The organism is Rhodohalobacter sulfatireducens (assembly GCF_022012475.1).
In the GTDB taxonomy this organism is placed as follows: domain Bacteria; phylum Bacteroidota; class Rhodothermia; order Balneolales; family Balneolaceae; genus Rhodohalobacter; species Rhodohalobacter sulfatireducens.
Genome location: NZ_JAKLWS010000001.1, coordinates 57,672 through 173,014, shown reverse-complemented (window position 1 = coordinate 173,014; position 115,343 = coordinate 57,672). Strand labels below are relative to the sequence as shown.

Here is a 115,343-nt window from a genome sequence, read left to right as displayed (position 1 = left end):
TATAAAAAAGGAAGTAAAGACACCTGCCTTTTTTCTGTATCCACTCCCTGGATTAAAGAAAAAATATTCAGTCACTTTTTAGAATCTCACGATATTTCTAAGGATCAATACTTCAATTTGATACATCCCTCCTCCAATGTTGCAAGTACAGTTTCTTTGAGTACGGGAATTTACGTAGAACCCGGGTGTGTGATCTCTCCATATGCAGATTTAGGGTTTGGTTTATCCATGAATAGAAGTGTTTCGATTGGTCATCATACGCAAATTGGTGACTTTACGACCCTTTACCCGGGAACACATATTGCCGGGCACTGCACCATTGGTAGTAAAACAAAGATAGGAATGGGCAGTGTGGTATTCGATCGAGTTGAGATCGGCTCAAACACAATCATAGGGGGCGGTAGCGTAGTGACGAAAGACGTTCCTTCAGGAGTGGTAGCTTATGGAAATCCGTGTAAAATTATTCGGGATCATTAAAGCTATTTCCTGAATAATTCTTATCATCACGGCATATTTCGAATGTTTCAACGAATAGAAGAACACTCAAAATGCTTCATTGGTCTGAATTAGATTACGAAAGGTTTAATCTAAAAACCGCAAAAATTTACGTAGATGAGGATATTGATATACAAACCCTGCTAACAGATTTCCGAAAAAAACAGGGACAACTTCTCATTGCCAAATGTGATACATCTTACAAACAGTCTCTCAACAAATTATTTGATGAGGGTTTTTTTGTTACAGACACGATCCTGAAATTTTCAATGGATGTTGATTCTTCTCTTTATGATAAGTACGATGATTCATCAATAGAAGTTCAAGTTGCTGACAAAAGCATAAGCCATAAGCTCGGTGAAATAACAAAAGAGGCGTTTCAGGATTATCAAAGTCACTATCACAATAATCCGTATTTGGATAGCACCCGCTGTGATGAAGTTTACGAGGATTGGGCTAAGAATCTTGTAATCAGAGATGGCATGGCAGATGTCGTTTATGCCTGTCGTTACAATGGAAATATTGCCGGGTTTGCATCCCTAAAAGTTCAGAAAGAGGTAGCCGTTGCAGGTTTGTTATGTGTAGACCCAGAATTTGAAGGGGAAGGTGTTGCTAAGATTTTACATCAAAAAAGATTTGAATGGTGCCGGGATCATGAGATCAGGAAATTTCAGATAAATACCAGTATTAACAATCAGAGCTATATTAACTTACTGATGAATATGGGATATAGATTTCATTCAGCAGTGTATGTCTTACATTTAAATAACTTCTGAGTTAACCGGGTAGACTCCTATTATATTTCCTTCTGATATTTATGAAATTCAAGATTTCAGATTATCTGTATCCGATTGAGATTGCTCAGCTTTTCAGGTTTTTGAAAAGGTCGAAGGCTTTTACGTACCAACAGCTGGTTGAGCATCAAAATGAAAAGCTGAGGTCCATCATCCGTCATGCTTACCAGCATGTTCCCTATTACCGCGAGTTGTTCGACGAGCACGGAATAAAACCGAGCGATATTCAAACGGTTGAGGATCTTCCCGCCATCCCTGTTTTGACCAAAAAGATCATCAGGGACAGATATAATGATTTGATCGCTGAAAATGCCGGACAATTCAAGCCCTATCAAAATCAAACAAGTGGTTCAACCAGTGTGCCTACGAAATTTCTGCAAGGCAAAAATATCAGCATCGCCCGTTTTGCCTTTTTTTGGCGCATATGGAACATGGCCGGTTATAGGCCTTATATGAGATGGGCACAGGTTGATGGAATGCATATGGGGTCGAAAGAAAATCTTTGGAATCATAACCGAATGTTAAATTCACTTCAAATATCCGCTTACAATCTTGACCATCAGAATTGCGGACGAATACTGGATAAACTTTTGGAGTTTAAACCGAAAATTTTAAGAGGATATCCAACAGCTCTCTATACACTGGCCCGGCATATTGATCATAATTCCTATAAAATCAGTTTACCGTTAAAAAGTATTATTACGTATTCAGAAAATTTACCGCCTGAGTACAGGTCAAAAATTACGCATGTTTTTAGCTGCCCGGTATTTGATCTCTTTTCGCAGTGGGAGGGCGTTTGCCTGATATCAGAATGTGAGCAGAATCAACTACATCACCACATGGAGTATTCTGCAATGGAACTATTGGATGAAAACAGTCAACCGGTCGGGGATAAAGTGGAGGGAGAAATTACGGCAACGTCTTTCTATAACTATTCTATGCCGTTTATTCGATATAAAACCGGCGACCTGGCAACGTGGGGCAATAGTTCTTGTGAATGTGGTATGGATCATAAAGTCGTTGAAAATATATCAGGAAGAATGGTATATGTGCTATTCGATACGGAGGGGAATTTGGTGCCTTTCCAAAGGTTCCAGATCTACTCATTTGTTTCTGAAGAGTATGCTGAGGGGTTGTTTCAGGCACAAATTGTACAAGACAGTCTGGATAAAGTGCAAGTATACCTGGTGGTTAAAAATCGATCCAATTCTGAAAGAATTGAGAAAGAATTTGCAAAAAGTATAAAAAGCAGGCTTGGAGATAAGATGAATATTGAATTCGTTTACACCGACAGAATTCCCAAAAAAAAGAGTGGAAAAATTCCCTTTGTAAGAAATAATCTCATTGATTAAATATAATCAGTATTTGATTTCAATTAATGATCAAAAGAATAACACCAAAATATTGACTGAATCATCAATTAAAAAGGAGTAACTTAATTTTGCAATCAAAAAAAGTAAAGCATTTGTGTATTTGGTACAAAAAATAGAAGCATATCAACTATTTATTCTGGCTTAAATATTCTTTTTAAAGTTTTTAAGTGTCTTTGATTTCCACCCTTCTATGAAGTTCAAGATTTCAGATTATCTGTATCCGTTTGAGATTTTCAAACTTTTCCGGTTTCTGAATAGGTCGAAAGGATTTTCGTACCAACAGCTCGTTGAGTATCAAAATGAAAAGCTTCGATCTATTGTACACCATGCCTACAATCACGTTCCCTATTATCACGAATTGTTCAATGAATGCGGAATAAAACCCGGTGACATTCAGACAATAGAGGATCTTCCAGCTATTCCGGTGTTAACGAAAGAGATCATCAGGAATCGATATAATGATTTAATTGCTGATAATGCTGATCAGTTTAACCCCTATGAAAATATGACCAGCGGTTCGACCGGGTCGCCTTTGAAATTCCTTCAAGATAAAAACGTGAGTATAGCTCGATTTACTTTTTTTTGGCGCATATGGAAAATGGCCGGCTATAAGCCCTATATGAGGTGGGCGCAAATAGATGGGATGCATATCGGATCTAAAGAGAACCTCTGGAGTTTTAACAGAACCTTAAATTCACTGCAAATTTCATCGTACTATCTACATGAAAGAAACTGCAAACAAATTTTAGATAAGCTATCGGACTTTAAGCCGAAAATTATCAGAGGATATCCGATGGCCATTTTTATGGTGTCGCAATTCGTAAATAACTCATCTTACACAGTTGACTATCCTGTAAAGAGTATTATAACATATTCAGAAAATTTGTTGCCTGAATATCGGTTTGCGATCGAAAAAGCATTCAATTGTAAAGTATTCGATGTTTTTTCGCAGTGGGAGGGAGTTTGCTTGATTTCAGAATGTGAGAAGGGAGAATTACATCAGCATATGGAATTTTCGGTTATGGAGGTACTAAACGCCGATAATAAACCTGCTGAAATGGATGAAAAAGGAGAGATTACGGCCACGTCATTTTATAACTATTCCATGCCGTTTATTCGATACAAAACAGGTGACCTTGCAATAAGAGAGAATACTAGCTGTAGCTGCGATTTGAACCATATGGTGGTAAAAAAAATATCGGGCAGAAAAAAAGATGCTTTATTTGATACAGGAGGAAACTTAATATCTTTTAAAGGTTTGCAGATATCGAACAAAGATATTTATGACACAGTGGAGGGGTTACTTCAGTCACAAATTGTACAAGCCAGCCTGGATAAAGTGAAAGTATACCTGGTGGTTAAAAATCGATCCAGTTCTGAAAGAATTGAGAAAGAATTTACAAAAAGTATAAAAAGCAGGCTTGGAGATGAGATGAATATTGAATTCATATACGCCGACAGCATTCCCAAAAGAAAGAATGGAAAAACTCCCTTTGTAAGAAATAATCTTTTAAACAAAGTTTGATACCTGGAGGTAAAGGAGATTGGGTAGAGTTTCTTATGCAGTTTAATAATAATTAACTGTAAAAATGAGGTGATTAATTGCCCAAAGTTTAATTACTTCTTTTATGAAATTTAAAATTTCAGATTACCTGTACCCTGTTGAGATCGTCAAACTTTTCCGGTTTCTGAAGAGATCGAGGGATTTTTCGTATGAGAGGATTGTTGAGCATCAAAATGAAAAGCTCAAATCCCTCATTCAACATGCCTATAAACATGTTCCATATTACCGTGACTTGTTTAATAAACATGGAATAAAACCTGGAGATATTCGGACGAAGGAAGATCTTCCTGCGATTCCGGTGTTGACCAAAGAAATCATCAGAGAGAGATATGACGATCTGATTGCTGATAATTCTGAGCAGTTTAGCCCCTATCAAAATCAAACCAGCGGTTCTACCGGGTCGCCTTTGAAATTCCTTCAAGATAAAAACGTGAGTATAGCTCGATTTACTTTTTTTTGGCGCATATGGAAAATGGCCGGTTATCAACCCTATATGAGATGGGCTCAGGTAGACGGGATGTTTTTGGGTTCTGAGGAAAATCTCTGGAAGTACAACCGGATGTTAAACTCTCTTCAAATTTCTGCTTTTTTTCTTGATCATCAGAATTGTAAGCGAATCCTTGATAAACTATCCGAATTAAAGCCTAAAATAATAAGAGGATATCCAACGGCTATCTATACACTGGCTCAATTTATTGATCATACATCTTATGAAATCAATTTCTCATTAAAGAGTATCATTACATATTCAGAAAATTTACTGCCTGAGTACAGGTCAATAATAGAGAAATCATTTGATTGTGCTGTGTTCAATGTTTTTACGCAGTGGGAGGGAGTATGCCTGATTTCAGAATGTGAGCTGCATCAACTGCACCAACATATGGAGTTTTCTATAATGGAACTATTGGATGATAATAACCAAGCTGTTGGTGATAAAGAGGAGGGAGAGATCACGGCAACATCGTTCTATAACTATTCAATGCCATTTATACGGTACAAAACCGGTGACCTTGCAACATGGAGCAACAGTTCTTGCAGGTGTGGCATGAAACATAAAGTCGTTGGAAATATATCAGGCAGAAAAAGAGATGTTCTTTTCGATACGAATGGTTATTTGGTACCATTTCCAAATTTCCAATTAAACTCAATAATCTCTTATGAAAAAGTAGATGGACTTCTTCAGACACAGATTGTACAAAATAGCCCGGACAAACTTGAAGTTTATATTATTCTGAAGGACTCCACGATAAGAAATCGGGTTGAACAAGAGTTAGCAAAATTAGTGAAAGCCAGGCTTGGTGATGATATGAAAATTGAGTTTACCCTTACAGATAGAATTCCAAAAGAAAGGAATGGGAAAACTCAGCTCGTAAAAAATAAATTAATTGAATAAAAGGATTCTTAATAGATCGATATTTCATCAAAAAACATAAAATTATCGGGGATTTTAAAAACAGCAAGAAGGATAATTTACCTGGTACTGCCAATTATTCTGTTGTGGCTGATCTTTCGAAAAATTGATATCCCTTTACTATTCCAAAACATGAAAAGTGCCAATCCATATATCATCGGGTTGGCAATATTGGTTCGGCCTGTTCAGATTTTGATCGGTTCCCTGCGATGGTATTTTTTAACTCGTTTTTACTCCAATACAGACATTTCCCTGTTCTATATTATTCAGCAATTTTGGGGTAGCATGGTAATTGGATTTTTTACACCGGGTAGTATTGGATGGGATGCGTACAGGGTAGCTGTAGTAGGAAAAAAGTTACAGAAATATACTGTGGCATTTATCACAATTCTCGCAGAAAAGTTTGCAGCATTGATTGCGGTATTGCTGCTTGCTTTGGGAATATTTCCATTTATATCGGACTCCCTGGTACAAAACAGGGAGCTTCTTTGGGAAATCTATTACTGGAGCATAGCGGCTCTACTGATAATTACAACAGGACTACTTGTTACTTATCAATTAAAGCTGCCGGTTCGGAGGGTTAGTAGTTATTACTACAAAAGAGTTCAGAGAAGGATTGTGAATTCAATCTCAAATCAGAGCATTCAAAAGAAAATCAGAGCAGATCTTGATTCCTCAGACAGTATACTTTCGGTATTTAAAAAACCAAAACTGGTGATCATAACGATGGTACTCTCTTTTAGTAATCTCGTGGTTTCCGCTTTCAGCAGTTACCTGGTTTTTGTTGCCTTAAACTATGAGATCAGTTTTATAATAAATTTATTTGCATCACCGGTCTTTTTTTTGCTGTTCATCATACCGATTTCCATTGGCAGTCTTGGGGTTCGAGAGGGGGCATTCATCATACTGTTCGGGCAGTTTGGTGTTCCCATGGAGATTGCATTACTGGTAAGCTTCTTTAATCTTCTTGGAATATTTATGAATAATATTATTGGTGCCGGATTTTTATTTAGTGAAGGTTTGCAAAAAAATATACCGGATTTAAAAAAACTATAGTGCAGCATGGATAAAATTCCATTCAATAAACCACATTTAACGGGAAATGAAACGGCTTATATCAAGGAGGCTGTATCATCGGGGAAAATCTCTGGAAACGGTGCCTTCACAAAAAAGTGTCAGGCATTTTTCAGAGAACGATATGGCTTCAAGAAGGCATTACTTACAACATCTTGCACCGATGCACTTGAAATGTGTGCACTTCTGGCAGATATCCAGCCCGGAGATGAGGTCATCATTCCTTCCTATACATTTGTATCCACCGCGCTGGCATTTGTAAGACAAGGTGCAGTCATAAAATTTGCAGACAGTCGAAGCGATCATCCCGGGATTAATGAAGAGTCGATAGAATCACTCATTTCTGATAAAACAAAAGCCATCGTTCCTGTTCATTACGCCGGTATCGCCTGCGATATGGATCTCATCATGAACCTGGCCAATCAACACGACCTGTTAGTGATTGAAGATGCAGCCCAGGCCATCGAATCGAATTACAAAGGTCATCCACTTGGAAGTATAGGTAACCTTGCGGCCTTCTCCTTTCACGAAACAAAAAATATCAATGCCGGAGAGGGTGGCCTCCTGGCTATTAATGATGAGCGTTTTATTGACCGATCGGAAATCATATGGGAAAAAGGAACCAACAGAGCGGCCTTTTTTCGGGGAGAAATTGATAAATATGGTTGGGTGGATACGGGGTCATCATTTTTGCCATCGGAACTGACCGCGGCTTTCCTGTGGGCACAGATCGAAAACCTGGAAAAGATACAGCAAAGGCGCAAAGAGATTTGGAATTTGTACTACGATCGTCTTTCACTCGCGGCAGATGATTTTGGCATTCAAATTCCAGTGATTCCTGAATATGCCACAAACAATGGCCACATGTTTTACCTGGTTTGTAAATCTGAAGAGCAAAGAACTGGATTGATCGACTATTTGAATAAGAGCAATATATTGGCTGTATTTCATTATCAAAGTTTGCATAAGAGTCATTTTTACAAAGATCGATATGAAGGTCCCGAACTGCCGTATGCAGATAAGTATACCGACCGGTTGGTAAGACTTCCTTTCTACTACCGGCTCTCTGATGAGGAGATCTTGAAAATCACCTCACATGTGAACGAATATTTCAGTCAATCTCCTTGATGTAATCGTCCAAATCCCATTTTTGCTGCTCTCTTAAAATTCGGATGAGATATTCCCCGATAATACCGACGGCCAACAGGTTCAAACCTCCAAAAAAGCTGATAAGGATAACCGTTGAAGCGTAACCGGGAAATGAGATTCCCCAGAACAGTTTTTGGAATAAAGTATAGAGTATAAAGATCATCGAAAAAGAAAACCCAAAAACGCCTAACGCCCCCAGTGCCTTCAGGGGCCATGCCGAATAATAGATAATATTATTCAGGCTCAAGCTGATAAGTTTCCGCAGTGTGTATTGGCTTTTACCATAGAGCCGTTCATTGTGTTCAACTTCAACATTTGCAACCTGAGAAGTAGCATTCACCAACAAGCTTGAAACGGCAGGCATGGCGTTGTAATTTTTTAAGATGATCTCCTTCACATCCCTTGTCATAATTCGAAAAGCGGACTTCCGAATGCCTTCAGGAGCATTCTTGATGAAAGAATCCGCTTTATTGTTAATAAAATAACTACCCAAATTTCGCCAGAAACTGTGCTTTTTTTTACCGAGAGCGGGCACTCCAAAAACCACTTCTAAATTTTTATTCTCTTTTATAGCTGATAGCAGTTTAGGAATCTCTTCCACAGGATGTTGCAAATCGTCATCCATTGTGATGACATACTGTCCAGTAGAATTTTTTAGGCCCACAAGAAGGGCAACATGCTGTCCCTGGTTTTTTCGGAGGGTGATGGTAATTATTGAAGGATACTTCTCAGATAAACGCTTTAGAGATTGAACGGTATCAAGAAAAAAAGGACTGTCGTTTACCAGGATAATCTCAAAATTTTGCTCAAGTTTATTTCCCAGTTCAACGATCTGTTCAACAAGAATTTCTATGCTCTTTGAACTTTTGTAAACGGGAATAACGATCGAGCAGGATTCCATCATTTTTAAATCACTTCACAGTTTATTTGAATCGATATTTTGAGCCGGTGATAACGTAAAATGAATTAGGTATCAAAGAAATCAAATTCAGCCTTACCGGTTTTTATCCTCATGCAGACATCTTTTAGGGAATTACAGTTCTCATAAAATACAGTTTTAAAACTCTTATCTCAGTGAAAAAAATCAGCTTATTTATCTTATTTTCGCGTTTACCAGGGAAGCCACTGCATGTGGCGAGGATAGAGCTCTAGCAGGTAAACGCGTTCTTATTTGTTTATAACGGTATGATTTGAAATAGTGAGGGACCCGATGCGGATGGAGGCTTAAAGTTCAAACTTAATAGAGGTATGTTCATTTAATCTACTACGACATGAGTCTTGAACTCTTCCCGGTATTCTTCCCATTTTTCATCATCAAACTCGCCTTCATCATCAATACAATCCACAGCCGAATAAGCCATATAGAGTGCATGGTGCGTATTGTCGTGAGCAAACAATCCCTGCCTGCCAAATACAAGTAAATTATTAATCCCACTCAGGTAATCATCGAGTAGCTGATACTTTTTTTCGTAACCGGTATTGTATATGGGATAAGCGTGTTTTAACCGTTTTACCACTACATTTTTTACGGTGCTTTGAACAGGGATACCTGCTTTTTTTAATGAATCAGCGACCAATTTTCCAAGATCCTCTTCTCCCATATTCCAAACATCATCTTCAAACTGGCACGGCAGCTCGGCGCATATCGCCGTCAGGTTCTCCGGATAATCTGTATCACTGTAATTTTTTGTTTCAGACAACCTGGTAATGGGAATTTCCTCTCCCGGGAAATAGTGAGCATCAAACTCTGTAAACCTGTCCTGCTGAATAAACAGGTAGATCAAAACCATCGAACGAAATTTTATATCATTGGCTGCTTTTTGAAGGTTCTCATCAGCGGGCGGATCGATTCCTTTTACCATCCCGGTTACCGGAAGTGTTGACCATATATAATCTGCTTCAAATTCATGTTTTTTTCCGTTGGAATTCGCCTGAACGGAGTGTGCGGTACCATTTTTGGTTTCCACTTTTTTTACCCGGGCATTAAAAATAAAATTAGCCCCGTATTTTTCAGCCTCAGAAGCCAGTGCTTGAGTAATCTGGCCGAATCCCTTTTTGGGATAATAAAAAGAGGGAAGTCCGTTGATGCCGGTGTTCTGGGGTTTTGAGAAAACTTTTTTTAATAATTTTGCAAATGAGTTCGCTGATACTCTTTTTTCCGCCTGTACAACGGAGATCTTTTCAGGAGATAAACCCCATATTTTTTTGGCATATGGAAAGTAGAACTCCCTGCAAATAGTCTTTCCCAATTTCGATTCCAGCAGGGTTGCAAAATTTTCTTGATTCAGATCTTTGCTTTTCGCTTTAGGTAAAATGCTTCGAACCATGTCTAAACCAACACCCATTGAAAAGGAGATGGGCAACTTTGTGGCCAATTCAGATGCTTTCAACGGGAAATGGATCCACCTTTTTTCTAACCGAATCCGCCCATGCCGTGGCCGAAGAACTAAATCGTCTCCCAAGAGAGCTTTTATATCATTGAGAATTGCCTCATCACATGCCGGATGCAGACGGTGGCTCCCATAATCTAAATACAGACCCTCTTCATAGAAACTTCCCGAATTCCCGCCGGGAGTATCCTTCATCTCAAGAACAGTAACATTTGCCTTATTGAGTTTCGTAAGTTGATAAGCAGCGCCAACGCCGGCAGGTCCTGCACCCAGAATTAGTATGTTTGGTTTACTCATCTATTAAACTCGTTAAGATTGTTATTTTCAAATTTCTTTTTCGAAAAATCAAAAATCGAGGTTTCTTTATCACCTGTAATTATTTTGTGAATCAGGTAGTATAATCCGCCGAAAATACCGCCGGTAATTAAAATACTCTCCCAAAGTAATCCTAAAGCAACTGCGTCCGTAGCGGGGATAGACAATCGGCCTAAAAGAACAACAAGCGCAGCTTCGCGAACACCAATCCCACCAAGACTTATTGGCAGGAGTGCAGATAACTTTGCGAGCGGCCATACCAAAAACCACAAGACTAAAGGTAAATGAACAGAAATATCAGATGCCAGGTAAACGGTTAGCAGTATAAAAATGGACTGTATTAATAAGGATAGTAAAAAAGCAATGGCGGGCTTCAAGGGTTTATCCATGATGGATGAGAGAACACCCTTAATATTTCGCAGCAAGTTTCGGATGCGGTTGTTCGAAATTCGATGGACAGGCAGCATCAGAAATACAATAATGGCAAGAGAAATTGCTGTTAATAGTATGAACATCACGAAGACTATTCTCTGATCCGCCTCCGATAAGAAATTTGGAGACAGCAGTGCTGCTAATGCTATAATAAAAACAACAGATGCGGTATCAATCAGCCTGTCTGTTAAAGTTCCAAAAATTGGAATTCCTTTTTCTTTTTTAAACTGAATGGCTAAACCGGTTTTAACAATATCTCCACCGGCAAGAGACGGAAGAAATAGATTTGCAAACAATCCTGTGAAGTGAAAGCGCAGTGCCGCAGGTAGGGGTAATTTTCGTCCTGTTATATTTATGAGCAGCCTCCATTTAAAAGCTCCGAGGCAGTGGCCAAAAAGAAACCCTGCAAGTACAAAAAGCCATGTAGTAAATGATACTTTTCGAATACTTTCCCACAGCTCAGATACAGGCAGCCAAAAAAGAAGAATAATAATGACCGCGAGACTGAATATAATTTTTACAGCCGGATGCTTTACATATGATAATAGATGTTTGTCTGCCATCTGGATGTTATCTTCGAGCCAGCCCCACCCTTGCAATTTGATCTGATAATAGACCAATGGCCCAAATAATGAACGCTGCCAAAAAGCCGAGAACAGCTGTTTCAGAAACATTTCTTAAAGGGAAGTCGACAAAAACCAGTTTTGCAAATCCAAGCAGAAAAAATAGAGTTCCGAATGGCAAAAATATTTTTAAGGGATTGAACAGTATGATGGTTCTCAATATCAAAAGAAAAAAGTGATAGGTATCAATCGGGCGGATCTTAGATTTTCCGATCCTTTTTGCATAACTGATTGGATGGTAATGCACCAGGTAATCATTGCAGAGCATACAAAGTGTAATGGTTGTGGTAAATGAAAAACCGGATGGAAGAATATGAAAAAAACGTTCGATTACAGGTTTTTTCATGACTCTCAGTCCTGAGTTTAAATCAGGAATTTTATAGCCTGCCAAATAACTGGCCAGCTTTCTTAATATCCACTTTGCCGGCCGCCGCTCCCATGGTAATTTTGCGTCGTTTGTAGTACGGGCACCGACAATCATGTCATACCCATTACTCTTAGCGAGTAATTCAGGTATTGCATCTGCAGGATAAGTACCGTCGGCATCCGTTATAACAATGAGGTCGTTTTCAGCTTTAGAGATTCCCTCTTTTAAGGCAGCTCCATATCCTCGGTTTTCCGGCAGGCGAATGATCTTTACATCATGTTTTTTAATTTCTTCAATTGTGGAGTCCGTTGACCCGTCATCAACCAGAATTAACTCATAATTCCAGTTTGAATTTGCCATAACTTCATGAATAGCTGAAATTTGTTTGCTCACCCCCTGCTCTTCATTGTAAGCAGGAATAACAATAGATACTTGATTCTTCATTTTTGATGTAGCCCGCATTATTCAGGAAAAAATTCTAAGTCTTAATGATGTAAGATTATTTAAAACAAAGAAAGAAAAAACTAATTAGGTATGTAGGCGAGCAATGTAATCAAGTTGAATTCGAGTTACAACAAATCGGAAATTACCGTTTTTGAGGGTAGAAATATTTCCGGGAGTTCACAGCCGGGATTACAAATATCATCCACCGTTGCTTTCTTAAAGGGAAGACAAGAATTGTAATTTTGACTTTGAAATTTCAATGAACTATTCAGTTGGTTCTGTAAATTTTCAGATGATAATTATCCAGGTATTCTTGATTGAAAACCGGTTCTGTGGGAATACTTTCCAAAAAACGGTTTTCACTGCCGGCAGTTTCTCTCCAATAGGTACTCTCGGATCGTTGTACAAAAATTATATAGGCGTCTCCAATTTGTTCTGCTTCTTCAGGAGTAAGCTCGAAAAAATTCACTCGTGCGGGATAGCCCTGCAGCTCAGATACATATTTAAGAGTTGCCTGAAAATTGGTAATCACTGCTGAATTCTCAGGGACATGCTCTTCAATTTTTTCCTGGATATTTTCATGGACTTCCGCCCATTCATGTAAAAGAACATTTGTGAGAATGATACCGCTTGTGATGAGTAAAAGTCCCCCTCGGAGGATAAATTGCCGTCTTTTAAATTTCAGAAAAATTGGATTGAATAGTCTTGGAACTGATTCGGCCATGGCCAAAGCCATTACGGGTAAAAGAGGAATAAAAAATCGCGGCCCCAGTGCCAGGCTTTTTAGAAATCCGCTTGTTTCGTAGCCTGAATTATAGACCAGGTAAAAAATAAAAAAGATATATACGGTAGAGATAACCTCATATCTGCGTTTCCCTTTATACAAAGCGGCAAAAAGCAGTCCGCCGGGTGCAAAAATAGTAAGTGCCACAAGATAGAGGAGGATGTTATTCGAAATTGCATAGAAAGAAAATCCGGCGTTTTCTTTCGCAAACATGGGATCTCCAAATACCAGGTAGCTTGCAAATAGCCGAATGGATAAACCCAGTAAACCGCCAACAAGAATCCAATTCCATCCCCGGTCTTTCCGAATTAAGGCCCCTAAAAAAAGTGGCACAAAGAGCAACGCATTCGTTTCCCGAATCAGCATGGAGATCCCTGCCACAAAACCGGATAAAAATAATAGAGATGTACCAGGGGTTGATTTTTTTGAAATACCTTTCCAAAAAAGGAGCCATCCGAGAGCAACAAATGTAGCACTAATCACATCACTCGACACAACTCTTGCCATAACCAGGGCCGGTGGAAAAATGAAGAGTAAAAGTGAATATGCCGGATGATAGCCGGCTATTTTTAACAGAAATGCTGTAAACAGAATAGCTAAAACTAAAGCAATGGCCGGCATCCAGTGAGCGGCATGCCATCCCCCGATTGAAATAAAAGGAGCGGTTATCAGTGATGTGCCCGGCGGATACTCACTTGGCCTCACTTCGGTACGTTCTTGTGTAACCGGGTTTACATATGTAACGTGAATATCTCCCTTGGCAAAAGCGCTGGCCTGCCTTATATAGTTTGCCTCGTCTTTAAGTATTATGCTGCCTGGATAAGTAGCTGCAAAACTTATGAAAAAAGCCAGGACGGGTATCCACAGTTTTAAATCACGCATTTTTTGGTTCCGGCAATTTTGAAATACAATCTATGAACAAATGTCGGTTCACTAAATACTCAATAATAATATTCAACTTAAACGAATGCAGAAATAAAAAGATGATTTTTTTAAGCAAGAACGTTTATTCCGGCCTCTGTTGATTTAAAATGCAAACTCCATGAGATATAATTGCAGTAAGGTAAGACTGTCCACTCCCCATTTGCACTCGTTTAGCTGCCTTTTACGATTCTTGAGAAGATGTTACTTATCTATTCTTTTGAGAACGTTTGCCGGAATTGAACCAGTCATTCGTTTTAATTTCACAGACAATACGCAACCCGGCGGATAGATCAAAAAATGTAGGATCCAAAAAAAAGAAAAGCCATGAATCCACATGACTTTTCAATCGGGTTTGTTGTTTAGTCGAGCAACAGGGTTAGGTTTTTGTGATATGTACTCCTGCCGATATAACCATACCCGTTTGTGGTTCGGGCGGTTGCGGTTAGCACAAAGCTGTAAGCACAGGTGATGGGCGGTCGCCATGTATCCGGCAAGAGTTTGTCTTCAAAACCATTCCAGTTTCCTTTTGAGGTTGAATACCCCTCGCTATAGATGCCGGTGGTTTGATTTTCACCATACGTTGCTCTGAAACTTACACCTCTTAAATTACCTTCCGGGTCGTGTGCGGTAATCCTGAAGCGTAATCCATCGGGGTCCGGCCCGATTTTTTCGATTGCGCAGGCGTCCACTTCGGCACCGTTATGAAGCACTTTTTCAATGACCGCAGCGGGGAGATGATTGTCGATGTAAATATCCAGTTGTTCACTGTCGCCGGGGGAGCTGCCGGTTCCGGCCGTATCGTAAAATTGAATTCTGAGAGTTGCTTTGCCGGCAGGTAAAAATCCGGTTGGGAATTGAATCAACAGGTCATCAATCGAGTAATCTTTGCTTGGGTCTGCAAGATGATAAAACCCCGAAGAGCTGGCTGAGAATGTTTCAAGAACATGATCGGTACCATTCCAGCGGTAATTATTCCAGGAAGAGACCAGGTCCTCAAATGTGGAAGATCCCGGTGCTTTGATCTGTACTTTATACTTTTTCCTGTCCTTCGACCACATATCAAGAATTTTATTCCGGTTACCGATTACATTCAGAGTGCCGCCAAAGGCCGCATTTTCTACATGAACATAATAGCCGGGATCCGTGCTGGCCCGACCGTCGCTGCCAATTTTCTTAGACGGAATCAGGCCGATGCTTCCAAAAATATTGTGCATATCTTTGGTTGGAATTCTTGGTTTCCTGGAGAAAATAATCTGCTTGAGAGCTGAAAAATCCTTGTAAAAATTATCAGGAAAATCCTCACGGAATGATGGACTGTCGGACTTCACACGCAGGCCAAAAAAGGAGTGTGGTGTACCCAGCGGCCAGGCAAGGTTTACGTTGATTTCGCTCAATTCAATCTTGAATTTCCAAATACGGTGTGGAGTATCGGAGTTTTCGGAAATGCCGAATTCCTGCCTGACTTCTGAGTCTGTGCTGTGCAACCCTGTCCATCTTGCGGGGCCCAGGTAAAACTGTTTTCCCAATTTTTCAGGGTGGCCCGGGTAGTTCCCATAATTAATATCTTTATTGGAACTGATGCTTCTGTTTCGGTTCACATCAAACGTCAACCAGAAGTAGTCATCTGTGTTCGGATCGTTTCCGGTATCGGCCGTTATGTCAATAGCGAGGTAAAGGAAATTGGCATCATTTTTAGCAAGGATCCAACCTTTGTCGAATTTCATTTTACCGGCGTCGTCCCAGCCTCCATCATTGAGAGGTTCATTGAGAAGAATCGGTTCAATCGCCCATTGGCTTTTGAGCAAAAACCTGAATAATCCGGGATTAATTCTAATTGGATTGATTACGGAGATTGGAGTAGGATCTGGCATGGTCTTGATTTTTTTATGTTATGGAACGGAATTCTAAAGAGGTATTTCTCTCGTATTCACCACCAGCCCGTCGATTTAAACGGGTGTTTATGGAGTGTTTATTCCGTCTCTTGTTCTAGTGTCCTGTGTATTAATTATGATGCAGGTAAGAACGAATTGTTACAGAATCGGAATTAAAATATGAGAATTTTTTAATTAATTACCGATAACGTTCCATGCATGAATTCCAATCTTCGGGAAGCGGGCCAACCCGTTGCAATGGATTCTCCATAAAATCAAGATTATGAATCATTTCAAGGTCATCCCCGCCCGGTGTAAACTCCAATCTGACATTGTTAAAAGAATCTTCCATCGTAAAAACATTCTCACTTTCAGAGCGCAGCCACCAGGGAGCCGCATCTCCCCACATTGCCCCGGAAACCAGGTAGCCGTCGCAGGAAACATTTACCCATAATTGTCGTGCAGATTCAGGTTCATCGGGATTGCCATATACTCCTTTAAACCGTTCAAGGTCGTCCCGCGGCTGACCCTGGCGCTCCATAATAGCTTGCTGACGTTCAAGGGTTCTTTCTTCTTGGCGCTGTTGTGCATCCTGCTCTCTCTCGGCCTCTTGTTCTTTAGCCATCTCTTCCATTGCCTCCATTTCAGGCGCATATTGCTCCATCGACCGGGAAACCATATCCTGCATGAAGGGTCCGGAAATTTCAGAAATTGCCATGAGGGCCTCCATGTTGCCCTCCTCCAGGTAGGTGTTTGTCAGCTCCGAGATTCCCTCCATGTCTACGGTGTACTGTTCCCTTTCCGAGGAGTTCATCGAAGAAAAATGTTGATTTGCAGCTTCCACGCCCTTGTTATCAATCATCTCGCGGAGTGCATCAGAGAGGTTGGGTTTATCCTGGGATGTTGCGGGATTAGAAAGAATTAACAGAGCAAAGATGCAGATAAAGAGAGGGAGTATTGTTACTGTATATTTATGCATATAGATTTCGTGTTTTTAAAAATTGAATTGAGAAAAGCACCGGCAACTCTATTTATTTCTTCTTTTTAAAGATAGAAGCTTCGGTCATGCAAGCAAGTATTGATAGTAAAAATTGTCTACTTGTTGATAGCTAATTTTGAAAAGAAAGGATGATATTCGTCTCTTTTAGCTCAATCAAGAGATCTGTACCCGTTCAACCTGGCATGAATAAATCCAAACCACAGGTATAATTTTGAATAGTAAACCGGAAAATGTTCTCTCCACGAATCATCATGTTTAAAAACAAAGGTTCCTTTTTGGGAATGACGCATATTATTTCCCCCAATATTATGCCCGATTTCTAATTCATTACCACTGATGATCCTATCTGTAATCTTTGAGAAATCTTTTTCCAAAAATCTGCCTATTCGTTCAAATTCTGATTCAGTATTCTCTGACAGATCTTCAAACTTTACTGTAATGATATTGCCGGGGTGAAAAAATTTCAGAATACCGGCATGTACCTGGCTCACTGTCAACGAGAAAATAATGTGGAGAACGAGGAGTATCTCAGATCGTATCTTTCTGCGCTTTCCGAATAGTTTAATACGGCCCGACCATCTGAACCTCCTGAGAAAAGACCAGATCATTGCTCTTCCATCTCGAACCAGGTAAACTATTTTGGTGTTTTCGGGAAATTTCGATACAAAAAAGGTTCCTCTGCTCAGTTCTTTAGATGAATCAACGATGCAGGAAGCATTGCTTGCAATAGCAATTTCTTTAAATAGTAATCGAGTGGATGGCAAATAATCATTTTCAACCCATTTTGGCAGGAAATGCCTGGTAATTACTTGGGGCAGGCGATGAAATTTATCCAAATATTTCAGCATACTTGAATAGTTATCTGCTCCAATCCAGTTGGGGTTGCCATCAAGATTAGAAAAGACCCGGCTCCAAAGTTTACACTCCTGGAGTTTTGAGCCACAAGAGCAAGTTTCAGTCTGGAATCTTTGGAAGCCGCTGCTGAATTCACCAAGAGATTCAATGTCCGGATGATTGCCAAGTAAGAGGTTGAACACGGTGGAGCCGTTATGCCCTCTTCCCAGGATGTAAATATAGTCTGTTGTTAGATGCTCATTAGCCAAGCTGATAATATTAAACGGTGAAAACGTTTAGGCTATAAAGCGAGAAATTACTTCTTTCCTTTCTCTTCAATTAATTGAACCGCATCTGCCATGCGGAATTTCTCGGGTTCGGTTCCTTTCGGGAGCGAAATATTTTTCCGGCCATATTTGATGTATGGGCCATATCGGCCATCTAAGACCTTAATGGGTTTGTCGGTTTCCGGGTGTTTGCCAAGATCTGCAATTTCTGAACTGCTTCTTCTCCCTTTTCCTTTCTTCTCTTTAATGAGTTCTACAGCGCGATCTAACCCAACTTCCAGAACATTATCTGTCTTTTTGAGAGATTTGAAGTTACCGTCGTGAAGCACAAACGGGCCGTATCGTCCGATTCCGGCTTTCACCACTTTGCCGGTTTCCGGATGCTCCCCGAGAGTTCGAGGCAGTTCAAGAAGTTTTACGGCAGTTTCAAAATCTACATCCGCCGGTTTCATGCCTTTGAGGAGTGAAACGCGTTTCGGTTTCTTGTTGTCTTCAGTTACATCTCCCTTTTGCACATAGGGCCCGTACCGGCCGGTGAGAACATAGACCGGTTCACCCGTTTCGGGATGATTACCGAGCGACTTCGGTCCCTCTTTCTCGGCAACCAGGAGCTCTTTGATTTTATCGGCTGACAATTCACCGGGATCCAAACCTTCCGGCAATGAGGTGGTGATATCTTCTCCATTGGAGTTCACCTTCACATAGGGGCCAAATCGGCCTACGTGAACTCGCATACCGTTCAATCCCTCAATGGGCAGGTTGAGTTTCTTGGCTTTCTGTGGATCAATTTTATCTTCTTGTTGTTCGACCTGGTTCTTGAGGCCATTTTCGCCTTTATAATAATCGTCGAGGTATTTTACGGGGTCGTAATTACCCTTGGCAATTTTATCCAGTTTGTCTTCCAGTTGAGACGTGAATTTACTGTCTACAACGTGAGGAAAATGCTCTTCCAAAAGTTCCGTAACGGCAAACGCAGTATACGTTGGAACGAGAGCTTTTCCTTCACTCTTGGCATACCCGCGTTCCTGTATGGTACCGATAATGGTTGCGTATGTACTGGGACGACCAACACCGCTTTTCTCAAGTTCCTTCACCAGGGTTGCTTCAGTATATCGTGCAGGCGGCTTGGTTTCGTGTGAGATCGATTCGAGTTCGTGAAGTTCTGTTGCGTCGCCTTCTTTCATTTCAGGGAGGTAAATCTCCTGGTTTTCGATGGCGGCTTCGGGATCATCACTTCCCTCTACATACGCTCTGAAAAATCCGGGAAACAGAATCTTTTTACCGCTTGATTTAAAATCAGCTTTGGTTCCGTCGTGCTCAGCGGAAATAGTTACATTGGTAAATTCAAGTCGTGCCTCGGCCATCTGTGTGGCGATAGTTCGTTTCCAGATCAAATCATAAAGCTTAAACTGGCGACCGCTCAATCCCGCTTTTTCCGGATGCGTAAAGCTTGAACCGGCCGGACGAATCGCCTCATGTGCTTCCTGCGCACCTTTGGCCTTTCCGTAAGTTCGAACACGCTTGAACAGGTACTCTTCTCCATACTGCTTTTCAACCTCATTTCGTGCGGCACTGATCGCCTGGCCTGAAAGATTGGTCGAATCCGTTCTCATATAGGTGATATACCCGTTCTCATACAATTTCTGAGCAACACTCATCGTATCACGGGCGGAAAATCCAAATTTTCGGTTGGCTTCCTGCTGCAGGGTCGATGTAATAAATGGTGCAGATGGATTTCGTTTCTGAACATTTACATCCACATTGGTAACCGACCAATCCGCTTTATTTAACAAATCTCGGAGATTACCCGCCTTCTCTTCGTCAAGAAGAACTACACTGTCGGGCTTTTTAAGTTTACCTGTATTTTCATCAAAGTCCTTTCCACTGGCGAGTCGTTTGTCATCGACGTGTGAAAGTACACCTTCAAATTTCTCCTTTTCACCCTCTTTTGAGAGAATGGCCTTCAAATCATAGTACGTACCGCTCTTAAATTTCATGCGCTCGCGTTCACGGGCTACAAGAAACTCAACGGCTACAGATTGAACACGGCCCGCAGAAAGTCCCGGTGCAATCTTTTTCCAAAGCAGGGGAGAGATTGTATAACCTGCAAGTCGATCCAAAATTCGGCGCGTTTCCTGTGCATGAACAAGATTCATGTTGATGTCGCGAAAATTTTCGAGGGCTTCTTCAATCGCTTCCTTGGTGATTTCACGAAACGCCATCCGTTTCACGGGTACTTTGGGATTCAGTAATTCTGTTAAATGCCAGGAAATGGCCTCTCCTTCACGATCCTCATCCGTAGCTAAAATCAGTTCATCGGAATCTTTAAGCTGTTCTTTTAATTTCTTTACAATTTTCTTTTTCCCCTTCGGTACAACATAGATAGGATCATATCGCTCATCTACATTTATACCGAGGTTCGACCAGGACTCTTTCTTGTATTTAGCTGGAATTTCTTTAGCGGATGAGGGAAGATCACGAATGTGCCCCATCGACGAATCAACCACATAACCCTTCGGCAAAAACTTCTTGATGGTTTTGATTTTCGTGGGTGATTCTACAATTACTAAGGACTTCATAAATAAGATTTAATTGGATTCAACAAGCTCTTTCAACTCTTCTGCGTGAGCTTTTGTATTTACTTTCTCGATAATTTCAAGAACGGTTCCGTCAATGTCTATGAGATAGGCAGACCGGCTGGGACTTTCATAGGTGTTGCCATACATACTTTTTTCCACAATGGAATCGGTTGCCCGGGCAAATTTATAATCAGGATCTGATGCCAAGATGTAGTCTATGCCTTGCTTCTTTGCATAGTTTTTATGAGAACGGCACCCATCCTTGCTGATGGCTATCAGGTTGTACCCTTTCTCATCAAACCACTTAGAATGTTCGGCCAGGCTTTCGGTCTGTCGGTCGCAACTGCTTGTGTTGTTTTTCATGTAAACTGATACAATTGTGGGACGATCCAGTAATTCAGAGAATTCTACCTCTTTCTCTTCACCGTTATCAACGACCTTAATTGAAAAATTTGTGTCTATTTTTGTTCCTTTAGAAATCATCTGTTTTCAACTGTTTATTTCGATTTTGGGACACTATAACCCGAATTGTTTCTATTTTCGTTCTAACTGATTCGAAATAAAGATCAAGACATTTAGTATACACATTCTAAAACACATTGAGCAACTGATTTTATATCACCCTCTTTTTTGATGCTTTAAATGTGAAGATTTTCTATTAAAAATCAGGAAACAATCGAAAATGTAGTCGTCATTCTATAAGTCGGGCAGAAAGTCCAAGTAAATGTTGGAAAAGTACAAGACTGAAAGTGATGCCGGAATTAGCTTTATGAACACTTTAAAAAAAGAATGGTTAATTATGAAGACATATATAAATACACTGGTAGTTGCATTAATTATGATGGGTGCAGCGGACGCAGTTGCACAAGAAACAGAAGAAAATGTTCGGATGGAATATATTCTTTGTCAGTTAAAAGACGGTTTCACTTTTGATGATGTAATTGCAGATGCAAAAGAGTATGGCGAAAAAGTAGCTGCAGACGGCAGTCAATATAATCAATACCTGATGCGGCCTCTCATCGTTGGCGAGCGTTTAGAGGGTGTCACTCATATCCTGGTGGGGGAGTGGCCGAATGGCGAGGAGATGTACAAGGAGTACGGTAACTATGTAAACAGGCATATGGACGAGGGTGATGAGGAAAATCCTGACATCTGCCGGGTAACGTTTGCCACAATGGATCATATAGTTGTTAATGCAGCACGAGAAAACGAACCGATGGATACGCGATTCCCGGTTCAACTTGCCGATTGTAATTTGAAAGATGGTGTCACGATTGAGCATGCGGTTGCAGTTCAAAAAGAGATAGCTGAAGCAACGATTGCTGAAGGGATGGACGGATATGGAGTTCATTTCCAGATGCCATACCTGGGTTGGGAAGACAGTGAGTATGATTTTATGAGTGTAGCCTGGTGGCAGAGTTTCCAGCACAGGGGGAATATGGCTCAGAATTATTACAAGATTGCCAACGAACATGGCCAGAAAATGAATGCTGTAGCCTCCTGTGAAAATCCACGTGCCTATTTTGCGGAGTTGATTTTCAGAACCTGGGAGTAGATTTTACATTTCTTACATCTTAAGACCTCAAGAGGTGCGCAGCTAATTACTGCGTGCCTTTTATTTTTTTTGTCCCCGGATAATCATTCGATGAGTGTTTTTTGCTATCAAAAATCACCTGTCTATATTCACTCATCTGGTGAATCACTCAGAATAGTTGCTTCCCGCTCGGCGAACCGGACTACGTTTTATCATGCAAAAGCAAATGAGCAACCGCTGCCACAACAATCGAGTGATGAATCGTACTCTCCTTGACCAATTCCAGGAAATGATCTAACTCAAGAATATGAACGGCGATATCTTCATTACCCTCGAGATTTTGTTCATCCACTTTCACGCACTCTTCGGCCAAATAAATATGTGTGTAATTGTTCATGATGGCTGCGTTTGCACTTGTCTGACCGAGTTTGGTCCACTTCTTTGATTGATACCCGGTCTCCTCCAAGAGTTCTCTTTTGGCCGATACCATCGGGGATTCACCCTCATCCACCATTCCACCCGGAATCTCCAGGGAGGATTCATCAATACCCGCTCGGTATTGCTCAACCAAAACTATCTCCCGGTTTTTGGTTAATGCAAGAATATTAATCCAATCCGGTGCATCCAGCACGTAAAAAGATGCAGGGGTCGTTTCTTTGTCAGGAATAAGTTCTCGTTGATAAAGAGAAAAAATGGGAGTTTCTAAGAGTTTCTTATCTTTAATGATGTCCCATTTGGGTTTTGTAAATGAAAATGAATCAGACATACTACAGCATTAATGGATGAACGTATAGAGATACAAGGTGAGTCAATATCTGCAGATAAAGAACGAAATCAAATTGTAGATAAGGCATGTGATTTGATGGAGAAGATATACCGGGAGGGTGATTACCCAAAGTTGATGGTGAAGCGTTCCTGGTCGGAACATAATCCTATCATCACAGGGGAGATGGCATTGCCAAGTGCTTATCGCTGGTATTTGAAACGGGAGCTGAGAAAACTTTTGGAAAAAGGAGCGAGCATGAAAGTGTTTCCCTCTCGTCCCCGGGTGGCGATTAATGATCCGGCCTTATTCGATAATGCTGATGAAGACGACTGGGATATCACGCAGAAAAAGCTGTTTCTTTTCAGCCCGGAGCGAATAGATATTTCTTTAAATCGGCTTGAGCATTACACCGGAACCAAGCCTGATGACTTTCAGCGATACATTCTATTCACCAATTATGATATGCATGTTGAGGTTTTTCAGAATCTCTTTCCGGATTGCATAAAACCGGATCGATCAGTGCAGATGCCGGCATATCATCACAAACTACCGGAGAATAAAGGGTTTTCACTGGTAAATATTGGAGTAGGGCCAGCGAACGCCAAAACCATTTCCGACCATGTGGCTGTTTTACGTCCCGATGCAATGGTGATGGTAGGGCATTGCGGGGGGCTCAGAAATCACCAGGATATAGGAGATTTTGTGTTGGCAACCGGTTTTCTCCGGGCAGATGGTGTATTGGATGACGTATTGCCGCTCAATATTCCCATCACACCGAATCACTTGTTAAATGTATACCTGAAAGAGGTACTCGACTCAAACAGGAGAAATTATCGGCTTGGAACGGTTTACACTACGGCAAACCGAAACTGGGAGTTCATCAAGAAAAGAACCGTGCAGGAAATTCATGTGAGCCGGAGTGTAGCCATTGATATGGAATCGGCAACCGTTGCTACAAATGGGTATCGCTACCGGGTTCCGTTTGCAACTCTTCTTTGTGTAAGTGATAAACCTCTGCACGGGAAACCAAAACTTAGCGGGGATGCACAAACATTTTATGATAACTCCAAAGAGATGCACCTTGAAATTGTGATTGATGCATTGAATATGAGTAAGGAAAACTACCCTGACGGCTTACCCAACTCCAGTATTCGTGCAATCAACGAGCCGCTGATGGGAGGGCCGGAGTGAGGAATATCGAATATTTAATATCGAACACCGAATGATGAAGTGATTTGATAACCCTTCGAAATTCATGATTGAATATTCGATGTTCAATATTCAAAAGTTTTTCTGTAAGGAATTGTTCATTTCCAGTTCATACAGATAAAAAGGTTTATGGAACTGGAAGAATTTGATGCAGATAAGTACAAAGGAAGGGCTGTCCGTGAGATGCACCCGGAGGAGCAACCTCGCGAAAAGCTGTTGAAGTATGGGCCGGAAAGCTTATCAACGCCGGAGCTGCTGGCCATCTTGTTGAGGACCGGTTCCAAAGGGATGAATGTAGTGGATATGTCTCGTGCACTGCTGGACAAGTTCCAGGGCCTTCGCAATCTTTCCAAGCAAGACTGGCAGGCGCTTAAGGTGATTCCAGGTATAGCCAAAGTCAAAGCGCTTACACTGGAGGCTGTTTTTGAACTGACCCGACGAATCCAGATGGAATCACTGGGTGATGAAATAAAAATTACCACGCCCGAGATGGCAGCAGCCTATTTTATGCCCCGCCTGCGAGATCTGAAGCACGAGGAGTTCTATGTGGCATTTCTGAATAATTCCAAAATTCTTACAGGTTATAAAAAGATCAGTTCCGGCGGCAGTACTGCAACGGTTGTGGAACCGGCTGAAGTTATTCGTCAAGCCGTTTTAAACCAGGCTAACAGCATCCTCCTTGTCCATAATCATCCATCAGGTTACCTGGAAGCCTCGCAGGCAGATATTCAGCTTACCAAACGCCTTCGCGATGCAGGCAATTTACTTGGAATTCCCGTAGTGGATCATATCATTATTGCCGGTGATGGGTACATCAGCCTCAGGAATAAAAACATCCTCAAGTGATTTTTGAAGCTAAAATTCTGAAAATTTCGCTAAAAAAATTCAATATTAGTTTGCGTAAAAAAGTCCATCTGTTATATTCAGGAGCGTATAATTAAATCGTTGGTACTTTATGGACTATTCAGAGTTGGTGTATGCAGTGAGGCGAGGGGACATGCAAACGGCAAATCAGATGTGTGCTGAGGCAATTCCAATTTTAGAGAAATATCTGATCTCAAACGTAAATGCTACCCCTGAAGATGCAGAAGATGCTGTTCAGAAAATGTTTGAATATGTAATCCCCAAGATCCAGAACGATGAGATTGAAAGTCCATCAGGGTTACTGTCGTATATGCTGTCGGGTGCAAGGCATAGTTATTACAAAATAGTGCGTGATTTTGATCTCGATAAATATGCAGAAATAGAAGAAGAACTCGTTGCCGAACCCGAACAGGTTTGGAATTTGGTTAGTGAAGATCAGGAGTCAATTCTTTTAACCTGCATTGAAAAATTAAAAGGGCACTACCAGGATCTGATTACTTTCCTGTTTGACCATCCCGAGGCCAATACAAAGGAGATTGCTGAATATTTCGAAATTACGAAAAACAATGCCTGGACGCGTAAACACCGTGTTATAAAGCAGTTACAGGATTGTGTGCAGCAGTATTTCTAAAAAAAATGAAAAAATTTTGTAAGGAAATTGGAAAATACGGTTCATACGTACGAGAGGTACTATCAAATAGTACAAAGAGGAGTGAGTAACATTAACCCCGGACTATGAAAGAACAAGAAAAAATTCAGTTACTTGAGAGGATAGATCAGTATATCAGGGGAGAGCTATCGCAAGATGAGATCGATGAACTTTGGAAACAGTTTCTGCAACATCCTGAATGGTATGATTGGTTTGAAACTGAACTGCACCTGCGCAGCCTTATTAAAAAAGGGAAGAAACCAAATTTTGGTAAAGGAGAAGAACCTGAAGGCTCAAAACCATCAGCCATAAAAGGGTACAAGGTATGGATCTATGCGGCAGCGGCCGCCGTGATATTGGCAATTGGTTTGCAGTTCTTTTCCTTCGAGCAGGACGAGCCAATTCAGAGTTTTGCTCTGACAGAAATTGAGGAATCGAATTTAATCGGGGCGGATGTACTCCGGTCGGATGAGCGCCCTGCAGAAGGCCTGGATGTGGCTATCAATGAGGCCCTGGCAACTGCTTACGAGGGAGATACTGAAGAAGCTATCGAAAAATTTCAGGAGTTGTTAACCCAATCACCAAATAACCAGCAGCGAGTCCGAATTGAGATGAACCTGGGAATTTTATTTTACAACAGCGGGGAGTATGAGTCTGCAAAAACTCATTTTCAATCTATCACCGAGATTGAAAATATTGAGGATCACCAAAAGGAAAAATCGTGGTGGTTTCTTGGTAATGCACTGTTAAACCTGGATCAGCCAAGAGCAGCAAGAGAAGCTGTTTTCAATGCCTACAGTATGAATGGACGGTATCAATCGGCGGCACTTTCTCTGTTGAAAAAGTTGGACGTTCGATTGGGTAACATTCCATCAGGTGAATCACCAGAGAGATTGGGCGAGTAAAGTTAAACTCTTCGTTTAAAATTGTTCATCAATGAGCTTCGCTTCAAGCAGGTAAGATCTGAGTAGATCCCTGTTTATCTGTTCTACTGAAGTTAACGTTTTTGAGCGAATTTCTTTCCGAACCTGCTCATCAGCTAAACTTTTCCTTCGATCGGGTTGATAGAATGAATCATTTTGAGGACAACTACTTCTGATCTTTTTTAGTTGCTCTCGGAATCGGTTCAGCATGGGATTTAGTGTGAGCCATAAGATAGCTGTGAGTTCCAATTTTTTGCTCTCCCTTTTTACGCTTCACTTTTCGATAATTTCCGTTGGATTTCATGACCCACCGCTGCTGATTGTCGCGAAGATAAATACCCAACATAAATTCGAGGTATTGTTTTAGCCGTGGATGCTCAATGGGTGCGAGAACTTCAACCCTGGCATCAAGGTTGCGATGCATCCAATCTGCCGAACCGATATAGTAAAGATCCTCGCCCGCATTGTGAAAATAGTAAACCCGGGAGTGTTCAAGGAATCGGCCAATAATGGAGTGGACGCGGATGTTATCACTTAATCCCTCTTTTTGGGGAATCAACCGGCACACACCCCGCACAATCATGTCGATACTCACACCTGCTTGTGATGCTTCATACAGTTTTTGGATAATCAATGGATCTTCGAGGCTGTTCATTTTGGCAATGATTTTTGCCGGTCGGCCTTCTCTTGCTTCATCAATCTCTTTTTGGATCAATTCCATAATGTTATTTCGCAGGTGCTTTGGCGCAACAAAAGCTTTTCGAAATGTTTGACTGGGTGCATATCCAGTGAGCAGATTAAACACATCCGAAACATCGGAAGCGATCTCATCCCGGCAGGTGAAATATCCCAGGTCTTCGTACAATTGTGCGGTATCGGGATGGTAGTTTCCGGTTCCAATATGTACATATCTTCGAAGGCCATCCTCTTCTTCACGCACCACAATCGTGAGTTTGGTATGAATTTTTAATCCGGCAATACCATAGGATACGTGAACACCGGCCTTCTCAAGACGTTGCGCCCAGCTGATATTTCGTTCTTCATCAAATCGCGCTTTCAGTTCAATGAGGATAGCTACTTGCTTGTCGGTTTCAGCAGCACGAATGAGAGCATGCATGAGGGGCGAGTCGCTGGATGTTCGGTAAAGCGTCTGTTTGATCGCAAGCACCTTGGGGTCTCTCGCTGCTTGCTCCACAAATCGTTGAGTGGACGATTCAAAACTGTGATAGGGATGATGTACGATAAAGTCCCCTTTCTTAATTACCTGGAAAACACTTGGGGTTTCTTCATCGATGGGATGCCGAAATACAGGGTGCAGCGAAGGTACCCAGGGCTCAAGTTTAAGATGCTGAAAACCATCCAGGTTATAAAGCTGTGTGGCATCTGCCAGCCCGATAGGCCCCTCCATCTCGAAAACTTCATTTTGGTGTACATGCAGGTGAGAATACAGGTACTTTTTAACATCAAGCGGCATATTCTTGTCGATCTCAAGGCGTACTACTTCTGCAAATCTTCGCTCCCGCAGCTCCTCTTCAATCATCTCCAAGAGGTCATCCGCTTCCTCTTCATTTCGTTCGATGTCCGCATTGCGGGTTACGCGAAATACATTCGCAGAAAGAACTTCAACACCGGGGAAAAAACGGTTAATTTTTTCTTTGATAAGATCTTTGACGGAAAGGAGCACAACATTTTTGTCCGTCTGCTCAAGTTTAATCCACCGGGGACGGTTTGCCGGTATTTTGATTCGCGCAAAGAGCAAATCGTTCGTCTCAATACTTCGAAGTTTTATGGCGAGAGAGCGGCTTTTATTTGAGATAAAGGGAAATGGATGTGCCTCGTCTACTGCAAGCGGAGTGATAATCGGGTAGATCTGTTTCTCAAAATAATCATCCGCTTTTTCTTGCAGGGTTGCATCAAGTTCTGAATAATCTTTGATAAGGATGCCGTTTTCATGGAGCTGTGGTACAATCTCATCCAGGTAGCAACTCCTGTAATGCTTGATCATTTTTTTGACTTCTTTGCGAATTTTCTGCATTTGTTCTTCCGGCGTGTGGCCGTCTACGTTCAATTCGGATACACCCGCATGGATCTGGCGTTTCAATCCGCCCACACGTTTTTGGAAGAATTCGTCGAGATTTGAACAAACTATACCAATAAATTTAATACGTTCAAGCAGCGGAAGATCGGTGTTCTTGGCAAGATTCAATACACGCCAGTTAAATTTCAGCCAACTAAACTCGTAATTGGTAAAATAATCGCTCCCGAAAATCTTTAATTCACTTGGGCTCATGTCCTGCGGCATCCCCTTTTCTGAGAGAACTTTATTCTTCAAAGGATTGGCACCATCCTTTTTATTATTCACTTCTTCCAGATCAACAGGGTTGAATTCGGATTGATCAGCTGAGGGCGAGTTCTTTTTCATTATGACAATCTTGTGTTTACAAGGTTATTTTTTAGCTGCTTGAATCATTTCTATCAAACAGATATCCCAGAATTTGAAATGAACGTATGTAGGACAATGAATTTCAGGATTAAGTTAATTATTATAAAGTTAATTTAGTTTTAACATTTGTGAAGGAATAAAAATTGCAAAATCCACTCTTGAATCCGGAAGAAAAAGATCCTGTAATTGAAGAATCACTACGTCCCTCATCTCTGCAGGAATTTGTAGGTCAAAAAAAAGTTATCCAGAATTTATCAATTTTTGTCCAGGCTGCGAAGAAACGCGGGGAGGCGCTGGATCACGTAATATTATCAGGGCCGCCGGGCCTGGGGAAGACAACTCTGGCATTTATTATCGCACGGGAGATGGGCGTTCAGATTAAACCGACAACCGGTCCGGTCCTTGAAAAACCGGGCGATCTTGCTGGTTTGCTTACGAACCTTGAAAAGGGCGATGTTCTTTTTATTGACGAGATTCACCGCCTGAATCCTGTTATAGAGGAGTATCTGTATTCTGCCATGGAGGATTATAAGCTGGATATTGTGATCGATTCAGGGCCCAACGCACGGAGTGTGCAGATTGAACTGAATCATTTTACACTTGTGGGAGCAACTACCCGAAAGGGTTTACTGACGGCACCGCTGCGCGCACGTTTTGGTATTGATATGAGACTCGATTATTACGATGCCGAACTTCTGCAGAGAATTGCTCACCGAACGGCGGGAATCCTGAACTTTGGAATTACAGACAAAGGAGCCTATGAAATTGCACGGAGAAGCCGTGGTACTCCCCGAATCGTGAACAAACTGTTACGCCGAACTCGCGATTTTGCGCAGGTGGACGGTCTCGATGCTATCGATGACGCCATTGCAGATAAAGCTCTCAATGCACTTGATGTGGATAAAAATGGACTCGACGAGATGGACATCCGAATTCTGAAAGCCATTATTGAAAATTACAAAGGAGGTCCTGTTGGATTGGGGACTCTTGCTGTTGCAGTGGGAGAAGACAAAGGGACGATTGAAGAGGTGTATGAACCGTTTCTCATCAAAGAAGGTTTTATGCAGCGAACACCCAAAGGCCGGGTAGCAACTGCTCAATCCTATAAATATCTTGGCGTTGAGGAAGATAACGAGAATGCTGATGATCCGGATCTCTTTAGTTCATCTTCTTAGAAGTTATTCATTCAGCCATTCATCCCAGATATCTGGCCCCATGGATCTGTCTACCTGTACACTGTTTCGAATTTCCTCAAGGTCGATATCGCACTTTCCATCCGTCCACGCGTAATTCATTCTTGGTGGATTATGACAATTGAATTCATCACCGCAGATCCAGTTGGCTCTATTGGGTTCTGCTCCATCCTCAACATTTGGAAACTGATGATTTCCGCAACTGGGTGAGTAGAGGGCTGAGTAGTAGGCTACATTGCTGGAATCCCACGGAACGCTATACATGGCGTTGGCTTCAACTTTAATGTTTTCACCACCGGCAACACCCATTCCAACCTGCCCCGGATTGACGCCGATATTACCAATCGCCTCCTGGTAACTGCCACCGGCATCTCCAAGCATAATAAATGAGCCGCTTCCCGAGAGACTATGGCCCCGGGCACGATTTTGATTTACCTGAATCCAGTTGGTACTGTCTCCATGAGATTTGAATAGGTTAATCCAGTCTTCCAACACGGCTATTCCATATGCATCTGTTCGTTCCATGGAATTTCGATTGATTTGAATGCCCCCTCCCCGGCACTGATCACACTGGAAAAAATTCCGTCCTGAATTTAGAGCTGAATTATTGATTACACCAAGTGGACCTGAACTGAACCGAAATCGAACACCGGAGGCTACGTTTTCAAAATGAGAATGGCTCACGGTAATATTTGAAGCGTTATCAAACTTTAGTGCGCCGTAATCCTGGCCGGAAGAGTCGGGGGCAATGTCTCGAAAAGTGGTGTGAGTGATTAGAATATCAGAAGGGTTATTTGTTGAAAAAATTCCGTGAAGATGGTAGTTGCGTAACTCGAGCCATGCAATTTGGTTTTCGTTTATTGAGCCGCTGAATGCACGGTATACGGTATCTTCTCCATCCATAATGGCCCCGTCCAATCCGATCCACTTATTGCCGGTCTTTGAACTTAAAACAGATTGACCCGGGTGAATTCCCTTTCGAATTAAAAATGTTGTACCGGCCGGGCAAACTTGGTTGGCAATATTAAATGAATCACCGGGGGATAGAAGGATAAATTCATTCTGTTGATTAAATATTTCGCCACAGGCAGAACTTTCGTAAGAAGCGAGTAACTTCAAGAGTTCGCGTATCTCTTCTGGGCTTTTTCCCGTTGTTGACTCTCCTGCATTCAGCGAGTTTTCAATTCCTCGGCTCAGGGATTGATGTTGAGATTGGGGAATGGTTTTGAAATTCAGAGCTATTTCTTGCAGCGGCTCACCAATATCTTGTAATGTTTGTTCAGAAAAATAGGGGGTATTTTCTGTCGCTTGTCTGACGGGATCACTTAAAGAAAGCAGTTCTGTTTCACTGAGGCTGTCGATTTCTGCTGGGCTCATGGAACTCACTTCTTCCCACATATCGAGAAAATCGGAGAAAAGATTTTGGGGTGTGCTCACTCCGGGTTTTTGTAATTCGGCTGTGTTAACATCTTTCGAAGATAATCCACCGGGCGGGGGTTGATTATCCAGGAAACTCAGTTGACAGGAAGCAGCGATCGTCAACATCAAAAAAATTCCGAGTGCAGATGAAAGAATGAAAGTTCTCATGATTTAAATGTTTTTGGCAGGATAATATGTTCAGAATGGATTACTACAATACAGAAAAATTGTTTCGAAATCTAAAATTCTGAGGATCACTGCGTACCTGTAAAGTAAAAGTTGGTTTTCGGGAATGAAAGATGATCAGATTTTTTGTACATTAAGCCGCTTTGAAGTGCTAACCAATATTTTTAATAACAAACTATTTTATGAAGAATTTGTTTACCTCTGAATCGGTATCAGAAGGGCATCCCGACAAAGTATCAGACCAGATTTCCGACGCCATTTTGGATGCCATGCTTGAACAGGATCCCGATTCACGAGTTGCAGTTGAAACACTTGTAACTACCGGGTTGGTTGTTCTCTCCGGCGAAGTTCGAACCGATGCATATGTAGATGTGCAGGAAACAGCACGAGAGGTAATTCGCGATATTGGCTATACAAAAGCCAGCTATCGTTTTGACGCAGACTCATGCGGCGTTATCTCAGCGATCCATAACCAAAGTGAAGATATTGCGATGGGTGTGGACGAAGGTGATGAAAAAGAGCAGGGTGCCGGCGACCAGGGAATGATGTTTGGTTATGCCACAAAGGAAACCGATTCCTATATGCCGATGTCTCTCCAGTATTCGCATGACCTGTTGAGAAAATTGGCACATATACGCAAAGTAAGCGGTGAGATCCCCTATCTTGGCCCCGACAGTAAAAGCCAGGTAACGGTTGAGTATGATAACGAGAGCAACCCCAAACGAATCCATACGATTGTTATATCCACTCAGCATGATGATGGGATTGAACAATCACACATCAAGAACGACATCAAAAAGCACCTGATCTCCTCGGTCATTCCTTCGGATTTGATTGACGATGAAACAATTTTGCATGTCAACCCAACCGGCAATTTTGTGATCGGCGGGCCGCATGGAGATACCGGACTTACAGGCCGAAAAATTATTGTGGATACCTATGGTGGACGCGGAGCTCACGGGGGCGGTGCATTTTCAGGAAAGGATTCTTCGAAAGTTGACAGAAGCGCAGCGTATGCCGCAAGACATATTGCAAAAAACATCCTAGCAGCTGATCTGGCTGATGAATGCCTCGTTCAGTTAGCCTATGCGATCGGGGTAGCTGAACCAGTTTCTGTAAATGTTAGTACATACGGAACCGGAAAGGTAAGTGATGTTGAGTTGGCTGATGCCGTATCGAAAGTATTTGATTTGACTCCCGCCGGAATTATTTCACGATTGAAACTGAAAACTCCCGGTTTCAGAAAAACAGCAGCTTATGGTCACTTTGGCCGCGATGAATTTACATGGGAGAAACTCGACTATGTAGATAAGATTGCGAATGCTGTAAAATAGCAGGAATTTAATATTGAGTTTTAAACCCGGCGTGATTCAGTTCGCACCGGGTTTTTTTATGGAGCGGCAATTCGTTCAGTCATCGGATGAGTGTAGTTTGCTATATTTGTTTTGTTGGCTAAGACACTCATCCGATGCCTTCAAATCAGCAATTTCCTACATCATTATCAAAAACCCTCTCTTTTTCTGGCTTTAACTTTTTGTAAATTGTGCCCCCCCAATCCTAAAAAAAACATAAAAATGTAGTATGAAGTTATTCAAAAGCTTTGTGCTCGCACTGATGATGGTTCTTATAGGTAGCCTGTTGGCATTCAGCCAATCAACCCCGCAGGCTTTTACTGGAGCCACAATCATCCCGATCTCCGGCGAGCCAATAAATAATGGAGTTCTTATCGTTCAAGATGGTGAAATTGTAGCTGTCGGTGATGCCGATACTGATATCCCCGGAAATGCAGACCTGCATGACGTTTCAGGCAAAGTACTGATGCCGGGACTTGTTGATACACATTCACATGTCGGTGAAGGTGATGGTGGTGATTACTCCTCATCCCTGCATCCGGATGTGCGAATCATGGACACCATCGATCCAAGGAGTAAAGAGTTTCGGAAGGTAGTTTCAGGCGGAATTACAAGTGTTAATATAATGCCGGGCTCCGGGCTGCTTATGAGTGGTCAAACCGTTTACGTGAAACCTAAACCGGCCGATACCATTGAAGAGATGCTGATAGTTGTAGATGAAGAAACCGGGGTATACGGTGGACTGAAAATGGCTAATGGTACAAATCCGCTACGGTCAAATGGGTCACCCGGTACGAGGGCAAAATCTGCGGCTATGGTTCGGGAGTTGTTTATTGATGCCCAGGAATATCAACAAAAAATTGAAGCAGCTGACGGTGATCCTTCTGAAATGCCGGAACGCGATCTCCGGATGGAAACACTCGTAGAAGTATTGGAAGGTAAACGAATTGTACACAATCACACCCATAGACATGATGATATTCTCACAGCCATTCGGCTGGCGGAAGAGTTTGGCTACAGACTTGTCCTTCAGCATGTGAGCGAAGCCCATAAAGTGGCAGACGAAATTGCCGAATCAGGTGCACATGCCTCAATTATTGCGATTGACTCGCCGGGTGGTAAGCTTGAAGCCATCAATATGATCAATATTAACGGAAGAGAGTTGGAAGATGCCGGTGTTAATGTGGCTTTCCATACAGACGACCCGATTGTAGATTCGCGGTTTTTACTTCGATCCGCAGCACTGGGTGTTCGAAACGGAATGAGCCGAAAGGCAGCGCTTGAATCCGTTACCATAGCAGGGGCCCGAATGATGGATATTGAAGATCGAGTGGGTTCTCTTGAAGAGGGTAAAGATGCAGATTTCATCATACTCTCCGGCGAACCGTTAAGTGTGTATACACATGTTGAACAAACATGGATTGAGGGCGAAAAAGTCTATGATCGCAGCAATCCCGAAGATCGTGATTACGCCACCGGCGGCTATGAGATTTTTCGATCCACAAATATGCACATTCACGGGGAGAGGCATTAATGATGAAATTGTTTGATCAGAATATTATGAAGATTAGAAACGTATTGTTTGGACTTATAACCGTGGCTCTGAGTGCTGCTTCCGGTTTCTTAACAACCACTGATGCACAGATCGCTGTACAGGGTGAGACTGTTTATACGGTCAGCGGTGAAGCCATTCAGAACGGAATTGTATTGATAAATAACGGGGTAATCGAAGAAGTAGGCAGCGAGGATGAAGTAGATATTCCAAGTGATTATGAACGTCATGAAGCTGCTGTCGTTACCCCCGGTTTGATTGATGCGAGAACTGTAGTAGGTTTGGCCGGGTATTATAACCAGGATCACGACCAGGATCAGCTCGAAACCTCGAATGCCGTACAGCCTGAGTTACGTGCAATCGATGCATTTAACGCCCGTGAGTTCCTTGTGAACTACCTGATGGAAGAGGGCATTACAACAATCCATACAGGGCACGCCCCGGGTGCGGTAATCAGCGGGCAAACGATGATTGCTAAAACGTCGGGTGAAACAGTTGAGGAATCACTGGTAGACTCCACAACGACAATAGCTGTAACGTTCGGGCCGAGTATCGACAATAATTATGATTCTCCCGGAACCCGTGCCAAAGCGGTTGCTGTTCTCCGGCAGAATTTGATTGAGGCACGGGAATATGCCGATAAGCGTGCAGCAGGTAAGGACCAATCCAGAAACCTGAAAATGGAGGCACTTGCCGACCTTTTAGATGGAAAGATCAGGGCATTGGTTTCAGCTCACAGAGCCCACGATATCATGACAGCGTTGCGCATTCAACGAGAATTCGATTTCCCAATGATATTAGAAGGAGCATCCGAAGCATATGTCGTGTTGGATGAAATTAAAGAAGCGGATATACCTGTTGTCATTCATCCACTGATGACTCGTCCCTCTGGTGAACGTAAAAATGTCGACATGGAAACCCCCGCAAAAATGAAAGAGGCAGGAATTCCATTTGCATTTCAGAGTGGGTATGAAAGTTATGTACCTAAAACAAGAGTGGCTCGGTTTGAAGCCGCGATTGCTGCCGCCAATGAACTGGGTTTTGAAAGTGCTCTTCATGCCCTCACATTAGGAGCCGCTGAAATCCTTGGAATTGATGATCGGGTAGGTTCCATCGAAGAAGGAAAAGATGCCGATATTGTTTTGTATGACGGCGATCCCTTTGAGTATGTAACTCACATTGAAGGTGTGATTATCAACGGAGAAATTGTTTACGACGGCGAGTGATCTGATTTAAAAGAGACATGGTATTTTTTCTTTTTAACATTAAACTTTGAAATTTTTCAAAGCTTTGAATTAGCACGAAAAATACCATGTCTTCATTTCTTACAACTGCATCCACTGGCCATCCAACCGGGATGAGTCCATGATGGCTTGCACAATTCGAACATCCCTGAGGCCCTCTTCACCGGGTGCGGTAGGATTAGTGCCATTTTTTATTGCAAGCGCATCATTGTCCATCTGGCGGGCTTGCTGATGACCGGGATCAGGTGCTAAAATAGTTCCGTCGCTTGTAGCACCTCTTACTCCGCTGTAGGAAAGAAAAGGTCGCAGCCGATACCAGCCATCCGAACAGTCGATATCGAGATAGTTCATTCCATTGCCAAAACTGCATTTGCCTTCCATAGTCAGTCCATTGGGAAATTCAAGGTCGAAGTCGGTGTATTCATCACAGTCGCTGTAAATATCTTCCCTAACAGACCACTGTTTTGCTCGTACTGCAACCGGCTCCATTCCGGACGAATACCGGGCTGCATTGATTGGATAAACTCCCATGTCATACAGAGCTCCTCCTCCCATCTCTTTTACGGCACGCCAGTTATCCGGCTCGTGATTCGCTCGAAATCCGCCACCGGACCGTATTGCAGTAATTCGTCCGTAAGTCTCTTCCTCACCATATTTAATTATTGTTTGCGTATTTGGTTCATGCTGCATACGATACCCAATGGTAAGCTGAACGCCATTCTTCTCGGTGGCATCGATCATCGCCCGGCACTCCTCAACATTCATGGCCATTGGTTTTTCACACCATACATGCTTTCCTGCATTAGCTCCGATGATGGAATATTCAGCATGCATGTTGTTAGGAAGTACAATGTAGACCACATCAATATCATCGTTATTGGCAATTTCATGCATCGTTTCGTAGTTGTAAACACTTGCATCAGGAATGCCATACTTCTCTTGCCAAACGGGAATTTTTTCGGGTGAACCGGTTACAATTCCACGAAGTTCACAATGTTCAGTTTGTTGCAGGCCGGGTGCCAATATGTTTGTACTGTAATATCCTAATCCAACCAGGGCCACACCCAGTTTTTCATTATTCTGAGGAAGGATAATGGATGGAAACCCAATAGCTGAAACGGCAAGTGCAGATCCGGCCCGAACGAGAAAGTCTTTACGCGAGATAGTATTACTCATGATAGTATGCATTTAGTTTTGGTCTGAGACAATATGCAAAATCGTTGGTAAATTTTTAAAACTTTTTGGGAGATGGAAGACGGAATGGAACAATTGTTTCACTCGTGACCCGGACGCGGCAGAGAGAGGGCGTTTGCACTATCAACGATTAAGATCATAATGAGAAATGATATTTACTGTTCTTCAACAGTTTCTACAGGTACTTTGCTTGGATAATCAACCCTTGTAATCGGAACTTCGTACGGTTCCCAAATACCAAATGACAGGAACGGAGCGATACTTTTCCAGAGTTTCATAATTTCACTATCCTCTTTAAATGTGGCTCGGATAATTGCTAAAAGATCCTCGTTAATTTTCCTTTCCCATTCCTCTCCATAACGTTGGTATCCTTCCTCACCACGCATCAGAAACTCTTCGGGTTTCATATATTCCAATTGCCTGTAAAAACGGTTTGTACTTCCATAATCGCGAAGCTGGTAACGATTGATATCCGATTCCAGTAAGTCCATGCGATAGGGAGTTTCACTTTCATTAGGTGTGCTTTCAAGTGTTTCTTCCTCTTGAAGCTCCTGCCGTTCTGTTTCTGTTGAATCTTCAGTTTGTGCAAAGGTAAGCGTTGCCGAACACAGGGATATCACAAAAATCAGCAAGAGCGATCTTAGAAACCATCCTTCAGAAATCGTCAGCTTTGTATTCATATCAGGATGTCTTCCAATCTGTAGAAAAAAATTAATTCTTGTATTAATGAAATGTTGCTCTTTGCATTTGGGACTACTGGTTAAACTGATTGTAAGCTGTTTTATTTTAAGCCGGTATTTGGGGAATTACAACCATGTATTAATTTAACGGGTTTGAATGAAATCGGAATTGATTGATGGAACAATAATTCGTGAAAATCTTCGATGGATATTATTGAACAGTTCGATAAGGAATCGATGAAGGATTGATAGTTGGACTATCAAATATAGATAAATACAAAAAAAGATTAATTGTAAATGGGCGCCAGTCGTGCAGAATAAAAAAATGAAATGAGTGAATTGTTAGTTTCACTTTTTCATAAAGCTGTGAGAGTATCTGTAGAAGGATGTTCTCTCTTTTTTTTGTGAGATGTTTAAGATCAAATACAGAAGGAACATGCCAGAGTCTGAATAGAATGAAGTACTAGTAGATTATGAAGCGACGGTTAGCTTATGCCGAATCTAGTTTGATCTTCGAATTTTAGAAAAATTTTGATATTGTAATTTAGTCATAATCCTGAATGCTTGTGTCAAAAACTTAAATACTTAGATATTGTTCACAAAAGAGTGAGCCATAGAAACATAAAAAACCCAAATTGCGTTACTAAGTGATGTAAACTATATTGAATCAAGAAAAAAAGAGCAGCCATGTGGAAGAAAATTAAAACTTATCTTCGCTTTTGGAAAAATAAACCTTCTTATCATATCGAAGGATCCGCTTATGGTGGTCTCCGCATGGATATCGACAAGTATTATTCCTTGGAAGAAAACAAAAAAGAGCTTGAAGAACTTAATAAAACCTTTGAGAAATTCTTTGAAAAGGAAATAAATCAAGAAGAAAAAGGCTCCTCTTCTGTTACTAAAATCTGATGCTTTCTGTAAATACTATTCTTATACCTGTCCTAGGTGGATTTTTATTTGTAAAGTATAGCTATTTAACTAGATTCAGATCTATTCGGGATAATGGGTATGTGATTTTATTCAATCTTCGGTTGTGGGGCTCTTTTTTTATGGTGTTTCTTTTCTTTTTTGGAGAGCTGCCATTTTGGATGAAGATGCAAATCCTGCTATACCTGAATGGATTCACTTTCTTCATGATTTTTTAGGTTATCCTGAGTTACTTCCCGCCATTATCTCTTTAATTCTTATTGGATTTGCTGTTACCATTGTAAACTATGTATTAGATAAAGATGAGATGAAAAAACGTGTTATAAAGCAGGACGATGATGCGTTTGAAATAACTATTCTAAATGCATACCTGGATGAAAAATATATTCTCATTACACTTGATAATGGAAAAGTTTATGCAGGAAGGGTCACTGACACGTATTTTCGAGTTAACGATGAAATCCGCTCTATTTTATTAACTCCATTTTTTAGCGGATACCGTAAACCGGACGAATTGACATTGCAGCTTACTACATTCTACGGTCATATCTACAGGCAAATTATTCGGTATCCTGAAGAATTTGATGTTAAAATTTCTGATTTTTCTGTTGCTATTCGTTACGATCATATAATTTCTGTAAGTCCTTTCGATCCAGCAACTTATGCCAGATTCAGAGAACTTGGATCACTCTCGGTTTGAGTTAGACATCCGAACTCTGTGAGGATTTGGTCTGCTTCCTGAAGCCTCGTGATCATGTTCTTCGCCAGCAGAACGTATCATTCCTCCATCATGTTCTTTCAGATCAACAGAGTGGAAAAAAAGCGATTTTCATTCACAATTTTTGTATTTTTAAAGTTTTGAATTGAACCTGACTGATGCCAGAAACCGACTCCTCCGCCCAGCAAAAAATCTCGCAAAACGGTTCACCAACCTCCGACCGCCCCATCGTTGTAAAAGGTGCCCGTGTTCATAATCTCAAGAATATTGATGTTGAGATCCCTCGTAATAAACTCACGGTGGTTACGGGTGTGTCTGGCTCGGGAAAATCGAGTTTAGCGTTCGATACGATCTATGCCGAGGGACAACGTCGATACGTTGAGAGCCTTTCAAGTTATGCCCGTCAATTCCTCGAGCGGATGGACAAGCCGGATGTGGATTTCATGCAGGGAATCTCTCCCGCGATGGCGATTCAGCAGAAAACCACCAGCAGCAACCCGAGATCTACAGTTGGTACGACTACAGAGATTTATGATTACGTTCGTCTGCTGTTCGCAAGGATTGGGAAAACGATCTCTCCAAAGTCCGGAAAGGAGGTGTTTAAAGATACGCCCAAAACCATCATCAATGAGTTATTTGAAGAGTTGGATGAGAAAACGAAATTCTATGTACTCTTTCCCTTTGAACTGCGAGAGGGGCGAAAACCGGAAGAGCAATTAACTGTTTTAAAGGAAAAAGGGTTGACCCGACTCCTCCATATCGAGGATGAATCGATGATTGACCTGACTCGAGATGATTATGATCCGGAAAGCATCGAACCGGAAACATACCGGGTGCTGGTAGATCGCCTGGCTATCAAAAAGGATGATGCAACCCGCAGCCGAATAGCGGAGTCGATCGAGACAGCATTTCGTGAAGGGAACGACCGCTGCTCCATCAAGGTCAGAAATGGAAAAGAGTATAAATTCAGTGAACGATTTGAGCGGGACGGCATGGAATTTTTGGAACCGTCACCGCAGATGTTTTCATTCAACAATCCGTTTGGAGCTTGCGATGAGTGTGAAGGTTTTGGAAAGGTGTCTGGTATTGATGAAGACCTGGTTATTCCCGATCCCGATAAAACGATTCGGGGCGGAGCCGTGGCGCCTTTCGATTCTCAGAAATTTGGAAAGTATTTACGTGACTTCATCAAAGTAGCCGCCCGGGATAAAATCCCAATTGATACTCCATACAAAGATCTGGATAAAGATGCCAAGCGTGTACTGTGGCACGGCAAGGACAATTATGCAGGGATCTATGGATTTTTTGAAGATGTGAAAAGTCAGTTTTATAAAGTGCACATGCGGGTTCTCTATTCCAGGTATCGCGGGTACAGCCGATGTCCGGAATGTGAAGGGTATCGCGTTCGGAAAGATGCACTCTATGTGAAGGTAAATGGTCAGCACATCGGGCAGGTAACAGAGATGACAATAGGCCATGCCCGTGAATTCTTTGAGAACATGGAGCTCACCGATTTTGAAAAAGAAGTTGCAGGACAGATTTTGTATGAGATCCGAAAACGCCTCAAATACCTCGATGAAGTTGGACTGGATTACCTGACGCTGGACCGCCTGACCAACACGCTGAGTGGGGGAGAATCACAGCGAATCAGCCTGGCAAATTCATTGGGAAGTTCGCTCATTGGCAGCTTATATGTATTGGATGAGCCGACCATCGGCCTTCACCCCAGGGATAACAATCGATTGATCAACATTTTGCAGTCGCTGCGGGATATTGGAAATACGGTACTTGTTGTTGAACACGATCCTGAAATGATCCAGTCTGCAGATAATATTATTGATATCGGTCCATTTGCTGGTACTCATGGCGGCGAGGTTGTTTTTAGCGGCTCATATGATGAACTGTTAAAATCAAAAACACTGACCGGAAAATATCTCAGTGGAAAGAAAGAGATCCCGATTCCCAAAAAACGCCGTAAAGGAAACGGCAAATCCCTGGTTGTAGAAAGTGCTTCGGAACACAACCTGAAAAGCATAGATGCAGAATTTCCACTCGGAAAATTGGTTTGTGTCACGGGTGTATCCGGTTCAGGAAAATCGACGTTGGTCCATGATACGTTATATGCAACCATTCAGAATAAACTGGGAACCTGGAAAGATAAAATTGGCCGGAATAAGGGTGTAAGTGGAATTAAAAACATTGAAGCTGTCGAGATGGTGGACCAAAGCCCGATTGGCCGGTCTACGCGCTCGAATGCTGCTACCTACACCAAAGCGTTTGACGGTATCCGCGACCTGTTTGCAAATACCAAACAGTCCAAAATTATGGGATATGAACCCGGTCACTTTTCCTTTAACGTTCCCGGCGGCCGTTGTGAAGCGTGCCAGGGCGAAGGCGTGCAAAAAATTGAGATGCAGTTTATGGCCGATATCGAATTACAATGCGAGGAGTGCGGCGGAACGCGATATCGGAAAGATATTCTGCATGTGAAATATCGCGGTAAAAATATTCACGATGTGCTGGAGATGAACATTAGTGATGCCATTGAGTTTTTTGTGGATGAATCCAGCATCGTAAACAAATTACAGCCAATGGAAGATGTAGGGCTTGGATATTTGAATCTCGGCCAGAGTGCAACAACTCTTTCAGGTGGTGAAGCTCAGCGTGTAAAACTGGCGAAATTCCTCTCGAAAACGAACACAGATGAAACGCTCTACTTCTTTGACGAACCAACCACTGGTCTCCATTTCGAGGATATTTCGAAGCTTCTGAAGTCTTTCAACAACCTGGTTGATAACGGCCACTCGGTGATTATTATCGAGCACAACCTGGATGTAATTAAATCGGCCGACTGGATTATTGATATTGGACCGGAAGGAGGGTTTGGAGGCGGTCAAATCGTTGCGAGCGGAACACCTGAAGATATTGCCGCAAACAAAGACAGCCACACGGGCAAATTTCTAAGTGAGATTTTAAATGATTCCTGAATCTGAAATAGCTGTTGAGTTTCTCAATTATTCTGCGTTCAATACAGAAAGTTATTTACCAGACATGGAACGCTATGCTCAATTTCAAACAATTTTTTTTACTGGGCTTTATTTGGGGAATTTTGGGAATTTGTTCGATCGCAGCACAATCACAGCTCGAACGAATATCTATTACAGAAAGGGGAGATGGTAACGGATATGTTCTTCGATACCATCTGACCGAGATGGTTGATTCATACGATCTCATACAGCCGGAGATCAATCGGGTTCAGATGCAGCTTTTTTCACCCGGACTTAATGCAGCGGAAGCAGAGATGCCGGAGATGAATGAGGAGATCATCGGGCTTGAGCTAATCCAACTGAATGGTGGCATTGGAGTTGAGATAACGAGTGCAGAGAATCTGTTTTTCACAGCTGAAACTTACCCGGATCAAAATATGCGTGATCTGCTTGTGAATCTCGAATACGCATCGCAGGCTGATGTAGAGGCTGTTACACTCGAATCTGAACCCTACGAATGGTCGGTGATCGAAGAAACACCCCCGGAGCCGATAGCAGAAGAACAACCGGAATCCGAAGAAACTGACCCGCCAACTGAATTGGAGGATGAAGAACCTGAACCGGTCGTGCAACGGGAACCTGTTTCGGTTAGAATTGGAATTACGGGGGGAATAGGAATCGCAAACAAATTGGGGGGAGATTATACGGCCGGGTCGAGACAGGATTTTTTGATGGGTATATCGGCCGGAATAACATTTCCTTTTGTTTTACCCTACTCGATAAAAACCGGCATAGAAACCGGAATTTTTTATACTCAGAAAGGCTTTTTGAATCCATCGGCAAATAGGTTTGATGGAGAAACCGTTTTGCTTGATTACGTGGAGGTTCCGGTTTTGGTAAGGCTTCATTACGATGTAACACCGATGATTAAACCAAAAATTGTCGGTGGAATTTATAGTGCATTTCGGGCAAATGCAGAAGTTCTCCAAAACGATGGTGACCGTATTGATCTGAACGAGAATACAAAAGCCGTTGATATAGGCTTAATGGCAGGAGTTGGTTCAGATTTTTTGATTCAAAGCACGAGCATTTCACTCCAGGTTAGATACGGCGTGAGCATATCTCCGATTTTTAAAGGGAACTTTAGTGGAAATGAAAGACTTGGGTATCTTTCGTTGATGGCAGGTTTTCGGTTTTGAGGACTGGAATTGTCATCTCAGTCTCGTAGTTTCATAAATTGGATTAGAGTATTCCTTGAAGGTTTGAAAATGAAGTCATCTGAAGTGTATATGGAATACAAGACAGGTTATACAAATCGATGTTAAAACTTTTTTCCACTCTAAATCTTAAGTTGTGGTGGCGCTCCCTGCAAGGAGTGGAAGTAGCGGCAATATTATTCTATTCTGCTTTTATTATTATTGCAACCGGACAGTTTTTCGGAGTCATCCTCGTTCTTCTTTTCACATCTGATATTGAACATTTTCAAAGCCTCTATCCGTGGCTTACAGAGGAAGTTCACCTGTTTGGTAATCTGCTTTTTGTCAACATCTTTTGGTTTACCCAGGTTTTCTTTACAAAAATCAGCCGTCTTCGAATCAACGAAAACCGTAAACTTCTATCGTTTGGTATGCCGGTTAAAAAGCTGACAAACTACCTGAACCTTGCCGGATTTTTACACCCGCTGAACCTGATTTTCCAGGTTTTTTGGTTGATCTATTTGGGGTTCATGGCACAAACAGCCATTCAATATCTTATTGTATTGCTGTTGATTTTAGTGAACTACGGGTTAATTACGTCGATTAAGTGGCGGTTCCGAATGTTTGCGGCAGACCGATTTAAATACGTCAGCGGAATAACATTGATTCTTGTAATTTTTGCTCTTTTACTTGCTTCAAGTGTTGATCATCAGCCATACTTGAGTTCTCCACAGGTGGCTGCACAAGCTTTAACGGACTGGCTCTACTTTCTGCCGGGATATATATTTTACTATATAGGGTCGTCTCTCACAGGTACCGTTGAACAAGCAATAGTAACCGGATTTTTGTTACTTCTGGCCGTACTTTTAAACAGGGATATCCATCTAAAAACAAAGACATCACTTCTCTCCCCGCCAAAGTCTACCTCTGAGGTTGAAAATAACAGGGGTTTGTCACGCTTTATGAAATTACTGGGAAAAGAAGGCGGGAAATATTTCTACTCCGTATGGAATCATCGATATAGTAAAATTCAACTTTTAATCACCTACATTTTTGTAGTTCCCTATGTCGTATTGTTAGGAAATACTACTTATATCATCGGGGTATTGCTTACACTTATTCCTATCATCTATTTGATGGTGATGCTTACCAACATGTTTGGATTTGAAAACCGGGAACTGCTGCTGTCGCTTCAAATGCCGGTCAAGAAAAAAACAATTGTAACCCAACGGATTATGGCTGCAATACTGGTGAGCCTTGCCGGATCAAGTATTGTATTTATCCTGGTTCCGATATTTATCGAATCCGTCCCCACAATGATACAGGTACACCTTGGTATTCTTACCATTTGTCTCGTGTTTCTGCACTATATCATGACGAGTTGCATCGAGAATTATAAAAAGATAGAAGAGGTGAGTGTCATGTCGGTTTCGAATCCTGTATTACCCATTTCAATGTCGTTCACTGCAATGTTCATCGTGATGATATTAGGCCTTTTTACATTTTTTGTCTTTGAAGAATATGTTTGGTTCCATATCGTAGCCTTGTTTGCCATCGACCTGATACTTGGAATTACACTCATTCGAAAAATAAACTCTATGCCTGAACCTTTTCAAACTAAAGTGATACCGAAACTATGGAACGAGCTTTAGTCATACAGAATCTTACAAAAGCGTACGATAAAGAACCCGTTCTGAAGGAACTGAACCTTGAAGTGCCAACCGGGAATATATTTGGATTAATAGGGCCGAATGGTGCCGGTAAAAGTACATTGATCGGTATTTTGACAGGATTACTCTCTTATGATCAGGGTTTTGTGGAGATTGACGGTATGCCTTACTCGGCTGAAAACGAAGTTGAAATTAAAAAAAGAGTAGCCTCTGTTCTGCAGCCTCCGCTACTATTTGAAAATTTTACCTCTTACGAGTTCATCTCTTATGTTTGCGACATGTATAAAGTGTCCAATCACGATCTGGATGAAAGAATCAGCTCCCTGATGGAATATTTTGAAATCGAAGAGTTTGCCCAGGTGAAGACGAAGCAGCTTTCATCGGGCAGCCGGAAAAAACTGGCTTTTTGTGCTGCTATTCTTACAGATCCCAAGTTGCTTTTTTTGGATGAACCGTTCGAGAGTGTGGATGTAATATCGATCGGTCGGATGAAAAATGTGATTCGAAGGCTCAAAGGGAAGGGAACCACTATTTTTATTACAAGCCACATTCTTGAGGTGGTGGAAAATCTGTGCGATGATATCGCTATCCTTCACAAGGGAAAAATTCTGGCCTACCTCGATTCGGAGAGCCGTCGCGAACTCGAAAAAGATTCAAACCTGAGTGAAATTTTCGAGCAGTACATAGAAAGCGGAGTTGATAATGAAGATCGACTCAGCTGGCTATAGTTGATTGAGCATCTGCGGAAGGAATCTCCCCGCGCAAAAAAGTAAAACTCGTGATAATGAAGAGGATACCCGTGAGAGCCGCAAAATAGAATGTGCCTTCCAGGCTTACATAAAGATAAACCAACCCCAGAACGTAAGGGCCAATAGCCTGTCCCAGTCTCATCACCATCCAGTTTGCGGAGAGAAAAGCAGCCCGAAACTCCTTGGGAGCGTAACCGGTCAAAAGGTTCATGATACTTGGAATATTCATCCCCTGTGCAACGCCAAACAGTGAAATCGGTATTGCAAAAAACCAGAGATTGTCAACAAATGGTATCATGGCAAATATCAGAGTATAAAGTACAGCGGCAGCTTTAATCAGTGTTTGTTCATTGAAACGAGCCGTAAGCCTGCCAAGCTGCGCAGATGTGATTGCTGTTACCAGAGATGAACCAGAAAGAATGGCACCGATTGCAAACGAGCTTTTTGCGAATTTTTCATCAAGCAGAATGGTAAAATAGGTGATATATCCGCCATACAGAATGATAAAGGTGAAAAACATACAGAGAAACAGTGCCATTACTGTTTTTGAAAAAAGAGCCGATTTCACCTCTTTCAGGTAAAATTTAATTTCGAGTCCGTTCTTTTCTGTTTCCTGCCGAAGGAAGAATAGTGCAAACAAACCGACCGGCAGAGCAAGCAAGCTGAGATAGAATGGGTATGACCACCCGATAATGGCAAGCGCCCCACCAATGGCTGGATAGAGAGCCGTTCCGATACTGAGTACAGAGCCGTTGTACCCCATCACCGTAGCGCGATCATTACCCAGGTACAGATCACCAATGAGGGTTAAATTCAGAACTCCGAGAGCGGCACTCCCGATACCCTGGAATACCCTGAACATCAACAGTTGTTCAAAACTGTCTGCCAGAGCACAGGCGGTACCGGCAATACCAAACAAGAACAGGGATGGAACGAGAATAACTTTGCGGTTAAAACGGTCTGCAAGGATTCCAAAAATGGGCGTAAAAATAATACCCGGAAGCGTAAAAAAGGTGATTAATAATCCAATCTGGTTAGTTGATACATTCAGTGAGCGCCCGATTGAAGGGAATGCCGGCGCTATACTCGAAACGCCCATCACAGAGGTTAGAGTTACACCAAAAATGATATAAAGATTGAGATCTTTAAGAAGCGAGTTTTTTGAGATGTTGAGCTTCAAAAATATAGTTTGAACTAAATTTTTGTGATTTGGAGTTGTAAACGCAAAACAATATAAAGCCCTTTTTCATAAATTTTATAAATTGATTTCTTTAGAATTTTTATCCCTGTTGGGTTAAAAAAATCGTATTTTGACAGTCATTTACCGACTTCATAATGATCGGTAAAATGGTTAAAATACTTTAGGTGCGTTATCAAATTAAAATAATGGATTTAAATTTTGTTAGTTAAAGATCACGTAATCTCAGATGTTGCCAGCCGTCGATATACAATTAAATTTGCCAAAACGGAAGAGGAGGTAGAAGCTGCGCAACGGCTTCGTTACAACATTTTTAAAGGTGAGCTGGATCGAAACTTCATATTTGAGAATGGAATTGACCGGGATAAATACGATGACCAGGCACATCATCTGATCGTCGTACATAATGAATCAGGTAGTATTATCGGTACCTATCGGTTACAAAGTTATGAACAGGCGCAATCAGGAAAGGGATTTACGACGGATGTGCGCTTCCGTTTAAATAATTTGCCCGAAGATGTGCTCAAAAATGCCGTTGAAGTTGGTCGAGCATGCATTAGTGAAGAGCACCGGAGCGGACGTGTTTTATTCCTGCTCTGGAAAGGGCTTGCCGGTTATCTTGAGCACTTTAAAAAAAGATACCTGTTTGGATATGCCGCCCTCGAATCAAAGAAGCCACATGTTGCCCTTCAAACACTGGAGCACCTGGAAAAGGAAAATATTCTTCATCCCGAGTATCATATAGAACCGCGTGAAGGCTATGAGCTTGAATGGAATGATGATATGCCAAGAACAGATGAGATCGACATTCCGCCGCTTTTTCAAAACTATATTGATGTGGGATGCACGGTTTGTGGAGGGCCTTCATATGATCGGGACCTGAATCTGTTACACTTCGTTATTTTACTTGACGTAGAAGCGATATCCGATGAAACCCGGAAATTGTTTTTTGGATAAAGCTGTTTTTCCCTTTCTTAAAGAACTAGATTAGCCATATCTATTTTTAGAAAGTCGATTAATGAATCTGCAATGAGAAATCTTCGCGCAAGTGTAAAAGTATCTCTTCTGATTTTCTTTACACTGCTATCATATACCGGGTATTTTGCCATCTATCTGCCGCTACGTTTGTTTGGCTTATCTTATGAAGCGTGGAGAAACCTTTACATGCGTTTTTGGTCGAAGACGGTTGCAAGGATTCTAAGTATTAGGTTTCACGTAAAAGGCACACCTCCTGAAGCTCCATTCATTCTCGTCTCTAATCACCTTAGTTATATTGATATTGTGCCAATGTTCATCAACATGAACTGCACGTTTGTAGCAAAAAAAGCCGTGGAATCCTGGCCCCTGTTAGGCCCAATGGTGAAATATACGGGGGTAATTTTTGTAGATCGTTCTATCAAAAGAGATGTAACCCGTGTGAATGAATTGCTGTCAAAAAGTTTGAATAAATACCAGGGTATTGTGCTTTTCCCCGAGGGCACAACAACGGGTGGAGATCGCGTACTCCCTTTTCGGTCTTCTCTTTTAAATTATCCGGCTTCGGCCTCAATCCCGGTTCACTTTTCTGTCATTCAATACAAGACTTCAGAAGGTGATCCATCTGCAGATGAAACAGTTTGTTTCTACGGCGCCCGCGATCCGTTTCATAAGCACGTCTTTAAGCTTGCTGGAAATAAAGAGATCAATTGCCATGTGGTATACAGCAGGGAAACTGTCCGTTCATCAGACCGAAAGGATTTAGCACAAAAATTACAGGAGAAGGTGGAAAGTGCTGCAAGCTCACTACGGAAGGAGATAGAGTTATAGGATTCTATTAAATCCATCGAGCATGCAGGAGATTCATTCCATGGCTCTGGCTTTTGAGTGAAAATGAAAAGTACCTTCCACAATTTAAGTTTAGAATATAACCCAGTGCTTACAGGTGTTTTATACCGAAAGCGGCCCTTCGGTACGAGTAAGTTAGTTTAATCAGCTTTGAGAATCTTTCAGCTTAAACGCCTCTTTTACACTCTTTCTGCGCTTCTTGGAGATCGATACAACTACCGCAGGTACTACAAAAAGAGTCAGGACGGTTGCAAATGCGAGTCCCCCGATGACTGACCTGGCAAGCGGACTCCACGTTTCGGAACCGGCACCGAATTCAAGTGCAAGTGGAATCATGGAGAAGATCGTAGTGAGGGCTGTCAACAGAATAGGTCGCATTCGTCGCTGGCAGGCCTCGAGGAACAGTTCCAGATAATCCGTCTCATCATCTTTACCACGTGTATTCTGGTGGATGAAGTCGACCAGTACAATTCCATTGTTAACCACAATCCCAATCAGCAGTACAATTCCGATATATGCGGGTACACTCAGAGATGTGGATGTCATAAACAGGAATACGAGAGATCCAAAAAAGGCCAATGGAACTGAGAACATCACAATAAAAGGATCACGTAAATTCTCAAAAATGGAGGCCATTACCATATATGTTAAAAGCAGAGCCAGAATTGCAGCAATAAGAATTTCTCTGCTGCTTTCCTGCTGATCAAAAAGAGATCCTGTAAATGCATATCGATAACCATCGGGCATAGCGATTTCATTATCCAGGACATTGATAATTTTTTGCCGATACTCCTCCATATCACCCCGAACCATCACACTGACGTCCAGGAGTGTTTCCCGATCACGCCGGCTTATTCGGCTGAGTCCCTCTTCAACGGAGAAATCACCAAGAGCCAAAACAGGTATTCGCTGATCTTCAAATTGAGCCAGCTCAAGTGAAAAGAGATCTTCCCTGCTTTGAAATTGGTCGCGCTGGAGTTGTACCATAATCGGAATTTCACGTCCCTGGTCGCGATAATATCCGGCTCGGTTTCCGCGGGTTTGGATGCCAAGTTGTGTAGCAACATTTGTGGGAGAAAAACCGGCACGATTGATTCTCTCTTTATTAATATCATAAACCAGCTTAGGCTCCGGTCTTGATCGTGGATTACTTACAGACATTACATTCGGATCGTCGATTAATGCCTGTTCAAGGCGAAGTGTGAGCTGTTGCAGCACATCCATATCAGGTCCAATCAAGCTAACCCGGATCCCACTATTTCCCCAACCTCGTCCCGGAGCTCCGCCACCCAGATTATCAAGCTCAACTTTTATGTCAGGTTCTTCAAGCTCGCCTTGTAATCTCGTAGCAATTTCGGTTGTCGTTTGATCACGCTGAAATTTATCAACCAGTGTAATGCTCAAACTGCCAATATTGGGTTCTGTACTCCACCCTTCACGGCCAATATTGTTGATAACTGTTCGAACATTCGGATCATCAAGAAGATGATCGGAAAAATCTCTGAGGACGGTGGCTGTCCGCGCAAGTTTGGTTCCGGCGGGAAGTTCTACATCCAGTTCAAAAGTTCCCTGGTCACTTGCAGGGAAAAACTCTTTTTGGATGTCAGTAAACAGGTAATACGACCCACCGATAATCAATAACACGGTAATCCCAATCACATATTTTCTCTTTAAAATCCACTCGAGTATGGAGATGTAGCGGTTTTCGAGAGTTTTCATCCAGTTCAGGGTAAAACTATGCTTAACAAACTCTTCCCGTTTTAAAATAAGGGAAGCCAGAACCGGTATTAAAATGATAGACGCCAGGAATGAAAATGCAATGGAGATAGAGATGGTTAATGCAAGGTCTTTAGCTACAGTGCCTGCAAAACCGGAGACGCCCAGGATCGGTACGAATACAGCAATGGTTGTCAATGTAGAACCCAACAGTGCGCCTCCCACTTCCTTGGTTCCGCTCAGTGCTGCATCAAACCGGTCTTTACCTGCTTCAAGGTGAGCGGCAATACTCTCTGAAACAACTATAGAGTTATCAACCAAAAGACCGATCGCGAGAGCAAGCCCCGTAATGGAGATGATGTTCAGAGTAATATCCAGAGCATACATTGCAGCAAACGTACCCGTCAATGAAACGGGGATGCTCATGGCAACCACAAAGGCAATTCTCCACCCTCCCATGAAAATCAATAATATCACGACCACCACCACCAATGCAATCAGAGCCGATTGGGCAAGGTTTGATACAGAGTCTTCAATAAACTGACCCTCGTTATTCAACACCTGCATGGTGACACTGGAAGGCAGATCGGGCATAAATTCACCAGTAGTCTCCACAACCGCCTGTGTAACATCCAGTGTGTTGGCGTCAGATTGTTTCTGAACCTCAACAGTTACACTATTACGACCGTTGATCTCTACAATATTTTCAATCTTTTCATATCCGTCTTCTACACTTGCTACATCACGAACACGGACGGGAATACCATTCTCAATTGTTACAATGGTTTGGGCAATCTGTTGGATGTTCGTGTACATCGATTCGGCCCGTATGCTGTAGCTGGTTCGATCGGCTACAAGGTTTCCAATAGGGGTTTGTGTATTATTTTGTGAGATAGCCTGAAATACATCCTGGGGTAAGAGGTTGTGCCGTGCGAGAGATTCCTGGTTCAGATCTACATAAACGTTTCGTGTAAGACCCCCTCTGGTATCTGCCGAGGCTACTCCGGGGATCCGTTCAAAGCGCGGTTCAATGAATTCAACTGCAAGGGTTCGGAGTTCATCCAGCCCCAATACATCGGATTCCACGCTTAGGCGTATTACCGGTGAACGGTCGGGATCAAACTGAAAAATGATTGGCTCGCTGGCTTCATTCGGCAATTCTGAACGAATTCGTTCAACAGCTTCGCGAACTTTTTGTTCGGTAACCATAATATCTGTACCCGACTGGAGTCGGAGAATCATGAAGGTACTTCCCTGGCTCACATTAGATTCTAACGTCTCCACTCCTTCAACACCGGATATCGCTGCTTCCACCGGTTTTACGACGAGCTGAAGCATATCCTCCGGGGCCACATTTGCATAGTTTACAGACACGCCCATCACCGGAATATTGAAAGTGGGATAAAGTGTAACCTTCAGGTTTGAAAGAGAAAATACACCGAACCCGATAAGCAACAAAGACATCATGATGGCGGTTACGGGCCGCTTCAGAATTGTTTCTGTAATGGTAATATTTTTCATTTTTCTAAACCTTAAATCTTAATCTTTAAACGACTCATGGAGTGGATCTTCTTTGTGTATTGAATCGAAGCCCGCTTTCTCTACCAAACTATTGATGATGTAATACATGCAGGGTACAGCAAATAGCATCAATACCGTAGACATGGCAAGACCGCCAATAACGGATCGTGCCATCGGGCTCCAGGTTTCGGCACCTGAACCAAGTTGCAGTGCAAGCGGAACCATCGCCAGAATCGTAGTAAAGGCTGTCATCAAGATAGGCCTCAACCTTCGACTGGCACCGTTTACGATGGCCTGATAACGAGACTGTCCGCGTGATTGTAATATTTTGATATAGTCGATCATTACAATTCCATTGTTCACCACAATTCCTGTCAGTAGTACAAGACCCACCATGGCGGTAACGCTGACCGGGGTGGACGTAATCCATAATATGAGCAGAACACCGGTTACAGCCAGTGGAATGGTAACAAGAATAATGAACGGTTCAACCAAGCTTTCGAACATAGAGGCCATCACCATGTATGTAAGAATACCGGCGATAATAAACGCATAAAGCAAAAACTGAAATGACTCCCGTTGTTCCTGGGCTGAACCGCCAAGCTCATAGCGATAACCCGTAGGCCACTCCATTGACTCCAGTTGCTGCCTGGCAAGTTCTGTGGCTGTTTGCAGGTCTAGATTTCCTAAATTAGCCTGAACCTCAACCATCCGTTCCTGGTTAATTCTCAGTATGTTAGATGGACCTGTATATCTCTGAATATTCGCGAGATTTTTCAAAGGCATCCATCCGCCGTTGGGGGTTTGGATTTGGAGTTCCTGCAAATCGGTGGATTTCGATTTATCGATTGCGGCCGTTTCCACCAGTACTTCAAATTCAAGTCCCTGGTCAACAAATGTGGTAGCAATGTCTCCCTGAACGGCGTTGCTGAGAGCACTTGCTACCTGCGAAGTAGTCATACCCACACGTGAGATTCGCTCCCGGTCCATCTCCACTCGTAACTCGGGCCGGCCCTGATCGGCAGAACTGAATACACTTACAATTCCTTCAATATTGGTCAGCTCATTCATAACGCCTTCAGCCAGTTCTTTCTTCACAGTCTGTTCGTACCCAAAAACCTGAACAATAAGTCCGGTTTCTCCATCGGGGCTGAGTGGATCTTCACGCAGTTCGCGGATATTAGCTCCCGGCACAATTCGTAGTTCATCCAGCACATCATCTGTAATCTCCATCTGAGTACGATCGCGTTCAGAAATCGGCACCAGCTCTACACGTATTCGTCCCTGGTTACCGCCCGGATTATCGGCGCCTTCGATTCCGGTCTTATCACCATAATCTGAAACTATCAATCGTGCTTCCGGGACCTCATCTTCAATAATAATTTCAGCCTGCTTGATGGTACGCTCAAGTTCAAGAAGGCTAACGCCCGGTTCTCGCTGAACCTCAAGGATGATAAAGTTCTCATCTACCTGGGGAAAAAATTCTCCTCCAAGCATGTAGTAAATCGGCAATGACAGAAATAGCAGGCCAAAGGCTCCGGCAACCACCCATCCGCTTCTTGATAGCGCTATTTCTAAGTGGTTTTTATAAGTATTTTCGAGTCGATCAAGTGCTCTGCTTAAAGTTGGGGCAACTCGCTGGCTAAAGAAGTTTTTTGATGTTTTTGCAATCCATCCCCAAATCTTTAAAAAAGGCCACGCTATGGCGTAAAGCAGGAAGAGAGGAATAGATGCAATTCGGGTAAACAGATTTTTTCTTCTCCAAACCAGAATCTTTTTCAGCAGATTGCTTGAAGGGTCTTTCTTGTCAGCGTTGATAATAGTAGTATCGAAAATTCTTGAGCTGAGTACCGGAATCAGCGTAATTGCCACTAATACAGATACGATCAGGGCAAAGGATATCGTGAGCGCCATATCACGGAAAAGAAGACCCGCAATTCCGGGAACAAACAAGATCGGCAAAAACACTACAAGTGTGGTAAGTGTTGATACTATTACGGGTGAAGCAACTTCCTGTGCTCCCGAAACAGCTGATTTTTTACCGTCAGTCCCTTCCTCCCGGAAACGGAAGATATTTTCCAAAACAACCACGGCATTATCCACTACGAGGCCCACAGCCAAAGTTAAACCCGAGAGTGAAATGATATTGAGGCTCACATCAGAGAGATCCATGATGCTGAATGTGGCGATGATTGATATTGGGATTGAGATCGCTACGATAAGTGCAGAGCGACCGTTACGCAGGAAAATCAGAAGTATAATTATGACCAAGGCGATGGCCTGTAAACCTGTATAAAGCAGGTTTTGGATGGACATATTGATAAAGTCAGCCCTGTTAGTAAGCACTTCAAGATTTACATCGGAAGGGATTACGCTTCGAATCTCACCAAGTGATTCTAAAACACCACTTGCTGCTGTAACAATATTACTGTCGCTCTGTTTGTAGATATTAAGAATTATGCCTTCGTTTCCCTGGACACGAACATTTCCAATCGGTTGTGCAATGCCATCTTCCACATTGGAAACATCGTCGAGGTACACCGGGTTACCACCATCCGTAACAGCGACAATGCTATTTTTAATTTGATCTATATTCCTGAAATCCCCGATGGTTCGAAGTGAGAAGACCGTTTCACCTTCCACTAACTCGCCGGCCGGCACCTGCACATTTTCTTGCTGAAGGCGGCTGGAGATGGTGGCAATGTCAATATTGTAACGCCTCATCTGGTCATTACTCAGCCGCACGTTGATCTGCCTGTCGTATCCGCCGGCTGTCTCAGCGGAAGCGATCCCGTTAATACGCTCAATTCGCTGCTCGATCTGGCGCGTGGCAAGCGTGCGAAGTTCGCGCGGACTTCGCGTATTGGAAGTCAGGGCCAATACAATGACCGGTTCATCATTTGGATCATAAGAAAACACAATGGGCTGATCGACTTCATCGGGCAAAGTACGCCGAATCATATCGAGCCGTTTTCGGACTTCAGTTTCGGCAATAAAAAGATCCGTACCCCAATTGAAATTCAGTTTTACAACTGATGATCCCTGGCTTGAAAGAGATCGTACACGCCTCACACCCGAAATACTTCCAACCTGTTCTTCGATGGGGCGGGTGATGAGGGCTTCAATATCTTCGGGGGCAACACCTTCATAAGTTGTATAAACGGTAATTGTCGGGAAGGAAACGTCCGGGTAGAGGTTCAGCCGCAAATTGTTCAACCCATACAGGCCAAACCCGACCAGGATAATACTGATCATCAAAAAAGTTACCGGCCTGTCTACTGCTAATTTTGGAAGATTATTCATATCAAACCAATGCTTTAATTCTGTTCGGCTTGTTGTGTATCAGACTGCTCAGAATCCGCACCGCCACCGGGTCGCCTGGATTCACTGCCCACTGTATTTGTTGTATCAGACTCCGCAGTGAGCGAGGGTGTGCTGCCCGCAATTTGAATCGGAGACCCATCCTCAAGACTTTGCTGTCCTGTAACCACGAGTTGGTCGCCGGGCTCAAGTCCATTGATAACCTCGATACGATCTCCCTGTTCAATACCCAATTCTAGATCTCGCCGAACGGCGGAAGTGTCTCCCTGGGTTACGAATGCAGAATAGGATCGCTGCAATTCGATGGTTCCGGTTTCTGGCTCAATGTAAGTCTCTACTTTTTCAACCAGAGCCGATCGCGGAATAACAACTACATTTTCTTTAGTTTGAAGATTGATACGAGCCTGAACCAAAGCACCTTGATACACAGATGAAGAGGTATTCGTGAGAGAGATAACCACTTCGCCAAGCCCTGTTGTGGGATCCAGCCGTGGACTTTTCATCGATACAACTCCCTCGGCGATTCCGTCTCCCGCGGTGGAAAGTGCCATCGATACCGGCTGACCGATCTCAATACGTTCCCAATCTTGTATGGGCAGAAACACTCGCGTTTCGAACCCGGTAAGGTTTGCGATTTCAAAGAGCGTGGTTCCGGTGGTTGCAAGATCGCCTTCAGAAACTGACCGGCTCAACACAACGCCATAAACCGGTGAAACGATATCTGTATTTTCCAGATCTTCCCGGCTCTGAGCCAGTGTGGCTTCAGCAGATTCAAACTGTGCCAGGCTGTTCAGGTAAGTACTTCGTGCCGTTTCATATTCAGCTCGGCTGATTACATCCCTTTCAAACAGTTGCTCCTGCCGACCCAGTTCTGTACTGTCGCGATCCAGGGTTGCACGTGCCTGGCGGACTTGAGCTTCTGCCTGTTGAACAGCTTCACGGAATGGAGCTTCATAAATTTCGGCCAACAATTGTCCCCGGCTAACATTATCGCCCAGGTCTGCATGAATTTCAATAATTCGATTAGATACCTGTGGAACAATTTCAATGAGGTCTTCTGTTTGGATATTCCCAAAAGCACTTACCTGCTCAGAGATGGTACTGTTTTGAACAGGCATAGCTTCTACACTAATAGCTTCTTGTCCCCCAAAATTCCCAAATCCCTGGAATTGAGTTTGTTCTGTCTCCCCTCCGCCACACGAGATAAGTGCGGTTAGTAAGATGATAGTTGTAATACTTTTATAGAGTGTTTTCAACGGTCTAATGTAGTTTGATTGATTTCCATGTTAGCTTGCAGCGATGAATAGTACGCACATTACATGCAACTATTAACCTTTACACGATTTATTAACAGTATCTTTGCCATTTTTAAAAACTTATTACAAATGGCAGATGGTTAGTTCCTTAGACGAACAAGAAATTTAAACGTTTGGTTCTTTTAAAATTTTTTGCAATTCGTTAGAAGAATAAGTAGCAAAACTGAAGAAAAGCTGATCATGAGAGAAAAATCTAAAAGATCACTGAAATTTTTTTGCAGATTCCTTCACACAACTCTCTTAACTCAGGAGTGATAGCATCCTTCGTGTGAGAATCAATGTCGAGTTCGCCGACAAACTTATCACCCTTCATAATCGGAACCACAATTTCAGACTGAACATGAATACTGCAAGCCAGGTAATTATCAGCTTGGTTAACATCCTGAACCACAAACGTATCGAGCGTTTCGGCCGCTTGCCCGCAGATACCTCTGCCATATGGAATCTTGGTGTGATCCGTCTCTTCGCCCACATAGGGTCCAAGAACCAGCATCCGTTCCTCCTCCTCAGAGGCCAGGTAAAACCCGGTCCAGTCGAACAGGTCAATTTCTTGGTCTAACAGTTCACAAATTGCCTTTAGTTTTTCATCACGTTCACTGTTGTTTTGAACAATTTTTTCGACATGTTGAAGTATGGATTCTTTATTCATGCATTCGATAAAGTTTTGAAGTTAGGAGGAAAAAATAAAGATTCTATCGTTCGAATAGTGTTATAATTTGTATTAGTTGATCCAATCTCAATATAAACAATGGGATTTGAAGTGATATTCCCATATGGGCTTATTTTTAGTTGACAGCATATGATTTCTGATATTCTTGATTTTAGGGAGGGAGAAAAACCGAAGGGAGAAGTGATAGTTATCGGCTCCGGGATTGCAGGAGCTGAAATTTCAACATTCCTGGCGCGGCATGGAAAAAAAGTGATCTTGTTGGAAAGTGGCAGAGAACAGTTCAACCCAAAAATACAGGCACTGAATGAGGTTCATTTTTTAGGTAAGCCACATCGTGAGATGAATCCTAACTCCTATTATCACCAATACCTGAAGCCTCATTTAAGAGGAGTGAGCCGGGTGCGGCAGTTTGGCGGAACAAGTAATGTTTGGACAGGCAAATGGAAATTTTTTCAGCCTTCTGATTTTGACGGGCGAGAGTGGATTCCTGACAGCGGCTGGCCCATTGAATTTGAAGATCTCCTTGAACATTATCGGTCGGCCACAAAGGATTATCATTTTGGGGATCTAGAGGAAGAACCATTCAGGACGGAAATTGTTGATTTACGATCGAGACTCAACAAGGCCGGATTAAAGTTGAGTAGTTTTTATTGGGAAGACAAGCCAACCCGAACAGTCCAACGATTCGGGGATGAAATGCAGAAATCGGATAACCTGCATGTGATATTAGGTGCAACGGCTGTCGAATTATTATTGGGCAATTCACTGAACAGCGTGAAAAAGGTAAAGTGTAAATCGGTTGAAGGAAAGCAATTAACGGTTCAAGGCAAGCATTTTATATTAGCAACGGGAGCATTCGAGGCCGCCCGCCTATTATTGCTGTCTGATAATCAGCTACCCAACGGAATTGGAAATGAGCACGATCTGGTAGGTCGGTATTATACGGATCATCCCAAACATCATACGGGGACTCTTAAGCCCGGACCTCTCATTCAGAAGTTCGCAAAAGAATTTCAATACAAACCAAAACCCCGGTTTGGAATCTGTTTTGCCCTCGATGATAAAACGCAGAGTGAATACCAGCTACTTGAGCACGTGCTGTATTTAAAGCCGGTCTATGAAAATTGGAAAGAGAGATTGAAGAGAAGGTTAAAGCTGAATCCATTTACGATCAAGGATCAGAATGGTGTAGTTTCAAAGTATCGTGTAAAGTTTGTTACAGAACAGGTTCCGCAAAAAGAGAGTCGCGTAACACTTGGAAATGAATTGGATAGTTTAGGCCAGCGGAAATTAGAGGTTAACTGGTGTTTTACAGACCAGGATCGGAACTCCATTTCTAAAACAGTTGAACTTTTGGAAACACGTTTAAATGAAGCCGGAATGGGGGAATTTGAATTTGGTGATAAACCACCTTCCCTGGAAAACATGACCGATGCTGCCCACCAAATGGGTACAACCCGAATGGCGGATAACCCACTTAATGGAGTTGTAGATAAAAACTGTAAAGTATTTGGAACAGATAATTTGTTTATAGCAAGTTCTTCTGTTTTTCCTACAGGCCCATCCTACTCTCCAACTTTTACCATCCTGGGACTTTCCAGGAGACTTGGTGAGCATTTATTAAAATTCACTGTTCAAAATTGATATAATCATCTCTATCTTTAGAGTATGTTAGAAGGAATCGCAGAGAATATACCAGAACATACATCTACTTTGTTGGGCATTGGAGGTTTACTTTTCGCAAGTTTTACATCACTCTTTTCCGTAGTAAATCCGGTAGCAGCTATGCCGGTATTTTTATCACTAACAGATCGGTTTAGTGATGAAGAACGGGTTCAAACGGCAAAAAAGGCGAGCTTCTATATGTTAGGGGTTCTTATCACTTTTCTTCTGATAGGGACATTTATCCTCAGCTTTTTTGGGATATCATTGGCTGGAATCCGGATTGCAGGAGGTCTCATTATTATGAGAGCGGCTTATGCTATGCTGAATCCCGAGACAAGCGGAAGAAAATTGACAAAGGAGGATGAAGTAGCAGCAATGCAAAAAGAGGATGTATCTTTCAGTCCGCTTGCCTTGCCTCTGCTTTCGGGCCCCGGTAGTATTGCGGTTGTCATAGGGTTTGCAACACAAGCCGACGGTGTTACCGATTACCTGATCAACGGGGGCTCTATCGTGTTGGTTGTGTTGATTACTTATGGCATTCTGCGATTAGCACCCATCTCGGCAAAATATATCGGGCCTACCGGCCTGAATATTATGACACGCCTGATGGGCTTCATTGCTTTGGCAATAGCCGTTCAATTTATTTTGAGCGGAATTTCACGTTATTATGGAATAGCAATATAAATTGAGAGTATAATTATGGATGAAAGACAAAAAATGCAGCACCTGTTCCAATTCGATTTGTGGTGCACAAATACATTGGTAGATCTGGTAACAGAAAACGCACCATTCAAAGAACAAGAAACATGTATCTCCCTTCTCTCGCATATTATTAATGCACAAAAAATTTGGTACCGCCGAGTCATCAAGAGTTCAACAGAAAATGAAGTTGGTATTTGGGACGATCACGATTTGGAGATCCTTAAAAGTAAAGCAAGAAAAGCCAATCAGAAATGGATGGATTTTATTGCGGACCATGAAGTTGACCTCAATACGGAGATCCATTATCAAAATTCAAACGGTGCAAGTTTCAACAATACAGTTTGGGAGATTTGCAATCATTTGATTATTCACGGACAACATCACAGGGCACAGATTTCACTTTTTCTCAGAAATTGTGATATTAAACCGCCTGCGATTGACTATATTCACTTCGCACGAATGAGTAAGTCCGCTGAATTATTAAACTAAATCTCCTGGTCTCCTGGAAACATTAGAGCAGATTGCTGTTACTTTTGCGAATTACGCGTGGGGAACCCCCATGCTGGTTTTGTTAGTTGGCGGAGGTATCTTCTTCCTGATTTTTAGCCGTTTCATGCCGTATAGAAACTTTAAACACGGCGTTGAAATCCTAACCGGTAAGTACGACGATCCCAACGCTCCGGGAGATATCAACCACTTCCAGGCTTTATCAAGTACAATGGCCGCTACCATTGGTATGGGAAATATCAGTGGGGTGGCCATTGCTCTTGGTGTGGGTGGCCCCGGGGCCATTTTTTGGATGTGGATTACTGCAATTGTTGGCATGGCAACGAAGTTTTTTACCTGTACGCTCTCTATTATGTACAGGGGGAAAGACACCAATGGTAAAGTACAGGGCGGACCGATGTATTATATTACCGAAGGTCTGGGCAAAAAGTGGAAGCCATTAGCCATGTTCTTCAGTTTGGCCGGTTTGATTGGTTGCGCTCCATTATTCCAGGCTAACCAGCTCACCCAAATTGTTCGGGATACGGTAATCGCTGAACATTCTTTGCTTGGTTATAATACAATGATATTGTCTGATTCAATGTTAACCGCTGAGGGATTTCGATTATCAGATATTATAGTTGGGATTATTTTAGTTACACTTGTATCTCTTGTGATATTTGGCGGTATTAAACGGATCGGAAGTGTTGCCTCCCGGGCGGTTCCACTTATGGTAATCATTTACGTATTTACTGTTGTATATATACTGATTGCCAATATCACTGAAGTACCCCGGTATTTGGCACTAATCGTGAGTGATGCTTTTACCGGAAACGCAGCTGCGGGGGGCGCTTTATGGGTAGTAATATCCAATGGGGTTCGGCGGGGAGCATTTTCAAATGAAGCCGGTATCGGAACTGAAGCGATGGCACACGGGGCGGCCAAGACGGTTGAGCCTGTGCGGGAGGGACTCGTAGGTATGCTCGAACCCGCCATCGATACTATTTTAATCTGTTCGATGACAGCCCTGGCTCTCCTGATGACCGGCGCCTGGACAGATAATACTGTTGACGGAATTACTATGACGGCTGTTGCTTTCGAAACAGCTCTACCAACAGTGGGTGTTTATCTGCTGATTTTATGTGTTTTTATTTTCAGTATTACAACAATGTTTACCTATTCCTACTACGGATCAAAATGCCTGAATTTTCTTGCAGGTGCTGATAAGCAGCACTACTACAATTACTTTTATGTGTTAACTATTTTTCTTGGATCCATTACCACAATCGATATCGTTGTAAACGTCATAGATGGCATGTTTGCCATGATGGCAATTCCCACCATGATCGGGACTATTTTATTAGCACCACGAGTGGTCGATGCCAGCAAAGACTATTTTTTCAGGAAAAAACGAGGAGATTTCGACCTGTAAGGTCACTCATTGCCGCCAATTATTTATAAATCCCGCCAAGATTCCTTACCTTTCAGAGCTTATAAATAAATAGAAGTTCAGACGTTAAAGTGGGGTAAATTCCCACCGATTAAATAAATGAAATAACCTAAGATTTTGACTCGTCATGGCAAAAGAATTTGATGTTTGTGTTATTGGAACCGGCCCTGGAGGCTATGTAGCGGCTATCCGGGCAGCACAGTTAGGATTTAAAACAGCAGTTGTAGAAAAAAGACATTTAGGAGGTGTTTGCCTCAACATTGGTTGTATTCCGACCAAAGCACTCCTCCGATCGGCAGAAGTTTTTGAATCGATCTCTCACGCTTCAGATTATGGCATAGATGTTAAAGATTTTTCTGTGAATTTTGAGGGGATGATCAAGCGAAGCCGGAATGTAGCCAACAAAATGAGCAAAGGAGTTCAATTCCTGATGAAAGCCAACAAGATTGAAGTGCTGGAAGGAACCGGTGTCTTCAAATCAAGTGATGAACTCTCCATTCAGGATGAAGATGGCAAAGAGCAGGAAACCGTTAAGGCCGAGCATTTTATCATTGCTACCGGAGCTCGTCCACGGCAACTCCCAGACCTGGAGATTGACGGCGAGATGATCATTGACTCTGAAAAAGCGATGCAGCTCGAGAAACAACCTGAAAAAATGGTGATTATCGGTGCCGGAGCTATCGGCGTTGAATTTGCATACTTCTACAACACTATCGGTACAGAAGTAACACTCGTAGAACTGATGGAAACCCTGGTTCCTGTTGAGGATCAAGACGTTGGAAAAGAGCTTGGAAAAATCTACAAGAAAAAAGGCATTGAAGTGCTGACTGAAAGCTCCGTCGAGAAAGTGGAGAAGAAGGGCAAAGGCGTAAAAGTGACCATCAAAACCAAAGATGGAAACAAAGAAGTAGAAGCCGATGTCGTACTTTCAGCTGTAGGTGTAACCGGAAACATCGAGAATATTGGCCTTGATAAAGCCGGCGTAGAAACAGAAAAAGGATCTGTTAAAGTGGATAAAGAAACTTATCAAACATCAGCAGATGGAATTTATGCTATCGGTGATGTGATTGGGGCACCCTGGCTGGCTCATAAAGCCTCTCATGAAGGAGTTGTTCTGGCTGAAATGTTAGCCGGTGAGAGTCCAATTCCGGTGAACTACAATAACATTCCGGGTTGTACCTATTGCGAGCCGCAAGTTGCCTCTGTTGGATATACTGAGAAGCAGGCCAAAGAGGAAGGATACGATGTGAAAGTCGGAAAATTTCCATTCTCAGCCAGCGGTAAAGCAACCGGACTGGGCCACGAAGAAGGATTTGTAAAAGTTATCTTTGATGAGAAATACGGTGAGTGGCTCGGTTGCCACATGATCGGTTCTCACGTAACCGAACTGATCGCTGAGGCCGTTGTTGCCCGTGATCTCGAAACGACCGGACACGAAATAATCAGCGCTGTTCACCCGCATCCAACCATGAGTGAAGCGGTGATGGAAGCTGTAGCAGAAGCTTACGGCGAAGGAGTTCACCTTGGCTCAAAGCCGAAGAAGAAATAGATTTCATTTAGATCCGCGAAGTATCTAAAACTTCGCGGATCTTTATTTTGAATGACATTTTTAATTTACCCTCCTTCCCTCACCTAAAATTAATTTTGATCCAATTGCAAATAATTGGATATTCTCAGCATATCGATTCTATAGCGATGAAAAAATTAGTCAGCTACATACCGTTTATTGTCACAAAGCCGCATATCTAAGCGGACTCGACACACGTATGCATTAGCTCTTCTTTCCAGAAGCTGACTAAACTACCGGCCACTTGATGCCCAAACTTTTCTATCTCGACCACCAGTTTACTACTATTTTTTTCCAGTTATGAAGAATCAATTGGACGATTCACTCTCTGAAAATCTTGAAATACCCAATCAACGGACTCTTTGGCAAGATATCGTCGGATCTGTAAAGGGAATGGAGTACGATTTTACATCGGGAAGTACCGGCAGGGCTATTCTGTTGCTATCAATCCCAATGGTACTGGAGATGATGATGGAATCGGTGTTTGCCGTTGCGGATATTTTCTTCGTCTCAAAACTGGGCCCCGAAGCTGTTGCAACGGTTGGAATTACCGAATCTATGATGACCATTCTCTATGCCGTAGCTATGGGTTTGAGTATGGGAACCACTGCAATTATCTCCCGACGAATCGGTGAGAATAACAGGAAAGGTGCATCAATCGCAGCCGTTCAATCTATTATTATCGGAATCGTGGTTTCAATACCGGTTGCAGCCCTCGGAATATTCTTTTCTCATGACCTTCTTGGGCTGATGGGGGCATCCGAAACCATCATCACCGAGATGTACACCTATACTATGATTATGATGGGCGGTAATCTGGTGATTATGCTTTTGTTCATTGTAAATGCAGTTTTTCGTGGTGCCGGGGATGCAGCCATCTCCATGCGTGTCCTCTGGTTTGCAAATATTTTGAATATCGTGCTAGATCCAATCCTGATTTTTGGTCTTGGGCCCATACCTGCACTCGGTATTACAGGTGCCGCCATCGCTACAACCGGTGCGCGCGGACTAGCCGTGATTTATCAATTCTGGATGCTGTCAGACAAGAGCAGCCGCATTGTAATTAGAAAACAAGATTTAAGAATAAATCTTGAAGTGATGAAACAATTAATTCGAGTATCACTTGGCGGTGTAGGGCAGTTTTTAATCTCCACGGCAAGCTGGCTGGGAATGGTTCGTATCATTGCAGAATTTGGCAGTACAGCACTGGCGGGATATACTATTGCCATTCGTATTGTGATGTTTTCTTTGTTGCCGTCATGGGGAATGAGTAATGCCGCGGCCACACTGGTTGGTCAAAATCTCGGGGCCGGAAAACCGGATCGTGCAGAGCGATCAGCTTGGATTTGTGGTTTTATAAATACAGCGTTTCTGATCCTTTTAGGAATCTCATTCTACCTGTTTTCCGATTTTTTAATCAGATTGTTCACGCCCGAAGTCGACGTAATTGCCGTAGGCGCGAAGGCGCTCAAAATTATTGCCATCGGCTATCTCTTCTATGGAATGGGAATGGTGATGGTACAGGCCTTTAACGGAGCAGGTGATACCGTTACCCCAACCTGGCTGAATTTTATCTGCTTTTGGATGATTGAAATTCCGCTTGGCTGGATTCTGGCAATGAATATGGGCTTTAATGAGAATGGTGTGTTCTGGGCTATTGTGGTTGCAGAATCGGTATTTGGAATCCTGGGAATGTGGATTTTCTCGAAAGGAGAATGGAAGGAGAAATTGGTGTAGTTGCGAAGAACCGCGAAGTTTTAGAAACTTCGCGGTTCTGTTCTGTGAATTAGTACGAGTAGGCTACCTCATTAATCGTTTTTAGCAGTGATTTTTCATCTTCTGTATCCCCAAGGAGCTGCCAGATCATAATCCCGGACGCTTCCTTTTTCGCTAAAACGGTTTTATTGATGATGGTAGGGATACCGTTGTAGTAAAGGGTATATCCGCCCGTCATCTCCCACTCATCCACCCACTCAGAACCGGAAAAGCTGGCGGTTATCTCATCATAATTCATACTCATCGGCGGTGAATTTGGTTGAGTACTGAACGCATAACCGTAAAATGGGACTCCCAATACAATTTTTTCTTCCGGAAGATTTCTCTCAGATTTGAAGTATACAAGATCATCTACGGCATTTTGGTAGGTAGAGTGCGGGCCGGGTTGGCCCGGTCTCCATGGCCCCGTACGATCGTAAACCATGATGTTCATAAAATCGTACTGGGCAAGGGCTCGATCTGTAAGTTGGTCTTTATAGTAAACTGCAATAGCGGATGTCATCATCTTATCGTGGTTTCGAAGTTCTTTTCCAAGCTCAACCACAAACGGTTCATAATTTTCGTTGATGGCACTTCCCTCAAGATCTACATCTACACCGTCAATGTTATATTTAAGAACTTCATCAACCAGGTTATCGATCAATTCAGATCTATAATCTTCAGTAAGCAGATGGTCGTAATGGGGGTAATTGCCACCTCCACCAATAGAAAACAGTACTTTTACATTGTTATCATTGGCTTCTTCCACAAAATCAGATAAACCTGAGAGATCCAGATCATAGTTTCCCAGTGAATCGGGATTTAAAAACCAGAGATTGATATGGGTTACAAGATGAAAAGGTACATCTGCAGGATGAACAGATAGAGCTTCTTCGAGTGAGTAGTATCCTACTATCCTGAAATCTGAATTGCCTTTTGAGTGAGTATTTTCAGGTAGATTAGTAGTCGAACAGCTATTGAAAAAAAGAAAGAGAACTGAAAAGGTGGCTAATAGTATAATGTGGCGTTTAAAAGGCATTGGGGGTTGATTTTGGGCAATTTCAAAGAGATGACAACAGGAAATTATACTAGTGAATACACATAATCTTAACAATGGAAAAGTATATTACAATTAAAGAGAAACTCCTACTACAGAGTTTTTGATGCAAACTACAGAGAGAGGTGATACATTATGGAAGATAAAAGATTGAAACCAGACCATAAGATTCGTACCGAGCCTAAGAAAAACCTTCGAAACTACTACACAATTTTTCTTGAGATAGGTTTGATTGGAGCATTGCTCATTTCTACAGTTCTCACCAAAATTCATTTTGCTGCTTCTGAAACTGAATTACCAACTATGCAGGAACAGGAAGTAGTTGAAATGGAAGAAATTGTACAAACGAAGCAAGTTGAAAGAGTACCGCCACCTCCTCGTCCACCAGTACCAGTTGCAGTACCAAATGATGAGATTATAGAAGATGTGAATATAAATATAAACTCAGAACTGGATTTCGATACACAACTGGATCTGCCACCAGCTCCTCCCAAGCAAGCTGATGAAGAGGGTGAAGGTGACGACGAGGAAGATTTCTTTGTTCTTGTAGAACAAATGCCTGAATTGGTTGGTGGAATTTCAAGTCTGCAGAAAAAAATCAAATATCCCGAGAATGCCATTCGTGCCAATATTGAAGGGCGCGTTTATGTGCAATTCATTGTGAATGAAAAAGGAGAAGTTGAAAACCCAAGAGTTATTCGTGGAATCGGTGGTGGTTGTGATGAAGAAGCTCTTCGGGTTGTAAAACAGGCAAAATTTAAACCCGGCTTACAACGAGGGCGACCCGTTCGAGTTCAATTTAATTTGCCAGTGATTTTTAGGCTTCAAAGCTGATATCGAGACGTATAAGTCATCTATAATGTAGTTGAAGGAGATAATCGTGGGGTGGGTTTAGGAATGAACCCACTTCACATTTTTTTGGTTATCTTTTATGCATGAAGAGACAAATAGATGTATACGATCTTGGTAGATCCCAATACCGACCGGTGTGGGATTTGCAGAAACGAGCTCAGCAACTGCTGATTAGAAAAAAAAGAGGAGAACTTTCAAGTCACGAAGATTTGAATGATTTCCTCTTTTTTGTTGAGCATCCACATGTTTATACACTTGGAAAAAGTGGTGACTCCGCGAATCTCTTAAAAACTCTTTCTGAGCTTTCCGATCTCGACGCAGAATATATCGAGATAGATAGAGGGGGAGATATTACCTATCATGGTCCCGGACAGATTGTAGGATACCCTATCCTGGATCTCGATCAACATTTTACGGATATCCATAAATACCTTCGGTATCTTGAGGAAATTGTCATTCGTACATGTGCTGATTTTGGCATTAAAGCTGGTCGTATTGAAGGGCTAACAGGTGTTTGGATAGGAGATAAAAAAATATGCGCTATGGGGATTCGTTGTTCCAGGTGGGTAACCATGCATGGATTTGCGCTGAATGTAAATACCGATCTGAACTATTTCCAAAATATTGTTCCTTGTGGAATCTCGGATAAAGAGGTTACCAGTCTCTCCGAATGTACTGGAAAGCAAATTGATGAGCATGTTGTGAAAGAAAAACTGCTTAATCACTTTGCAGATCTGTTTGATGTTGAGATTAATAAACACGATTCAATACCTGAACCGTATTCGCAATTTTTGTACCTTTAGTGTGAAATTAAAAGCCACTTTGGTGAAGGATTTTTTATGATTAAAGAACTTGATGTTATTGAAAAACAGGGACCCGGACAACGCCGGCCCGATTGGTTGAGAGTTAAACTTCCCTCCGGTAAGAAGTTTAAAGATGTATCCAAAACCATTCGAGATCATGATTTAAATACGGTTTGTTCCGAAGCCAGATGCCCCAATATGGGTGAATGCTGGGGAGCCGGCACAGCCACATTTATGATTTTGGGCGATGTTTGCACGCGCTCATGCTCGTTTTGTGCGGTAAAAACCGGTCGTCCGCCCGAGGATTTGGATTGGGATGAGCCACAACGCGTAGCCAATGCTGCTAAAAAGATGCAGTTGAAGCACGTAGTTCTCACATCCGTCAATCGCGATGAACGAAAAGACGGTGGTGCACCGATATTTGCCGAAACTCATAAAGTACTTCGAGAGGAGATTGAAGGTGTAACAATCGAGTCCCTCATTCCAGATTTTCGCGGTGTGTGGGATGCCCTTCAAATAGTCATTGATACCCCACCGGATGTATTGAGTCACAATCTTGAAACTGTTCCAAGACTCTACAGAAATGTGCGGCCACAGGCAAAATATGAGCGGTCGCTCGAGCTTCTTCAGAGATGTAAGGACCAAGACCTTCGTACAAAAACAGGAATTATGGTTGGACTTGGAGAAACTCGCGAAGAGGTTATTCAACTTATGCAGGACTGTGTAGATCACAATGTAGATGTATTAACAATCGGCCAATACATGCAGCCGACGAAGATGCATCACCCGGTCGTTGAATGGGTTCACCCCGACCAATTTGCTGAATACAAAGAAATTGGAGAGACATTGGGGCTCGAGCATGTGGAAAGCGGACCCTTAGTCCGTTCTTCTTATCACGCCGAACGACATGTCTGAGTTTTTTATCTGATTCGTTCGGTTCTACAAATTCGTTTTCTTATTTTTGAACACTCATTTAACGAACGGAAACGCTTCCAATGCTGTCACTCGTAGTTGTCATATTAGTCAGTTACTTGATTGGGGCCATCCCAAGCTCCCTTTGGACGGGTAAACTATTTTTTAAAGTTGATATCCGTGATCACGGCAGCGGGAATGCCGGGGCTACCAACACATTCAGGATCTTAGGTTGGAAAGCCGGTACAGGTGTACTGCTCTTCGATTTTGGTAAAGGCCTTTTATGTACGACCGTTGTTAGCGAACTCGCCTGGATTATTGGTGACGGTCCAATTGCTTTGTACCCCGGCTGGGAGTTAGAGCCAATGCTATTAATTATTTGTGGTGTGGCTGCGGTTGTTGGTCATATGTTCCCGATCTACGCTAATTTCTCCGGTGGGAAAGGAGCTGCTACTGCATGTGGAATGTTATACGGAATCGAACCAATTTCTATCAGTATTTCGCTGGCAATATTTTTAATCCTGATGTTCTCAACCCGTTATGTCTCTGTGGGTTCAATTTTCGGTTCTTTGGCTTACCCAATCACACAGTTGATATTGAGATACGGAATTGGTTGGGATATTGACGGAAGCATTCTCCTGTTCAGTAGTGCACTTGCATTAGGAATTATTATCAAACACAAAGGAAATATTAAACGATTACTGAATGGCACTGAGAACAGGGTAAGTTCATTTAAACCGGCCAAGGGCAGACTCAACAACGAACAACAATCGGCAGCGTGAAGAAAATCAGCATCATAGGAGCAGGGAGCTTTGGAACTGCCATTGCTGTTGTGTTAGGTCACAGCGGTTATTCAATCTCTATTTGGGCACGAGAAAAAGAGGTGGTAGATGGCATTAATCAGGATGGATACAACCCCGAATACATTTCTGATGTGGAACTTCCAAAATCAGTTAGTGCCAGTTATGCCATTAAAGATGCTGTTATGGAATCTGAGATGGTGGTTTTTGCAACACCATCGCATGCACTTCGGGAAGTTGCCGGGAAGGCTAAAGCACATCTTACAGGTAATGAAATTATTGTATCCGTAGCGAAAGGCATTGAACAAGATAGTTTGATGACACCCTCCCAGATTTTGGTTGATGTACTGGAGGGAGCTGTTTTAGAAGATCAGATTGGTATTTTGACGGGGCCCAGTCACGCTGAAGAGGTTAGCAAATTTAAACCCACGGCGATCACAGCATCCGCATATTCCAAGCGGGCTGCCAGGATCATCCAGGAAACATTTATGACGCCGATGTTTCGTGTCTATTTGAATTACGACATATTGGGAGCAGAAATCGGCGGGGCACTGAAGAATATCATGGCAATTGCGGCAGGTATTATCGATGGTGCAGAATTGGGAGATAATGCCAAAGCTGCGTTGATGACAAGAGGGCTCCATGAAATGAAACGGATGGGTTGTGCATTAGGTGCCTCGCAGGATACGTTCTCAGGACTTACAGGAATGGGTGATTTAATTGTTACTTGCACCAGCGAGCACAGCCGAAATCGCTACGTCGGATATAACATCGGGCAAGGAAAGTCGTTACAGGAAATCACATCGGGAATGAATATGATAGCGGAAGGCGTAAAAACCGCCAAATCCGTTACACAATGGTCCCGAAGAAACAATATTGAAATGCCCATTACAGACGCTGTGTATAAAGTGTTATTTGAGAATATGGACCCCAAGGATGCTGTAAACGAACTTATGACACGAAATGCCAAAGATGAAATAATGATCTGAGGCTATTATTCGGTCAGATCCTAAATCCCCATTTTATGTATGGCTATCTTCATAAAGGATTCAAATCGAACCCCGACCTTCAAAAAAATTCAAATACTATGATGCTTCCCAATGGAGAAATAACTATTTCCAGCATGACCCCTGCGGATCTTCGTAACCTCATTCAGACAGGTGAAGGGAAGTATCTAGAATTTAAAAAGACAACACCGTCCACCGGTAAGATTGCTCGCGAAATTGCTGCCTTTGCAAATACTAAAGGTGGAACAATATTGGTTGGGGTGGATGATCATAAAAATATTACCGGCGTGAGTGCTTATTTTGAAGAGGAATATGTACTTCATAAGGCCGCTTTTGAATATTGTGTGCCGGCTGTTGAGATTGAAATTGAACTCATCCACAGTGGAAGCCTGGACGTAATGGTGGTTCGGGTTCCTGAAGCGGAGAAAAAACCGGTTTATAATAAAAGTAAAAAGAAAAGGCTGGTATTTGTGCGGCGCGATGATAAAAGTGTACTGGCAAGTGATGAGCAAGCAGAAATTCTCAAAAACAGGTATTCAGATGAAGGTGTTACGTTTGAATATGGGGAGAGGGAGCAGATGTTATTCCGCTATTTGAATGAATATGGAGAAATTACCGTTCTAAAATATTCCCAATTGATCAACGTAACTACCTATCGTGCTTCCAAAATTCTGGTTAACTTAGTGAGCGCCGGGGTTCTCAAACTCTTCAACCGTTCAGAAACAGATTACTACACATTTTCACATACAACGAAGTAACCAATGGCTCTAGAAGAAGAAAATTTAGATGATGTTATCTCGTCTTTAATTGATGACGTTGATGATGAAGAAAGTGCTGCCACTGAAGCGACTGAATTACCACAGGATGTAAATATAGATCAAGATCCTGTGGCTTTAACCGAAAGAGCAGCGCGACAGGTTCGCGAGATCAAAAGGAAAGAGAGCCTGGATGGAGAGCTTTATCTTCGGGTAGCGGTTGAAGGCGGCGGATGTTCAGGTTTGAGCTACAAACTGGGTTTCGACATTAAAACGGATGAGGATAAAGTTGTTGAAAGCCAGGGCATGGATATTATTATCGATCCTAAACATTTAATGTACCTTGAGGGAATTGTGATAGATTACCCCGATGGTTTAGATGCCCGTGGTTTTACTTTTGATAATCCAAATGCCAGTGAATCCTGTGGATGTGGTTCGTCTTTTGCGGTTTAGACAGGTCAGGCTTTTATGAATTCAACGCTTCTCAGGTGATTATTTGCCAACAACGAGCCCCTCGCGCATATTGAATTATGGATTATAAAGATATCATAACAATCAAATCTGATGTTCGCGGTGGTAAACCATGTATTCGCGGTATGCGAATAACTGTCTATGATATTTTAGATTATTTAGCTTCTGGAATGACAGAGGAAGAGATTTTAAACGATTTTCCTGAGCTAAATAAAAATGATATTCGAGCTTCTCTCGCTTTTGCTGCTGATCGAGAGCGTAAATTTACCCGCATTCCTGCGTGAAATTACTGTTTGACCAAAATCTTTCGTATCGCTTAGTGCAATTACTCGAGGATTATTTCCCGAATTCTGAACACGTTAAGCTACTTGGAATGGAAGAAGCTACTGATTCATAAATTTGGGAATATGCGAAGGAGAATAATTTTGTGATCATTTCAAAAGACTCAGATTTTCATCAGAGAAGCTTTCTTTTTAGTCATCCACCAAAGGTAATTTGGATCCATAAAGGAAATTGTTCTACTAATGAGATTTATGATACCATTTTAACTTATTTGGAAGACATTGAAAGATTTATCAACAATTCCGAGAGTTCTTTTTTAGAGATTGATTGAACGGATATTATTCATTTGATGATCGACCAGTAATCAACCGCACCCCTCTCTTGAATGTGATGTAGTACCAACTCCATTCGGCAAAGACGCGAAATCGATTTCTGAAACCAATCAGGAAAAATATGTGGATGAAACACCATAAAAGCCAGGCAATTAATCCACTGAAGGTAAACCCACGAACTTCGGCAACGGCTTTGGCTCTCCCGATGGTTGCCATTGTACCCTTATCTACATAATGAAATGCTTTGGAATCCTTTATAGGTATTTCTTTTTTGATGAGATCACCCACATACCGTCCCATCTGAAGTGCGACGGGGGCAAGACCGGGTAACGGATTGCCATCCTCATCTTTTGAGTGAGCAGCATCACCAATTACGAAAATATTATTGGAACCGGGGATTGTAAGATGTTCATTGACGATTGCTCGTCCCATTTTATCAATGTCGCAGTCAAGTGCTTCAATGAGTGGCGATGCTTTAACACCCGCGGCCCAAACCATGTTTGGGGTTTCAATAAAGCGTTCCTCTATTTCAATCCCATCCTCCCTGATATCCGTCACAGGGCTATTCAGCAATACATTTACTCCCATCTTTTCCAAGTCTTTTTGAGCTCTTTTAGAAAGATTTTCGGGATATCCGTTCAGTACGCCATCGGCCGCTTCAACAAGATATACCTCCGTTTCAGCAGGGGAGAGTGATTTAAAGTCTCTCATCATATTTCGTTTTGCGATTTCAGCAATCGCCCCGGCTGTTTCAACACCGGTAGGCCCCGCGCCAACAACAACATATCTCAGATAGGGTTTTCGCTTTGCTTTATCTGAAATTTGATCGGCTTTTTCGAGCGAGATTAAAATCTTTTCGCGGATTTCGAGAGCGTTGTCTAACGTTTTTAAGCCGGGAGCATGATCAGCCCAGTCTTTATTGCCAAAGTAGTTGTACTGTGCGCCCGGGGCTAAAATCAGGAAGTCAAAATTTAAGGAGTCACCTGTTTCAAGCTGTATTGTTTGGGTCTCTTTGTTGATCTCAACCACTTTGTCCATTACCGTTCGGATGTTATCATAATTCCCAAAAATACCGCGAATTGGCATGGCAATATCACCCGGCGAGAGTGCTGCAGTGGCAACCTGGTAGAGGAGAGGCTGGAATAGATGGTGATTCTTTTTGTCGATCAGAATTACATTGTATTGAGTATTCTTTAGCGATTTGGCTGCAGCAATACCACCGAATCCTCCACCTACAATAATTACTGTTTTACGGGAAGTACCCATACTAATTCAGCTTAGCTTTGGCAGATTCTACAATCGAATAGATCTCTTCCTCACTAACGGTATGTTTTGAACCACAATAGTGGCACACCATCTCCTGGTCTTCACCCTTCAGTTCTTTAAGGTCTTCGTAACTGAGAAGTGACAGTGCATTTTTAAATTTGTCTGTACTGCATCGGCAGAAAAAGTGGACCGGCTGTCGATCCAGCTCCTTCACTGGAAAGGGTTTACAAGCTTCCTCCATGATCGCATCAATGTAATGCCCATCTTCAAGAAAGTTGGAAACAGGTGACAGTTCTTTAACCGTTGTTTGCAATGTTTTCATCACCGATTCATCCGCTTCAGGTAGTCGTTGGATAAGTAATCCGCCGGCTTGATTGACATCACCATTGTCTTTCAAACTCACATCAAGTAAAAAGGCAGATAAAACCTGTTCCGATTGAACCATGTAATGCGCCATGTCTGAAAGAACATCACCCTCCACAATCTCAATGGTGCTGGTCCTTGGTTCAGCTTCATTATAGAGCGTTTTTGAAACCGTTAGGAGGCCTAATCCAATTCCGTCACCTATGGATACATCCGGTTGGCTGTAATCGAGTTCAACGGTCGGGTTTTGTGAATAACCCCTTATTTCACCAACACGATTGGCTTCGGCTATAAGGAATCCGACCGGACCGTTTCCTTCCATTTGTACTTTAATTCGTTCCTCGCCTTTTAGTTCAGAAGCGAGCAGCATGGCGGCAGTTAGAGTTCGGCCCAACAAGACGGTATTCAACAGGGAAAGGCCATGATTGTCCTTTGCTGTTTGAACTACATCGGTTGTTTTTACAACACTGATTTTGAATCGTCCTTTGGTCTCGATTCCCTTGATCAGGCGATCATTAAACTTAAATTCTTCCTTACTTATAGACATGAATTTTTCTTTTGCTATCCTTTCAACGTTTTGAGTGACTTATAACAAAATTTGTGTTGAAAATCGTTGCAAAGATAAGGAGAATTTAATCGATCAAATAGCTCTCTTTTCTTGATGTACACTGGGCTAGAAGGAATCAAAATGCCAAATCAATCAATTAAAATTCTTTGAGGATTAGTGAAATGCATTACTGATCTGTGAAAGTGAATAAGAAGGAGGAATTTTCTCCTCACGCACAAACAGGTACATCGCTCCCATGAAGATAGATTGCAGTGACCATTGAACAACGCCCATTCCCAAAATTAACAAAACACCAGTTATAATACCTACGATAGCTGCTGCGCCACCATATTGTAAGCCCAGGAAGATGATTAAAAAAATTGGGAAGCTTAACACGGCAAATATCAATCCAAAACTGAAATGTCCGATGAGCTGTTCTCCCCAGGAATTTTTGAGCATTTCAGCAGATAGTTTGAGTGATGTGACAGGGCCATGACCCTCTACGATAAGAATTGGCAATACAAGGAAACTGGTAACCGTCCAGCTCAATCCGAGAAAGGCGGAAAATAATTTTCCAACGCTGTCTGAAGAGTTCTCAATCGAATTGATAATCAGCCCAACCGTGGCGGCGATAAATGTCCATCCCAATAGTGGAGTAATTCTGTGAGAAACCATTTTAACAGCACTCGATATGGTTGGATTTCCACCCCTCATCACATCAATAGCATATACAACCGATGCCGAGTTAAAAAAAAGTACCACAAAGTACGAGAGAAAATAAAACAGAAACAGGTAGAGGTACCCGATAAAACCGGGTTGATTCTCTAAAAATTGTAGTGAGGATAGATTGCCTGTAGCAAAAAAAGGCAATAGAAAACTTGCGATGATAATTAGCGTGAAAATCCCCGATAAAACTGGAAATAGCAGGACAGCTGTATCTTCTTTTAGAACCTGGAAGGAGCTTTTCATTAAAGACCATGTGTTCGAGAAACGACGCATATCCTCTTCAGTCTATTTATGGTTCTTGATTAGCCAAAAATATATCGAAAACGGAAATTAGTAAAACAGAGCATAATAGATCACATAAAACCAACTAAAAATGCCATGAATAATCGCCCAAATAATTGATTTGTTTACCGACCATGAAATTGTAACTGCCAAGGCTGTACCAAGTGTAATGCCGCCTCGAACCGACTCCTTTACTCCTCTATTTTTTGCCATTTTTCCTCCAAATTCGTTAAAGATGGTACCGTTTAAATCAGTAGATCTTTACGGTAACTTGCAAAGAAAGTTGAGTCGTTCAGCATTAAAACTAATTATTTGTGATTTCTGACATCAATTGTTCTATAGCTGTTTCAAGTTGTTGATCCTTGCCGCTCCTTATGATTTCAGGTTGATTTTTGATAGCGATATCCGGCCTCACCTGGTTATTTTCCAGCCATTTACCGGCTTTATTCTTTGCACTTACAGGAACCACACCCCAGACAACGCCATTCGAAAGCCGTTCCCAGCCTGCAAAGCTGCAAGTTCCGGGTACGGGCATACCGACGGTTGTACCGATTTCAAGATCTGTATAGCCGCTGGCATAGCAGTGCCCGTCGGAATACATACTTTCGTTAAACAGGGAAAGGGTTGGTTTGGTCCATCGTGATGTGGGTTCTCCGCCAACAACTTTTGCTTCGGTTGCATAGGTTAGAAATCGTTCTCCGGTAAAGAACATCGCAAGATCTGCAACAAGGTCACCACCACCGTTAAAGCGAGTATCAACAATCACCCCGTCCGTTTCCAGGTATTTTCCAAGCATCTCTTCAAAGACCACGCGATACGGTTCGTCACTCATTCCCGGAATATGGACATAGCCCAAACGGCCATTACTTTTTTCTTGAACCTCCTGCTCGTTGATCTCAACAAATCGCTCATAAAGTAAATCTGCTTCATCACTGAGGGTAATTGGCTGAATGGTAATCTGTCTTGATTCCTCAGAGTTTGGACTTTGCACTTCGAGCAATACAAAATCCCCGGCTTTGTGATTGAGAAACCGTGTGATATCCTGATCTGAGCTGAGCGTATCTCCGTCAATAGCGGTAATAATACTTCCAGGTTCGATGTTGACATCAGATTTGTCGAGCGGGCCGCCGTCTATAATTTCATCGATGCGGATTCCATTGCCCCCATAGTTCCAATCCATAAAAATGCCAAGTGATGCAGTCTCATCACCATTTTCCATCGAAGAGCTGTACCTGCCGCCCGCATGAGATACATTCAACTCACCTAACCATTCGGAAATCATTTCGGCAAATTCGTGCTCATTACTGATATGGGGAAGATACTTTTGATACTCCTCGTACAGCATATCCCAATCGTTGCCATGAAAAGTTGGCTCGTAAAAAATCTTTTTGGTTCTCAGGTAGATATGTTCCAAAAGATGCTCCCGTTCTTTCTCCTCATCAAAGGTCATTTCGCCGGCAATGGAAACTTGTTCACTGCTTCCTTCCTCTAGGTCTATTTTTGAAATGTTACCTCTGCTTAACAGGTAAAGATTTTTCATCTCCTTATCCCACATCAAACTGCCTGATCCGGTGTTCAGAGTTACTGCCATTTTGGTTTCTTTTGTTCTGAGATTCGTCTCCCAGAGATTATAATCATCCTCAAACCGGGCGAGATAGTAGAGTTTTTCACCGTCCTTGGACAGGACAGCGTCACTCAGGAAACTGGAGTGAATAGTGAGTCGGGTTGTTCGTTCAGTTAACTGGTCAAAATCAAACTCAAGCGGTTCAACTGTATCTTCATCAGACTCATCGCTTTCGTCATCCTCATCTGATTTCTGTTCTTCTTTGTTGGCTTTTTTGATCTCCTGCATCAGTTCGAACTCCTCTTTACTGAGATTGAACTTATCCCAAGCCTCTTCTGTAAAGAACATGGAGTACACATCCAGTTCTGTTCGCCCACTGGTTGCATAACTTCTCAATCCGTCCCTGTTACTGAACCAGATCATTTGATTCCCGTCGTTCACCCATTTTGGTGCTCCGTCGTAGTATCCGCTTTTGGTAAGGTTGAACCGTTGATTTCCATCTGCCGATAAAAGGAGAATTTCGCTGTTATTGAGGAATTTATCCCAGCCAACCAGCAGCCAACTGCTGTCCGGGCTCCATCGAAAATATTTGTCGCCATCACTCATATGAAACAGTTCATCCGGGGTAAGAATGTCTGTAGTTTCTTGTGTTTCAAGGTCAAGGATTCGAAGGGTTCGCCGTTCAAAAATGTACGCCAATTTTTTGCCGTCGGGCGAGAATTGTGGCATGTAATTATCTTGATCTCCGCTTACAAGTTCTTTCTCCTGAAGAAGAGTACTTGCGTAAAAAAACGGTTCGGATTCCCGGACTTTCTCAGTTGCAAAAATACTCCAGCTTCCGTTTCGTTCTGCAGCATACGCTACCTGTTTACCATCGGGCGAAAAGGTTACAAACTGTTCCTGTTCCGGCGTATTCGTGATTCGTTTGGTAAGAGAACCATCAACAGAGGTAACAAAAACTTCACCACGTGCTACAAACGCTATCTCTTTTCCATTGGGTGATATGGCCATTTCACGAACTCCGCCGTTAATGTTTATAAACTGGTCAGAATTCGATTTTTCCTGTGTTCGAATGGTTATATCTATTTTCTGAGGATCTGTATTTTCGGTCATTTTGTAGAGTTCGCCGTCATAACTGAATGCCAAAACACCATTGCCGTGACTTAAAAAGCGGACTGGATGGAGGTCAAAATTTGTGAGCTGAGTGCTGTTGGCCGGATTATTGAGGGACAATTTGTGAACATTAAAATTTCCACTCTCTTCACTCAGGTAGAAAAGTGATTCTTCAGTTTCATCAAAAACAGGATTGCGGTCCTCACCTTCAAAATCAGTGAGCTTGGTATGTGAGCTGTCTGCCTTATAATAGATCCAAAGATCTCTTGTGATGGATGATGTATGATGTTTTCGCCACTTATCTTCATATCCCTTTTTATCATGATAAACGAAGTATTGCCCTTCACTGCTTGCCTGAACATCTTGAGCCGGAACCGTAAAAACCTGGTCAACCCTCCCGCCATTTGCAGGAACGGAATAGAGTTCAGGCTGGGCAGAAGTTGGATATTGCCGGTGTTCAGCACGATCCTGCCGAACTGCACCAAATAAAACGGAAGAGTTGTCATGCGAAAATGAGTAGGGCTGTTCATCATTGGAATGATATGTTAACCGGGTGGCAGGACCACCGAGAGCATCCATCACATATATATCAAAATTGCCGTAACGATCGGATGCAAAAGCAATGGATGATCCGTTTTGACTCCAAACAGGCATGAAATCGTGGGCTTCATGAAATGTTAGCTGCTGAGCTTCACCGCCATCAGACGAAACCCGGTATAGATCACCTTTATAGGTAAATACAATGGTCTCACCATCAGGAGAGATGGATGGATAGCGAAGCCATAGTGGATTATTTTGTGCAAAAAGAGCTTGAATAGAAAAAAGTAATGCGAAGATCGACAAAAAGTATTTCATTTTATCTTGAGAAGGGTGTTTAAATAAGATGTTTTGGTGTACCAGAATATAGTGCGGTTATTGGTGAATTGGTATTTTCGGCATCCAGCTCTTTGAGGATTTGGCTACTATAAAAAAAGCAACCCGTTTTACCGGGCTGCCTTGTATGGTGAGCTATGGGTTTCTTACCTGCTCATTTTCGAGAGCTCTCTTTCCACTCATGTTGAATGTGTATGTTTTGGTTTGTAGATACTTTGTAAGCTGCTAACTTTTTGGATTCGATCTTCGGCTAAGAGGTTGGATGCTTCAACCGGTGTTAGATTTTGAGTATCTGCATATTCAAAAATTTTTAAAACCGTATTATAGATTTCTGATGTCCTTTCCATTGCGAGCTTTTCATTATATCCTTCATTTTGAAGCTCGGTGGAAATGTTGATGATCCCACCGGCGTTAATGACATAATCGGGAGTGAAGAGAATTTCTCTATCTTGCAGCATACGGGCATGTTTTTTTTCATCATCTAAAATATTATTGGCTCCGCCGGCAATGATATCGCAGGAAAGATGTGGTATGGTGTCGCTATTGATAACCCCACCCAACGCGCAGGGACTAAAAATATGGAGATCGAGAGTATAGATGTCATCGGGAGTTACTGATTTTGCCCCGGTTTCATCGGCAAGTTTTTGGGCTTTTTCCTTAAAAATGTCTGTGACAAAAAGGGTGGCATTTTCATTTTTCAGATATCTTGCAAGGTGGGTGGCAACAGATCCCGCACCCTGGATTCCGATACGTTTGCCGGAAAGAGAATCACTTCCATAGGCTCTTTTTGCCGCTGCTTTCATACCCATATACACTCCATAAGCTGTAACAGGTGAAGGGTCACCACCACCACCAAGAGATTTTGGTATTCCGGTTACGTGATTTGTTTCAAAGTGGATCCAGCTCATTTCTCTCTCTGTCATCCCAACATCTTCGGCCGTTATGTAGCGGCCGGCCAGGCCGTCGATGAATTTGCCAAAAGCGCGAAACATCGCTTCGGTTTTATCGGTCCTGGAATCTCCGATGATTACCGCTTTTCCTCCTCCGAAATTCAGGCCGGAAATAGCTGCTTTGTAGGTCATTCCGCGGGAGAGCCTCAAAACGTCTTTTATCGCTTCGTCTTCTGAATGATAATGCCACATTCGGGTACCGCCAAGAGCGGGCCCGAGTGTGGTGTCATGTATCGCAACAATTGCTTTCAACCCGACCTCTGGGCGAGAGCAAAATACAAGCTGTTCATGCTCCATGTTTGTAAGTTCGGAAAATAGTGGATACTCTTTATCCAACAACACTTTATCGTTAGAAAGTGTAAATGATTGATTCATAGAAAAATTGAGAAACAGGCTTGTTAATATTCGTTTGGTAGCGCTTCCAAATATATAAAGTTTTATCGGGTTTTAGCAATTATTAAAGCAGAAATTTTTTTATCGTAATTCATTCAACCTATTGATATAAAAGGCTTTAATATTAAATTATGACATGTGGGTCTGATTTTTTGGAGAGTTTTTTGGAACTTTGACTCTTTGTTCATCAACAACCTTAAAAAAATGGATAAATGAAGCATAAAGGATTGAAAACATTTGCAGGGTTTATCATTGTATTAGCTGCAGCTTTTATTGTCTTAAGTTTTACTATTGATGGCATTGTAAAGTCGGCGATTGAAGAAGACGGGCGAGAGTTATTTCAGACTGCCGTAGAGGTCAGTAATGTGAATATTTCAATGTGGAATGGAACTAGCGAAATTTATGGATTTACAGTTTCCAATCCCGATCAGTTCAGCGATCAGCCGGCAATAGAGTTAGACGAAATCCAATTAAAAATTGACCTCGCATCTATGCTTTCAGATACAATTCTGATTGAAAATATTCGGATTACAGGGGTGAGACTCTTATTTGAGCAACAGGGTTTTGGTATTAATCTCAGGTCTTTGAATCAAAATATGGATCTGTCGGCGGATGAGGATGATGCCGTAGTTGTGATTGAAAACCTGCTTGTTGAAAACGCAACGGTACAGGTTAGCAGTACGATTGACCGGGAGCGTACGGTTGAGGCAAATATTGAAAATATTGAGCTTGAGGGTATCGGGCGAGATGGAAATAATACTCTCAAACAAAGCATGCAGCAAATTTTGGAGCCGCTGATAGAACGGGCTATTCAAGAAGCTGTGACAGGTGGTTTACTCCAACAACTTGAAAACAGGTTTAAAGAGCTGTTGGGCGGAGACGAAAATTAAGATCAGACATCCAGGAGAAACTGGAAGAGGATCATAGCAACGGCTGTAAACGTGGTAATCAAGAAAACTTTTTGTGGACTCAATTCATCCCTGGCCTCGGGTAATAAATCTTTGAAAACCATCCAGAACATTGCACCTGCTGCTATGCCCAGGCCGATGGGAAGATAGGTTTTAAATGTGAGAACGAACAGAAATGCAGGAACAGCCATAATTGGTTGAGGGAGGCTGCTAAAGATACTCCACAAGGCAGCACTTCGAATAGAAGCACCGCGAGGAATCAACACCAGGCTGATTGCCAGTCCCTCTGGAATATTATGAATTGCGATTGCAACAGAAATTATGGAGCCAAAAGAGGGACTGTCACCGAAAGAGACCCCTACGCCAATACCTTCCGCAAAGGAATGGACGGTCATAATGCCCACGATCATCAACATCTTTAATGCATTGGCTCCCTGAATTTCACCTATGGAATAATCCTTATCTGTAGATTCAAGATATTTATGAGAAGCGAAGACCAACGCAGCTCCAATAATTAATCCAAAAACAACTTTTACGATAGAGAATTCGCTGTTTGCAATTGTAACTCCCTCATATACCAGGCTCACACTTGCCCCAAACATCAAACCTGCCGCAAGTGCATTGCCATAGCCCAACCAACGGCTTCCAACTTTCTTGATGAACAGAAATGGAATAGCCCCAAATCCTGTAGTGGCAGCAGTAATGAAGGCAGCTATAAATACGTGATATATTTTGACCTCTCCTGATCCTAAATCATTTGCAACCCAGTAGGAACTGAATATAACTGCGAAAATCAAAAGAGAAGCAAACAGAGTGTTGAGAAGTCTGTTATCCCCGGATTTTGGGGATGGTCCATTTTGGTTCATGAACAATCTTAGTTATAAAAGAGAATTAAGTAATATCTGAAGATTAGGGATAAGTTAGAATGGATAAAATATAAATTGGATGAAGACAATTTGTTTCTAATCAGCTCAGTGTAGATTCATACGATCCTTCTTCGGCAGGTTAGCAACAACCAGGTCATATGAATTTGAAATCCATTTCTGAATTGTTTGATCCGGTATATTATTCTCCATTACGATTGTATTCCAGTGTCTTTTATTCATATGATAACCAGGAATCACAATTCCGGGGTACTCCTCGCGAAGCTGCATTGCAATTGAGGGATCGCATTTTAGATTGATGCTTTCAAACTCATCCACATCACACAGAGCAAACATCTTTCCCATCACTTTGAATACAAGTGTGTTTTCATCAAAAGGGAATTCTTCAGATACACGATTAAATGAAAGACAGAAATCACGAAATTCTTCTATATTCATATAGAAAATGGGACATTTTATTTCGTAAAACAGGACTGGACGACCTTAGAAAGTAAGATAATCAAAATGAGCCAAACCGGATAGTTGAACGAAATGTAGGTGAACTTAGATCCTTATCATCTAAAATTTCGAGATTTACACCATTCACAAAGCGATAACCGACCCCAATTGTAACTCTCATAAAATTTGTAAGATTCAGTTCCACATTGATGGTTGGATCAATCACAAAAACCCGGTCGTCATCAAACAAATCTTCATTGTCTGAATTGTAACGCAGGTTCACTTCACCACTGCCAATAAAGGTTTCTACAGTGAGATGAAGCATATCTTGGGAGTTATGCAGATATCCGAAATACAGACCTCCATACCCAAAACTTATGTAACGGTCACCCTCCGGAGTTTCATCAAATTTAATGTCGTTGGTAAGGCCAAGGCCACCACCACCAATTGCAACTGTGTGATCAATAAGCCAGGCGCCATAACCGCCAATTGTAACTCCAAAAGAGTTATTGATTTCTGAGAAATTTGAGATTAAGCCTCCATATCCACCGTGATCAATGTCACCGTTTAACAAGGTTTCAGATTGACCAAAGCTGTTGGTGAAAAGTGCGAATAAGAGAAAAACCGCAGGTATTATTCGTTTCATCTTGATGATTCATTTTATGAAAATTACAAAATGTAAACCGTTCAGTTAAACAATGGCCTTTCCTGTAAAAAGATTAATCAACTAGTTTGAAGTACAGATGAAACACTTATAGCAGTCCAGACTATACATTTACTACTCAAAATTTACCTGCTGATAATCCTCAATAAAATTGGCAATATTACATACTTGCACATTTTCATCGTTCTTTTTGTAAAACTTTCTTACCTCAGAATCGATCTATGTGGAATCTTCTGATGGGTTTGGTTTAGACAATAATTTCGTCGGGTTCATTAAAATTCGAATCTCGAATTCTTTGTAATCTCTTTTAAAGATTGAATGGTAATCATCGGGAGTACACTCGTGATGCCAATGAGGATCCAGGTACTTAGATCCATCTGCTGGTAGGATAGTACATCGTATGTCTGAGGAATAAAGTAGGATGCGATAATCACTGACACACAGAAGACAACCGCTACCCAGACATAACTGTTTTGAGTCACCTGGTTGTTAAAGATCGGTTCATTGGCTTCCCGCATGTCAAAAACATGCCAAAGCTGGGCAAATGCCAGGCTGAAAAAGGCTACATTGTTGCACACCTCTTCTGAAAGATGCCAGTAGAAAAGGGCAAAAAAGTACGCCCCTGAAATAAAAAGTGTCAGAATCAATCCGTAAAGGGCAATCATTATCCAGTTATTTCGGTTAATAATGGGTTCTTCAGGATCTTTTGGATCCTGTTCCATGATTTTAGGATTTCCCTGACCAATTCCGAGTGCCAGCGCAGGAAATACATCCGAAAGAAGATTCAGAAAGAGCAGTTGTAACGGGAGGAGGGGAAGTGCAAAAACTGAAAAACTGACTCCCGCTATAATTAGAATTTCGGACAGGTGATAGGAGAGCTGGTAAATGATGAACTTCCTGATGTTACCAAAAATGATTCGTCCTTCACGTACCGCCTGTACAATCGATGAAAAGGCGTCATTCTTTAAAACCATGTCCGAGACCTCCTGGGCAACCTGCGTACCGCGTTCACCCATAGCGATTCCAATATCAGCTTTTTTCAGGGCTGGGGCATCGTTGACACCATCTCCAGTCATTGCTACGATATCACCATTTTGCTGGTAATATTCGATGATCTTCAATTTCTGTTCGGGATCTACCCTTGCAAAAATCTGGGTATTCACAACTTCCTTCCTGTCGTGTTCATCAACATCTTCCCGTAATTCACTTCCGTGGATGGCTTTATCGGACTCTTCATCAGCCACGTTTACTTCCCGTGCAATATTTCGTGCCGTACCGGGATGATCGCCGGTTACCATCTCTACCTTGATTCCCGCTTTTTGACAGGTTGCCACAGACTCCTTTACCTCTTCCCGGGGGGGATCAATGAATCCAGACAGGCAGAGAAACGTCAGATCTTGCATAAGTTCTTTCTCCACATCGGTATCTTCCGCTGGTTTTTGTTCCAGCTCCCGGAATGCGAAGGCGATGACCCGCAATCCGTCTTCGGAAAGTTCCTGGTTCCGGTGATTCCATTTCTCCTTGTCTTCATCCGTAAATTCCGATAAAGATCCATCAGAAAACGTATTTGAGCAGCGCGGTGCGATCGATTCTGCGGCTCCCTTGCAAAGCAACATAATTTTTCCGTCAATTTCATAAACGGTACCCATCACCATGTCCTCTGAGTCGAACGGTTCTTCATGGATCCTCTCCATCTCCCGCAATTCATTGAACCGGTCTGAATCAAAAGTTTTTCCAAATTCCAGCAGTGATATGTCGAGTGGATCACCTTCCCCATTTTCTCCATTCTCCGCATGATTCAATTCTGCATCATTACAAAGAACAGCTATCTCAAAGAACCGCTTGAGACGTTTATCATTTTTCTTCAATCTATTTTCAGCTAATTCCGAAGCAACAATATCGGCCCGGTTTTTTTCTTTTTCCCATTTTACCTCACCTTTCATATTGTCGAACTCCACCATCTGCAATGTGAGCCTGTTTTCGGTGAGAGTACCGGTCTTGTCGGTAAAAATGACTGTTGTTTCGCCAAGGGTTTCAACGGCCGCGAGCTGTTTGACGATTACATTGTGGTCGGCAAGCCTGAGCATCCCTTTAGCCAAGGCAATACTTGCAACGATAGGCAGTCCCTCGGGAATAGCAGCAATAGTCCACGCGATGGCTGTCTGTACCAATTGATAGAGCTCTTTACCTGTCATCCAGCCCACGAGGAAAAAAGCAGTGGCAAGACTTGCGGTAACCCATATCAGTTTTTTTGTGAGAGTTTCCAGTTTGCGGTTTAGCGGTATCTGTTCTTTTTCAGCCTTGCTGACCATTTCGGAGATGTTTCCGATCTGTGTATCCATTCCGGTTGTAACGATCACTGCTTTACCATGGCCATTTGTGACAGCTGTCCCTTTAAAAACCATATTTTTTTGATCGGCAACCTGTGTTTCCACTTCAAGCGGATCGATCTCTTTCGAGACGGGAACAGACTCCCCGGTCAGAGGTGATTCATCGACAGAAAGTTCAGAAGCTTCTATGAGCCGTGCATCAGCGGGGACCAATGCACCGGCCTCCAGCTCAAGGATATCACCGGGTACCAGAAGTTCGGCATCAATCTCCTTATCCTCGCCTCCACGGAACACATGGGCCATCACCTTATCCATCTCCTGGAGGGCATTCATGCTTTTGCGTGCCTGGAATTCCATCCAGAAGCCGATCATGGTATTTAGAATCAGGACAACAACAATGGCAATACCCTCCGGTATATCACCAAATACAAAGGCTAAGACAGCGGCTGCCGTTAAGAGATAAACGATTGGATTGTTTATCTGGTCGATCAGGATTTCTAAAAGGCTTTTCTGTTCCTGCTTTTTTAACTGATTTCGGCCGTAAGTATCAAGTCTTTTTTCTGCTTCATCGTCCGAAAGTCCCTTTTCAGGGTCTGTTTTAAAACTCCGAAGAACCTCATCTACATTTTGAGAATATGGATTTTCTTTCTCGGAATGTTTTTTTGATGATGCTGATGAATCCATCTAAAAAATGTCAATCGAATTAATAAGTACTATGAATGTATGTTTGTGGCCTTGAATTAAGTTAATTGGCTTTCAGCTTTTTTAATCTATCCGAAGCTTGAACAGGGGACGATGCATGGTTTTTAAAATCTTTCCAGGGATCCGTTTTTCGGCTCAATCGCTTAAAGATATTTTTGATGGTGTAGCGTTGAGCGTGCAGATCATTTCGACTCAATTCATCCCAATCCAGGGGTGTGGCCACAGGCGCACCTTCTATTGCCCGCACCGAGTAAGGAGCAATCGATGTTTGGGCATAGGCATTTCGAAGATAATCGATAAACAACCGGTTCTTCCGCTTGTTTTTTCGGGTTTCGGTGGTAAATGTGTCTGCATATTGATTCGCCAAAAAATCAGCTGCTTGTTTTGCAAAATGTCTTGTTTTCTCAAATTCCAGATCAGTATAAATCGGGGTACAAACATGAAGCCCTTTCGAACCTGTGGTCATCACAAAAGCATTCAGTCCAAGTTCATTTTCTAAAAGATTTCGAAGAGCGTTTGCACCCTTAACAACTATCTCGAAGTTTCCCTCAGGTGGGTCCAGATCAAACACAAGCTTATTAGGTTTATAAAGGTTTTGGGTCGTACTCAGCCATGGATGCAGACTGATGGTACCCTGATTTACCAGATAAACCAGTGTCTCAACATTGTTGCATTCAACCTGCCGGATTGTCCCGTCCTCTTTTTTCCTGATCGAAACGGAATCGATCCAATCGGGAAAATAGTCCGGCATCTCCTTTTGATTAAATCCTTCTATATTGATTCCATCCGGGTATCGTTCAAGCGTAAGAGGCCGGCTCTTTAAAAAGGGCAAAAGGGTATCAGAAATGCGGTGATAATATTCAATTAACTCACCCTTGGTAATGTCATTTTCAGGAAAGAAAACTTTCTTTTCATTTTTTAGCTCAATGGTATGTGAGCCGATTTGCGTCATGTTTTAAGATTCTTGTTTAGCGATTTCTTGAAGTGTTCGGCCTGATTTGACAGACTTGTTCTCGGTACTTACAGGATTTCTCCGGGCATCTGCGTATTCATCATCCGTCTTCACCAGGAGCCAGTTTTCATCCGTACTGTTTGTTTTGAAGAGCGCATAGCCACCCGATATTTTTTCACCTTCAAGGAATACTTCAATCTGACCTTTATCATAACTTTTTTCGACAGGCAGCTCACGATTTTCACTTTTCTTCAGGTTCCGGTAGGTTCCACGGTCCCAAATCATAACAGTGCCCGCTCCGTATTGATCTTCGGGAATCACGCCTTCAAATTCAGCATATTCTAATGGATGGTCTTCAACTGGCACAGCAAGTCTCTTTTCCGATGGATCTGTTGACGGACCTTTAGGGATTACCCAGGACTTGAGTGTACCATCGATCTCCAAACGAAAATCGTAATGCAGTTTAGTTGCGTCATGTTTTTGAATGACAAAAATCGGTTCATTACCATTTGCTTTCTGCTTGTCAAATGATACAGGTTCAGGCGTTTCATCAGGCTCTCTTTTCTCCATGTAACTTTTTCTTGAACTCATAAGACATTAATAGCCTCGATACAGTTAAACATCATTTCGCTATTTATTAAACATATTAAATTGCGGATATGTTCTAAATATCTGAGTTCAGTTTAAGTATTTGCAGATAGAAGCCTGCGAAACAGATGTACTTCATAGCGAATTAAAGGCAAATGACGGGATCGAAAAGTAGCAACTCTATCATAGTTTTGGTCGAGTACATTTCCGGGATACATTAATAGTCCTACCTAATGTGAACTACCTCTAAAACAAATTAGAGAAAAGGGCAGGCATTCTTTCAATTCTGGCTGGAATCGATAACTGATTTCCTCTGCACTGAATCAAATTGCAGAAGAATAGGCGATTGCAGAATTCATTTCAAACCGCCGGCTGGTTCACTATCGATATATATCACTGGATGCAAGAGCAAACCAGTGAATTTGCTGATCTGCACACTCTTTGAACCATTTTCTCCAATAATATTGCCCGGGTAGTAAAAGGGCAGAGTCCCCAACCGATACCTTCCCGGTTAGGCTCATCATCTTTTTTAATGGTGATTTTCAGCATGTTACCCAAACATGATACAGTTGTTCTTTGCCGCTTTCGTCAACATTTGTCCTATAGAGTAGATCGCTTTTTCAGATGGCTTTAGATAATCTGTAAATATTCCTCGATTCAGTCTTCAATCAGATTTAAAAAGAATCGAATGAAAACAACACTGGTAAACTTGCATATTATTTTACTTTAAAGGAGATTGAGATGAAATTATTAGGATTAAAAATGTACCTGTTCCGCTTGGTACATCAAATCAATATGTTCGGTTGCTGTTTTTTTGACGATCAAATTTTAAGGAGGGGTATGCCAATACCAAAAGAAAGAGTTCCCCTGAGGCCAATTCGGTACGATTTATATACACGTCGATTAAAGTTTTGCATGTTGTTATGCCTGCTTAGCTTAACTCTGCCGGGGTTGGTGATGAGTCAGAGTAGCGATGCTTCTATTATATCATATCCTCTGTTTGAAAGCGATGAAACCCTTGAAATTACCATGGAGATGGATATCCGAAGGGTACTTAGAGACCGGGGTGAAGAAACCGATTACCATCCACTTACGGTAAGTTGGACCAATGAACAGGGCGAACTCATGGAAGTGTCAGCGCGGGTTAAGGTAAGGGGGAATTTTCGCCGGCAACGCGAAAACTGCCGCTTTCCACCCTTGCGAATGAGGTTTGAAGAGGAAACAGTCGTAGGAACGGTCTTTGAGGGTCAGGAAAAACTGAAACTGGTAACACACTGCCAAACGGGCCGATCCGAATATCAGCAATATGTCTTGCAGGAATACCTGATCTACCGTTCATACAATCTGATGACAGACAAGAGCTTCCGGGTGAGGCTGGCAGAAATAACATACTCTGACAGCGAAAAGAGAGACGATCCTTTTACCCGTTTTGGATTTATCATAGAAGATGAAGATAAGATGGCCGAGCGTCTTGGGGGCAGAATTTTAGAAGTGAAAAACGTTCACCCCGATCTTACAGACTATGAACTTAGCAACCGGCTCGCAGTATTCCATTATATGATGGGGAATACCGATTGGTCAATTCCTAATCTACATAATATCAAACTTGTGATGCCGGAGGGTGAACAAACACCCTATGCTATTCCCTACGATTTTGACTGGAGCGGTATCATTAATGCCAGATATGCAGATCCAAACCCGATGTTGAATATCCGATCTGTCCGGCAGCGAGTATTCAGGGGACTTTGCCGAACGCCGGAAGAATTCATGAAGGAATTTACATTTTTCAATGAGAATAGAACGGCGATCTTTCAACTCCATCAAAATCTTGTACCACCGTTAACAGAGGATTGGTTTGAAGAAGCTGTCGAGTACCTGGACGAGTTTTATGCAATTATTAATGATCCCGATGAAGCTAAGGATGAAATCATTGATGAATGCCGAACGGATCAATAAAGCCTTCATTTTTTCCATGATTGAAAGCTGGAGTTGATCTATGCGGTCTTAAATTCGTTGCATGGCATCACACATCTCAGTAAATAAACAATCTATCAATCAAAATTGGCATTTTGATAATCGTAGATAAATGCTTCCATCACGTTCTCTGCAGCCTGGTTGATTAGCGGTAGTTGATCTTGTGATACAATTCCAACCATTCCTGTATCCCAGGTACTCGCAGATGTTTGAAGATCTCTGTTTAGCGTCAGTTTTACAGGCTGATATAGATGAAGGTTGATGGAAAATGGTATGAGGCCGTTGTCGAGCCTCATCGTGTTGATATGCATATACAGAAATGGAATATCGGCAGAGGATTCAACTTCATCGTCTGATACAAATCTAATACCTGCCTCTACGATTTGATTGATGGCCTGCTGACGAATCACAGTTGGGGTCAAGGAATCGTGGTCTACAACCTGTTGTGAACCCTCAATGTTAGCAGTAAATCCAAATTCCTGGAGACCCTGTAGTGATATTCTGGCTCTCTCTATCTCATTTTGAGCAAATAATAAGACTGGGAATGAGATAAGTGTTGTAAGTAGAAAGATCTGTTTAAAAATTCTTTTTGAGGATATTCGGGACAGTAAATAAGAAACCATGTCTTTGTTATTTGAAGCGGATGTATTACAGTTTTCAACAATATAGAACAAGATCACATTTTGTAAAGAAATTGCCGGTACTATTTGTTTTTTACAATGTGATAGATATAGGAGATAACGATAATTCCAAAGACAGCGTACCCGACTGGGTCTAGATAATCTTGAACACGATCATAATTTCGGCCGAGTATCTGACCGAGATAGGTAAGCAATCCAATCCAAATAGTTGTACCTGCTACTGACAATGAAAGAAAGCTGAAGAAATTCATTCGGGCAACACCGGCCGGTATGGAGATGAGTGTTCGTATTCCCGGAATCAAGCGGCATAAGAAAACAGCCGATGCATCATGACGTTCGAACCAACGGGTAGCCCTGTCTATATCTTTGGGATTCAGCATAATCCATCGCCCGTATTTTTGCGCCCAACTTTTAATTTGTTCTTCACCAATTTTTAATCCCAGGTAATAAAAAGGAAGAGTTCCCAAGACAGATCCAATAGTGCCGGCTGCTATCACTCCCAAGAAATTTAGTTCTCCTTGCTCAGTTACAAAACCGGCAAATGGCATTATCACCTCCGATGGTATGGGCGGAAATATATTTTCAAGGATCATCAGCAAAGCAATGCCGGGATACCCGATCGATTCGATGATATTTTTTACCCAATCAAACATTGAACAACTGAAGATTTAGAATAGGATAATAGTATGTTAACCTGAATCTTGATCAGTTTTGAGAAAGTTTAGTTTTATGGTATGTCTTTCTGTTCCACGTGTTCCAAGAAGATACCCAATGGGTTTGAGGGAATCGATATTCTCGCACACAATTTTCAACATAGCCAGGTAGGGAATTACCATAAACATACCGGGCAGTCCCCATATCATTCCGCCGCCAATCAGTGAAAAGATAATAACCAGGGGATTGATCTGAACATAGGAACCGGTGATGTTGGGAGTGAGAATATTATTCTCAAGAAACTGTACTACAAAAAACTGACCTACAACGGCAAGAGCAACTCCGGTTGACTGTGTTGCGAGTACAAAAATAAATACGATCCCATACCCTAAGACCGTACCGAGATAAGGTATCAAATTGAAGATTGCAGCGATAATTCCAAACAACATTGCATATTGTACTCCCACAAGGTAAAATCCAAGTGTGTTAAGGCCCATTAAAATAATGCAAACAATAATCAGGCCTTTCATGTAACTGGGCACAACCTCTGAAGCTTGATCGATAATGTTTTCCGCAATGCCCTGTTGATCAGAAGGAACCAGCAGGTTGATGAATTTTTTGAACTTGTCACGGTAAAACAGAAGTAAAAATGTGTAGACAGGGACCAGGCCAATCGCCAGGATTGAGTTTGCTGTTGCCGTAAAAAACGTTTTCAGGTATTGACCGGTGTTTCCAACAGCGTTCTTTACCATTGCATCCTGCTGATTTTCCGCTACGCCAATTAAATCACCAATCGAGCGTTGAAAACTGCTTAAATTTTGCCTGAATTGTTCCTGAATTTGAGGCAAATCTGAGGTGAAAGTTGCCACTAATAGAGCCATTCCATACACCGACCCTACTACAACAACTGCCGTGGTAATGATCAGTACAAAATTTGTAAGAATTCTCGAAAACCCCCTGTTTTCGAGTTGTTCTGCGGCAGGATAAAGGAGGTAGGCCAGGAGTACAGAAAAGAAAAGCGGAACAAGAAGAGTTTTCGTGATGATTAAAGCGGTAACAATTAAAAATGTCAGCAATAATCTAATAAGAGATCGAACAGCAAGCGGATATCTTTCCATGACAAATAATTTAGAATAAGATCAACCTTATTTGTATGAATATCAGTAAGTTAAGTTCCTAAGTTATCATAACCCAATGTTATCTTTGAGGCCGGTTGATAATGACTTCCACCAATAGCTAAACATAGATTTGGTCTCTTCACGTTCTTTTGAAATTTCTCCCCTTCGAAATGGCTCTTTATCATTGTTTTCTTTTACTTTTAGCAAATTTGCGAGTACTGATCTTAACCATTTCCTGCCACCGCTGTTAACATTTTCTGAATCGAGAACGGCAATTTTCAAATCACTGTACACAAGTTGGGTCCACCCACTTGCAGAGTTGGCTTTGAGATCCATTAAAAACTGCAAGGAGTGAATGGTACCTCTTTCTGTTCGAATAAGTCCAACAGGTTCCAGGATTGGATTTAACTGTGCGGCTTGCATGCTGGCAAGTGTTCCCCTCGCTGTATGATCTCCCTCTTCATTCATTGGCAGTACAAAATGGGCGTCCAGTTTTGCTACGCCCATCACATCTGAACTTACATTAAGTGTAATTTCATGTCCCTCGCTGACGGTTGTGGAATCATTCGTTACATTCGCAAACATACCGTTTACGTTGGAAAAGGTAACAGTACCCGGACGATTCACGTCCGGCAGGTGTTCACTGTACCTGATTTCAGATTGGTTGATTGCAATGGTATCGACAGTGACAGGAAAATTGAGATTTTTGAATGCCATGTGCGGAAATGTTTTTACACGGTCAGGTCCGTCAGGCACCAATTTACTGTGAAATACATCCAGGTCCGCAGCATCGATGGTAAATCTGTCAGCGATTAATATTCCCGATTTTAAACTCTCGATATCGGGATTTTCAAGCCGTAACTGACCCACAGTTAGCGAGATTCTATCTTTTTGATGGCCAATCTTTCGGGCAAACTCATACCTGGGATATTGTGGAATCAGCTTCAGTGAATCAAGTGAAGCAATATTCGCGGTTGTAGAATACTCGGCTTGATTCGATTCAATAGCATAAAGGCCGTTTTTAAATGCATACCGAAAATTTCCGGATGACGTTGTAAACGATTCAAAATCAAAGTAGGGAAAATTAAACCTGCTTGTCGAATCCATCCGAACACCCGAAATCATCAGGTTAAAATCATGTAGTTCAGCCCTGGAACGGCTTTGATCGGAGGTTTGAAGATTCACCGATCCGCCCTCAACGATAAATCGATCCAATGAAATATTGGATGTGCTTTTTTGGTTTGGTGGTGAATCAGTTGTTTGTTTCAGGAACACTAGCGAGTCGGGACTATTTTCAAAAATTCTTACAGTTGGGTTTAGAAAGTGAACATCCGCGAAGCTTGCGGAACCATTCCACAGATAGGGAAGAAATTGTATGCCGGAGATCGAAAGTTGGTCAAACTCAATTTTGGGTGCAGTCGATGAAGAGTTGGTTGGATGCAGGCTCACACCATTTAACTCCATTTTCCGATTCCAGACACTCAGCGTAAGTTTATCAATCTGTAATTGATATTGATTCAGGGTCTGCTCAGAAACAGCATTTGTAAGGCGATTTTCAACAAGATCGTCCAGGTAATAACTCAAAAAAACCTGGATTCCTGCAAGAAATAGAAGGAGTAGGAGCAGAATGGCCAGGCCGACTTTTAAAAATTTCGAGCGAGTATTTTTCGGACTCATAGTTTCATCTTCCTCAGCAGAACTCTTATTAACACCGGACTTTCAAGAATATTAATAAAAGCTGCTATCAGTTCATTGGATATTAATCCAATAGTAACAAAAATTTTTGTGGAAGATGTATGGTTAAATTATTGGGTGAATTTTTGAGAATTACGGGTTTTTTAAAACACCTATCAACAAAAAGACCCATGCTAAAATGAACGCAAACCCCCCAATGGGTGTGACTGCTCCCAGCCAACCGATGTCCAAAAGAGTGAGCAGGTATAAACTCCCTGAGAAGATCAGAATTCCGAAAACCATTGAATACCCGCTCCATTTCATCCATTTGTTGGAGATGTGAAACGAAACAGCTCCGATAATTAGCAAACCAAGGGCGTGGTAGAAATGATATTGAACGGCAGTTTGGTAGACCTCAAAACGGTCGGGGGTCAGGAGCCCCTCAACAATATGTGCTCCGAATGCGCCAAAAGCCACGGCCAATGCCATGAAGATGGCACCTAATTGCAAGAAGTTGTTGGAGTAAAACATGGTATTTTTTTACCGGTATCAATTTGTGGTGAAGACATTGTAGAACGGATAGTAACTTTACAGAAGAATGGAATGAGAAAAAATCATATTCACATCAGGGCCATTTCAAGTTCTTCTTTCAATCTCTTGGCTACAATACCAACCTCCTCCTGTTGCATCATGAATACGCTGACCTCAACCGATTCATCCCCGCCAAAGGTAACAATGGACGGATACCCGTTTTCCAGGTTTTCGCGCAGTTTTGGCGGTGTGATGTTGATGATCTCCTGGTCCCATTTGATGGAGAGGTGAGGTACATGATTTGCCACAGGAAACACATAATGATCCGTTTCCACGGATTCAACAGAACTTACAGCTTCATCAATAAGAGCAACCCTGTTTTCCCATTCCTCCCAATCTTTTTCATGATCGCGTTCGAGGTATTTTTCAAGTGCAACCATCATCGCCAGGATCTCCTCTTTATTCACTTTCATTCCTCGTCCGATGGTATTGCTATGAGGAACCGTGTTCAACCGTGCCGCTTCTAGGAGATCTTTTCTTCCGAAGAGTAACCCGGCACTTTGCGGTCCCCGAATCGCTTTTCCGCCGGAAAACGTAACTAAATCGAAACCCATCTCAATATATTTAAAAAGATTTTCAACGGGTGGAACATCCGCGGCCGCATCAATAAATGTCGGTACATTATTTCTCTGTCCTATCTCTACAAACTGTTCACGGCTAACGCTATGCTCCCCCGCTGCATTGAAAAAGAGCATCATGACGGTTTTCTCGTTGATCGCTTCCTCCATCTCCCTTGGACCATTCACCTCCACCATTTTTACACCGGTGTTGCGAACGGCATGATCGTACCCAAACCGATGAGTGTCCTGGATAATCACTTCCAACTGTTGGCCCGGAAGATTAGGAAGCGCCCGAATTTTTTCCTGGTCTTTTCCCGTGATGCAAGCGGCCGCTCCGAGAGTCATGGCTGAAGCAGCACCTGCCGTTACCATCGCCGCTTCGCAGTTTAACATTTCTGCGATACGCTCGCCAACCTTATCCTGTAACTCGTTCAAGTCCACGAACTGTTGAGAGGCATAATTGTACGCTTCGATGACCTCAGGGTGCATCAGAGATCCCGATTTCGCCGTAATCGTTCCCCATGCATTGATAAAAGGTTTGACTCCCAATTCCGTGAAAAAATCACGATTGTAGCCGGGCCGAGCCAGCTTTTCTCCGGATACTTTACGGATCGCATTTGATCCCGCAACTCCACCCATGAATGGCAGTGTAGCGAGCATTTTTAACATCGTTCGTCGGTTAAGCATGGTTTTATATGTTTGATTAAATATTATTCGATTCTGGTTAAAGTTGAGGATTTTGTAGTGAGTGTCTCCCTTTCAGGGGAGACAGAGTTTTTCAACGGTTCTTGAAAAACTCAGAGGGGTGTTTTCACAGTGCGGTGACATCCCCCGAGTTCATTCGCTGGACGCTCATTTCACTTTTCCCCTCAAAGGGGTAATTTATTCCACAACCTCCACAATCATCTCGATCTCTACCGGTATGTTGCTTGGCAATGATCCCATACCTATGGCAGAACGAGCATGTCGTCCTCGGTCGCCGAACACTTCTACCATCAGATCGGAAAACCCGTTGATGATCTGTGGATGATCGCCAAAAGTGGGTTCGGCATTCACCATCCCCAATACTTTTACAATTCGTTTCACTTTATTCAAATCGCCAATTTCAGCTTTTAATGAATTAATGAGTGAGATGCCGGTCAATCGAGCGGCTTCCTTGGCCTCCTCAACTGTAATCTGATCTGTTCCAACTCGTCCAAATACTAATCCACCTTCAGGTTTGTCAGGGCCATGACCGGAGAGAAAAATCAGATTCCCAGTTCGTACGGCTTTTACATAATTGGCTACCGGCGGGGTTGGAGGGCTGAGTTCAATTCCCAGCTCTGCAATACGTTTCTCTACATCATAATCATAAAGGTTATCGGAGTTAGTTTGATTATCGGTCTTTGCACATGTCATGATAAAAAGTGGGATTAGAGTTAAAAGGATTAAATTTTTTAGCATATCAAATGATTTTTGAATTTAGAAAATCCCGCTTTGAAGGGGTAGGGGGTGGCTAACTAGTGATGGCGCAAGCGTCTCGCTTGTGCCCTAATTTCAAGCACGAGCGAGACGCTCGCGCTATCAAAGTTCCAGTAATGATCCCATGAATCGATCCTGTTAATTTTTTTGTTTCGCGTTCAAAAATGAGCTATTTCAAAGGGGGATTTATTCATTCCTCTTCATATGGTGTCGCAGCTAACCCATTCAGATCCCAAACCACATTGCCGGCGCGAATGGTTAACTCAGGTTGTAATTTTTGAGTCCCGGGCAGGCTAAACTCACGGGCATCAAGAAACTTGAAATCACCTTCCTGGAGGCTAAAAACCGATATATCTGCTACTGCCCCTTCTGTTAGGTGACCGAGCTCCTCACGCTTTATTACTTGAGCCGGTTTCCAGGTGGAGGCTTCAATAACTTCCTGCAATGTCATTCCCATGTTCATAAATTTCGACATCAGGTTTGCCATATCTTTCATACCGTCGTTCATGCTGCCGACATGAATATCAGTACTGATGGTATTCGGCCACAAACCCTGTTCAATTGCAGGAACGGCAACACTGTAAAAGAAACTCCCGCCGCCGTGTCCAACATCATAAATGATGCCATTTTCCTGGGCTTCAAGCATACCCTCTCTCAATTTTCCATTTTCATCAATTACTGCCTGGCGGACCTCCACGCCACCGCCGTACACATGTGTATAAATGTCGCCGGGGCGCAGAACATCATGCAATAAACTGTCTAAAGGAAGCGGCGGAATAGCACCTCCAAAATCAACCATAACCGGGATATCAGCTCTCTCAGCTGCTTCAACCGTTCGGTGATAAGGTTCCCAGTCCCGGCCGTTGTAGTGAGCAATTTTTACTCCCACAATCTCTTCATGTTGATTTGCAACAATCGAGGTCATGCGTGGATCCATATCATCCAGGTTTTGTTCAGGAACACCGCTCATTCCGTCTCCAACGATATTGATGAATGCCAGCATACGGGTTTGAGACCGGTCGATTACCTGGCTTTTGAAGTGTTGAAAATTTCTCCATCCGGCGCCGCCCACATCTACTACGGTTGTAACCCCGGACCGAAATGTAAATCCATCCGGCGGGAGGGCATTAAAACCGTTACTGTAAGCACGGTTTGGTTCCGTACCATAATAATTATGGCTGTGCATGTCGATTATTCCGGGTGTTACATAAAGCCCGGATGCATCAACAACTTTTTCAGCATCCGCTTCGGAGATTTCTTCCTGCACTATTGCAATGGTACCCTCTGAAATAGCAATATCATAAATCCCGTCAATACCATTTTTAGGATCGATGACGTGACCATCTTTCAGAAGCAGGTCATAACTTTGGGCGAATAGCAGGGATGGAATTATCAGGCATAGGCCGATAAATAACAAAACGAATTTTTGCGGATGAATCATGGAATGTGAACGGCTCATAATTGAAGATTTTTATTAATTAAAGTGTAGCGATACAGTCAATTTCAACCAGTGAGTTTCCGGGGATTCCACCGTAGCAGGATACTGTAGTTCGAACCGGAGGGCTATCACCGAAACGTCCCCGATACGCTGTATTCAATCCATCATAATCACGAATGTCATGCAAATACACGTTTACTTTCAGCACTTTCTCCATGGATGATCCGGCACCCTCAAGGGCTTCCTCAATTTGATCTAAAACAGAATTTGTGTGAACGGTGATATCACCTTCGCCGTGTTCGCCTTTCCCGGCCACATATACAAGACCGTTGTGAACTTTTACGCTTGAAAACAGTGGTACCTCGCCCTGCTGATCTTTATCTGCAATTGTTTTGATAGAGTTGTCATTCTGAGTATTTGCAGCTTTTGCCTGGGAGATTCCGAAAAGTCCGGCACCTGCTGCCAGAATTCCACTAAACATTGATTTGATAGCTGATTTTCGTGTGGTTTTTTGAGAGTTAAGATCCATTTGCTTTGAACTGTTTATTTGAATTTATGTTGGTTTTGGCATTCGTTCGGTATAATGTACTTCTGCAAGATTTGATTTACAAAATGAAGATCGGCTCAGCGAGCCGATTTACGTAACACGGCTCGCTGAGCCGTGAATTCTTTTTCCACCCAAAAAACTTATATTGGCGTAAATTTGTAACTATAACTGGCGCAAGTTTGCAACTTGTGCCTTACATTTACCCGTACTTATCCAAACAAATTCCAGCTGCGTCCCGGTGTATCTGTTCTGAAGGATTGTATATTTCCAATATCAGCCACTGTACAGTAAACCGTTTTTCCATCGGGGCCACCAAATGCGAGATTAGTAATGCTCTTGCCCTCAAACATCTCAATTTCTCTAATGATCTTACCTTCAGGCGACACGATCACAACTGTACCTTTTCCATGTCGGGTGATGTATAGGTTCCCTTTCTGATCGCAGCGAATTCCATCCAATCCAAAATCTGAGAATTCAATCAACAGGCGTTTATTGCTGATTTCTCCATCATTGGAAAGATCATACTGCCAGACCTTTCGCTGAACCGATTCGCCCACGTAAAGTTTCGATTCATCTGTACTAACCTCTATTCCATTTGTGGTTCCCATCTGGTCTTCAAGAAGCGTAGTTGTTCCGTCGGTATCAATCCGCCAAAGCTGCCCGGTAGATTCACTCCAGTTCGGATCACTCGCATACAGAATATCATTGGCTCCAATAGCCAGGTCATTGGGCTGATTCATTATTGGTTCGTGAGCAAATACGGAAACCTGCCTTGAATCCAAATCCACTTTCAAAACATTATGATTCACGTAATCCGCCAAAAACATCTCGCCCTTGCTGTTAAATCGAATTCCGTTGGCAATGCTGCCGTCAGAAAGTTCCAGAAAGACAGTTGTTTCTCCATCGATAGTAACTTTTCCAATCGTCCCTTGCCGATTGTAATTCACTGCATAGAGATTTCCATGGGTATCCACCGAGGGTCCTTCCGCACCGGATGTAAAACTACCCGGCTCTGTATAATGACCAACTTCAAACAGGCTTTGATTGTTTTTTTGCAGTACTGAAAGGAGGGTAGGGGCAGCTAAAAGTGAGCTGGTGATTATTTTTAAAAATCTAAGTCTGTTCACGGTACATTAATGATTAGGTCGAAAATCTTTTAGGATATAAGTCTCTGATCTGTTATTGCGAACGCAGTGAAACCCCGTGGGGGATAACTTTAGCGCAATCTCCAATCGTAACCAATCAGAGAGATTACCAAGTTTTTCCCCAGAAATGTTGGGAACTTCTCATTGCAAAGCCTTAGAATGACACTAAAAAATCCTATTAGAATATTTCATCGAACTTATATATTTATTAGCTAAGATACTGATGCAACTTTTTGGGGATCTATTTGAACAAACAGCTTTTACATCATAGTAGATTTTATGAGCAGATTACAATATCTGTATTTGTTGGATTGATGTTGATAGTCCTCTCTTCCTGTCAGTTTAACAAAAACCCACAACTCCCTCCCGGTGCCCCAAATGATGGTGAGCTGGATCTTCCTGTTGGTTTTGAAGCGGTAGTGGTGGCAGACAGTGTGGGACCTGCGCGTCACCTTGTAGTGAATGAGAATGGTGATATTTATGTGAAGCTTAAACGCGCATATGAAACCGGCGGAATTGCTGCACTTAGAGATACATCCGGAGATGGTAAAGCCGACATCATCAAAACATTCAGCCTGGATCAGACCCATGGTAATTACGAAACGGGAATGGAGATTCACGACGGATACCTATACTACAGTACGCAACTTTACGTATTTCGCTATCCCCTGAATCCCGACGAATTGGTTCCGGATACAACCCGGCGTGATACTATTGTGATTGATGATCATGAGCATGGCCATCATGAGCACATTGGAAAACCACTCTCTTTTGACAATGAAGGGAATCTTTTTACTGCGTATGGTGCACCTTCGGATGCATGCCAGGAGCAAAACCGAATTCCGGGAAGTCCTGGAAAAGATCCATGTCTCATTCTGGACAATCATGCGGGTATATGGAAATTTCGGGCAGACCAATTTAACCAGGTTCAGCAGGAAAGTTTAAATAGAGATGCTAATCCGGATGTTGCTCCAACCGGTATTCGATTTGCATCCGGCCTTCGAAGCATCGTTGCAATGGATTGGAATCCAGTTGATAACGAACTTTACATCGTTCAGCATGGACGTGATAATCTTCACAGCATGTGGCCTCAACTGTTTACAGCATGGGATAATGCCGTGCTGCCGGCCGAAGAGTTTGGGCGAGTAACCGAAGGTTCAAACTTCGGGTGGCCGTACTGTTTTTACGATCAGTTCCGGGAGAGAAAAGTGCTTGCACCGGAGTATGGCGGGAATGGAGATGAGGTCGGACGATGCAGCGAATTTGATAATCCGCTGGTTGGGTTTCCGGGCCACTTTGCACCGAATGATCTGAAGTTCTACCAGGGCGACCAGTTCCCCGAATACTACAGAAATGGAGCGTTTATCGCTTTTCATGGTTCGACGATTCGAAATCCCTATCCGCAGGCAGGGTATTTTGTAGCATTCATTCCCTATCAGAACGGGGAATTTTCCAAAGACTGGGACGTGTTCGCAAATGGATTTACCGGTGTAGATCCAGTGGTAAACACCAATGATTCAGAGCATCGGCCCGTGGGTTTAGCTGTGGGACCGGACGGTTCGTTGTATATCAGCGATTCCGTAGATGGGAAAATATGGCGAGTGATGTTTAAAGGTGAGAGGAGTGCATTCGGAGAAGAACAGCTCGCGAACATGAAAGTAATAAAAGAAACAGCCAGTAATATTCGATACCCCGACAAGGAGGGAGACGATCTTCAAAAAGAAGTTCCTGTTGCCGGTCAGGAGGTCTATGAGTTGTACTGTGCAGCTTGTCACCAGCGAAATGGTGAAGGTGTGGCCGGACGGTTTCCGCCGATTAAGGGATCCACAAAAATTCAGGACAGAGATTCGTTGGTAACAGTTATTTTAGCGGGTCAGAATACTCCTGATTATGAGATCCAGATGCCGCCGCATGACTTCTTAGATGATGAAGAAATTGCCGGCCTTGCATCGTATATCTTGCAGGAGTTTGGAAGTGAAGGAGATAGTATTACTTCAGATGAAGTCAATAAATTGAGAGAGTCAATACTTAGCATGGATTAACCACGGCGGCACAAAGATTTCACGGCGAGCACAACGTTGTGAACTTTGTGCTTTTGAAATAGAAAAATCCGCGAAGTTTTTATCGTTTTATCTTTCTCTCAAATCAGAAAATAAATTTCATAAAAAAATGAAACTTCGCGGATTTCTATCGTCTAAAAATTACTGCGCTTCAAACCCAATCTTTTTATGCGTGCCATCGCAAAAAGGTTTATTGGATGAGCCGCCACATCGGCAAAGCGCAATTCCTTTTGAAGATGTAAACTCGCCAATTTCCGGTGATTCCAGAGTGTATGTACCTTCAAGTAAAACCGGGCCATTTTTCATCAACTTGATGAGTAGTTTATCCTGATCTTCTTCATCCAACTCTTCCATGTTTGAGGTATTGGCACTTGTCGGGGCTGACCAGTCTAATTTTTCGTGAGAGTTGTCACAAGCGGGTTTGTTGGCAGAGGCACCACATCGACACATTGCAAACCGGGTATCTTCAAGTACGATATTTCCTTCAGCATCCTGAACTTCCAGGTCGCCGAAAAAGTAGAGAGGGCCATTTTCTTGTAATTGAATTCGATTCCTGGAGGAGGGTTTTTCGGGTTGTTCTCCACTTTTTAATTCATAATGAAGCGCACCGGATGGGCACTTTTCAATAACATCCATTATCTGATCGGCAGAAGACTCTTCAGGTTGAATCCACGGTTTCTGGTCGGGATCAAAAACATCATTGAGTCCCTTCACACACTCAGCAGCGTGGATACATCGCTTTTGGTCCCAGGTTACTTTTATTTCATCGCTCTCGTATGTAAAAATTCGTTCAAGCATCTTCTATAGAATATCTTTATTGAAGGTTTCATTTAATAATTTCTAAGAAATATATTTAAATAAGGTATTGATTTTATTTAGCTATAAACAATTTGCAAGCATAAAAACCTGACAAATTTGAATTGAAATAAATATTCTATTAAAAAGTAACCTATAAGAGTGAGGGAGTATGTATGATTTAGAGCGCGTACTACAGACGGTAAAAAAACACAATGCAGGAGAAAAGGAATTTCACCAGGCGGTGAGAGAAGTCTATGAAGATATTTTACCGTATATCGCGGACAAGCCAAGGTATGAAAAAGCAGCTATCCTGGAGAGATTGACAGAACCGGACCGAATTATACGATTTCGGGTAACATGGATGGATGACAACAAGAAGATACATGTAAACAGGGCCTGGCGGGTACAATTCAACAATAGTATCGGTCCATACAAAGGAGGGTTGCGTTTTCATCCGTCCGTAAACGCAGGTATCTTGAAATTTTTGGGATTTGAGCAGACTTTTAAGAACGCACTCACAAGTCTGCCAATTGGCGGTGCAAAAGGAGGTTCCGATTTCAATCCGAAGGGAAAAAGTGACAGTGAAATCTTCCGGTTTTGTCACAGCCTGATGGATGAGCTTCAACGGTACATCGGGGAAGATACGGATATTCCTGCAGGTGACATCGGTGTAGGTAAACGGGAGATCAGTTACCTTTTCGGACAGTATAAAAAACTAACGAATCGCTTTACAGGAACTATTACGGGCAAAGACATCAATTTTGGAGGAAGTCTTATACGGACCGAGGCCACCGGATACGGGCTCATCTATTTTGTTCAAAATATGCTTGAAGAATTTGACGATGATCTCGAAGAAAAAGAAGTTTCGATTTCCGGCAGCGGTAATGTAGCATTGTACGCATGTCAAAAAGCGATGGATTTAGGAGCGAAAGTTGTGACCTTATCTGATTCAGATGGAACGATTTATGACAAAGAGGGAATCGACAGGGAAAAATTCGAATTCGTAAAAGAATTAAAAGAAGTGAAGTACGGAAGGATCAAAGAGTATGCAGATGAATTCTCTTGCGAGTACCTGGAGGGTGAAACTCCATGGTCAATACCATGTGATATTGCATTACCATGTGCAACTCAAAATGAAGTTGATCTGTCTTCAGCAAAAACACTTTTGAAGAACGGATTGATGTTGCTTGCAGAAGGTGCCAACATGCCTTGCAGTGCGGATGCCACACGTCTGTTGAGAGATTCTGATGTACTTTATGCTCCCGGAAAAGCTTCGAATGCAGGGGGTGTAGCCGTATCAGGCCTGGAAATTTCGCAGAATGAACTGCGAATGAGTTGGTCTGCCGAGGAGGTCAATGATCGTCTCCAATCGATTATGAAAGAGATCCACAAAAAGTGTAAAGAGCACGGAGAGGATGATGATGGTAACATCGATTATATGAAAGGTGCGAACATCGCCGGGTTCAAAAAAGTAGCAGATGCCATGTTGGCTTTTGGGCCCGTTTAGGGAATAGATGTCATTCTTTGGGAGCAATAGGAACGAAAAATTTCGTGGAAATGGATAACAAATCATGAAAATTCATCCTCTTAAGAACAAAACCACCCGGTCTTAATGACAGTGTAATTAATGAAGTTTTATTTACTCCAAACATTAAAAAGAACATAAATTGGTATCTTTTCAGATGCCTCATAACCACTCACATTCACAAGATCAATCTCACACACAAACCTACGGCAAAGCCTTTGCAATAGGGATAGGCCTGAATATAGCCTATGTTGTTGTTGAGGTAACGTACGGAGTGATCATTAATTCGTCAGCACTGTTGGCGGATGCCGGCCATAACCTGAGTGATGTATTCAGCCTGGTATTTGCTTGGTTTGCGATGGCAGTTGCTCAAAAACGTCCCGCCAAAAAGTTTACATACGGACTCAGAAGAGGTACCATACTGGTCTCTATTTTTAATGCGTTGCTGCTGTTCGGTGCGGCGGGTGTGATTGGCTGGGAGGCATGGCAAAAAATTCAGAATCCTGTTGAGATTCCAGGCAGTACAATCATGATCGTCGCAGGAGTCGGCCTTGTGATCAACACAGCAACCGCTCTGCTTTTCATGAAAGGCCAAAAAGTAGATCTGAATATCAAAGGTGCGTTTTTGCATATGGCCGCCGACGCCGGAGTTTCTCTCGGTGTGGTTGTATCGGGATTGCTGATTAATGTAACCGGTGCCATGTGGATAGACCCGGTAACCAGTTTCATTATCCTATTTGTGATTGTTTACGGCACCTGGGGACTCTTCATTGATTCCATCAACCTGGCACTGGATGCTGTACCAAAAGATATAGATTATGAAGAGGTAGAGAGCTTTTTGAAAGAGCATGAAGAGGTTGAGTCCATCCATGATCTGCATATTTGGGCGATGAGTACAACCGAGAATGTGCTGTCGGTACATATCGTGCTCAAATCAGAAAAAACAGATCAGTTTCTGAGGAAGATTAAAGAAGAACTCCAAGAACATTTTAATATCCATCATTCCACGATCCAGGTGGAAGTTTCGGATTTGAAGGATAGTTTGATGGGGAATTAAAAGACATTGTATTTTTTCGTGCCTGCAACTCGCTTTGAGATGATTTTAGAGAGAGGTAAAATTTCAGAATTCTGAAATGGTAAGAAAAATACAATGTCTGAGTCTGGCAGTGTTGAAGTAACCTTTGAGTCATCCGATGAGTGTTTCACCTGAAAGACATGGTATTTTTCTTGCTGATTCAGAGATCTATATATGATTCTGACTCTGCAATAAACTCAAAATTAATCGCGAGCATGAAAAAATACCATGTCTACTCTATCTTGCTAAATCGCCTGAATAACCTTCTCCAGTTTCGATTTTACCTCACCGGCAATATCACCGAGGCTTGAATTTTGGACGGCCTGCATGGAGTCAAGTGGATTCACGGCAGAAACTTCAACAGTTCCATCTTCATGCTCCTCCACGATGACGTTGCACGGTAACATCGTACCGATTTTATCTTCTGCCTGGAGTGCTTTGTGAGCAAAGCCCGGATTACATGCACCCAGTATCTTGTACTTTTTGAAATCCACATCCAATTTCTTTTTCAGTGTTTCCTTAACGTCAATCTCTGTAAGAATACCGAATCCCTCTTTCTTGAGTTCTTCCGTGGTTTTGGTGATCGCTTCATCAAATGATCCGTTAAATTTTGTTGATACGTAATAACTCATTTTTTCTCCTTTTTTTATGATTATATATCCACAAAATATCAAATTTTTTACCGAGAAGATGGCAAAAGGAGTTCAATTTTATTGATCAACAGGATTTAGTACAATGATCAGATCTAAGTTCATATTGGTTTAAAAGAATTAAAAATTTCAAATATGCTGAACAAAATTAAACACGCCCTTAAAAAGCTTTCCAGTTGGAAGCCATCCTTTGATCCATCGAAATTTGATGATGAAATGGCACTAAAAACCGAATGGGAGCCTTTAAAAAGAGGAGGCACCAATTTCCAAACGCATAAATTGGTCGAAGTTAACTATATGCGGATCGAATTCAGATCAACAATGGGTGCTAAATTATTTAGCCTGATATTTTTCACAATTGGAGTAGGTATGCCCATTTTTTTTGGAAGAGAGATGTTGCATGAAGTGGCCGACATCTATCAGTCCGATTTTATATTCATCATTTTATTCGGGTTGATTTTTGCGACCGTTGGGGGATGGCTGTTTTACAGTTTTTCAAAACCGGTCATTTTTGATAAAACACTGGGATTCTACTGGAAAGGATGGAAGAAGCCAAAGCGATATATGGCAAAAATGGAAGAAGAGATCAGCAGCAGAATCGGAAACATTTATGCACTGCAAATTATCCCGGAGCTGGTTCGGAGTGATAATAAAAGTTATGTGAGTTATGAATTAAACCTGGTTTTGAGAGATGGTTCAAGAATGAATGTAGTAGATCACGGGAGCCCGGTAAAAATCAGAGATGATGCAAAGAAGTTGGCAGAATTCCTGGATGTTCCCGTTTGGGATGCAAGTATGGAATAATCAATTATGATTTTTAACTGAAATTGTCTTCATTAATTTTGTATCTGATTTTGATTTCTTAGCTACGTCAGTCCAAATCATCAATAATATTTAAAGAGGGTAAATATGTTCGACAAAATAAAAGAGAAGTTAGATCAGCTTGCCAAAGAATCTGCAGAAAGGATTTCACAATTTGACGATAAAGTTGCTGAAAAAACGGACTGGAGGCCTTTGAAAAGAGGAGGTAAGAATTTTGGTTCACACAGCCTAAAGGAGATAAATCCGAATCGGGTGGAATTTAAATCTTCCCCCGGTTCATTTCTGTTCAGTTCAATTTTTATGGTAGCAGGTGCTTTCCTGGCATACAGCGGGATTTCCGGTTTATCGGTACCGCTGACTCAATTATTTGAATCGAATGAATGGCTGCCTGTTCTCGCAGGAGTAGTTTTCTTTTTGATTGGCAGTATATTTTTTAAAAAATCGGTTCGCCCAATCGTGTTTGATAAAACAGATGGAATGTATTGGAAAGGCAAAAAAGCTCCTCAGGTTGATTCAAGCGTCAGTAATACTAAGAAGGATGCCGTAAGATTGAGTCAAGTTCATGCACTGCAAATTATTTCCGAAAGTGTATCAAGCAGCAACAGTAGATCTTACAGAAGTTATGAATTGAATTTGATCCTTAAGGATGCATCCCGTTTAAATGTGATTGACCATGGGAAGGCTGTTAAAGTTCGGGAGGATGCTGATAAACTATCGGCATTTTTGGGAGTTCCGGTCTGGGATTTAAGCCGGTAAGTTCAAAAGAAATTGGCCTTAATCAACCAGATGTTTCTTTTTTTCTTCGAACTCATCTTTGTCAATTTCACCCTTCGCAAATCTCTCTTTTAATATGTTTAACGCTTTACTCTCTTCGGGGTGCATATTACGCTTTACAAAATATCGAATAATGAAAATTGCAATCAGTATAAGAATTGCCCACCAGGTAAAAGTAATCCATCCGTCAACGCCATTTACCCAATGCATATTCAGAAATTGATTTAATTTTAAAAGATTCTGATTCAGCTACTTACAGAACAAATAATATAAGTTGAGCGATCAGTTTTATTTAGTTGTGGGTGTTGTAAACGGAGATATTTTCTGAATCAAAAAGAACGGTTTGATATTCTTCGTCTGAAGGCATATCCATTCCCGGTGAGTTGATCGGCATACCGGGGACCGAAAGGCCAATAGCATCAGGGCGTTCGTCCAGAAGTCTTACAATATCTTCCACCGGCACATGTCCTTCAATTACGTATCCATCAACAACGGCTGTATGGCAGGAACTTAATTGGTTCGGTACACCGTGATCTCTTTTGGTGCCGTACACATTCATGGTCTCTTCCATCGTAACTTCTACTCCATGCTCCTCTAAATATTCAGCCCATTTCACACAACATCCGCAGGTTGGACTGTGATACATGGTAAGTGAGATACCCTCGGCGTTCACAGTTTCAGTTTCAGAAAAAGGTAGTGCAAAGGACTTTCCCTGGAACATGTAGATCCAGAAAAAGGAACTGGCTATGATAAAAACGGCAACCAACGAGTAAAATATTTTATTGCTCATAAAAAAAATGGTATAAGTATGAAGTAAGTATTGAATATGTAAAGAAAATATCTGTTTTAATAAACACAATCACCCGATAGTGACTGTATCTACCTCAAACAGATCCGGGATGTGAACATTCCACCCGTAACGATCTTTTATTTTTAACCGAAGCATGTCCAGAGCTTGCGGTTCACCGTGCACAAGATACACATTTTCGGGTGATTCGCTGATATCGGAAACCCATTTCAACAGCTCCGATTGATCGGCATGCCCCGAAAGGCCTTCGAGATATTCTATACGTGCTTTAACCGGAAAATATTTTCCGTAAAATTTAATCTCTTTAAGACCGTCAAGAAGATGTCGTCCGCGAGTACCTTCAGCCTGGTATCCGGCAAGTAGTACGGTTGTCTCGGGTCGATCGATATACTGTTCGAGGTATGTAAGCACACGGCCACCGGTTACCATTCCGCTTCCGGCAATAATTATTTTCGACTGCGGATCATCAATGATTTCCCATGTTTCTTTAAAAGATTTCGTAACCCGGACCTGGTTGCACATCTCTGAACACTCTGCTGAACTCAGTTTATGCCAACTTGTGTGTTTTTGAAACAGGTCAAGAACATTTGCTCCCATGGGACTGTCGAGAATAATAGGAATGGATTCGGGGATTTTATTCTGAACACGAAGTTGCCACAACATGTAAAGCAGCAGTTGAGCCCGCTCCACTGCAAAACTCGGGATGATAATGGTTCCCTTGTTGTCATACGTTTCAAGAATAACCTTTTGCATTTCATCCAGTGTTGATTTATCCGGGTGAAGCCGATCGCCATAAGTGCTCTCTAAAAACAGAATATGCGCTTTTTCCGGCTTTTTGGGTTCTCGAAGGAGTGGATCTGAGGGTCGCCCGACATCCCCGGAAAAGACAAACCGTTTTCCTAAAAGATCCAGCTCCAGGTAGGCGGCTCCAAGTATGTGACCGTTATATTGAAACCGTAACCGAATATGATCACTGACCTGGACCCAAATACCTTCATCTTTAGCCTCAAATAGCGGAAGAGTCTTCTCAACATGTCTCAGCGTGTAAAGAGGCTTGGCGGGGTGATGCTTTGAGAAGTGCTCCTTATTTGCTTTTTCAGCATCTTCCTCCTGGATTTTGGCACTGTCTTCCAGGATAATTTTAGTGATATCAATCGTCGGAGAAGTTGCCCAAATAGGGCCTTTGTATCCCATTTTAACAAGGTTCGGCAAGAAACCGGAGTGATCCAAATGACCGTGAGTTAGAACAACAAGATCAATATCGGACAGATGGATCGGAAGATGGCTCCAGTTCAGCTGCCGAATTTTTTTGATCCCCTGGAATAATCCGCAATCAATGAGGATATTTTTATCAGATGATTCAATAAGAAATTTACTTCCGGTTACCGTACCGGCAGCCCCGAGGAAATGGATGTTTATTGATTCACTCATAGATTGTTCTCCTGATTGCAGATGGCGCGAGCTTCTTTTAAGATTTGATTCTTCTTTCGAGAATCGATCCCAATCTTATCCAGCATCTCGGTGTGATCCAGTAATTGAGAACAAAGCACGATATCAGCATCCAAAAGATGTTTTTTCTCCATTTTATCCATGGATGACAAACATGTTACCGGATGCAGTTTCGCCCTGCTGATAAGATCTTTCAACCCGTTATTCTTTGGATAATCCCAGCTCAGTAGCTTCAATCCAATACACTCGGCGTATTGCTCCGCATCTTTTGTAAACCGGGTATTGGTAACGACCCACCCTTTGTGAACTTTATTTTTATGGCCCGGCAGGCTTGTCCATTTTCTTTTTACATCTAAAAATCGAGATTGAATGTAGAGGGGAATTTTCACATCACAGGTATGTCCTTTACGGTTGTGAAATTTGCACTCAATCATAAAATGTTCGTTGTCTTTTTGAGCAATAACATCAATTTCATGGGAGACACAATCGCCTTCAACAATGATCCCATTTTCTGTCTTGTATTCCTGGTGATTCAGAAGTTCTGCGATAAATTTTTCGAACGGGAATCCGGTTGGCCCAAGTTCAAGAATAGCATCTTTCAGTTTATAGCGGCCAGCCAGTCTCTTAGAATCCTCTTTAAGCAGATCAAAGGCTTCACGATAAATTTTTTGCGTGGAAATGCCGTCATGGAGTAACTGATGAATAGACTCAACGATTCGATCGACGGTATCCCCGTGGGCACCGGCGCTTCTGAGTGATCTTCTGAGTTTATGCTCATCGAAAAGTTCCTGCTCTCCTGAAGCTTTTGTTACCCGAATATTTGATTTCATAGTAGAATATTATTTGCAGCTTATATTTAAAAATAAGGAAAATGAGCAGATATTAGTCTTTTCTATTCATGGCTACAGGTTTTGTGAATTAAAATATTTTTCACAATTAAGTGTTAAATTACCTGAATGAATGCGGATCGAACATACTATAAGCTAACCAGCATTCTGGTGATAACTGTAATGATTTGGAACATTGCAGGATGGCTTGGTTTGGGTTTAACGATGAATCACTCACACAACCAGGATGAAGGTACTCACTGCGAGATCTCATTTTGTTATTGTGAGGTGGAAGAAGGGGAAAAAACTTGTACCTGTCACCATAATGGGATGGCTTCTCACGGTGATCATCATGGAGAAAGTTCACAGAGTGATGCATGCTATTTTTCATCTCCGCATTCAACTGAAAATTCATCAACAGAGGCGCTGATCGCCCTGAATAAAATTCAGGCCGCCTGTTACGAAAAGGAGTCAACTCCTGTCCCACAAAAAGAAGATATGACGTTTAGTTTATTTTCTGATCACCCTTTGAAAGGAACAGATTCTGATCTGTTTCGCCCGCCCCGCGTTTAGCACTGTTTTAGGATTTACGATGGATCGTTGAGATCAGCGATCTGATAATTAAAACATTGCTAAACATTCCATTATTATGAGATTATCTATATCTATGGGCCGTATGATGGCCATGGCAGCTTTGGTATTGGCTGTCGCTTCTTGCAATACCAACAATTCCAATTCGGAACTGGATTTAATTCCCGTGAATTCAGTCACAGTACAGGAGTATACAGTATCACTCTTTGCCGAAAAAGAACCTGAAACGGGATTCAATATGCTCTATTGGCAGATTGAGAAAGACGGAGACCGAATAGAACCTCAACAATTTTCTATTACGCCGATGATGGACATGGGGGAGATGATGCACTCCACTCCGTATACAGAACCGCAAACAGCTGAAGAAGACGACCGATATCTCAAAAATATGGTTGTATTTATCATGCCCGGCGGGGCAATGGGCAGTTGGTCTGTGCCATTCGAGATTCGAACACAGGATGACCAGTTAATTACCGGAGAGCTTCCCATTAATGTAGATTCATCGTGGAAGCTTACCAGTGTTCGAAGCGAATCCGATAAGATCTATTTCATCACCTGGTATTCACCTCAAAATCCGGTTAGCGGGAATAATGAGCTCGCATTTATGGTCCATACACGCGAGTCGATGATGAGCTTCCCGCCTGTCTCAGATGCTGAACTTTTAGTCTATCCATACATGGATATGGGCGGCGGCAGCGGACATTCCACCGATTTTACAAATCCGGTAGCCACGGGTAACGGGATGTACGAAGGCGATATCAACTATAGTATGAGCGGGGTTTGGACAACTTCGGTTGAGTTAACAGTGAATGGAGAAACCCTGCCCGAAGTAGTTTTTGAATACAGTGTCCAGGCAAAATAAACTCTTGTTCATCTATTGGGAGGTCTGCTTTATGAATGATAAAAGGTTGGCAGATCTCCCATTAAAATGACAAATAGAAAAGTATATCATCTTGTCAATATGAAGAATTTAATATCGCTGGTGATCATAATTTTGATCACAATAAGTAATGTTTTAGGACAGCAACAAATACAGATTGTGGATGAAGAGAGTCAGTCCCCTATTCCGGGCGCTCATATTTTAGATTCAACCGGTGAGGTCATATCCATAACGGACAGAGACGGTACTTTCAAAATAGAACCGAATCATCAACAAATAATAATAACTGCAGTTGGTTACGAAAACCGAAGCATTTCTCTCGATTCCTCTGTCCATTTAATTGCATTGAGGCCGGCGGTTTTTCACCAAACCACAGAACTGTTGGTTGTTGGAAATGAAGACCGGAACGATGTGCGATCCTATCAAAACCAGAAACCAATACAAAGTATGGACCGGTTCCTGGAAAACATAGACGGGCTATCTATGACAAAGCGTGGAGCCTTTGGCTGGGAACCGGTAATCCGGGGTCAAAGTGATCAGCGAATGAATCTTGTAATCGATGGAATGCAGGTTTTTAAAGCCTGTGTGGATAAAATGGATCCCATCACCTCTTATGTAGAGATGAACAACTTATCGCGTTTGAAAATTGATAAAAGCGGAGCGGGTGTTGCTGAAAACGGAACGGGCAACAGTACGGTAAATCTAATCACTCAAAAAGCGGGGCCTGAGCGATTGACGATGGACCTGAGCAGCGGATTGAGGTTGCCGGATAACTTACGCACAATTCAGATGAGCGGAAATGTTGCAGATAAGCCGGGCCGGAATAGCATTCGGTTTTCAGGAAGCTATAAAAAGGCGGATGACTTCGAAGCCGGCAACAATCAAACCGTAGAGAATACACAATATGAAAAGTTTAATTTGAACCTGAACTACCGGCATACATTTGCTTCAAATCACTCTGTCGAATTGAACTACATCACGGATAAAGCCTATGATGTTGGTTACCCGGCGCTGCTGATGGACGCCACAAAAGCCCTTGCCGATATTGGTCAGTTGAAGTTTAATTTTGCGCCAACCAGTCAACATTTTCGGTTTAAATCTGTAATGCTGTATGCAAATGCTATCCGGCATACGATGGACGATTATGAACGAGATGTTGCCAACCGGACCGTTATGCGCGGGATGTATATGCCGATGTACGGAACCACTACAACATTTGGAACAAAATTGGCGGGTTCTGCAACCGTTCAGTCCCATTCCTTCGACTGGTTTGTGGATGGATTCACATCCGAAGCGTACGGCGATATGCTGATGCAGAGCCTGGATTCATCCATCGAAGATATGATGATTTATAACCTGGATGAGGTCCGGACAAACAACGTGGGGATTGGGTTCAGGCACCGGTTCAATCTATCCGATTCAGTACTTTTAAAGATAGAGGAGAATCTTCGATATAAGAGTTTGAATACGCTCAGTGAAACTCATCAGTCCTTTTTTGAGGGGTTGTATGACCGGGAGCTTTCTGCACGTCAACGTATACTGCCATCTGTTTCAGGAAATCTGCTTTGGATGATTGACGACCGGTGGAGTACAGGTGCAAGCGTGGTTTACTCCGAGCGGATGGGGAATCATATGGAGTTATTTGGCCATTATATCTACAATTATACCGACGGTTATTTTTATGATGGAAATCCCTGGTTAAAAACGGAGAGATCAATAAACACGGATTTTAATATTACCAAAGAGTCAGGAAATCAATCCTTTTCTCTGTCCCTGTTTTACAAACAATATTTTAATTATATCGATGGGATTTTGTCTGATGATCTGAGTAATAACGACTTTCGCTTTAAACGCTATGCGAATGTTGGTGATGCGGTATTGATGGGTGGAGAATTTCGAAGTATCCATACATTGAGCAGGTCGTTTAGACTCGAAAATAGATTTTCATATACCTATGCCCAAAATCAAACACTCGATGAACCGTTGCCGTTAATTCCACCATTGAGGGGATTCAGTACCCTTCACTTTCATGCAGGAACATTTCGAGTGATGACGGATTTAGAGTGGGCGGCCCGCCAGGAAAGGATTGCACAGATCTCATCCAATGAAGATGCAACCAATGCTTATGCCGTAGTAAATATAAGTGTTGAAAAAGGCTGGGCTGATGATTCCATACAAACCGTTCTGCAAATGAACAATATTACGAACGAGTTTTACCATACGCATACAAGCATCGGAAATATCTACGAAGCCGGGCGGAGTATGATGCTTTCTGTGCGGGTGAAAATTTGAAATTTATGATGAATACTACTCTAATTCGGGGAGCAGCAACAGGTGAATTAAAAGCGCCGTACGTTCCAGTGTTTTGTCGAGGAAGATTTTTTCGGTTGGGCTGTGGGCACCATCCCCCACAGCTCCCAAACCGTCAAGCGTAGCGGTAAACTGGCTTGTGTAGCTACCGTCAGATCCGCCTCCTGAAATGCCCTCTGTAAGTTTGAGATCTAATCTCTTTCCAATTCTTAGTGCTTCTTTCCAGAGTTTCCTGTTTCTCTGATTACGTACCAAGGGAGGTCGCTTAAAGCCTCCCGAAATATTTAATTTGACACCGGGTGTGGTGGGTTCAATTTCCAAGATCTTTTGTTTGATGCGTTTTGCGTCTTTTTTTGTCAATACCCGAACATCTACAGCTGCACTGCTTTCACCGGCCACCACATTTGTATTCGTACCTCCACCGATTTTACCCACATTTACTGAGATTCCATTTTCCGGATCATTGAGTTCATTTAGTTTTTGAATGAGGTAGGAGAGCTCCACGATGGCACTTCTTCCCTTTTCAGGTTCAATTCCCGCATGAGAGGAAACCCCCTTAATCTCTATATCGAAATGACCCACTCCTTTTCTGCGTGTTTTAAGTTTTCCGTCGGGATCAAGCGATGGTTCCAGTACATATGCCCTGTTCATTGTCCGCGCCAGGTTTTTTATTCTGTAAACAGACTCACGGCTACCGGTTTCCTCGTCCGAGTTGATGAAAAGAACAGGATGAACAGTTGGCTCCAAATCAAGATCCTTCATAATTTTAAGTGCCAAAATCATCATGCTTATACCCGCCTT

The 115,343-nt window shown here is 42.3% G+C and carries 98 protein-coding genes and 1 pseudogene (2 of these 99 cut by a window edge); 49 read left to right on the top strand and 50 right to left on the bottom strand.

Features of this window, described 5'->3' with window-relative positions; all coding sequences use genetic code 11:
* From L6773_RS00735 to rffA, 7 genes are all read left to right on the top strand, one after another.
* Nucleotides 1-477: the 3' portion of an LbetaH domain-containing protein gene (locus tag L6773_RS00735; RefSeq protein WP_237851919.1), read on the top strand. The gene continues 201 nt to the left of window position 1, outside the view; 477 of the gene's 678 nt are visible here — the last part of the coding sequence; the start codon falls outside the window, past its left edge; the stop codon is at nucleotides 475-477.
* 71 nt (nucleotides 478-548) lie between these two features.
* Complete coding sequence (locus L6773_RS00730) at nucleotides 549-1,271, top strand: GNAT family N-acetyltransferase (RefSeq protein WP_237851918.1); 723 nt, start codon at nucleotides 549-551, stop codon at nucleotides 1,269-1,271.
* A 41-nt stretch (nucleotides 1,272-1,312) separates the two neighbouring features.
* Nucleotides 1,313-2,641, top strand: coding sequence for a phenylacetate--CoA ligase family protein (locus L6773_RS00725; protein ID WP_237851917.1), 1,329 nt, complete (start codon nucleotides 1,313-1,315; stop codon nucleotides 2,639-2,641).
* 211 nt (nucleotides 2,642-2,852) lie between these two features.
* Nucleotides 2,853-4,187: a phenylacetate--CoA ligase family protein gene (locus L6773_RS00720; protein ID WP_237851916.1), complete on the top strand. Its 1,335-nt coding sequence runs from the start codon at nucleotides 2,853-2,855 to the stop codon at nucleotides 4,185-4,187.
* Between the two features lie 103 nt (nucleotides 4,188-4,290).
* Nucleotides 4,291-5,619, top strand: a complete 1,329-nt coding sequence (locus L6773_RS00715; protein WP_237851915.1) for a phenylacetate--CoA ligase family protein — start codon at nucleotides 4,291-4,293, stop codon at nucleotides 5,617-5,619.
* 15 nt (nucleotides 5,620-5,634) lie between these two features.
* The gene (locus tag L6773_RS00710) at nucleotides 5,635-6,693 is read left to right on the top strand and encodes a lysylphosphatidylglycerol synthase transmembrane domain-containing protein (RefSeq protein ID WP_369431056.1); all 1,059 of its coding nucleotides are present in this window, start codon (nucleotides 5,635-5,637) and stop codon (nucleotides 6,691-6,693) included.
* Between the two features lie 6 nt (nucleotides 6,694-6,699).
* Nucleotides 6,700-7,839, top strand: coding sequence for a dTDP-4-amino-4,6-dideoxygalactose transaminase (gene rffA, locus L6773_RS00705; protein WP_237851913.1), 1,140 nt, complete (start codon nucleotides 6,700-6,702; stop codon nucleotides 7,837-7,839).
* Here rffA and L6773_RS00700 read toward each other — a convergent pair.
* The 10 genes from L6773_RS00700 to L6773_RS00655 form a co-directional block, all read right to left on the bottom strand.
* Nucleotides 7,823-8,764, bottom strand: coding sequence for a glycosyltransferase (locus L6773_RS00700; RefSeq protein WP_237851912.1), 942 nt, complete (start codon nucleotides 8,762-8,764; stop codon nucleotides 7,823-7,825). The genes rffA and L6773_RS00700 overlap by 17 nt on opposite strands.
* Nucleotides 8,765-9,116: 352 nt before the next feature.
* A complete protein-coding gene (locus L6773_RS00695; protein WP_237851911.1) occupies nucleotides 9,117-10,547 on the bottom strand; it encodes an FAD-dependent oxidoreductase in 1,431 nt (476 codons plus the stop codon).
* Nucleotides 10,544-11,560 carry a lysylphosphatidylglycerol synthase transmembrane domain-containing protein gene (locus L6773_RS00690; RefSeq protein WP_237851910.1) on the bottom strand — a complete coding sequence of 339 codons (1,017 nt, stop codon included), beginning with the start codon at nucleotides 11,558-11,560 and terminating at the stop codon, nucleotides 10,544-10,546. The genes L6773_RS00695 and L6773_RS00690 overlap by 4 nt, the downstream gene beginning before the upstream one ends.
* Nucleotides 11,561-11,567: 7 nt before the next feature.
* Complete coding sequence (locus L6773_RS00685) at nucleotides 11,568-12,431, bottom strand: glycosyltransferase family 2 protein (RefSeq protein ID WP_237851909.1); 864 nt, start codon at nucleotides 12,429-12,431, stop codon at nucleotides 11,568-11,570.
* Between the two features lie 268 nt (nucleotides 12,432-12,699).
* On the bottom strand, nucleotides 12,700-14,097 hold the full coding sequence (locus L6773_RS00680; RefSeq protein WP_237851908.1) for an ArnT family glycosyltransferase: 1,398 nt from the start codon (nucleotides 14,095-14,097) through the stop codon (nucleotides 12,700-12,702).
* Between the two features lie 401 nt (nucleotides 14,098-14,498).
* Nucleotides 14,499-16,010, bottom strand: coding sequence for a hypothetical protein (locus tag L6773_RS00675; RefSeq protein ID WP_237851907.1), 1,512 nt, complete (start codon nucleotides 16,008-16,010; stop codon nucleotides 14,499-14,501).
* A 199-nt stretch (nucleotides 16,011-16,209) separates the two neighbouring features.
* A complete protein-coding gene (locus L6773_RS00670) occupies nucleotides 16,210-16,989 on the bottom strand; it encodes a hypothetical protein (protein ID WP_237851906.1) in 780 nt (259 codons plus the stop codon).
* Between the two features lie 170 nt (nucleotides 16,990-17,159).
* Complete coding sequence (locus L6773_RS00665; RefSeq protein ID WP_255727667.1) at nucleotides 17,160-18,113, bottom strand: sulfotransferase domain-containing protein; 954 nt, start codon at nucleotides 18,111-18,113, stop codon at nucleotides 17,160-17,162.
* Between the two features lie 47 nt (nucleotides 18,114-18,160).
* The gene (gene topA / locus L6773_RS00660; protein WP_237851904.1) at nucleotides 18,161-20,710 is read right to left on the bottom strand and encodes a type I DNA topoisomerase; all 2,550 of its coding nucleotides are present in this window, start codon (nucleotides 20,708-20,710) and stop codon (nucleotides 18,161-18,163) included.
* A gap of 9 nt (nucleotides 20,711-20,719) precedes the next feature.
* Nucleotides 20,720-21,193, bottom strand: coding sequence for a peroxiredoxin (locus tag L6773_RS00655; RefSeq protein ID WP_237851903.1), 474 nt, complete (start codon nucleotides 21,191-21,193; stop codon nucleotides 20,720-20,722).
* A 316-nt stretch (nucleotides 21,194-21,509) separates the two neighbouring features.
* Between L6773_RS00655 and L6773_RS00650 the strand changes: the two genes are divergently transcribed.
* Nucleotides 21,510-22,265 carry a hypothetical protein gene (locus L6773_RS00650; protein ID WP_237851902.1) on the top strand — a complete coding sequence of 252 codons (756 nt, stop codon included), beginning with the start codon at nucleotides 21,510-21,512 and terminating at the stop codon, nucleotides 22,263-22,265.
* A 181-nt stretch (nucleotides 22,266-22,446) separates the two neighbouring features.
* On the opposite strand, the gene L6773_RS00645 is transcribed toward L6773_RS00650, so the two are convergent.
* On the bottom strand, nucleotides 22,447-23,010 hold the full coding sequence (locus L6773_RS00645; RefSeq protein WP_237851901.1) for an NUDIX hydrolase: 564 nt from the start codon (nucleotides 23,008-23,010) through the stop codon (nucleotides 22,447-22,449).
* A gap of 12 nt (nucleotides 23,011-23,022) precedes the next feature.
* On the opposite strand from L6773_RS00645, the gene L6773_RS00640 reads away from it, so the two are divergent.
* The 4 genes from L6773_RS00640 to L6773_RS00625 all read left to right on the top strand — a co-directional run bounded on the left by L6773_RS00640 (nucleotide 23,023) and on the right by L6773_RS00625 (nucleotide 26,637).
* On the top strand, nucleotides 23,023-24,201 hold the full coding sequence (locus L6773_RS00640; protein WP_237851900.1) for a phosphorylase family protein: 1,179 nt from the start codon (nucleotides 23,023-23,025) through the stop codon (nucleotides 24,199-24,201).
* A gap of 147 nt (nucleotides 24,202-24,348) precedes the next feature.
* Nucleotides 24,349-25,065, top strand: a complete 717-nt coding sequence (gene radC / locus L6773_RS00635; RefSeq protein WP_237851899.1) for a RadC family protein — start codon at nucleotides 24,349-24,351, stop codon at nucleotides 25,063-25,065.
* 109 nt (nucleotides 25,066-25,174) lie between these two features.
* Nucleotides 25,175-25,714, top strand: a complete 540-nt coding sequence (locus L6773_RS00630) for an RNA polymerase sigma factor (RefSeq protein ID WP_237851898.1) — start codon at nucleotides 25,175-25,177, stop codon at nucleotides 25,712-25,714.
* 104 nt (nucleotides 25,715-25,818) lie between these two features.
* Nucleotides 25,819-26,637, top strand: a complete 819-nt coding sequence (locus L6773_RS00625) for a tetratricopeptide repeat protein (protein WP_237851897.1) — start codon at nucleotides 25,819-25,821, stop codon at nucleotides 26,635-26,637.
* Nucleotides 26,638-26,821: 184 nt separating this feature from the next.
* On the opposite strand, the gene ppk1 is transcribed toward L6773_RS00625, so the two are convergent.
* Complete coding sequence (gene ppk1, locus L6773_RS00620; protein WP_237851896.1) at nucleotides 26,822-29,077, bottom strand: polyphosphate kinase 1; 2,256 nt, start codon at nucleotides 29,075-29,077, stop codon at nucleotides 26,822-26,824.
* 164 nt (nucleotides 29,078-29,241) lie between these two features.
* Between ppk1 and ruvB the strand changes: the two genes are divergently transcribed.
* Nucleotides 29,242-30,273 carry a Holliday junction branch migration DNA helicase RuvB gene (ruvB, locus tag L6773_RS00615; RefSeq protein ID WP_237851895.1) on the top strand — a complete coding sequence of 344 codons (1,032 nt, stop codon included), beginning with the start codon at nucleotides 29,242-29,244 and terminating at the stop codon, nucleotides 30,271-30,273.
* Nucleotides 30,274-30,276: 3 nt separating this feature from the next.
* Here ruvB and L6773_RS00610 read toward each other — a convergent pair whose 3' ends face one another.
* Nucleotides 30,277-31,878 (bottom strand): right-handed parallel beta-helix repeat-containing protein, encoded by a 1,602-nt coding sequence (locus L6773_RS00610; RefSeq protein ID WP_237851894.1) that lies wholly within the window; start codon nucleotides 31,876-31,878, stop codon nucleotides 30,277-30,279.
* 200 nt (nucleotides 31,879-32,078) lie between these two features.
* Here L6773_RS00610 and metK point away from each other — a divergent pair, with 200 nt between their 5' ends.
* The 3 genes from metK to L6773_RS00595 all read left to right on the top strand — a co-directional run bounded on the left by metK (nucleotide 32,079) and on the right by L6773_RS00595 (nucleotide 36,026).
* On the top strand, nucleotides 32,079-33,230 hold the full coding sequence (gene metK, locus L6773_RS00605) for a methionine adenosyltransferase (protein ID WP_237851893.1): 1,152 nt from the start codon (nucleotides 32,079-32,081) through the stop codon (nucleotides 33,228-33,230).
* Nucleotides 33,231-33,477: 247 nt separating this feature from the next.
* Nucleotides 33,478-34,782, top strand: coding sequence for an amidohydrolase family protein (locus L6773_RS00600; RefSeq protein ID WP_237851892.1), 1,305 nt, complete (start codon nucleotides 33,478-33,480; stop codon nucleotides 34,780-34,782).
* A 26-nt stretch (nucleotides 34,783-34,808) separates the two neighbouring features.
* Nucleotides 34,809-36,026: an amidohydrolase family protein gene (locus tag L6773_RS00595; RefSeq protein ID WP_237851891.1), complete on the top strand. Its 1,218-nt coding sequence runs from the start codon at nucleotides 34,809-34,811 to the stop codon at nucleotides 36,024-36,026.
* 99 nt (nucleotides 36,027-36,125) lie between these two features.
* Here L6773_RS00595 and L6773_RS00590 read toward each other — a convergent pair whose 3' ends face one another.
* Nucleotides 36,126-37,220, bottom strand: coding sequence for a Gfo/Idh/MocA family protein (locus L6773_RS00590; RefSeq protein WP_237851890.1), 1,095 nt, complete (start codon nucleotides 37,218-37,220; stop codon nucleotides 36,126-36,128).
* A 173-nt stretch (nucleotides 37,221-37,393) separates the two neighbouring features.
* Nucleotides 37,394-37,918 carry a hypothetical protein gene (locus L6773_RS00585; RefSeq protein WP_237851889.1) on the bottom strand — a complete coding sequence of 175 codons (525 nt, stop codon included), beginning with the start codon at nucleotides 37,916-37,918 and terminating at the stop codon, nucleotides 37,394-37,396.
* A gap of 687 nt (nucleotides 37,919-38,605) precedes the next feature.
* On the opposite strand from L6773_RS00585, the gene L6773_RS00580 reads away from it, so the two are divergent.
* The 6 genes from L6773_RS00580 to L6773_RS00555 all read left to right on the top strand — a co-directional run bounded on the left by L6773_RS00580 (nucleotide 38,606) and on the right by L6773_RS00555 (nucleotide 46,144).
* Nucleotides 38,606-38,827, top strand: a complete 222-nt coding sequence (locus L6773_RS00580; RefSeq protein WP_237851888.1) for a hypothetical protein — start codon at nucleotides 38,606-38,608, stop codon at nucleotides 38,825-38,827.
* A 124-nt stretch (nucleotides 38,828-38,951) separates the two neighbouring features.
* Nucleotides 38,952-39,545 (top strand): hypothetical protein, encoded by a 594-nt coding sequence (locus tag L6773_RS00575; protein ID WP_237851887.1) that lies wholly within the window; start codon nucleotides 38,952-38,954, stop codon nucleotides 39,543-39,545.
* A gap of 176 nt (nucleotides 39,546-39,721) precedes the next feature.
* Entirely contained in the window at nucleotides 39,722-42,550 is a 2,829-nt protein-coding gene (gene uvrA, locus L6773_RS00570) for an excinuclease ABC subunit UvrA (RefSeq protein WP_237851886.1), read from the top strand.
* Nucleotides 42,551-42,624: 74 nt separating this feature from the next.
* The gene (locus L6773_RS00565; protein WP_237851885.1) at nucleotides 42,625-43,749 is read left to right on the top strand and encodes an outer membrane beta-barrel protein; all 1,125 of its coding nucleotides are present in this window, start codon (nucleotides 42,625-42,627) and stop codon (nucleotides 43,747-43,749) included.
* A 119-nt stretch (nucleotides 43,750-43,868) separates the two neighbouring features.
* The gene (locus L6773_RS00560) at nucleotides 43,869-45,398 is read left to right on the top strand and encodes a hypothetical protein (protein WP_237851884.1); all 1,530 of its coding nucleotides are present in this window, start codon (nucleotides 43,869-43,871) and stop codon (nucleotides 45,396-45,398) included.
* Entirely contained in the window at nucleotides 45,383-46,144 is a 762-nt protein-coding gene (locus L6773_RS00555) for an ABC transporter ATP-binding protein (protein WP_237851883.1), read from the top strand. Before L6773_RS00560 ends, L6773_RS00555 begins: the two co-directional genes overlap by 16 nt.
* Here L6773_RS00555 and L6773_RS00550 read toward each other — a convergent pair.
* Entirely contained in the window at nucleotides 46,131-47,345 is a 1,215-nt protein-coding gene (locus L6773_RS00550; RefSeq protein ID WP_237851882.1) for an MFS transporter, read from the bottom strand. The genes L6773_RS00555 and L6773_RS00550 overlap by 14 nt on opposite strands.
* A 219-nt stretch (nucleotides 47,346-47,564) precedes the next feature.
* Here L6773_RS00550 and L6773_RS00545 point away from each other — a divergent pair, with 219 nt between their 5' ends.
* A complete protein-coding gene (locus L6773_RS00545; protein WP_237851881.1) occupies nucleotides 47,565-48,320 on the top strand; it encodes a GNAT family N-acetyltransferase in 756 nt (251 codons plus the stop codon).
* Between the two features lie 72 nt (nucleotides 48,321-48,392).
* Nucleotides 48,393-49,169 (top strand): lysophospholipid acyltransferase family protein, encoded by a 777-nt coding sequence (locus L6773_RS00540; protein ID WP_237851880.1) that lies wholly within the window; start codon nucleotides 48,393-48,395, stop codon nucleotides 49,167-49,169.
* 162 nt (nucleotides 49,170-49,331) lie between these two features.
* On the opposite strand, the gene L6773_RS00535 is transcribed toward L6773_RS00540, so the two are convergent.
* The 4 genes from L6773_RS00535 to L6773_RS00520 all read right to left on the bottom strand — a co-directional run bounded on the left by L6773_RS00535 (nucleotide 49,332) and on the right by L6773_RS00520 (nucleotide 57,710).
* The gene (locus L6773_RS00535; protein WP_237851879.1) at nucleotides 49,332-52,424 is read right to left on the bottom strand and encodes an efflux RND transporter permease subunit; all 3,093 of its coding nucleotides are present in this window, start codon (nucleotides 52,422-52,424) and stop codon (nucleotides 49,332-49,334) included.
* An 18-nt stretch (nucleotides 52,425-52,442) separates the two neighbouring features.
* Nucleotides 52,443-55,727 (bottom strand): efflux RND transporter permease subunit, encoded by a 3,285-nt coding sequence (locus L6773_RS00530; RefSeq protein ID WP_237851878.1) that lies wholly within the window; start codon nucleotides 55,725-55,727, stop codon nucleotides 52,443-52,445.
* Between the two features lie 14 nt (nucleotides 55,728-55,741).
* Nucleotides 55,742-57,001, bottom strand: a complete 1,260-nt coding sequence (locus tag L6773_RS00525) for an efflux RND transporter periplasmic adaptor subunit (RefSeq protein WP_237851877.1) — start codon at nucleotides 56,999-57,001, stop codon at nucleotides 55,742-55,744.
* 253 nt (nucleotides 57,002-57,254) lie between these two features.
* On the bottom strand, nucleotides 57,255-57,710 hold the full coding sequence (locus L6773_RS00520; RefSeq protein WP_237851876.1) for a GAF domain-containing protein: 456 nt from the start codon (nucleotides 57,708-57,710) through the stop codon (nucleotides 57,255-57,257).
* A 150-nt stretch (nucleotides 57,711-57,860) separates the two neighbouring features.
* Between L6773_RS00520 and L6773_RS00515 the strand changes: the two genes are divergently transcribed.
* The 6 genes from L6773_RS00515 to L6773_RS00490 all read left to right on the top strand — a co-directional run bounded on the left by L6773_RS00515 (nucleotide 57,861) and on the right by L6773_RS00490 (nucleotide 65,338).
* Nucleotides 57,861-59,375, top strand: a complete 1,515-nt coding sequence (locus L6773_RS00515) for a GMC oxidoreductase (RefSeq protein ID WP_237851875.1) — start codon at nucleotides 57,861-57,863, stop codon at nucleotides 59,373-59,375.
* A gap of 24 nt (nucleotides 59,376-59,399) precedes the next feature.
* A complete protein-coding gene (locus L6773_RS00510; RefSeq protein ID WP_237851874.1) occupies nucleotides 59,400-60,080 on the top strand; it encodes a MarC family NAAT transporter in 681 nt (226 codons plus the stop codon).
* 15 nt (nucleotides 60,081-60,095) lie between these two features.
* Nucleotides 60,096-60,587, top strand: coding sequence for a DinB family protein (locus L6773_RS00505; protein ID WP_237851873.1), 492 nt, complete (start codon nucleotides 60,096-60,098; stop codon nucleotides 60,585-60,587).
* Nucleotides 60,588-60,600: 13 nt separating this feature from the next.
* Nucleotides 60,601-62,016, top strand: a complete 1,416-nt coding sequence (locus tag L6773_RS00500; protein WP_500809305.1) for an alanine/glycine:cation symporter family protein — start codon at nucleotides 60,601-60,603, stop codon at nucleotides 62,014-62,016.
* A 145-nt stretch (nucleotides 62,017-62,161) separates the two neighbouring features.
* Nucleotides 62,162-63,583, top strand: a complete 1,422-nt coding sequence (gene lpdA / locus L6773_RS00495) for a dihydrolipoyl dehydrogenase (RefSeq protein ID WP_237851871.1) — start codon at nucleotides 62,162-62,164, stop codon at nucleotides 63,581-63,583.
* 318 nt (nucleotides 63,584-63,901) lie between these two features.
* Complete coding sequence (locus L6773_RS00490; RefSeq protein WP_237851870.1) at nucleotides 63,902-65,338, top strand: MATE family efflux transporter; 1,437 nt, start codon at nucleotides 63,902-63,904, stop codon at nucleotides 65,336-65,338.
* A 49-nt stretch (nucleotides 65,339-65,387) separates the two neighbouring features.
* Here L6773_RS00490 and L6773_RS00485 read toward each other — a convergent pair whose 3' ends face one another.
* Nucleotides 65,388-66,395, bottom strand: coding sequence for a glycosyl hydrolase family 18 protein (locus L6773_RS00485; protein WP_237851869.1), 1,008 nt, complete (start codon nucleotides 66,393-66,395; stop codon nucleotides 65,388-65,390).
* A 153-nt stretch (nucleotides 66,396-66,548) separates the two neighbouring features.
* On the opposite strand from L6773_RS00485, the gene L6773_RS00480 reads away from it, so the two are divergent.
* The 9 genes and pseudogenes from L6773_RS00480 to L6773_RS21625 all read left to right on the top strand — a co-directional run bounded on the left by L6773_RS00480 (nucleotide 66,549) and on the right by L6773_RS21625 (nucleotide 72,626).
* Entirely contained in the window at nucleotides 66,549-67,247 is a 699-nt protein-coding gene (locus L6773_RS00480; RefSeq protein WP_237851868.1) for an energy transducer TonB, read from the top strand.
* A 101-nt stretch (nucleotides 67,248-67,348) separates the two neighbouring features.
* The gene (gene lipB / locus L6773_RS00475) at nucleotides 67,349-68,068 is read left to right on the top strand and encodes a lipoyl(octanoyl) transferase LipB (protein ID WP_237851867.1); all 720 of its coding nucleotides are present in this window, start codon (nucleotides 67,349-67,351) and stop codon (nucleotides 68,066-68,068) included.
* Between the two features lie 36 nt (nucleotides 68,069-68,104).
* Nucleotides 68,105-68,983: a lipoyl synthase gene (gene lipA, locus L6773_RS00470; RefSeq protein WP_237851866.1), complete on the top strand. Its 879-nt coding sequence runs from the start codon at nucleotides 68,105-68,107 to the stop codon at nucleotides 68,981-68,983.
* A gap of 80 nt (nucleotides 68,984-69,063) precedes the next feature.
* Nucleotides 69,064-69,762: a glycerol-3-phosphate 1-O-acyltransferase PlsY gene (gene plsY, locus L6773_RS00465; RefSeq protein WP_237851865.1), complete on the top strand. Its 699-nt coding sequence runs from the start codon at nucleotides 69,064-69,066 to the stop codon at nucleotides 69,760-69,762.
* Entirely contained in the window at nucleotides 69,759-70,769 is a 1,011-nt protein-coding gene (locus L6773_RS00460; RefSeq protein WP_237851864.1) for an NAD(P)H-dependent glycerol-3-phosphate dehydrogenase, read from the top strand. The genes plsY and L6773_RS00460 overlap by 4 nt, the downstream gene beginning before the upstream one ends.
* A 35-nt stretch (nucleotides 70,770-70,804) precedes the next feature.
* Complete coding sequence (locus L6773_RS00455; RefSeq protein WP_237851863.1) at nucleotides 70,805-71,545, top strand: AlbA family DNA-binding domain-containing protein; 741 nt, start codon at nucleotides 70,805-70,807, stop codon at nucleotides 71,543-71,545.
* A gap of 3 nt (nucleotides 71,546-71,548) precedes the next feature.
* On the top strand, nucleotides 71,549-71,995 hold the full coding sequence (locus L6773_RS00450) for a HesB/IscA family protein (RefSeq protein ID WP_369430916.1): 447 nt from the start codon (nucleotides 71,549-71,551) through the stop codon (nucleotides 71,993-71,995).
* Nucleotides 71,996-72,072: 77 nt separating this feature from the next.
* The gene (locus L6773_RS00445) at nucleotides 72,073-72,297 is read left to right on the top strand and encodes a DUF433 domain-containing protein (RefSeq protein WP_237851862.1); all 225 of its coding nucleotides are present in this window, start codon (nucleotides 72,073-72,075) and stop codon (nucleotides 72,295-72,297) included.
* Nucleotides 72,294-72,626 (top strand): annotated as a pseudogene (locus L6773_RS21625) (DUF5615 family PIN-like protein). The gene L6773_RS00445 and the pseudogene L6773_RS21625 overlap by 4 nt, the downstream one beginning before the upstream one ends.
* Nucleotides 72,627-72,633: 7 nt before the next feature.
* On the opposite strand, the gene L6773_RS00440 reads toward L6773_RS21625, so the two are convergent.
* The 6 genes from L6773_RS00440 to L6773_RS00415 all read right to left on the bottom strand — a co-directional run bounded on the left by L6773_RS00440 (nucleotide 72,634) and on the right by L6773_RS00415 (nucleotide 80,686).
* Nucleotides 72,634-73,893 (bottom strand): NAD(P)/FAD-dependent oxidoreductase, encoded by a 1,260-nt coding sequence (locus tag L6773_RS00440; protein WP_237851861.1) that lies wholly within the window; start codon nucleotides 73,891-73,893, stop codon nucleotides 72,634-72,636.
* A 1-nt stretch (nucleotide 73,894) separates the two neighbouring features.
* Nucleotides 73,895-74,803 carry an Hsp33 family molecular chaperone HslO gene (gene hslO, locus L6773_RS00435; RefSeq protein WP_237851860.1) on the bottom strand — a complete coding sequence of 303 codons (909 nt, stop codon included), beginning with the start codon at nucleotides 74,801-74,803 and terminating at the stop codon, nucleotides 73,895-73,897.
* Nucleotides 74,804-74,977: 174 nt separating this feature from the next.
* On the bottom strand, nucleotides 74,978-75,802 hold the full coding sequence (locus tag L6773_RS00430) for a DUF6159 family protein (RefSeq protein WP_237851859.1): 825 nt from the start codon (nucleotides 75,800-75,802) through the stop codon (nucleotides 74,978-74,980).
* Between the two features lie 57 nt (nucleotides 75,803-75,859).
* On the bottom strand, nucleotides 75,860-76,024 hold the full coding sequence (locus L6773_RS00425) for a hypothetical protein (protein WP_237851858.1): 165 nt from the start codon (nucleotides 76,022-76,024) through the stop codon (nucleotides 75,860-75,862).
* Between the two features lie 91 nt (nucleotides 76,025-76,115).
* On the bottom strand, nucleotides 76,116-79,343 hold the full coding sequence (locus L6773_RS00420) for a S41 family peptidase (protein ID WP_237851857.1): 3,228 nt from the start codon (nucleotides 79,341-79,343) through the stop codon (nucleotides 76,116-76,118).
* A 197-nt stretch (nucleotides 79,344-79,540) separates the two neighbouring features.
* Nucleotides 79,541-80,686 (bottom strand): Glu/Leu/Phe/Val family dehydrogenase, encoded by a 1,146-nt coding sequence (locus tag L6773_RS00415; RefSeq protein ID WP_304622103.1) that lies wholly within the window; start codon nucleotides 80,684-80,686, stop codon nucleotides 79,541-79,543.
* A 230-nt stretch (nucleotides 80,687-80,916) separates the two neighbouring features.
* Between L6773_RS00415 and L6773_RS00410 the strand changes: the two genes are divergently transcribed.
* Nucleotides 80,917-81,594, top strand: a complete 678-nt coding sequence (locus L6773_RS00410; RefSeq protein ID WP_237851856.1) for a DUF748 domain-containing protein — start codon at nucleotides 80,917-80,919, stop codon at nucleotides 81,592-81,594.
* 2 nt (nucleotides 81,595-81,596) lie between these two features.
* Here the strand turns inward: L6773_RS00410 and L6773_RS00405 are convergent, their stop codons facing one another.
* The 6 genes from L6773_RS00405 to L6773_RS00380 all read right to left on the bottom strand — a co-directional run bounded on the left by L6773_RS00405 (nucleotide 81,597) and on the right by L6773_RS00380 (nucleotide 88,173).
* The gene (locus tag L6773_RS00405; RefSeq protein ID WP_237851855.1) at nucleotides 81,597-82,478 is read right to left on the bottom strand and encodes a ZIP family metal transporter; all 882 of its coding nucleotides are present in this window, start codon (nucleotides 82,476-82,478) and stop codon (nucleotides 81,597-81,599) included.
* A gap of 105 nt (nucleotides 82,479-82,583) precedes the next feature.
* Nucleotides 82,584-82,934 carry an MmcQ/YjbR family DNA-binding protein gene (locus L6773_RS00400; RefSeq protein WP_237851854.1) on the bottom strand — a complete coding sequence of 117 codons (351 nt, stop codon included), beginning with the start codon at nucleotides 82,932-82,934 and terminating at the stop codon, nucleotides 82,584-82,586.
* A gap of 61 nt (nucleotides 82,935-82,995) precedes the next feature.
* Entirely contained in the window at nucleotides 82,996-83,580 is a 585-nt protein-coding gene (locus L6773_RS00395) for a hypothetical protein (protein WP_237851853.1), read from the bottom strand.
* Nucleotides 83,581-83,870: 290 nt separating this feature from the next.
* Nucleotides 83,871-86,612 (bottom strand): cation-translocating P-type ATPase, encoded by a 2,742-nt coding sequence (locus L6773_RS00390; RefSeq protein WP_237851852.1) that lies wholly within the window; start codon nucleotides 86,610-86,612, stop codon nucleotides 83,871-83,873.
* Between the two features lie 61 nt (nucleotides 86,613-86,673).
* Nucleotides 86,674-87,582, bottom strand: coding sequence for a non-homologous end-joining DNA ligase (gene ligD / locus L6773_RS00385; protein WP_237851851.1), 909 nt, complete (start codon nucleotides 87,580-87,582; stop codon nucleotides 86,674-86,676).
* Between the two features lie 3 nt (nucleotides 87,583-87,585).
* Complete coding sequence (locus L6773_RS00380; RefSeq protein ID WP_237851850.1) at nucleotides 87,586-88,173, bottom strand: DNA polymerase ligase N-terminal domain-containing protein; 588 nt, start codon at nucleotides 88,171-88,173, stop codon at nucleotides 87,586-87,588.
* Between the two features lie 837 nt (nucleotides 88,174-89,010).
* Between L6773_RS00380 and L6773_RS00375 the strand changes: the two genes are divergently transcribed.
* Complete coding sequence (locus L6773_RS00375) at nucleotides 89,011-90,126, top strand: hypothetical protein (protein WP_237851849.1); 1,116 nt, start codon at nucleotides 89,011-89,013, stop codon at nucleotides 90,124-90,126.
* Between the two features lie 95 nt (nucleotides 90,127-90,221).
* Here L6773_RS00375 and L6773_RS00370 read toward each other — a convergent pair whose 3' ends face one another.
* The 10 genes from L6773_RS00370 to L6773_RS00325 all read right to left on the bottom strand — a co-directional run bounded on the left by L6773_RS00370 (nucleotide 90,222) and on the right by L6773_RS00325 (nucleotide 99,886).
* Nucleotides 90,222-90,767, bottom strand: a complete 546-nt coding sequence (locus L6773_RS00370) for a hypothetical protein (RefSeq protein ID WP_237851848.1) — start codon at nucleotides 90,765-90,767, stop codon at nucleotides 90,222-90,224.
* An 80-nt stretch (nucleotides 90,768-90,847) separates the two neighbouring features.
* On the bottom strand, nucleotides 90,848-91,438 hold the full coding sequence (locus tag L6773_RS00365; protein WP_237851847.1) for a DedA family protein: 591 nt from the start codon (nucleotides 91,436-91,438) through the stop codon (nucleotides 90,848-90,850).
* A 36-nt stretch (nucleotides 91,439-91,474) separates the two neighbouring features.
* On the bottom strand, nucleotides 91,475-92,557 hold the full coding sequence (locus L6773_RS00360) for an AI-2E family transporter (RefSeq protein WP_237851846.1): 1,083 nt from the start codon (nucleotides 92,555-92,557) through the stop codon (nucleotides 91,475-91,477).
* 66 nt (nucleotides 92,558-92,623) lie between these two features.
* Nucleotides 92,624-94,234, bottom strand: coding sequence for an AsmA family protein (locus L6773_RS00355; RefSeq protein ID WP_237851845.1), 1,611 nt, complete (start codon nucleotides 94,232-94,234; stop codon nucleotides 92,624-92,626).
* A gap of 150 nt (nucleotides 94,235-94,384) precedes the next feature.
* Complete coding sequence (locus tag L6773_RS00350; RefSeq protein WP_237851844.1) at nucleotides 94,385-94,762, bottom strand: DUF423 domain-containing protein; 378 nt, start codon at nucleotides 94,760-94,762, stop codon at nucleotides 94,385-94,387.
* A gap of 89 nt (nucleotides 94,763-94,851) precedes the next feature.
* Nucleotides 94,852-96,069, bottom strand: coding sequence for an aminotransferase class V-fold PLP-dependent enzyme (locus L6773_RS00345; protein WP_237851843.1), 1,218 nt, complete (start codon nucleotides 96,067-96,069; stop codon nucleotides 94,852-94,854).
* Between the two features lie 195 nt (nucleotides 96,070-96,264).
* Nucleotides 96,265-96,825 carry a RidA family protein gene (locus tag L6773_RS00340; RefSeq protein ID WP_237851842.1) on the bottom strand — a complete coding sequence of 187 codons (561 nt, stop codon included), beginning with the start codon at nucleotides 96,823-96,825 and terminating at the stop codon, nucleotides 96,265-96,267.
* 208 nt (nucleotides 96,826-97,033) lie between these two features.
* Nucleotides 97,034-98,302 (bottom strand): amidohydrolase/deacetylase family metallohydrolase, encoded by a 1,269-nt coding sequence (locus tag L6773_RS00335; RefSeq protein ID WP_237851841.1) that lies wholly within the window; start codon nucleotides 98,300-98,302, stop codon nucleotides 97,034-97,036.
* Between the two features lie 19 nt (nucleotides 98,303-98,321).
* Complete coding sequence (locus L6773_RS00330; RefSeq protein WP_237851840.1) at nucleotides 98,322-98,810, bottom strand: RidA family protein; 489 nt, start codon at nucleotides 98,808-98,810, stop codon at nucleotides 98,322-98,324.
* Nucleotides 98,811-99,037: 227 nt separating this feature from the next.
* Nucleotides 99,038-99,886, bottom strand: coding sequence for an SMP-30/gluconolactonase/LRE family protein (locus L6773_RS00325; protein ID WP_369431052.1), 849 nt, complete (start codon nucleotides 99,884-99,886; stop codon nucleotides 99,038-99,040).
* Nucleotides 99,887-100,218: 332 nt separating this feature from the next.
* Between L6773_RS00325 and L6773_RS00320 the strand changes: the two genes are divergently transcribed.
* A complete protein-coding gene (locus L6773_RS00320) occupies nucleotides 100,219-102,015 on the top strand; it encodes a PQQ-dependent sugar dehydrogenase (protein WP_237851838.1) in 1,797 nt (598 codons plus the stop codon).
* A 159-nt stretch (nucleotides 102,016-102,174) separates the two neighbouring features.
* On the opposite strand, the gene L6773_RS00315 is transcribed toward L6773_RS00320, so the two are convergent.
* The gene (locus L6773_RS00315) at nucleotides 102,175-102,831 is read right to left on the bottom strand and encodes a CDGSH iron-sulfur domain-containing protein (RefSeq protein WP_237851837.1); all 657 of its coding nucleotides are present in this window, start codon (nucleotides 102,829-102,831) and stop codon (nucleotides 102,175-102,177) included.
* 169 nt (nucleotides 102,832-103,000) lie between these two features.
* On the opposite strand from L6773_RS00315, the gene gdhA reads away from it, so the two are divergent.
* Both gdhA and L6773_RS00305 read left to right on the top strand, forming a co-directional pair.
* The gene (gene gdhA / locus L6773_RS00310) at nucleotides 103,001-104,338 is read left to right on the top strand and encodes an NADP-specific glutamate dehydrogenase (protein ID WP_237851836.1); all 1,338 of its coding nucleotides are present in this window, start codon (nucleotides 103,001-103,003) and stop codon (nucleotides 104,336-104,338) included.
* Between the two features lie 175 nt (nucleotides 104,339-104,513).
* Nucleotides 104,514-105,413: a cation diffusion facilitator family transporter gene (locus tag L6773_RS00305; RefSeq protein ID WP_237851835.1), complete on the top strand. Its 900-nt coding sequence runs from the start codon at nucleotides 104,514-104,516 to the stop codon at nucleotides 105,411-105,413.
* Between the two features lie 263 nt (nucleotides 105,414-105,676).
* On the opposite strand, the gene L6773_RS00300 is transcribed toward L6773_RS00305, so the two are convergent.
* Nucleotides 105,677-106,063: a DUF302 domain-containing protein gene (locus L6773_RS00300; RefSeq protein ID WP_237851834.1), complete on the bottom strand. Its 387-nt coding sequence runs from the start codon at nucleotides 106,061-106,063 to the stop codon at nucleotides 105,677-105,679.
* A gap of 153 nt (nucleotides 106,064-106,216) precedes the next feature.
* Here L6773_RS00300 and L6773_RS00295 point away from each other — a divergent pair, with 153 nt between their 5' ends.
* A complete protein-coding gene (locus L6773_RS00295; RefSeq protein ID WP_237851833.1) occupies nucleotides 106,217-106,885 on the top strand; it encodes a hypothetical protein in 669 nt (222 codons plus the stop codon).
* Between the two features lie 105 nt (nucleotides 106,886-106,990).
* On the top strand, nucleotides 106,991-107,659 hold the full coding sequence (locus L6773_RS00290) for a hypothetical protein (RefSeq protein WP_237851832.1): 669 nt from the start codon (nucleotides 106,991-106,993) through the stop codon (nucleotides 107,657-107,659).
* 18 nt (nucleotides 107,660-107,677) lie between these two features.
* Here the strand turns inward: L6773_RS00290 and L6773_RS00285 are convergent, their stop codons facing one another.
* The 4 genes from L6773_RS00285 to L6773_RS00270 form a co-directional block, all read right to left on the bottom strand.
* Complete coding sequence (locus L6773_RS00285; protein WP_237851831.1) at nucleotides 107,678-107,887, bottom strand: SHOCT domain-containing protein; 210 nt, start codon at nucleotides 107,885-107,887, stop codon at nucleotides 107,678-107,680.
* Nucleotides 107,888-107,969: 82 nt separating this feature from the next.
* Complete coding sequence (locus L6773_RS00280) at nucleotides 107,970-108,467, bottom strand: DUF411 domain-containing protein (protein WP_237851830.1); 498 nt, start codon at nucleotides 108,465-108,467, stop codon at nucleotides 107,970-107,972.
* A gap of 69 nt (nucleotides 108,468-108,536) precedes the next feature.
* Complete coding sequence (locus tag L6773_RS00275) at nucleotides 108,537-109,916, bottom strand: MBL fold metallo-hydrolase RNA specificity domain-containing protein (protein ID WP_237851829.1); 1,380 nt, start codon at nucleotides 109,914-109,916, stop codon at nucleotides 108,537-108,539.
* On the bottom strand, nucleotides 109,913-110,764 hold the full coding sequence (locus L6773_RS00270) for a restriction endonuclease (protein ID WP_237851828.1): 852 nt from the start codon (nucleotides 110,762-110,764) through the stop codon (nucleotides 109,913-109,915). The genes L6773_RS00275 and L6773_RS00270 overlap by 4 nt, the downstream gene beginning before the upstream one ends.
* Nucleotides 110,765-110,890: 126 nt before the next feature.
* Between L6773_RS00270 and L6773_RS00265 the strand changes: the two genes are divergently transcribed.
* From L6773_RS00265 to L6773_RS00255, 3 genes are all read left to right on the top strand, one after another.
* Nucleotides 110,891-111,334, top strand: coding sequence for a hypothetical protein (locus tag L6773_RS00265; protein ID WP_237851827.1), 444 nt, complete (start codon nucleotides 110,891-110,893; stop codon nucleotides 111,332-111,334).
* Between the two features lie 76 nt (nucleotides 111,335-111,410).
* Entirely contained in the window at nucleotides 111,411-112,214 is an 804-nt protein-coding gene (locus L6773_RS00260) for a FixH family protein (RefSeq protein WP_237851826.1), read from the top strand.
* A gap of 99 nt (nucleotides 112,215-112,313) precedes the next feature.
* Nucleotides 112,314-114,524, top strand: a complete 2,211-nt coding sequence (locus L6773_RS00255; RefSeq protein ID WP_237851825.1) for a TonB-dependent receptor — start codon at nucleotides 112,314-112,316, stop codon at nucleotides 114,522-114,524.
* Nucleotides 114,525-114,539: 15 nt separating this feature from the next.
* Here the strand turns inward: L6773_RS00255 and L6773_RS00250 are convergent, their stop codons facing one another.
* A protein-coding gene (locus L6773_RS00250) for a M20/M25/M40 family metallo-hydrolase (RefSeq protein ID WP_237851824.1) crosses the window boundary here: on the bottom strand, nucleotides 114,540-115,343 show its 3' portion. It continues 357 nt past the right edge of the window; the window shows 804 of its 1,161 coding nt (coding positions 358-1,161); the start codon falls outside the window, past its right edge — the gene reads right to left on this strand; its stop codon occupies nucleotides 114,540-114,542.

Excerpts from the sequence above, each read along its gene's own strand:
- L6773_RS00730 (WP_237851918.1), top strand. The coding sequence starts at position 549 with ATGCTTCATTGGTCTGAATTAGATTACGAAAGGTTTAATCTAAAAACC.
- L6773_RS00725 (WP_237851917.1), top strand. The coding sequence starts at position 1,313 with ATGAAATTCAAGATTTCAGATTATCTGTATCCGATTGAGATTGCTCAG.
- L6773_RS00720 (WP_237851916.1), top strand. The coding sequence starts at position 2,853 with ATGAAGTTCAAGATTTCAGATTATCTGTATCCGTTTGAGATTTTCAAA.
- L6773_RS00715 (WP_237851915.1), top strand. The coding sequence starts at position 4,291 with ATGAAATTTAAAATTTCAGATTACCTGTACCCTGTTGAGATCGTCAAA.
- rffA (WP_237851913.1), top strand. The coding sequence starts at position 6,700 with ATGGATAAAATTCCATTCAATAAACCACATTTAACGGGAAATGAAACG.
- L6773_RS00700 (WP_237851912.1), bottom strand. The coding sequence starts at position 8,764 with ATGATGGAATCCTGCTCGATCGTTATTCCCGTTTACAAAAGTTCAAAG.
- L6773_RS00695 (WP_237851911.1), bottom strand. The coding sequence starts at position 10,547 with ATGAGTAAACCAAACATACTAATTCTGGGTGCAGGACCTGCCGGCGTT.
- L6773_RS00690 (WP_237851910.1), bottom strand. The coding sequence starts at position 11,560 with ATGGCAGACAAACATCTATTATCATATGTAAAGCATCCGGCTGTAAAA.
- L6773_RS00685 (WP_237851909.1), bottom strand. The coding sequence starts at position 12,431 with ATGAAGAATCAAGTATCTATTGTTATTCCTGCTTACAATGAAGAGCAG.
- L6773_RS00680 (WP_237851908.1), bottom strand. The coding sequence starts at position 14,097 with ATGCGTGATTTAAAACTGTGGATACCCGTCCTGGCTTTTTTCATAAGT.
- L6773_RS00675 (WP_237851907.1), bottom strand. The coding sequence starts at position 16,010 with ATGCCAGATCCTACTCCAATCTCCGTAATCAATCCAATTAGAATTAAT.
- L6773_RS00670 (WP_237851906.1), bottom strand. The coding sequence starts at position 16,989 with ATGCATAAATATACAGTAACAATACTCCCTCTCTTTATCTGCATCTTT.
- topA (WP_237851904.1), bottom strand. The coding sequence starts at position 20,710 with ATGAAGTCCTTAGTAATTGTAGAATCACCCACGAAAATCAAAACCATC.
- L6773_RS00655 (WP_237851903.1), bottom strand. The coding sequence starts at position 21,193 with ATGATTTCTAAAGGAACAAAAATAGACACAAATTTTTCAATTAAGGTC.
- L6773_RS00650 (WP_237851902.1), top strand. The coding sequence starts at position 21,510 with ATGAAGACATATATAAATACACTGGTAGTTGCATTAATTATGATGGGT.
- L6773_RS00645 (WP_237851901.1), bottom strand. The coding sequence starts at position 23,010 with ATGTCTGATTCATTTTCATTTACAAAACCCAAATGGGACATCATTAAA.
- L6773_RS00640 (WP_237851900.1), top strand. The coding sequence starts at position 23,023 with ATGGATGAACGTATAGAGATACAAGGTGAGTCAATATCTGCAGATAAA.
- radC (WP_237851899.1), top strand. The coding sequence starts at position 24,349 with ATGGAACTGGAAGAATTTGATGCAGATAAGTACAAAGGAAGGGCTGTC.
- L6773_RS00630 (WP_237851898.1), top strand. The coding sequence starts at position 25,175 with ATGGACTATTCAGAGTTGGTGTATGCAGTGAGGCGAGGGGACATGCAA.
- L6773_RS00625 (WP_237851897.1), top strand. The coding sequence starts at position 25,819 with ATGAAAGAACAAGAAAAAATTCAGTTACTTGAGAGGATAGATCAGTAT.
- ppk1 (WP_237851896.1), bottom strand. The coding sequence starts at position 29,077 with ATGAAAAAGAACTCGCCCTCAGCTGATCAATCCGAATTCAACCCTGTT.
- L6773_RS00610 (WP_237851894.1), bottom strand. The coding sequence starts at position 31,878 with ATGAGAACTTTCATTCTTTCATCTGCACTCGGAATTTTTTTGATGTTG.
- metK (WP_237851893.1), top strand. The coding sequence starts at position 32,079 with ATGAAGAATTTGTTTACCTCTGAATCGGTATCAGAAGGGCATCCCGAC.
- L6773_RS00600 (WP_237851892.1), top strand. The coding sequence starts at position 33,478 with ATGAAGTTATTCAAAAGCTTTGTGCTCGCACTGATGATGGTTCTTATA.
- L6773_RS00595 (WP_237851891.1), top strand. The coding sequence starts at position 34,809 with ATGAAGATTAGAAACGTATTGTTTGGACTTATAACCGTGGCTCTGAGT.
- L6773_RS00590 (WP_237851890.1), bottom strand. The coding sequence starts at position 37,220 with ATGAGTAATACTATCTCGCGTAAAGACTTTCTCGTTCGGGCCGGATCT.
- L6773_RS00585 (WP_237851889.1), bottom strand. The coding sequence starts at position 37,918 with ATGAATACAAAGCTGACGATTTCTGAAGGATGGTTTCTAAGATCGCTC.
- L6773_RS00580 (WP_237851888.1), top strand. The coding sequence starts at position 38,606 with ATGTGGAAGAAAATTAAAACTTATCTTCGCTTTTGGAAAAATAAACCT.
- uvrA (WP_237851886.1), top strand. The coding sequence starts at position 39,722 with ATGCCAGAAACCGACTCCTCCGCCCAGCAAAAAATCTCGCAAAACGGT.
- L6773_RS00565 (WP_237851885.1), top strand. The coding sequence starts at position 42,625 with ATGCTCAATTTCAAACAATTTTTTTTACTGGGCTTTATTTGGGGAATT.
- L6773_RS00560 (WP_237851884.1), top strand. The coding sequence starts at position 43,869 with ATGTTAAAACTTTTTTCCACTCTAAATCTTAAGTTGTGGTGGCGCTCC.
- L6773_RS00555 (WP_237851883.1), top strand. The coding sequence starts at position 45,383 with ATGGAACGAGCTTTAGTCATACAGAATCTTACAAAAGCGTACGATAAA.
- L6773_RS00540 (WP_237851880.1), top strand. The coding sequence starts at position 48,393 with ATGAGAAATCTTCGCGCAAGTGTAAAAGTATCTCTTCTGATTTTCTTT.
- L6773_RS00535 (WP_237851879.1), bottom strand. The coding sequence starts at position 52,424 with ATGAAAAATATTACCATTACAGAAACAATTCTGAAGCGGCCCGTAACC.
- L6773_RS00530 (WP_237851878.1), bottom strand. The coding sequence starts at position 55,727 with ATGAATAATCTTCCAAAATTAGCAGTAGACAGGCCGGTAACTTTTTTG.
- L6773_RS00520 (WP_237851876.1), bottom strand. The coding sequence starts at position 57,710 with ATGAATAAAGAATCCATACTTCAACATGTCGAAAAAATTGTTCAAAAC.
- L6773_RS00515 (WP_237851875.1), top strand. The coding sequence starts at position 57,861 with ATGATTTCTGATATTCTTGATTTTAGGGAGGGAGAAAAACCGAAGGGA.
- L6773_RS00510 (WP_237851874.1), top strand. The coding sequence starts at position 59,400 with ATGTTAGAAGGAATCGCAGAGAATATACCAGAACATACATCTACTTTG.
- L6773_RS00505 (WP_237851873.1), top strand. The coding sequence starts at position 60,096 with ATGGATGAAAGACAAAAAATGCAGCACCTGTTCCAATTCGATTTGTGG.
- lpdA (WP_237851871.1), top strand. The coding sequence starts at position 62,162 with ATGGCAAAAGAATTTGATGTTTGTGTTATTGGAACCGGCCCTGGAGGC.
- L6773_RS00490 (WP_237851870.1), top strand. The coding sequence starts at position 63,902 with ATGAAGAATCAATTGGACGATTCACTCTCTGAAAATCTTGAAATACCC.
- L6773_RS00485 (WP_237851869.1), bottom strand. The coding sequence starts at position 66,395 with ATGCCTTTTAAACGCCACATTATACTATTAGCCACCTTTTCAGTTCTC.
- L6773_RS00480 (WP_237851868.1), top strand. The coding sequence starts at position 66,549 with ATGGAAGATAAAAGATTGAAACCAGACCATAAGATTCGTACCGAGCCT.
- lipB (WP_237851867.1), top strand. The coding sequence starts at position 67,349 with ATGAAGAGACAAATAGATGTATACGATCTTGGTAGATCCCAATACCGA.
- lipA (WP_237851866.1), top strand. The coding sequence starts at position 68,105 with ATGATTAAAGAACTTGATGTTATTGAAAAACAGGGACCCGGACAACGC.
- plsY (WP_237851865.1), top strand. The coding sequence starts at position 69,064 with ATGCTGTCACTCGTAGTTGTCATATTAGTCAGTTACTTGATTGGGGCC.
- L6773_RS00455 (WP_237851863.1), top strand. The coding sequence starts at position 70,805 with ATGTATGGCTATCTTCATAAAGGATTCAAATCGAACCCCGACCTTCAA.
- L6773_RS00450 (WP_369430916.1), top strand. The coding sequence starts at position 71,549 with ATGGCTCTAGAAGAAGAAAATTTAGATGATGTTATCTCGTCTTTAATT.
- L6773_RS00445 (WP_237851862.1), top strand. The coding sequence starts at position 72,073 with ATGGATTATAAAGATATCATAACAATCAAATCTGATGTTCGCGGTGGT.
- L6773_RS00440 (WP_237851861.1), bottom strand. The coding sequence starts at position 73,893 with ATGGGTACTTCCCGTAAAACAGTAATTATTGTAGGTGGAGGATTCGGT.
- hslO (WP_237851860.1), bottom strand. The coding sequence starts at position 74,803 with ATGTCTATAAGTAAGGAAGAATTTAAGTTTAATGATCGCCTGATCAAG.
- L6773_RS00430 (WP_237851859.1), bottom strand. The coding sequence starts at position 75,802 with ATGCGTCGTTTCTCGAACACATGGTCTTTAATGAAAAGCTCCTTCCAG.
- L6773_RS00425 (WP_237851858.1), bottom strand. The coding sequence starts at position 76,024 with ATGGCAAAAAATAGAGGAGTAAAGGAGTCGGTTCGAGGCGGCATTACA.
- L6773_RS00420 (WP_237851857.1), bottom strand. The coding sequence starts at position 79,343 with ATGAAATACTTTTTGTCGATCTTCGCATTACTTTTTTCTATTCAAGCT.
- L6773_RS00415 (WP_304622103.1), bottom strand. The coding sequence starts at position 80,686 with ATGAATCAATCATTTACACTTTCTAACGATAAAGTGTTGTTGGATAAA.
- L6773_RS00410 (WP_237851856.1), top strand. The coding sequence starts at position 80,917 with ATGAAGCATAAAGGATTGAAAACATTTGCAGGGTTTATCATTGTATTA.
- L6773_RS00405 (WP_237851855.1), bottom strand. The coding sequence starts at position 82,478 with ATGAACCAAAATGGACCATCCCCAAAATCCGGGGATAACAGACTTCTC.
- L6773_RS00400 (WP_237851854.1), bottom strand. The coding sequence starts at position 82,934 with ATGAATATAGAAGAATTTCGTGATTTCTGTCTTTCATTTAATCGTGTA.
- L6773_RS00395 (WP_237851853.1), bottom strand. The coding sequence starts at position 83,580 with ATGAAACGAATAATACCTGCGGTTTTTCTCTTATTCGCACTTTTCACC.
- L6773_RS00390 (WP_237851852.1), bottom strand. The coding sequence starts at position 86,612 with ATGGATTCATCAGCATCATCAAAAAAACATTCCGAGAAAGAAAATCCA.
- ligD (WP_237851851.1), bottom strand. The coding sequence starts at position 87,582 with ATGACGCAAATCGGCTCACATACCATTGAGCTAAAAAATGAAAAGAAA.
- L6773_RS00380 (WP_237851850.1), bottom strand. The coding sequence starts at position 88,173 with ATGAGTTCAAGAAAAAGTTACATGGAGAAAAGAGAGCCTGATGAAACG.
- L6773_RS00375 (WP_237851849.1), top strand. The coding sequence starts at position 89,011 with ATGCCAATACCAAAAGAAAGAGTTCCCCTGAGGCCAATTCGGTACGAT.
- L6773_RS00370 (WP_237851848.1), bottom strand. The coding sequence starts at position 90,767 with ATGGTTTCTTATTTACTGTCCCGAATATCCTCAAAAAGAATTTTTAAA.
- L6773_RS00365 (WP_237851847.1), bottom strand. The coding sequence starts at position 91,438 with ATGTTTGATTGGGTAAAAAATATCATCGAATCGATCGGGTATCCCGGC.
- L6773_RS00360 (WP_237851846.1), bottom strand. The coding sequence starts at position 92,557 with ATGGAAAGATATCCGCTTGCTGTTCGATCTCTTATTAGATTATTGCTG.
- L6773_RS00355 (WP_237851845.1), bottom strand. The coding sequence starts at position 94,234 with ATGAGTCCGAAAAATACTCGCTCGAAATTTTTAAAAGTCGGCCTGGCC.
- L6773_RS00350 (WP_237851844.1), bottom strand. The coding sequence starts at position 94,762 with ATGTTTTACTCCAACAACTTCTTGCAATTAGGTGCCATCTTCATGGCA.
- L6773_RS00345 (WP_237851843.1), bottom strand. The coding sequence starts at position 96,069 with ATGCTTAACCGACGAACGATGTTAAAAATGCTCGCTACACTGCCATTC.
- L6773_RS00340 (WP_237851842.1), bottom strand. The coding sequence starts at position 96,825 with ATGCTAAAAAATTTAATCCTTTTAACTCTAATCCCACTTTTTATCATG.
- L6773_RS00335 (WP_237851841.1), bottom strand. The coding sequence starts at position 98,302 with ATGAGCCGTTCACATTCCATGATTCATCCGCAAAAATTCGTTTTGTTA.
- L6773_RS00330 (WP_237851840.1), bottom strand. The coding sequence starts at position 98,810 with ATGGATCTTAACTCTCAAAAAACCACACGAAAATCAGCTATCAAATCA.
- L6773_RS00315 (WP_237851837.1), bottom strand. The coding sequence starts at position 102,831 with ATGCTTGAACGAATTTTTACATACGAGAGCGATGAAATAAAAGTAACC.
- gdhA (WP_237851836.1), top strand. The coding sequence starts at position 103,001 with ATGTATGATTTAGAGCGCGTACTACAGACGGTAAAAAAACACAATGCA.
- L6773_RS00305 (WP_237851835.1), top strand. The coding sequence starts at position 104,514 with ATGCCTCATAACCACTCACATTCACAAGATCAATCTCACACACAAACC.
- L6773_RS00300 (WP_237851834.1), bottom strand. The coding sequence starts at position 106,063 with ATGAGTTATTACGTATCAACAAAATTTAACGGATCATTTGATGAAGCG.
- L6773_RS00295 (WP_237851833.1), top strand. The coding sequence starts at position 106,217 with ATGCTGAACAAAATTAAACACGCCCTTAAAAAGCTTTCCAGTTGGAAG.
- L6773_RS00290 (WP_237851832.1), top strand. The coding sequence starts at position 106,991 with ATGTTCGACAAAATAAAAGAGAAGTTAGATCAGCTTGCCAAAGAATCT.
- L6773_RS00285 (WP_237851831.1), bottom strand. The coding sequence starts at position 107,887 with ATGCATTGGGTAAATGGCGTTGACGGATGGATTACTTTTACCTGGTGG.
- L6773_RS00280 (WP_237851830.1), bottom strand. The coding sequence starts at position 108,467 with ATGAGCAATAAAATATTTTACTCGTTGGTTGCCGTTTTTATCATAGCC.
- L6773_RS00275 (WP_237851829.1), bottom strand. The coding sequence starts at position 109,916 with ATGAGTGAATCAATAAACATCCATTTCCTCGGGGCTGCCGGTACGGTA.
- L6773_RS00270 (WP_237851828.1), bottom strand. The coding sequence starts at position 110,764 with ATGAAATCAAATATTCGGGTAACAAAAGCTTCAGGAGAGCAGGAACTT.
- L6773_RS00265 (WP_237851827.1), top strand. The coding sequence starts at position 110,891 with ATGAATGCGGATCGAACATACTATAAGCTAACCAGCATTCTGGTGATA.
- L6773_RS00260 (WP_237851826.1), top strand. The coding sequence starts at position 111,411 with ATGAGATTATCTATATCTATGGGCCGTATGATGGCCATGGCAGCTTTG.
- L6773_RS00255 (WP_237851825.1), top strand. The coding sequence starts at position 112,314 with ATGAAGAATTTAATATCGCTGGTGATCATAATTTTGATCACAATAAGT.